The organism is Clostridium sp. UMB9555A, assembly GCF_030222355.1.
Lineage (GTDB): Bacteria > Bacillota > Clostridia > Clostridiales > Clostridiaceae > Sarcina > Sarcina perfringens.
Window position 1 is genome coordinate 346,029 of the sequence record NZ_JASORQ010000001.1, and the last position, 115,343, is coordinate 461,371.

General features: G+C 28.9%; 113 protein-coding genes, 1 tRNA gene, 1 pseudogene, 1 riboswitch and 1 other annotated feature (2 of these 117 cut by a window edge). Of the genes and pseudogenes, 110 read left to right on the forward strand and 5 right to left on the reverse strand.

Features of this window, described 5'->3' with window-relative positions:
* From QP548_RS01550 to QP548_RS01615, 13 genes and pseudogenes are all read left to right on the forward strand, one after another.
* Nucleotides 1-918 carry the end of an endonuclease MutS2 gene (locus tag QP548_RS01550; RefSeq protein WP_061428888.1) on the forward strand. Its footprint begins 1,443 nt before the window's first position, so 918 of the gene's 2,361 nt are visible here — the last part of the coding sequence; its start codon lies beyond the left edge, outside the window; it ends in the stop codon at nt 916-918.
* 263 nt (nt 919-1,181) lie between these two features.
* Nucleotides 1,182-3,365, forward strand: a complete 2,184-nt coding sequence (locus QP548_RS01555) for a stage V sporulation protein D (protein WP_061428887.1) — start codon at nt 1,182-1,184, stop codon at nt 3,363-3,365.
* A gap of 238 nt (nt 3,366-3,603) precedes the next feature.
* Nucleotides 3,604-4,047, forward strand: coding sequence for a DUF523 domain-containing protein (locus QP548_RS01560; RefSeq protein WP_061428886.1), 444 nt, complete (start codon nt 3,604-3,606; stop codon nt 4,045-4,047).
* Nucleotides 4,048-4,060: 13 nt separating this feature from the next.
* A complete protein-coding gene (locus tag QP548_RS01565) occupies nt 4,061-5,083 on the forward strand; it encodes an alpha-hydroxy-acid oxidizing protein (RefSeq protein WP_061428885.1) in 1,023 nt (340 codons plus the stop codon).
* A 3-nt stretch (nt 5,084-5,086) separates the two neighbouring features.
* Nucleotides 5,087-5,802, forward strand: a pseudogene (locus QP548_RS16980) (glycerophosphodiester phosphodiesterase).
* A 221-nt stretch (nt 5,803-6,023) separates the two neighbouring features.
* Entirely contained in the window at nt 6,024-8,267 is a 2,244-nt protein-coding gene (locus QP548_RS01580; protein ID WP_061428884.1) for an alpha-L-fucosidase, read from the forward strand.
* Nucleotides 8,268-8,452: 185 nt separating this feature from the next.
* Nucleotides 8,453-12,892, forward strand: coding sequence for a glycosyl hydrolase family 95 catalytic domain-containing protein (locus tag QP548_RS01585; RefSeq protein WP_061428883.1), 4,440 nt, complete (start codon nt 8,453-8,455; stop codon nt 12,890-12,892).
* Between the two features lie 468 nt (nt 12,893-13,360).
* Nucleotides 13,361-13,972, forward strand: a complete 612-nt coding sequence (locus QP548_RS01590) for a 50S ribosomal protein L25 (RefSeq protein WP_061428882.1) — start codon at nt 13,361-13,363, stop codon at nt 13,970-13,972.
* A gap of 155 nt (nt 13,973-14,127) precedes the next feature.
* Nucleotides 14,128-15,855: a phospho-sugar mutase gene (locus QP548_RS01595; protein WP_061428881.1), complete on the forward strand. Its 1,728-nt coding sequence runs from the start codon at nt 14,128-14,130 to the stop codon at nt 15,853-15,855.
* 291 nt (nt 15,856-16,146) lie between these two features.
* On the forward strand, nt 16,147-17,244 hold the full coding sequence (locus QP548_RS01600; RefSeq protein WP_003460180.1) for a tetratricopeptide repeat protein: 1,098 nt from the start codon (nt 16,147-16,149) through the stop codon (nt 17,242-17,244).
* A gap of 15 nt (nt 17,245-17,259) precedes the next feature.
* The gene (locus tag QP548_RS01605) at nt 17,260-17,976 is read left to right on the forward strand and encodes a WecB/TagA/CpsF family glycosyltransferase (protein WP_061428880.1); all 717 of its coding nucleotides are present in this window, start codon (nt 17,260-17,262) and stop codon (nt 17,974-17,976) included.
* Nucleotides 17,976-19,262 (forward strand): glycosyltransferase, encoded by a 1,287-nt coding sequence (locus tag QP548_RS01610; protein WP_061428879.1) that lies wholly within the window; start codon nt 17,976-17,978, stop codon nt 19,260-19,262. Before QP548_RS01605 ends, QP548_RS01610 begins: the two co-directional genes overlap by 1 nt.
* Nucleotides 19,263-19,290: 28 nt before the next feature.
* Nucleotides 19,291-19,926 (forward strand): cyclodeaminase/cyclohydrolase family protein, encoded by a 636-nt coding sequence (locus QP548_RS01615; protein WP_049039559.1) that lies wholly within the window; start codon nt 19,291-19,293, stop codon nt 19,924-19,926.
* A 179-nt stretch (nt 19,927-20,105) separates the two neighbouring features.
* On the opposite strand, the gene pdaA is transcribed toward QP548_RS01615, so the two are convergent.
* The gene (gene pdaA / locus QP548_RS01620) at nt 20,106-20,903 is read right to left on the reverse strand and encodes a delta-lactam-biosynthetic de-N-acetylase (RefSeq protein ID WP_003451769.1); all 798 of its coding nucleotides are present in this window, start codon (nt 20,901-20,903) and stop codon (nt 20,106-20,108) included.
* 158 nt (nt 20,904-21,061) lie between these two features.
* Between pdaA and ychF the strand changes: the two genes are divergently transcribed.
* Entirely contained in the window at nt 21,062-22,159 is a 1,098-nt protein-coding gene (gene ychF, locus QP548_RS01625) for a redox-regulated ATPase YchF (protein WP_003451384.1), read from the forward strand.
* A 93-nt stretch (nt 22,160-22,252) separates the two neighbouring features.
* Here the strand turns inward: ychF and QP548_RS01630 are convergent.
* A tRNA-Sec gene (locus tag QP548_RS01630) sits at nt 22,253-22,349 on the reverse strand.
* 357 nt (nt 22,350-22,706) lie between these two features.
* Between QP548_RS01630 and rsmH the strand changes: the two genes are divergently transcribed.
* From rsmH to QP548_RS01720, 18 genes are all read left to right on the forward strand, one after another.
* The gene (gene rsmH / locus QP548_RS01635; protein WP_003451137.1) at nt 22,707-23,639 is read left to right on the forward strand and encodes a 16S rRNA (cytosine(1402)-N(4))-methyltransferase RsmH; all 933 of its coding nucleotides are present in this window, start codon (nt 22,707-22,709) and stop codon (nt 23,637-23,639) included.
* Nucleotides 23,640-23,710: 71 nt separating this feature from the next.
* Nucleotides 23,711-24,139, forward strand: coding sequence for a septum formation initiator family protein (locus QP548_RS01640; protein ID WP_061428878.1), 429 nt, complete (start codon nt 23,711-23,713; stop codon nt 24,137-24,139).
* Nucleotides 24,140-24,326: 187 nt separating this feature from the next.
* A complete protein-coding gene (locus QP548_RS01645; RefSeq protein ID WP_081378726.1) occupies nt 24,327-26,546 on the forward strand; it encodes a stage V sporulation protein D in 2,220 nt (739 codons plus the stop codon).
* A 94-nt stretch (nt 26,547-26,640) separates the two neighbouring features.
* Nucleotides 26,641-28,095, forward strand: coding sequence for a UDP-N-acetylmuramoyl-L-alanyl-D-glutamate--2,6-diaminopimelate ligase (locus QP548_RS01650; RefSeq protein ID WP_061428877.1), 1,455 nt, complete (start codon nt 26,641-26,643; stop codon nt 28,093-28,095).
* Between the two features lie 12 nt (nt 28,096-28,107).
* Complete coding sequence (locus QP548_RS01655) at nt 28,108-29,469, forward strand: UDP-N-acetylmuramoyl-tripeptide--D-alanyl-D-alanine ligase (RefSeq protein ID WP_061428876.1); 1,362 nt, start codon at nt 28,108-28,110, stop codon at nt 29,467-29,469.
* Nucleotides 29,470-29,518: 49 nt separating this feature from the next.
* A complete protein-coding gene (mraY, locus tag QP548_RS01660) occupies nt 29,519-30,490 on the forward strand; it encodes a phospho-N-acetylmuramoyl-pentapeptide-transferase (protein WP_061428875.1) in 972 nt (323 codons plus the stop codon).
* Between the two features lie 27 nt (nt 30,491-30,517).
* A complete protein-coding gene (gene spoVE / locus QP548_RS01665; protein WP_061428874.1) occupies nt 30,518-31,642 on the forward strand; it encodes a stage V sporulation protein E in 1,125 nt (374 codons plus the stop codon).
* Nucleotides 31,643-31,800: 158 nt separating this feature from the next.
* Entirely contained in the window at nt 31,801-32,547 is a 747-nt protein-coding gene (locus QP548_RS01670; RefSeq protein WP_061428873.1) for a cell division protein FtsQ/DivIB, read from the forward strand.
* 13 nt (nt 32,548-32,560) lie between these two features.
* Nucleotides 32,561-33,277: a DUF881 domain-containing protein gene (locus QP548_RS01675; protein WP_003451626.1), complete on the forward strand. Its 717-nt coding sequence runs from the start codon at nt 32,561-32,563 to the stop codon at nt 33,275-33,277.
* Nucleotides 33,278-33,289: 12 nt separating this feature from the next.
* Complete coding sequence (locus QP548_RS01680; protein WP_060670842.1) at nt 33,290-33,628, forward strand: small basic family protein; 339 nt, start codon at nt 33,290-33,292, stop codon at nt 33,626-33,628.
* Between the two features lie 12 nt (nt 33,629-33,640).
* Nucleotides 33,641-34,372 carry a DUF881 domain-containing protein gene (locus QP548_RS01685; RefSeq protein WP_061428872.1) on the forward strand — a complete coding sequence of 244 codons (732 nt, stop codon included), beginning with the start codon at nt 33,641-33,643 and terminating at the stop codon, nt 34,370-34,372.
* A gap of 99 nt (nt 34,373-34,471) precedes the next feature.
* Nucleotides 34,472-35,131 (forward strand): YggS family pyridoxal phosphate-dependent enzyme, encoded by a 660-nt coding sequence (locus QP548_RS01690; RefSeq protein ID WP_061428871.1) that lies wholly within the window; start codon nt 34,472-34,474, stop codon nt 35,129-35,131.
* Nucleotides 35,132-35,149: 18 nt separating this feature from the next.
* Nucleotides 35,150-35,599: a cell division protein SepF gene (locus QP548_RS01695; RefSeq protein WP_061428870.1), complete on the forward strand. Its 450-nt coding sequence runs from the start codon at nt 35,150-35,152 to the stop codon at nt 35,597-35,599.
* Nucleotide 35,600: 1 nt separating this feature from the next.
* Nucleotides 35,601-36,362 (forward strand): RNA-binding protein, encoded by a 762-nt coding sequence (locus tag QP548_RS01700; protein WP_061428869.1) that lies wholly within the window; start codon nt 35,601-35,603, stop codon nt 36,360-36,362.
* 12 nt (nt 36,363-36,374) lie between these two features.
* Nucleotides 36,375-37,001 (forward strand): DivIVA domain-containing protein, encoded by a 627-nt coding sequence (locus tag QP548_RS01705; protein ID WP_003451394.1) that lies wholly within the window; start codon nt 36,375-36,377, stop codon nt 36,999-37,001.
* A gap of 137 nt (nt 37,002-37,138) precedes the next feature.
* A complete protein-coding gene (locus QP548_RS01710; RefSeq protein ID WP_061428868.1) occupies nt 37,139-38,059 on the forward strand; it encodes an RluA family pseudouridine synthase in 921 nt (306 codons plus the stop codon).
* Between the two features lie 3 nt (nt 38,060-38,062).
* Nucleotides 38,063-38,599, forward strand: a complete 537-nt coding sequence (gene pyrR, locus QP548_RS01715) for a bifunctional pyr operon transcriptional regulator/uracil phosphoribosyltransferase PyrR (RefSeq protein WP_061428867.1) — start codon at nt 38,063-38,065, stop codon at nt 38,597-38,599.
* Between the two features lie 19 nt (nt 38,600-38,618).
* Nucleotides 38,619-39,746, forward strand: a complete 1,128-nt coding sequence (locus QP548_RS01720; RefSeq protein WP_003451545.1) for a THUMP domain-containing class I SAM-dependent RNA methyltransferase — start codon at nt 38,619-38,621, stop codon at nt 39,744-39,746.
* Nucleotides 39,747-39,856: 110 nt separating this feature from the next.
* On the opposite strand, the gene QP548_RS01725 is transcribed toward QP548_RS01720, so the two are convergent.
* Entirely contained in the window at nt 39,857-41,584 is a 1,728-nt protein-coding gene (locus QP548_RS01725; protein WP_061428866.1) for an Rqc2 family fibronectin-binding protein, read from the reverse strand.
* A 91-nt stretch (nt 41,585-41,675) separates the two neighbouring features.
* Between QP548_RS01725 and dapF the strand changes: the two genes are divergently transcribed.
* From dapF to scpB, 42 genes are all read left to right on the forward strand, one after another.
* Entirely contained in the window at nt 41,676-42,494 is an 819-nt protein-coding gene (gene dapF / locus QP548_RS01730; protein ID WP_003458678.1) for a diaminopimelate epimerase, read from the forward strand.
* A 16-nt stretch (nt 42,495-42,510) separates the two neighbouring features.
* Entirely contained in the window at nt 42,511-43,542 is a 1,032-nt protein-coding gene (locus QP548_RS01735; RefSeq protein ID WP_061428865.1) for a hypothetical protein, read from the forward strand.
* Nucleotides 43,543-43,641: 99 nt separating this feature from the next.
* Complete coding sequence (locus tag QP548_RS01740; protein ID WP_061428864.1) at nt 43,642-45,030, forward strand: GspE/PulE family protein; 1,389 nt, start codon at nt 43,642-43,644, stop codon at nt 45,028-45,030.
* The gene (locus QP548_RS01745) at nt 45,017-46,036 is read left to right on the forward strand and encodes a type II secretion system F family protein (RefSeq protein WP_061428863.1); all 1,020 of its coding nucleotides are present in this window, start codon (nt 45,017-45,019) and stop codon (nt 46,034-46,036) included. The genes QP548_RS01740 and QP548_RS01745 overlap by 14 nt, the downstream gene beginning before the upstream one ends.
* Nucleotides 46,029-46,457 (forward strand): pilus assembly FimT family protein, encoded by a 429-nt coding sequence (locus QP548_RS01750; RefSeq protein WP_061428862.1) that lies wholly within the window; start codon nt 46,029-46,031, stop codon nt 46,455-46,457. The genes QP548_RS01745 and QP548_RS01750 overlap by 8 nt, the downstream gene beginning before the upstream one ends.
* Nucleotides 46,458-46,476: 19 nt before the next feature.
* Nucleotides 46,477-46,989, forward strand: a complete 513-nt coding sequence (locus QP548_RS01755; protein WP_061428861.1) for a hypothetical protein — start codon at nt 46,477-46,479, stop codon at nt 46,987-46,989.
* Between the two features lie 134 nt (nt 46,990-47,123).
* Nucleotides 47,124-47,414, forward strand: coding sequence for a hypothetical protein (locus tag QP548_RS01760; protein ID WP_061429454.1), 291 nt, complete (start codon nt 47,124-47,126; stop codon nt 47,412-47,414).
* Nucleotides 47,415-47,460: 46 nt separating this feature from the next.
* Nucleotides 47,461-47,811 (forward strand): hypothetical protein, encoded by a 351-nt coding sequence (locus tag QP548_RS01765; RefSeq protein WP_061429453.1) that lies wholly within the window; start codon nt 47,461-47,463, stop codon nt 47,809-47,811.
* A complete protein-coding gene (locus QP548_RS01770; RefSeq protein ID WP_061428860.1) occupies nt 47,786-48,397 on the forward strand; it encodes a hypothetical protein in 612 nt (203 codons plus the stop codon). The genes QP548_RS01765 and QP548_RS01770 overlap by 26 nt, the downstream gene beginning before the upstream one ends.
* Nucleotides 48,357-48,797: a hypothetical protein gene (locus QP548_RS01775; RefSeq protein WP_061428859.1), complete on the forward strand. Its 441-nt coding sequence runs from the start codon at nt 48,357-48,359 to the stop codon at nt 48,795-48,797. The genes QP548_RS01770 and QP548_RS01775 overlap by 41 nt, the downstream gene beginning before the upstream one ends.
* Nucleotides 48,794-49,141, forward strand: a complete 348-nt coding sequence (locus tag QP548_RS01780) for a hypothetical protein (protein WP_061428858.1) — start codon at nt 48,794-48,796, stop codon at nt 49,139-49,141. Before QP548_RS01775 ends, QP548_RS01780 begins: the two co-directional genes overlap by 4 nt.
* Nucleotides 49,142-49,311: 170 nt before the next feature.
* Nucleotides 49,312-49,869 carry an elongation factor P gene (gene efp / locus QP548_RS01785; RefSeq protein ID WP_003451649.1) on the forward strand — a complete coding sequence of 186 codons (558 nt, stop codon included), beginning with the start codon at nt 49,312-49,314 and terminating at the stop codon, nt 49,867-49,869.
* Between the two features lie 113 nt (nt 49,870-49,982).
* A complete protein-coding gene (locus QP548_RS01790; RefSeq protein ID WP_003451464.1) occupies nt 49,983-50,345 on the forward strand; it encodes a CD1247 N-terminal domain-containing protein in 363 nt (120 codons plus the stop codon).
* Nucleotides 50,346-50,542: 197 nt separating this feature from the next.
* On the forward strand, nt 50,543-51,427 hold the full coding sequence (gene spoIIIAA / locus QP548_RS01795; protein ID WP_003451516.1) for a stage III sporulation protein AA: 885 nt from the start codon (nt 50,543-50,545) through the stop codon (nt 51,425-51,427).
* A 145-nt stretch (nt 51,428-51,572) separates the two neighbouring features.
* Nucleotides 51,573-52,088: a stage III sporulation protein SpoIIIAB gene (spoIIIAB, locus tag QP548_RS01800; protein ID WP_061428857.1), complete on the forward strand. Its 516-nt coding sequence runs from the start codon at nt 51,573-51,575 to the stop codon at nt 52,086-52,088.
* A gap of 75 nt (nt 52,089-52,163) precedes the next feature.
* Entirely contained in the window at nt 52,164-52,361 is a 198-nt protein-coding gene (gene spoIIIAC / locus QP548_RS01805; RefSeq protein WP_011592695.1) for a stage III sporulation protein AC, read from the forward strand.
* 87 nt (nt 52,362-52,448) lie between these two features.
* Nucleotides 52,449-52,835 carry a stage III sporulation protein AD gene (gene spoIIIAD, locus QP548_RS01810; RefSeq protein WP_061428856.1) on the forward strand — a complete coding sequence of 129 codons (387 nt, stop codon included), beginning with the start codon at nt 52,449-52,451 and terminating at the stop codon, nt 52,833-52,835.
* A 10-nt stretch (nt 52,836-52,845) separates the two neighbouring features.
* Nucleotides 52,846-54,018 carry a stage III sporulation protein AE gene (gene spoIIIAE, locus QP548_RS01815; protein WP_061428855.1) on the forward strand — a complete coding sequence of 391 codons (1,173 nt, stop codon included), beginning with the start codon at nt 52,846-52,848 and terminating at the stop codon, nt 54,016-54,018.
* A gap of 7 nt (nt 54,019-54,025) precedes the next feature.
* Complete coding sequence (gene spoIIIAF / locus QP548_RS01820) at nt 54,026-54,583, forward strand: stage III sporulation protein AF (RefSeq protein WP_061428854.1); 558 nt, start codon at nt 54,026-54,028, stop codon at nt 54,581-54,583.
* A gap of 35 nt (nt 54,584-54,618) precedes the next feature.
* Entirely contained in the window at nt 54,619-55,203 is a 585-nt protein-coding gene (spoIIIAG, locus tag QP548_RS01825) for a stage III sporulation protein AG (RefSeq protein ID WP_011010625.1), read from the forward strand.
* Between the two features lie 25 nt (nt 55,204-55,228).
* Nucleotides 55,229-55,726: a SpoIIIAH-like family protein gene (locus QP548_RS01830; protein WP_003451536.1), complete on the forward strand. Its 498-nt coding sequence runs from the start codon at nt 55,229-55,231 to the stop codon at nt 55,724-55,726.
* Nucleotides 55,727-55,810: 84 nt separating this feature from the next.
* On the forward strand, nt 55,811-56,200 hold the full coding sequence (locus QP548_RS01835; protein WP_003451410.1) for an Asp23/Gls24 family envelope stress response protein: 390 nt from the start codon (nt 55,811-55,813) through the stop codon (nt 56,198-56,200).
* A 118-nt stretch (nt 56,201-56,318) separates the two neighbouring features.
* Nucleotides 56,319-56,726: a transcription antitermination factor NusB gene (gene nusB / locus QP548_RS01840; RefSeq protein ID WP_057257478.1), complete on the forward strand. Its 408-nt coding sequence runs from the start codon at nt 56,319-56,321 to the stop codon at nt 56,724-56,726.
* A gap of 49 nt (nt 56,727-56,775) precedes the next feature.
* Nucleotides 56,776-57,609, forward strand: coding sequence for a bifunctional methylenetetrahydrofolate dehydrogenase/methenyltetrahydrofolate cyclohydrolase (locus QP548_RS01845; protein WP_061428853.1), 834 nt, complete (start codon nt 56,776-56,778; stop codon nt 57,607-57,609).
* Between the two features lies 1 nt (nt 57,610).
* Nucleotides 57,611-58,813, forward strand: a complete 1,203-nt coding sequence (gene xseA / locus QP548_RS01850) for an exodeoxyribonuclease VII large subunit (protein WP_061428852.1) — start codon at nt 57,611-57,613, stop codon at nt 58,811-58,813.
* A gap of 18 nt (nt 58,814-58,831) precedes the next feature.
* Nucleotides 58,832-59,059: an exodeoxyribonuclease VII small subunit gene (locus QP548_RS01855; RefSeq protein WP_061428851.1), complete on the forward strand. Its 228-nt coding sequence runs from the start codon at nt 58,832-58,834 to the stop codon at nt 59,057-59,059.
* Entirely contained in the window at nt 59,049-59,921 is an 873-nt protein-coding gene (locus tag QP548_RS01860; RefSeq protein ID WP_003458680.1) for a polyprenyl synthetase family protein, read from the forward strand. Before QP548_RS01855 ends, QP548_RS01860 begins: the two co-directional genes overlap by 11 nt.
* Before the next feature lie 20 nt (nt 59,922-59,941).
* On the forward strand, nt 59,942-61,801 hold the full coding sequence (gene dxs, locus QP548_RS01865) for a 1-deoxy-D-xylulose-5-phosphate synthase (protein WP_061428850.1): 1,860 nt from the start codon (nt 59,942-59,944) through the stop codon (nt 61,799-61,801).
* Nucleotides 61,802-61,812: 11 nt separating this feature from the next.
* Nucleotides 61,813-62,628, forward strand: coding sequence for a TlyA family RNA methyltransferase (locus tag QP548_RS01870; protein WP_003458690.1), 816 nt, complete (start codon nt 61,813-61,815; stop codon nt 62,626-62,628).
* Nucleotides 62,629-62,712: 84 nt separating this feature from the next.
* Entirely contained in the window at nt 62,713-63,543 is an 831-nt protein-coding gene (locus QP548_RS01875) for an NAD(+)/NADH kinase (RefSeq protein ID WP_003478336.1), read from the forward strand.
* Nucleotides 63,544-63,565: 22 nt separating this feature from the next.
* A complete protein-coding gene (locus QP548_RS01880) occupies nt 63,566-64,018 on the forward strand; it encodes an arginine repressor (RefSeq protein WP_003451580.1) in 453 nt (150 codons plus the stop codon).
* Between the two features lie 15 nt (nt 64,019-64,033).
* Entirely contained in the window at nt 64,034-65,731 is a 1,698-nt protein-coding gene (recN, locus tag QP548_RS01885; protein ID WP_061428849.1) for a DNA repair protein RecN, read from the forward strand.
* Between the two features lie 176 nt (nt 65,732-65,907).
* The gene (gene spoIVB, locus QP548_RS01890) at nt 65,908-67,068 is read left to right on the forward strand and encodes a SpoIVB peptidase (protein WP_061428848.1); all 1,161 of its coding nucleotides are present in this window, start codon (nt 65,908-65,910) and stop codon (nt 67,066-67,068) included.
* A gap of 173 nt (nt 67,069-67,241) precedes the next feature.
* Nucleotides 67,242-68,072 (forward strand): sporulation transcription factor Spo0A, encoded by an 831-nt coding sequence (gene spo0A, locus QP548_RS01895; RefSeq protein ID WP_003451549.1) that lies wholly within the window; start codon nt 67,242-67,244, stop codon nt 68,070-68,072.
* Between the two features lie 75 nt (nt 68,073-68,147).
* Nucleotides 68,148-68,453 carry a hypothetical protein gene (locus QP548_RS01900; protein ID WP_003458729.1) on the forward strand — a complete coding sequence of 102 codons (306 nt, stop codon included), beginning with the start codon at nt 68,148-68,150 and terminating at the stop codon, nt 68,451-68,453.
* Nucleotides 68,454-68,513: 60 nt separating this feature from the next.
* Nucleotides 68,514-69,044 (forward strand): NUDIX hydrolase, encoded by a 531-nt coding sequence (locus tag QP548_RS01905; protein WP_061428847.1) that lies wholly within the window; start codon nt 68,514-68,516, stop codon nt 69,042-69,044.
* Between the two features lie 394 nt (nt 69,045-69,438).
* The gene (spoIIM, locus tag QP548_RS01910; protein ID WP_003478333.1) at nt 69,439-70,059 is read left to right on the forward strand and encodes a stage II sporulation protein M; all 621 of its coding nucleotides are present in this window, start codon (nt 69,439-69,441) and stop codon (nt 70,057-70,059) included.
* A 49-nt stretch (nt 70,060-70,108) separates the two neighbouring features.
* Complete coding sequence (locus tag QP548_RS01915) at nt 70,109-70,981, forward strand: site-specific tyrosine recombinase (RefSeq protein ID WP_061428846.1); 873 nt, start codon at nt 70,109-70,111, stop codon at nt 70,979-70,981.
* A 246-nt stretch (nt 70,982-71,227) separates the two neighbouring features.
* A complete protein-coding gene (locus tag QP548_RS01920) occupies nt 71,228-72,529 on the forward strand; it encodes a pyrimidine-nucleoside phosphorylase (protein ID WP_061428845.1) in 1,302 nt (433 codons plus the stop codon).
* A 251-nt stretch (nt 72,530-72,780) separates the two neighbouring features.
* The gene (locus tag QP548_RS01925) at nt 72,781-73,989 is read left to right on the forward strand and encodes a D-alanyl-D-alanine carboxypeptidase family protein (protein ID WP_061428844.1); all 1,209 of its coding nucleotides are present in this window, start codon (nt 72,781-72,783) and stop codon (nt 73,987-73,989) included.
* Nucleotides 73,990-74,254: 265 nt separating this feature from the next.
* Complete coding sequence (locus QP548_RS01930; RefSeq protein WP_061428843.1) at nt 74,255-75,001, forward strand: segregation/condensation protein A; 747 nt, start codon at nt 74,255-74,257, stop codon at nt 74,999-75,001.
* Complete coding sequence (gene scpB / locus QP548_RS01935; protein WP_061428842.1) at nt 74,994-75,581, forward strand: SMC-Scp complex subunit ScpB; 588 nt, start codon at nt 74,994-74,996, stop codon at nt 75,579-75,581. Before QP548_RS01930 ends, scpB begins: the two co-directional genes overlap by 8 nt.
* Before the next feature lie 327 nt (nt 75,582-75,908).
* Here the strand turns inward: scpB and ytfJ are convergent, their stop codons facing one another.
* Both ytfJ and QP548_RS01945 read right to left on the reverse strand, forming a co-directional pair.
* The gene (ytfJ, locus tag QP548_RS01940; RefSeq protein ID WP_003469027.1) at nt 75,909-76,328 is read right to left on the reverse strand and encodes a GerW family sporulation protein; all 420 of its coding nucleotides are present in this window, start codon (nt 76,326-76,328) and stop codon (nt 75,909-75,911) included.
* Between the two features lie 43 nt (nt 76,329-76,371).
* Nucleotides 76,372-76,944: a DUF2953 domain-containing protein gene (locus tag QP548_RS01945; RefSeq protein WP_061428841.1), complete on the reverse strand. Its 573-nt coding sequence runs from the start codon at nt 76,942-76,944 to the stop codon at nt 76,372-76,374.
* 147 nt (nt 76,945-77,091) lie between these two features.
* Here QP548_RS01945 and QP548_RS01950 point away from each other — a divergent pair, with 147 nt between their 5' ends.
* The 36 genes from QP548_RS01950 to QP548_RS02125 form a co-directional block, all read left to right on the forward strand.
* Entirely contained in the window at nt 77,092-77,967 is an 876-nt protein-coding gene (locus tag QP548_RS01950; RefSeq protein ID WP_061428840.1) for a D-alanyl-D-alanine carboxypeptidase family protein, read from the forward strand.
* Nucleotides 77,968-78,207: 240 nt separating this feature from the next.
* Nucleotides 78,208-79,188 carry a sulfide/dihydroorotate dehydrogenase-like FAD/NAD-binding protein gene (locus tag QP548_RS01955; protein ID WP_061428839.1) on the forward strand — a complete coding sequence of 327 codons (981 nt, stop codon included), beginning with the start codon at nt 78,208-78,210 and terminating at the stop codon, nt 79,186-79,188.
* 31 nt (nt 79,189-79,219) lie between these two features.
* On the forward strand, nt 79,220-80,497 hold the full coding sequence (locus QP548_RS01960; RefSeq protein WP_061428838.1) for an FAD-dependent oxidoreductase: 1,278 nt from the start codon (nt 79,220-79,222) through the stop codon (nt 80,495-80,497).
* 221 nt (nt 80,498-80,718) lie between these two features.
* On the forward strand, nt 80,719-81,147 hold the full coding sequence (locus QP548_RS01965; protein ID WP_061428837.1) for a hypothetical protein: 429 nt from the start codon (nt 80,719-80,721) through the stop codon (nt 81,145-81,147).
* 381 nt (nt 81,148-81,528) lie between these two features.
* On the forward strand, nt 81,529-83,607 hold the full coding sequence (locus tag QP548_RS01970) for a molybdopterin-dependent oxidoreductase (RefSeq protein WP_061428836.1): 2,079 nt from the start codon (nt 81,529-81,531) through the stop codon (nt 83,605-83,607).
* Between the two features lie 12 nt (nt 83,608-83,619).
* Nucleotides 83,620-84,033: a 4Fe-4S dicluster domain-containing protein gene (locus tag QP548_RS01975; protein WP_061428835.1), complete on the forward strand. Its 414-nt coding sequence runs from the start codon at nt 83,620-83,622 to the stop codon at nt 84,031-84,033.
* A 1-nt stretch (nt 84,034) separates the two neighbouring features.
* Nucleotides 84,035-85,258, forward strand: a complete 1,224-nt coding sequence (locus QP548_RS01980; RefSeq protein ID WP_061428834.1) for an NAD(P)/FAD-dependent oxidoreductase — start codon at nt 84,035-84,037, stop codon at nt 85,256-85,258.
* A gap of 90 nt (nt 85,259-85,348) precedes the next feature.
* On the forward strand, nt 85,349-85,831 hold the full coding sequence (mobB, locus tag QP548_RS01985; protein WP_061428833.1) for a molybdopterin-guanine dinucleotide biosynthesis protein B: 483 nt from the start codon (nt 85,349-85,351) through the stop codon (nt 85,829-85,831).
* Nucleotides 85,827-86,038: riboswitch (molybdenum cofactor riboswitch) on the forward strand. It overlaps the preceding gene by 5 nt.
* Nucleotides 86,039-86,186: 148 nt before the next feature.
* A complete protein-coding gene (gene glp / locus QP548_RS01990; protein ID WP_061428832.1) occupies nt 86,187-87,407 on the forward strand; it encodes a gephyrin-like molybdotransferase Glp in 1,221 nt (406 codons plus the stop codon).
* 43 nt (nt 87,408-87,450) lie between these two features.
* Complete coding sequence (locus QP548_RS01995) at nt 87,451-88,047, forward strand: molybdenum cofactor guanylyltransferase (RefSeq protein WP_061428831.1); 597 nt, start codon at nt 87,451-87,453, stop codon at nt 88,045-88,047.
* A gap of 116 nt (nt 88,048-88,163) precedes the next feature.
* Nucleotides 88,164-89,177, forward strand: a complete 1,014-nt coding sequence (locus QP548_RS02000; protein WP_061428830.1) for a molybdopterin-binding protein — start codon at nt 88,164-88,166, stop codon at nt 89,175-89,177.
* 103 nt (nt 89,178-89,280) lie between these two features.
* Nucleotides 89,281-90,252 (forward strand): GTP 3',8-cyclase MoaA, encoded by a 972-nt coding sequence (gene moaA, locus QP548_RS02005; protein ID WP_061429452.1) that lies wholly within the window; start codon nt 89,281-89,283, stop codon nt 90,250-90,252.
* Nucleotides 90,253-90,254: 2 nt separating this feature from the next.
* On the forward strand, nt 90,255-90,683 hold the full coding sequence (locus QP548_RS02010; protein WP_061428829.1) for an MOSC domain-containing protein: 429 nt from the start codon (nt 90,255-90,257) through the stop codon (nt 90,681-90,683).
* Between the two features lie 166 nt (nt 90,684-90,849).
* Nucleotides 90,850-91,749 (forward strand): GGDEF domain-containing protein, encoded by a 900-nt coding sequence (locus QP548_RS02015; RefSeq protein WP_061428828.1) that lies wholly within the window; start codon nt 90,850-90,852, stop codon nt 91,747-91,749.
* A 219-nt stretch (nt 91,750-91,968) separates the two neighbouring features.
* Nucleotides 91,969-93,195, forward strand: coding sequence for a replication-associated recombination protein A (locus QP548_RS02020; RefSeq protein WP_061428827.1), 1,227 nt, complete (start codon nt 91,969-91,971; stop codon nt 93,193-93,195).
* A gap of 129 nt (nt 93,196-93,324) precedes the next feature.
* Nucleotides 93,325-93,786: an RrF2 family transcriptional regulator gene (locus QP548_RS02025; RefSeq protein ID WP_061428826.1), complete on the forward strand. Its 462-nt coding sequence runs from the start codon at nt 93,325-93,327 to the stop codon at nt 93,784-93,786.
* On the forward strand, nt 93,779-94,975 hold the full coding sequence (gene nifS / locus QP548_RS02030; protein ID WP_060794477.1) for a cysteine desulfurase NifS: 1,197 nt from the start codon (nt 93,779-93,781) through the stop codon (nt 94,973-94,975). Before QP548_RS02025 ends, nifS begins: the two co-directional genes overlap by 8 nt.
* 2 nt (nt 94,976-94,977) lie before the next feature.
* Nucleotides 94,978-95,406, forward strand: a complete 429-nt coding sequence (nifU, locus tag QP548_RS02035) for a Fe-S cluster assembly scaffold protein NifU (RefSeq protein ID WP_003451659.1) — start codon at nt 94,978-94,980, stop codon at nt 95,404-95,406.
* Between the two features lie 24 nt (nt 95,407-95,430).
* Entirely contained in the window at nt 95,431-96,510 is a 1,080-nt protein-coding gene (gene mnmA / locus QP548_RS02040) for a tRNA 2-thiouridine(34) synthase MnmA (RefSeq protein WP_003459581.1), read from the forward strand.
* Nucleotides 96,511-96,647: 137 nt separating this feature from the next.
* On the forward strand, nt 96,648-97,121 hold the full coding sequence (locus QP548_RS02045) for a PRC-barrel domain-containing protein (protein WP_003451141.1): 474 nt from the start codon (nt 96,648-96,650) through the stop codon (nt 97,119-97,121).
* A 25-nt stretch (nt 97,122-97,146) separates the two neighbouring features.
* Nucleotides 97,147-98,184 (forward strand): AI-2E family transporter, encoded by a 1,038-nt coding sequence (locus QP548_RS02050; RefSeq protein WP_061428825.1) that lies wholly within the window; start codon nt 97,147-97,149, stop codon nt 98,182-98,184.
* Nucleotides 98,185-98,446: 262 nt separating this feature from the next.
* Nucleotides 98,447-98,617: a binding site (T-box leader), on the forward strand.
* A 160-nt stretch (nt 98,618-98,777) separates the two neighbouring features.
* Nucleotides 98,778-101,417: an alanine--tRNA ligase gene (gene alaS, locus QP548_RS02055; RefSeq protein ID WP_061428824.1), complete on the forward strand. Its 2,640-nt coding sequence runs from the start codon at nt 98,778-98,780 to the stop codon at nt 101,415-101,417.
* Nucleotides 101,418-101,560: 143 nt separating this feature from the next.
* Nucleotides 101,561-101,818, forward strand: coding sequence for an IreB family regulatory phosphoprotein (locus QP548_RS02060; protein ID WP_003451703.1), 258 nt, complete (start codon nt 101,561-101,563; stop codon nt 101,816-101,818).
* A 47-nt stretch (nt 101,819-101,865) separates the two neighbouring features.
* On the forward strand, nt 101,866-102,279 hold the full coding sequence (ruvX, locus tag QP548_RS02065) for a Holliday junction resolvase RuvX (protein ID WP_003459573.1): 414 nt from the start codon (nt 101,866-101,868) through the stop codon (nt 102,277-102,279).
* A 15-nt stretch (nt 102,280-102,294) separates the two neighbouring features.
* Nucleotides 102,295-102,549, forward strand: coding sequence for a DUF1292 domain-containing protein (locus tag QP548_RS02070; RefSeq protein WP_003459598.1), 255 nt, complete (start codon nt 102,295-102,297; stop codon nt 102,547-102,549).
* A gap of 20 nt (nt 102,550-102,569) precedes the next feature.
* A complete protein-coding gene (locus tag QP548_RS02075) occupies nt 102,570-103,022 on the forward strand; it encodes a Fur family transcriptional regulator (protein WP_003451087.1) in 453 nt (150 codons plus the stop codon).
* A gap of 70 nt (nt 103,023-103,092) precedes the next feature.
* A complete protein-coding gene (locus tag QP548_RS02080) occupies nt 103,093-104,760 on the forward strand; it encodes a ribonuclease J (RefSeq protein ID WP_003459637.1) in 1,668 nt (555 codons plus the stop codon).
* A gap of 156 nt (nt 104,761-104,916) precedes the next feature.
* Nucleotides 104,917-106,749, forward strand: coding sequence for a translational GTPase TypA (typA, locus tag QP548_RS02085; RefSeq protein ID WP_011010599.1), 1,833 nt, complete (start codon nt 104,917-104,919; stop codon nt 106,747-106,749).
* A 142-nt stretch (nt 106,750-106,891) separates the two neighbouring features.
* Nucleotides 106,892-107,920, forward strand: a complete 1,029-nt coding sequence (mltG, locus tag QP548_RS02090) for an endolytic transglycosylase MltG (RefSeq protein WP_061428823.1) — start codon at nt 106,892-106,894, stop codon at nt 107,918-107,920.
* A 15-nt stretch (nt 107,921-107,935) separates the two neighbouring features.
* Nucleotides 107,936-108,580, forward strand: coding sequence for an O-methyltransferase (locus QP548_RS02095; protein WP_061428822.1), 645 nt, complete (start codon nt 107,936-107,938; stop codon nt 108,578-108,580).
* 5 nt (nt 108,581-108,585) lie between these two features.
* On the forward strand, nt 108,586-109,815 hold the full coding sequence (locus tag QP548_RS02100; protein WP_003459619.1) for a peptidase U32 family protein: 1,230 nt from the start codon (nt 108,586-108,588) through the stop codon (nt 109,813-109,815).
* Nucleotides 109,815-110,441: a uridine kinase gene (gene udk, locus QP548_RS02105; protein WP_060794470.1), complete on the forward strand. Its 627-nt coding sequence runs from the start codon at nt 109,815-109,817 to the stop codon at nt 110,439-110,441. Before QP548_RS02100 ends, udk begins: the two co-directional genes overlap by 1 nt.
* Before the next feature lie 117 nt (nt 110,442-110,558).
* A complete protein-coding gene (locus tag QP548_RS02110; protein WP_061428821.1) occupies nt 110,559-112,226 on the forward strand; it encodes a penicillin-binding transpeptidase domain-containing protein in 1,668 nt (555 codons plus the stop codon).
* Nucleotides 112,227-112,288: 62 nt separating this feature from the next.
* Nucleotides 112,289-112,990 carry an RNA polymerase sporulation sigma factor SigK gene (gene sigK, locus QP548_RS02115; RefSeq protein ID WP_061428820.1) on the forward strand — a complete coding sequence of 234 codons (702 nt, stop codon included), beginning with the start codon at nt 112,289-112,291 and terminating at the stop codon, nt 112,988-112,990.
* A gap of 179 nt (nt 112,991-113,169) precedes the next feature.
* A complete protein-coding gene (locus tag QP548_RS02120; RefSeq protein WP_061428819.1) occupies nt 113,170-114,222 on the forward strand; it encodes a type IV pilus twitching motility protein PilT in 1,053 nt (350 codons plus the stop codon).
* 77 nt (nt 114,223-114,299) lie between these two features.
* Nucleotides 114,300-115,343, forward strand: partial view of a cell division FtsA domain-containing protein gene (locus QP548_RS02125; RefSeq protein ID WP_061428818.1) — the 5' portion only. It continues 195 nt past the right edge of the window; 1,044 of the gene's 1,239 nt are visible here — the first part of the coding sequence; it begins with the start codon at nt 114,300-114,302; its stop codon lies beyond the right edge, outside the window.

Below are 115,343 nucleotides of genomic sequence, written 5' to 3' on the forward strand. Positions count from 1 at the left end.
GTTCCAGGAAAATCAAATGCTTTTGAAATTTCAAGAAGATTAGGACTTAAAGATAATGTCATAGAAGAGGCTAAAAAGGTTATTTCTACTGAATCACTTCAATTTGAAGATTTAATACAATCACTTCAAGAAAAGAGTATAAAAGCAGAAAATGATGCCAGAGAAGCTGCTATATTAAGAAATGATGCAGAAAAATATAAGAATAGATATAAAGAGAAATTTGAAAGAATTGAAAGCGTAAGAGATAATGTTTATGCAGAGGCTAGAAGAGAAGCAAAGCAAATTTTAGATTCAGCTAAGGAAGAGGCTGATGCTATTCTTAAAAATATGAGAGACCTAGAAAGAATGGGGATTTCTAGTGATGCAAGAAGAAAGCTTGAGGCTGAAAGAGGAAAGCTTAGAGATAAAATAAGTGATGCAGAAGCTAGGCTTCAAAAGAAAAAAGAAGAGCAAAAGGGAGAAGAACTTAAAAAGATTGAGGTTGGAATGGAAGCCTTATTACCTTCAATAAACCAAAAAGTCATAGTTCTTTCTAAGCCAGATAATAAAGGTGAAGTTCAAGTTCAAGCTGGAATTATGAAAATAAATGTTAAGGCTAAGGATTTAAGAGTAGCCAAGGAAACTAAAGAAGAAAAGAAAATTAAAAAGAGAGAAGCAAGATTAAACTTAAGACAGGTGGATCCATCAATAGACTTAAGAGGTATGGATTCAGAAGAAGCTTGTTACACTGCAGATAAGTATTTAGATGATGCTTATGTTGCTGGAAGAGGAGAAGTAACTTTAGTTCATGGAAAAGGTACTGGTGTTTTAAGAAAAGCTATAAATGATATGCTTAAGAAACATCCTCATGTAAAATCTCACAGACTAGGTGAGTATGGAGAGGGTGGAACAGGAGTTACTGTTGTAATATTAAAATAAATTTTTAATATTAAATTATGACTTAACTTAGATTTTGATTTATATAAATTTAAGTTTATTACAAAATAAATAATAATCTAAAAAATAATATTAAGAGTTCGTCTAAATTTTTTATTAGTAGATTTAAAGAAACTAAAGCTTATAAAGAATTTTAGATGGGCTCTTTTTAGATACAATTTATTAAAAAAAGCATGGGTATATTTATGATATAATCAATTTAAACTTTGAGAATTATGTAAAATTGGTATAGAGGGGGCTGTTAGGTGAAAGCGAAAAAGAAAAATAAAAAAATTAAACTTAATGAAGGTAGAGTATTAGCTTTTTTATTAGCCATAGTAATATTATTTTTAGTTTTAGTAGGTAGATTGCTTTACATAGGTATATTTAGATCAAAAGATTATAAGGCTATGGCAGAGGAACAATGGACCAATGAAATACAAATAGATGCTAGAAGAGGACGTATATTAGATAGGAACAATAGGGAGTTAGCAGTTACTGCAAACGTATTTAGAGTAGATTTAGATTTAATAACCTTAAGAAAATATATTGATAAGAAAGATACTGATAATATTGAGATTGCAAAATTATTAGCTGAAGCCTTAGAGATGGATGAAGAAAAGGTTTTATCAAGAATAGAACTTACATATCCATCAGGAAATCCAGCAAATTCTGCTACTTTAATAAGAAGAATAGAAAAGGAAAAGGCTGATAAGGTTAAAGAGTTAGATATAAAGGGAGTAATAGTATCAGAGGATACAAAAAGATACTATCCTAATGGAGATTTTCTTTCTCATACTTTAGGAACAACTAATGCAGATGGAGAAGGATTAAGTGGATTAGAACTTTATTATAATGAAGAACTTATGGGTATTCCAGGAGTAAGAGTTAGTGAAGTTTCTGGAAATAGCACTTCAAATCCTTATTCTGAAACAAGTTTTACTCCACCTGTAGATGGAAAAGATATGACTTTGACAATAGATGAGAATATACAATACTTTGTTGAAAAGGTAGCTGAAGATGCCTTAAAGAAACATAATGCAGATTCAGTAAGTATTGCAGTTATGAATCCTAATAATGGAGAAATTTTAGGAATGGTAAATAAACCTGGATTTAATCCTAATAATCCTTACGAAGGTAGTGAGGCATTTAAGGGGAAAGATGAATCAGCGAAACTTCAAAATATGTGGAGAAATACAATTGTTTCAGATTCCTTTGAGCCAGGTTCAATATTTAAAATAATAACTTCTATAGCAGCTATAGAGGAAAATATAGCAGGAAAAGATGAGGTTTATTATTGTGATGGTAGTTTGAATGTAGCAGGAAAAAATATAAGATGTTGGAAGCCTGGTGGACATGGAGTACAAAATTTTAACCAAACATTAGAAAATTCATGTAATGTTGCTTTCATGGAAATGGGGGCAAAATTAGGAGCAGAAAAGTTAAATGAATATATTAAACTTTTTGGATTTGGAACTCAATCAGGAATAGATTTACCGGGAGAAGCTACAGGAATAGTTAAAAATGTAGAAGATATAAGTGCTGTAGATTTAGCAACTATATCTTTTGGACAAACTAATACAATGAATGGTATTCAGTTTATGACAGCCTTAAATGCTGTTGCAAATGGAGGAGATTTAATTCAGCCTCATATTATGAAAGAATTAAGTCATAAGGATGATAATGGGACAAAAATTATAGATGAAGTTTTTGTGCCTAAAATACAAGAAAATATAGTAGATGAAAAAAGTACTATGAGAGTTAAAGCGGCATTAGAATCTACTGTTTCTAATGGATCTTCAAAGGATGCTGGTATTGAAGGCATAAAAGTAGCAGGAAAAACTGGTACAGCAGAAAAGGTAGATCCTGAAACAGGTACTTATGGAGCTGGGTATATAGCATCCTTTGCCGGATTTGCACCATATGATAATCCACAAGTATCTTTAATCGTAATAATAGATAATCCTAAAAATGGAGAACATTTTGGAGGAATTGTTGCAGCTCCTTTTGCAGGAGAATTATTTAATAATATATTTAACTATATTTCATTAAATGAAGGGCAATTAGATGCGAAAGATGAAAGTGTAATAATCCCTGATTTAAGAGGAGATAAGGTAACTAGTGCTGAAAAAACTTTAAATGAATTAGGAATTAATTGTGTAATTGAGGGAGATGGAACCTTTGTTACTTCAGTTACACCTATACCAGGCTATAAGGTTAAAAAGGGTGATAGTATAACCTTGTATGCTGGAAGTAGATTTGATAGAAATGAAAAGGAAATAGTAGTTCCTGATTTTAGAAAATTAAATAAGGAAGAGGCAGAAGAAATTTTAAAATCCTTAGGATTAAAGGGAGAATTTGAAGGAGAAGGTGAAATTAAGGAGCAGAGCATAAGTGCAGGAGAAATAATAAAAAGTGGAGATAAGATTAAATTTAAATTAGAAGGATAAAACTTTAAAAATAAAGAGTTATATCAAATAACATATAATAAATATTATAAACCTCTTAATGTTTATGAGATTTATTATTAATTTTTTGATATAACTCTTTTTTACTTTAAAATATAAACACTTTTTTTATGAAGTTTTAAGGATTATAATAAAATAGAATTTTGTTAATAAATAATGGATAATTTTTTATAAAATTAGGAGTGAATTTATTTTAATAAGTTTTAGGGAGGAGAAATTTGTGATTTTAATTAGTGGATGTTTGTGTGGAGTTAATTGTAAATACAATGGTGAAAATAATTTAAATGAAAATATATTAAAGCTTCTTAAGGAAGGGCGAGCGGTGATTGCATGTCCAGAACAATTAGGAGGACTAAAAACTCCAAGAATACCAAGTGAAATAGTGGGGGGAACAGGAAAAGATGTACTAGAAGGAAAGGCAAAAGTACTTAGTAAGGATGGAACTGATGTTACAAAAGAATTTCTTAAAGGAGCTTATGAAACTTTAAATGTAGCAAAGAGCATAAATGCAGAATATGTAATTTTAAAAGCAAAAAGTCCATCTTGTGGTTTTGGAGTTATATATTCAGGAAATTTTAATGGAGAGAAAAAAGAAGGAAATGGGGTAACTTGTGAACTTCTACTTCAAAATGGATTTAAAGTTAAAACAGAAAATGATTTTTAGGAGGAATGTATAAATGAATAAGGATATGAGAGATAAAGCTAGAGAGCTTTATAATGGAAGTTGTAGAGTATGTAAAGTTTGTAATGGAGTAGCATGTGCAGGAGAAGTTCCTGGCATGGGGGGAAAAGGAACAGGAGATTCTTTTATAAGAAATGTAGCGGCCTTAGAGGAAATAAAACTTAATATGAGAACAATTCATGATGCTAAAAACCCTACTACAAATATTGAATTTTTCGGTAAGAATATGGAGTTACCACTTTTTGCAGCTCCTATAACAGGAACTATGTTAAATATGGGTGGAAAAGTTAGTGAAAGAGAATATATTGAGGGAGTAGTTAAGGGATGCTTAGATTCAGGTATATATCCTATGGTAGGAGATACAGCAGTAGACTTATGTTTAGCTACTAATTTAGAAGTAATAGAAGAATATAATGGACAAGGAATTATATTTATAAAACCTTGGAAAAATGAAGTTGTAATAGAAAAAATAAAAATGGCAGAAAAAGCAGGAGCCTTTGCTGTAGGCGTGGATATAGATGCAGCTGGACTTATAACTTTAGCTATGAATGGAAAGCCAGTTGAACCTAAAAACTTAGAGGAAATAAAAGAACTAGTAAATTCAACAAAATTACCTTTTATACTTAAGGGAATAATGACGCCAGATGAGGCTGAATTAGCAGTAGAAGCAGGGGTAGATGCTATAGTAGTATCTAACCATGGAGGAAGAGTTTTAGATCAAACTCCAGCTTCATGTGAAGTGTTACCAGAGATAGCAGCTAGGGTTAAAGGAAAAGTTAAAATTTTAGTTGATGGTGGAGTAAGAACTGGAGTTGATATATTAAAAATGATAGCCTTAGGTGCTGATTGCGTTTTAATAGGAAGACCTTTTATAACAGCTACCTTTGCTCATGGAGCTAAAGGGGTAGAAGAATATGTGAATTCTTTAAAAGGTGAATTAAAATCAGCTATGGTATTAACAGGATGTAACTCAATAGAAAACATAGATAACAGAGTTATTTATAAAGGAGAGAATTAACTTATGAAAGTTTTTGCACATAGAGGATTTAGTTATAGATATCCAGAGAATACTTTGTTAGCATTTAAAGAGGCTTTAAAATTAGATATATATGGAATAGAGCTTGATGTGCATAAAAGTAAAGATGGAAAATTAGTAATAATACATGATGAGGATATAAAAAGAACTTTTAAAGGAGAGGGAAAAGTTAAGGATTATACTTTTGAAAAACTTAGAAACTTTAAGTGTAGTAAAGAAGGCTTTGAAAATAATGATGATTGTAAGATTTCCTTATTAGAAGATGTTTTTAATCTTATAAAAGATAAAGATATAGTTTTAAATATAGAAATTAAAAATGATGTAATAGATTATGAAAATATTGAGATGGATGTATTAGATTTAATAAAGGAATATAAATTAGAAAGAAAAATACTTATTTCAAGTTTTAATCATAAGGCCTTAGAAAAAGTTAAAAGTTAAATGAAGATATTAAATTAGGAGTACTTTATGAAAAAGAAATGCCTAATATTCTTGATATTGCTAAAAGTTTAAATGCATATGCAATACACCCTGCTAAATCTCTTGTTTCAGAAGAACTGGTAGAAAAAGCACATAATGAAGGTGTAAAAGTCAATGTTTATACAGTGAATGAAAAAGAGGATATAGATAAACTTAAAAATTATGGAGTAGATGCTATATTTACAGATCAGGCTAAAATGGCTTTAGAGTACTTAAAATAACAAGTAAATTTAAAAAGCCATTAATTAATACTAAATAATAAACCTTATAAATTATTAGTAAAATTTAATAATTTATAAGGTTTATTTTATAATATTACTCTTTAATATAATCTATTTTTTAAACATAAAATTAAAAAATGAATAATTTTTAATATTTATTGTAATAAATATTATGTTATTTGAATAAATATATATAGGATAAATATAGTTAAGGAGGAAGTATGAAAGTTAGGGCTATAAAAAGTTTTTTAGTAACTACAATGGCAATGACTTTTTTAGTTAGTATGGGACAAGGAGCTATATTAACTAAGGCAAATACTATAAATAATATGAAATATGTAACAGAAGCATTTGGAGCAATTCCAACAGAAGAACAGGTTAGCTATCAAAAAGAAGAACTTACAGCATTTATACACTTTGGTGTGAATACCTTTACAGGAAGAGAGTGGGGAGATGGAACAGAAAATCCAGAAATTTTTAACCCTACTAATTTAGATGCTGATCAATGGGTAAAAACTTTGGCAGAGGCAGGCTTTGGAAGGGTTATATTAACTGCAAAACATCATGATGGATTTTGTTTGTGGGATAGTGCATATACAAAGCATGATGTAGCTAGTAGTCCTTGGAAAAATGGAAAGGGAGATGTGGTTAAAGAGGTTTCAGAAGCTTGCGCTAAATATAATATAAAATTTGGAGTTTATTTGTCACCATGGGACCAAAATTCAGAACATTATGGAGAAGGTAATGGTGGTGATTATAATGAGTTTTACATGAATCAGCTAAGAGAGTTATTAACTAACTATGGACCTATAGCTGAAGTTTGGATGGATGGAGCAAAGGGATCAAATGTTAAGCAAGAATATAACTTTGAAGAATGGTTTGCTCTTATAAAAGAATTACAACCAGAATGTTTAATATTTAGTCCACAGGGTCCAGATATTAGATGGATTGGAAATGAAAAAGGATATGCAGGAGAGCCATGCTGGTCAACTATAGATATTGAAAAAATGAAAGAAAGGGAAAATCCAACATATTTGAATAATGGAGAAGAAGGTGGACCAGATTGGGTAGTTGGAGAGTCAGATGTATCAATAAGACCAGGTTGGTTTTACCATGAATCTCAAGATAACGAAGTTAAATCCTTAGAAAAAATGATGGATATTTATTTTAAATCCATAGGGAGAAATTCAGTTTTATTATTAAATGTTCCCCCTAATAAGGAAGGAAAGTTACATGAAAATGATGTTAATAGATTAAAGGAATTTGGTGAAACAATTAAAGAGTTATTTAATGATGATTTAGCTTTAAATAAAGAGGTAATAGTAGATGGTTTTGCTAATAGGGATGAGACATATGGTGCAAATAAAATTGTAGATGGAGATTATGATACTTATTGGGCACCAGATAATAGTAGTAAAACAGGTACTATTGAAATAGATTTAGGTGGAAGTAAAGAATTTGATGTTATTTCTTTGCAAGAGTATATACCATTAGGTCAAAGAGTATCCAGTTTTAATATAGAAGTGTTACAAGGAGAAAATTGTAATAAGGTTTATGAAGGAAAAACAATAGGGTATAAAAGACTTGTTAGAATAGCACCAACTAAAGGAGAAAAAATAAGAATTAATATAACTGGTTCATTAGAAGTGCCACTTATAAATAATGTTGGAGTTTATAAACAGCCTACTAGTATAGAATTGCCAGCAGGGCCACCAGCTGGATTGAAAGTGTTAAATGATAATAATAAGGGAAATGAATTAGAACAATTTAACTTTAGTGATGGATGGGTATATGAGACTATCCATGGAGAAAATGATTTAGGTGGAGATGCTCACTATACAAGTAAAACTAATGCTACAGTTAATATTAAATTTAATGGGACTAAGTTTTTCTTATCAGGAACAAAGGATTCAGGACATGGAATAATGGAAATTTCCATAGACGGTGAAAATCCAGTAGAGGTTGACTTATATTCTCCTAATAGAAAATCTAAAGAGATAGTTTTTGAAAGTGAAGATTTAATCGATGGAGAGCATGAAGTTACGGTCAAATGTACTGGAAGAAAAAATTCAAGTGCTAGGGGAGTGGCAGCTCATATAGATGGAGCTTATGTATTAGACAATGGTGGAAAAGGTATGGTTGAATTTGAAAAGGTAGGATACGAAGTAAGTGAAAATATAGGAACTGCTACTTTTAAGGTTATAAGAAAAGGCGGAAGTAATGGTAAGCTTGAAGTTAACTATGATACTTTAGCTGGCACTGCTTTAAATGGAGTTGATTATCAAACATGGTCTGGTACTTTAGCATTTAATGAAGGTGAAACAGAAAAAACTTTTGATATAACAATCATTGATGATAAGGAAAAAGAAGAGCCTAAGGAATTCTATTTAAAATTAAGTGATCCAATAGGTGGAATATTAGGATTTAATTCAAGAGCTACAGTTACCATTAATGATGATGAGTAAATTAAATAATGAATTATATATTAAAATAATTTTATGTGCTGTATCTAATTATGCCTAAAATTTTTAAGCATTTAATCATTTTTAAAATTTTTAGGTGAAGATACAGCCTATTTATTACATATATTTATAATAAATGCAAAAATGCATTATTAAATATGATTATTACTATATTAGGGGGATGATTTATGAAAAGGAAATTCTTGAAGAAAATAGCATTGTTAGTTTCTTTAATGGTAGTGGGTCAATCAGTATATACTTTTGCTAAGTCTAGTAGATTTAATGAAGTAGGAAATAGTACTTTAAATGAAAATATTGATCTAGATAAATTAGCCTTATGGTATGATGAGCCTGCTACAAAATGGGAAAATGAGGCCCTTCCAATTGGAAATGGATATATGGGGGGAATGATTTTTGGAAGTGTATCAAGTGAAAGAATACAATATAATGAAAAAACTCTATGGTCTGGTGGACCAGGAGCATGGGAAGATTATAATGGGGGAAATAAAGAAGGTGCTTGGGAAGCTGTACAAGAAATAAGAAAATTATTAGCAGAAGGGAAAACTCCTTCAAACGATTTATACAAAAGAGTATGTGGTGATCAAAGAGCTTATGGAGCTTATCAAAATTTTGGAGATATATTCTTAGATTTTAAGTCTCATGAGGAGAGTAAGGTAACTAATTATAGAAGAGAGCTTAATATAGAGGAATCTTTATCTACAGTTAAATATAACTATAAGGGTGTTAATTATGAGAGAGAATATTTTTGTAGTTATCCTGATAATGTAATGGTTATTAAATTAAAGGCTGATAAAGCTTCTTCGTTAACTGTAGATGTTAGAAATGAAGGTGCCCATAATGGGAAGAATCTTTCTGTAGAAAATAACACTTTGATATTAAGTGGTGCAATAGAAGATAATGGAATGAAATATGAATCTCAAATCAAGGTTATTAATACTGGAGGATCAATTCAGGATAAAGAAGATAAAATAAGTGTTGAAAATGCAGATGAAATAACAATAATAATGAGTGCAGGAACAGATTATGTAAATGAATATCCAACTTATAAAGGAGAAGACCCACATTCAGCAGTAACTGAAAGAATTAATAATGCTGTAAATTTAGGATATGATGAATTAAAGAGTAGGCACATAGAAGATTATAAAAATTTATTTGATAGAGTAAATTTAAATTTAGGAGAACTTAAGTTAGATAAGCCTACTGATGAAATGCTTAATGAATATAAAACAAATCAATCCAATAGCTTAGAAACTTTATTTTTCCAATATGGTAGATATTTGCTTATATCATCTTCAAGGGAAGGTAGTTTGCCAGCTAATTTACAAGGAGTTTGGAATAATTCTAATAATCCACCTTGGAGTTCAGATTATCATTTTAATGTAAATATACAGATGAATTATTGGCCAGCAGAGGTTGCTAACTTATCTGAAACTGCCATTCCATTAGTTGAATATGTAGAGAGTTTAAGAGAACCAGGAAGAAAGACGGCAGAAATGCATTGTGGAATAGAAGGGGCAATGGAAAATAAAAATGGATGGACAGTAAATACTATGAATAATCCTTTTGGCTTTACAGCTATGGGATGGGAATTTGATTGGGGATGGGCTCCTACATCTAATGCTTGGATAAGCCAAAATCTTTGGGAGCATTACCAATTTACTGAGGATAAGGATTATTTAAGAGAAAATATATATCCTATTATGAAAGAAGCTGCACAGTTTTGGACTCAATTTTTAGTTGAATATACTCATAGTGATGGAAAAACCTATTTAGTTTCTTCACCAAGTTATTCTCCAGAACATGGTCCTAGAACTGTAGGCACAACTTTTGATCAAGAACTTATTTGGCAATTGTTCACAGATACTATAAAAGCTAGTGAAACTTTAGGAGTAGATGAAGAGTTTAGAGCAGAACTTGAAAATAAGAGAGAGAGATTATTGAAACCTCAAATAGGTAAACACGGACAAGTTCAAGAATGGAAAGATGATATAGATGATCCAAATAACAATCATAGACATATTTCTCATCTTGTAGGACTTTATCCAGGAACTCAAATAAATCAAAAAGATACTCCTGAACTATATGAAGCAGCTAAGGTTACTATGAATCATAGAGGGGATGGAGGAACAGGATGGTCTAAAGCTAATAAAATAAATCTCTGGGCTAGATTATTAGATGGAGATAGAGCCCATAGATTATTAGAAAATCAATTAACAACAAGCACTTTAGAAAACTTATTTGATACTCATCCACCTTTCCAAATTGATGGGAATATGGGAGCTGTTTCTGGAATGGCTGAAATGCTTGTACAAAGTCATTTAGGAACAATAAATCCATTACCAGCATTACCAACAGCATGGGACGATGGAAGCTTTGATGGATTAAAGGCTAGAGGAAATTTTGAGGTTTCAGCTAACTGGAATAATAATTCATTAAATCTTCTAAAGATAAAATCTGGTTCAGGAAATGATTGTTATTTAGAATATCCAGGAATAACAGAAGCTATTATAACTGATGCTAATGGAAATAAAATAACTCCAGAGGTTGTTTCAGAAAACGTAGTTAAATTCCCAACAGAAGTTAATGGAGAATATAAGATTGAAGGAATGCCTATGGAGAAACCAGAAAAGGTTAATGGATTAAAAGCTTTAAGAAATGGAGACAACTCTGTTTCATTAAAATGGAATAAGACAAAATTTGCAGAAGTTTATGATGTTTATAGAAAAGGTGAAGGGGATTTTGAATTAATAGCTGAAGATGTAAAAACAGAAGAGTTCATTGATGAAAATGCTCCTTCAAATGATAATTATAGCTATTTATATTATGTAGTGGCAAAGAATTCAGAGGGACTAGGAGAAGCCTCAGAAAAGGTTGCAGTTGAAACCAGTGTTTATTTAAGTGAATTAGAATGGAAAAGTGCATCTACTGGATATGGAACAATAAAAAAAGATGCTAGTTGTGATGGAAATACAATAACTTTAAAAGGTGAAAATGGAGAAAAGGTTTCTTATGATAAAGGAATAGGGACCCATGCTCACTCAGAGATAGTATATAGTTTAGAAGGATTAGATTACTATGATTATTTTGAAACCTTTGTTGGGGTAGATCAAGAAATGGCTGGTACTGTAGCATCTATATCCTTTGAGGTTTATTTAGATCATGAGAAGGTTTTTGATAGTGGATTAATGACAGGAGATACTACACAAAAACATGTTAAGGTGCCTATAGCTGGTAAAAATACACTTAAATTAGTTGTAAAAGATGGAGGAAATGATATAGGATCAGACCATGGAAGTTTTGGAGATGCTAAGTTAACAAAAGTTCATGCTGCTAGTAATGCAGATCTTAAATCTCTAAATATTAATGGAAATCCTATAGAAGAATTTAATGGAAGTAAATATGAATATTCTTATGAGCTTAAAAAGGGAGAAAACTTACAAAATCTAAATATTGAAGCAGAAGCTTTTACTTCAGAGGCTAAGATTGAAATTACAAAACCAGAAGAACTTCCAGGAGAAGCAGTAGTAAGAGTTACATCTAAGGATGAAACTATGCATAAAGAATACAAAATTTTAATAAATCCATATGTAATTGTGGAAGAAAGCATAATTGCTGATTATAACTTTGAAAATTCTTCTAACTTGGGAGAAGATAGCTCTAAAAATAGTTTCCATGGAGAAGTAAATGGTACAGTTAATCAAGAAGAGTCAAAGGATGGAAAAGCTGCTGATTTTGGTGATGGATATATAAAGGTTGAAAGCAATGATTCATTAAAATTAGCTGATAATATAGTTATAGAAACTGAAGTTTATTTAGATGAATACACTAATTATTGGCAAAAGATAGCTCAAAAAATAAATAATGGAACAGGAAAAGGTGGATTCTTAATAGATGTATCTCCTCAAGGAAAATTAAGATTCCATGCTGAAGGGTCAATAACTCAATTTATATCTAATAAAGCAATTCCTTTAAATGAATGGACAAATATAAAAGTTATTTTTGAACATTCAAAGGGTGAAGCCTCTATTTATGTAAATGGAGAATTAGATAAGATAGTAAAGCCAAGTTCAACTTTAGAAGTTAGTGATTTACCACTTATTATAGGTGCTGATTCTAATGGAAATGATAAATTGAAAGGGAAAATGAATAATTTAACTATTTCTTCAATAGAGCGTAGAGTAGCTAGTAGCAATTCTAGTTTAAGTGATATTTCTATTAATGGTAAAACTATGGAGGGTTTTAAAAAGGATGTATTTGACTATGAAATAGATTTAGAAGAAGGAACAAATATTGTCCCAGAAATAACAGCTACATCAGAAGATTCAAATGCCACTATTGAAATTAAAAATGCTGAAATTTTACCAGGAGTTAGTAAAATCAAAGTTATAGCAGAAGATGGTACAGAAAGTATTTACACAATTAACCTAAATATTAAAGTGAAAAATCCTTTAAAATCAGATTTTAATAAGAATGGAGAAATAGATTTAGGGGATTTATCTATGGTATCAAAATACTTTGGATCAAATAATAGTGACTTTGATCTAGATGGAGATGGTTTAGTTGGGGAATATGAAATAAACTTTGTATCTAGTGAACTTCTAAAATAAAAATAGAAATAAAATTAATTTAAAGGGGACTTTATCAAAATATAATAAAACTTACAAACATATTCCGAGAATTACTAGATTTTAAGTGAAAGTCCAAATTTTAATTTGGAATCTTGAACTTATCCAATGGAACTTTAGTTACATTGGAGTCATTTGAATAATCATTACTCCGAAGATATTACTAAAGCTTCGAAACTTAAGTGGAAGCCCAAATTTTTAATTTGGAATCTTGAACTTATGCAATTGAACTTTGTGAGATTGTATTCCTAAAAAAATTAAGTCTCAGCTTTTAAACGTAATATCTTCTCCATAATAATTTAAATTCTAAAGCTTATCTAGATATTCTCTTCATATTGTTTATAAGTTTTATAAATAATTATTTTGAGAAAGTACCCTTTATTTATATAAGACATTAAAGTTTATGAATAATAAAATGAATTTTGGAGATAATACTTAAAAGGAGGGATGATGATGGAAAATTTACAAGTAAATCAAAGAGAAAAAAAGACTAGACATTCAAGTAGACAGTGCAGAAGAAAGGGATTAGTTCCTGGAGTTATATACGGAAAAGGAATTAATAATTTCTTATTTGAAATAGGAGAATTAGAACTTAATCATGCTCTTTCTGTAACTGGTGAACATGGACTTTTAAACATAAATTCACAAGAGGGTTCTTTAAATACTCTTATAAAAGAAGTTCAAAGAGATCCTGTAACTAGAAGGGTATTACATATAGATTTAGAAAAGGTTGAAGGTAATGAAGAAATAGAAACAGCTGTTCCTATAAATTATGTTGGAGAAGAATACATAAATAAATTAGATGCAGTGTTACAAAAGAATATAGATAGCATAAAGGTAAAGTGCTCTCCATCTAATATTCCAAAGGGAGTAAATTTAAATGTGGGAAGAGCTAAGCCAGGAGAGCAATTTAAGATTGCAGATGTAGAATTTGGAAATGAAATAACAGTAGTTGATGATTTAAATTCTATAGTAGCTTCTGTAAGTTATGATCAAAAGATAATAACTCAAGAGGTAGTTGATCAAGAAGTAGCTGAAAATAGAGCTAAAAAGGAAAGTTAATATAAGCTTAATATAAATTAGAGTAAAAATGGGATTATTTTGTTTACAGTTCCATTTTTACTTTTTTTTGTTTTCAAATTTCAAAATATTGTAGTATAATATCTGTGAAAATAAAATATAAAATCCTTATAGAGATTTAAAGGGGAGATAGTGCAGTGTATAGAGAAAAATATGAAGAATGGCTAAATTCTGATATTATTTCTGAGGAAATAAAGGCGGAATTAAGAGACGTAAAAGAAGATAAGGAAATAGAAGATAGATTTTATAAGGAATTAGATTTTGGTACTGGTGGATTAAGAGGTGTTATTGGTGCTGGGACTAATAGAATGAATATCTATACTGTAGGAAAAGCTACTCAAGGATTTGCAGATTATTTAAATGATAATTATGCGGGGGAAAAATCTGTTGCAATAGCTTATGACTCAAGAAATATGTCTAAGGAGTTTGCAAAAGCGGCTGCTTTAACTCTTTGTGCAAATGGAATAAAGGTTAATCTTTTTGAATCTTTAAGACCTACTCCAATGTTATCCTTTGCAGTAAGAGAATTAAATTGTAAGGGTGGTATTGTTATAACAGCATCACATAATCCAAAACAATACAATGGATATAAAGTTTATGGAGATGATGGATGTCAATTAACAGATGCTCCTGCAAAAGCTGTTATTGGATATGTTAACAAAGTTACAGATTATGCAAACATAAAGACAATGAGTGAAGAAAAGGCTTTAGAAGAAGGTCTTTTAGTTTATATTGGTGAAGAAATAGATAAAAAGTATATAGATGATTTAAAAACTTTAACTATAAGAGAAGATTTAGTTAAGAAATATGCTAAAGATTTAAAAATAATTTATACTCCAATTCATGGTTCAGGAAATGTTCCTGTAAGAAGAATATTAAAAGAGTTAGGATATGAGAATGTATTTGTTGTTAAAGAACAAGAAATGCCAGATGGAAATTTCCCAACAGCTCCATATCCAAATCCAGAAGATCCAAAGGTATTTAAATTAGCTTTAGACATGGCTAAAGAAATTCAACCTGATATAATATTTGGAACAGATCCAGACTGTGATAGAATAGGTGTTGTTGTTAAAGACAATAATGGAGAGTACCAAGTATTAAGTGGTAACCAAACAGGAATGTTACTAACTAACTATATATTAAGTTCATTAAAGGAAATGAATAAATTACCTGAAAATGGTGCAGTTATAAAAACTATAGTTACTACAGAGTCAGTAAGAAAAATGACTGAGGAATATGGGGTAACTTTAATAGATACATTAACAGGATTTAAATATATAGGTGAAAAGATAAGGGAATTTGAAGAATCAGGTTCAAATGAATATTTATTTGGTTTTGAAGAAAGCTATGGTTACTTAGCTGGAACTTTTGCTAGAGATAAGGATGCTGTTGTAGCTTCAATGTTAATAGCTGAAATGACTTTATATTATAAAGAACAAGGAAAAACTCTTTATGATGGTTTAATAGAGCTTTATAATAAATATGGTTACTTCAAAGAAAGCTTAGTATCAATAGAACTTGCTGGAAAAGAAGGACAAGAACAAATAGCTAAGTGCATAGATGGCTTAAGAAATGATGCCCTAAAAGAAATGAAGGGAGTTAAAGTTATTACATCTTTCGATTATAAGTTAAGCAAAGAAGTAAATAACTTAACTGGAGAAGAAAAAGAAATCAAACTTCCAAAATCAAATGTCTTAAAATATGTTTTAGAAGATGATTCTTGGTTTGTTGTAAGACCATCAGGTACAGAGCCTAAGATGAAAATTTACTTATCAGTAAAAGGTTCAAGCTTAGAAGATTCAAAAGAAAAAACTGAAAACTTTAAAAATGCAATAATGGAAGTAATTAATGCTAAATTAAAATAGTTTAAGTTAAACAAAGAGCTATGTTAATATAACTTATATAAAATTTATAAGTTATAAATATAGCTCTTTTTATATTTTTAGAGCTTAATGCACAAAAGAGTTAATTAAAGTGTTATAATATATAACTAAAATAAGTGTTATAAGTTATAACTAAATACTAAGATGAACTAATTTTTATTTTGTGATAAAATAAAGTTCGAAATTTATGATATATAATAAAATTTAGGTTTATAAATTTTATTTTTAGATAGAATTAAAATAGTTAGTAAAAGTAGTTAAGGAGATAGATATATGAGTTTTAATACATTTGCAAAAGAAAAATTATCACAACTTTTATTTTTAGAAATAGATGGAGATGGATTTGTTAAAAGTTTAGGAAAAGATCCAAAAGAAGTTAATATAAATGAAGTTTATATTCCAATAGATCCAAAACATTTATCACAGGATGTGAAAAGTGGATATAAATTAGAATCTTTACCAATAAACTATTTAGTTGAAGGAATGTTTTTTGCTTTAGGTGGAGACAAGGATTTTAAATTTAATAAGGAGTATAAAAAATTAATTCCACTAATAGAGGATGCTATTCCATGTGTTAAAAAGATAGTAGCTGATAAGGTTAAAGAAGAAAATATGGTTGAAGCATTTATGCTTTTAAAGGGATTAACTGAAATATCAGATGAAACTGAGGTTTATGAAAATCTTCTTTTAATATGTGAATCTTTAAGAGAAAGAAACAAAGCTTATAATGAAACTCAACTAGAAATTTGTGATAAATGTAAAGCAAATAGAAGTGATTTAGCTCTTCCATATCTTTATTCAGCAATAGCTTACAATGATATGGGACAATATGATAAAGCTTATGTTGATATAAATGAATATTTAGCTAAGGGTGGAGAAAGAAATGAAATAGTTGAGGTTTTATATAATGAGATAAAAGACTCAGCTGATTATGAAGAAGGAAAAGAAGATTTAATAGAAGAACCAGAGGATGCCTTAAAAAGACTTCTTCCTTTAGCAGATAAATTCCAAGATAATGCTATTTTAAGATATTATATTGCAACAGCTTATAGAAGACTTGGAAATTTTGAAAAGGCCGTTTATTACTTAAATGAATGTTTATCAATTGATGATAGTATAGTTGAAGCAGTAAATGAAATGGGAATAAATTATGCATCTTTAGGAATATATGATGAAGCTGTTAAATATTTAAGAAAAGCCTTTGAAAGTACAAGAGATATAGAGGTTTGTACTAACTTAATAGTTTGTTATTTAAATGCAGGAAAAATAGAAGAGGCAAAGCAGCACTTAGATATAGCAAAGGCTATAAACAAGGATGATGAAATAGTAAAAGAAATAGAAACATTTATGAAAAATAATAATATTAAATAGCCTTAGGAGCGGAATATGTATAAGGAGTTATTAGGATATAAAATATTTTCAGATAATAAAGGGGATCTTTTAAAAGAGATTGAAAATAAAAAAAGAGTTAACATAATATCTGGAAATCCAGAGGTTTTATATAATGGTATAAAGAATGAATTTTTAAGAAATAGCTTTACTAAAGAGGATGCTTTAATAATTCCAGATGGAGTAGGAACTTTGCTTGCAGCTAAGATTAATGGAATAGATATTAGAGAAAAAATAGCTGGCATTGAAGTTATGAATATGCTTTTAGAAGAAGCTAGAGATAAGAATTTAAAAGTGTTTTTATTAGGAGCTAAGGAAGAGACACTAATTAAATGCAAGGAAAAAATAAAAGAAAACTATGATGGAATTAATATAGTTGGAAGTAATAATGGTTTTTTTGATTTAGATAATTGTGATGATTTAATAGAAAAAATTAATGAAAGCAAGGCTGATATACTTTTTGTTGCCATGGGAGCGCCTAGACAAGAAGTCTTTATAGAGAAATATAAGGATAAACTTTGTTGCAAGATCTTTATGGGTGTTGGTGGAAGTTTTGATGTGTTTGCTGGAAATGTAAATAGAGCACCACAATTCATGATTAATATAGGTATGGAATGGCTTTATAGAGTGGCTAAAGAGCCTTGGAGAATAAAGAGATTAGGTAGCATACCAAAGTTCTTATTGTTATCACTTAAGGAAAGAGGTAAAAGATAATGAAAATTTTATTTATAGCTTGTTATTCTCCTATGATAAATAATTCAGCATCAATTGAAACTCTTATGTACTTAAATAATTTATGTAATATAGAGAATAATGATGTACATCTTTTAACTGTAGACTTTCCTAAAAACTCTATATACTATGATGAGGAAATATTAAAGCTTTTAGATAGTAAAGTAAAGGTTCATGCTATTGAAGGTGGAAAATTATTTAATAAGATTATGCCCAAAAAATCTATAGAGGTAAAGGAAGAAGATAAGTCTTCTAACACAAAATCTAGTGGTAAAATTAAACTTATGAGGAAGATTAAAAATAAAATAATTTTCCCTGATATGTATTATAATTGGAGTTTTAAAGCCTCAAATTATGGCATAGAACTTATGAATAAAGAAAAGTTTGATGTTATATTTTCTATGCATGAGCCACCATCTAGTCACCTTTGTGCTTTAAGAATAAAAAAGCACTTTAAGGAGATTCCTTGGGTTTTATATTGGAGCGATCCTTGGCTTAAAGATCCATCAAGAGATGATATTGGCTTTATAAGAAAATTCATAGAAGGTAGACAAGAAAAATCAGTAGTATTAAATGGGGATAGACATATATTTGTAACTGAAGAGAATAAAAAAGATTTTATGGAAAAATATAACGTAAAAGAAGATAAAATGTTTATCGTAACTAGGGGATACAATAAAGCCATATATGAAGAAATTGAAAGGGCAGAAAAGCCAGAACTTTTAAAGGATAATAAGATAAACTTAATTTATGCTGGAGAAATTTTCAGTAAAATTAGGGATTTAAGACCTTTTATAAAAGCTTTAAAGGAATTAGAGAAAAGAAATCAGGAGCTATTTAATAGATTAAACATAATATTTTTTGGAAATATAGACGATGAAAATATTAAAGAAGAATTAAAAAAGTTTTCTAATGTTAGTGTTAATGGAAGAATTGACTATAAGGAAGCTTTAAGATACATGATACATGGAGATGTTCTTCTTGTTTTAGGAAACAAAAATTCTAAGCAAATACCTGCTAAAATATATGATTATTTAGGAACAAAGAATCTTATTATGGTTATATTAGGAGATGAAAATGATCCTATTAAGAATGTTGTAGCTAATAAAGAAAAGTGTATAGTTAGTGAAAATAATTATGAGGCTATAATAGATGACTTAAATAAATGTAGGGATTTAATAGATTTAGGTAAGAAATTTAAGGCAAATGAAGAATATGAATGGAGTAGTATAGGTAAGAAGCTAAATAATATACTAAAATTAAAATAGGCAATAAGACATGACGGAGGGGTAGACAATGAAAAACGAAAAGATTAAAGACTTTATAGAAGATTTAGGTTCAAGTTCATCAGCACCTGGTGGTGGGGCAGCAGCAGGGATTGTTGGAGCAGTAGGAGTTGCATTAACATCAATGGTTTATAGCTTAACTGTTGGTAAAAAAGCTTACGAAGCATTAAGTGAAGAAAATAAAAAGAAATTAGATGAAAATCTTGAAAATGCAAAAAAATCTTATAATGAAATGTTAGATTTCATGAACAAAGATGAGGAAGCTTTTACTGCATTAATGGATTGCTATAAGTTACCTAAGGAAACTTGTGAAGAGAAAAGCTTAAGAAGTGAAAAAATAGATGAATGTACTTTAGGGGCAATGATGGTTCCTCTAGAATTAAGCAGAAAAGCCTTAAAGTTTTTTGATAATGTAAAATTTGCTGCTAAGTATGGAAATAAAAATTTAATTTCAGATGCTGTAGTAAGTGCTATAATGCTTAGTGCTTGTATAGATAGTTCCATAGTTAATGTAGAAATAAACTTAGAGTTTTTAAAAGATAAAAACTTAGTTAAGAGTGTAAAAGAAGAAATTTTACATATAAGAAATGAAAGCAATAAATTAAAAGAAGAGATTTTAAAAGAAAGTGGTTTTCTTCAAAATTAAGTAAAAATAGAATAAAAAATTATTAGATAAATAATAAGGGGTCTATATCAAAATGTAATAAAAAACTTATAAACATATTTTGAGAATTAATAGATTAAGCTAAATTTAGAGGTTCTCTTCATACAATTTGTAAGTTTTATGAAAGTTATTTTGATATGGTCCCCTTAATTGATTTAGTATTATTCTTTTTTAGGAGTTAAATCATTTAAGGATTTAAATTCATAACCATTAGATTTTAACTCTTTTAAAATTTCATCTAAAATGGCAGTATTAGTATCTGATACGGCATGAAGCAGAGCTACTTCGCCATTATGAACTTTATCTAATATTTTTTTCTTAGCAGCTTCTTTAGAAGGTTGCTCATCAACTAACCAATCTTTATAAGCAAAACTCCAAAAAACAGAGGTATAACCAAGTTCTTCAGTGTAAGCTAAGGATTGTTCACTGTATTTACCCATTGGAGGTCTAAAGAATTTAGGCATTTCTTTTCCAGTAACTTTAGAGTATTCCTCTTCAACTTCAGTAAATTCCTTTGTAAATTTTTCTTTATCAAGTATTTTAGCCATAGATGGATGATGAGAAGTGTGATTACATACAAGATGGCCTTCTTCATCCATTCTTTTTATAAGGTCTGGATAGTCTTTTATATATGGTCTTGTTACAAAGAAGGCAGCAGGAACTTGATTTTCTTTTAATATATCAAGTATTTTTGCTGTATTACCATTTTCATATCCTTCATCAAAAGTAAGAAAAATTTCTTTCTTTGATGTGTCTCCACAATATACAACTTTATGATTGCTTATATAAGGAGTTTCTTTTGGCCCATGAGGAACACCTTCCTCTTTATTAAAAGAATAATACCAGTTAAATTCTTTTGTACAAGGGCTATTAAATTCTTTTGCACTTACTTTTGTGTTTAAAGTAATAGATAGAATCATCATTATTGAAAATAATAATGAAAAAACTTTCTTAATCATAAAATATCACCTCAAATTTAGTATGTGTTATATATTAGGATTAATTTGTATTTTTAAGTGGATAATTAGGAAACATAATACAGTTGTTGAAATATATATTAAGCTAGAGTATAATCATTAAGTATGAAATTAAATATAAGAAAGGGACGTGTACATAGATGAAATTAGGAATGGTTGGATTACCAAACGTTGGTAAAAGTACATTATTCAATGCTATTACAAAAGCAGGAGCTGAATCAGCAAACTATCCTTTCTGTACAATAGAACCAAACGTAGGTGTTGTAAGTGTACCAGATAAGAGATTAGATGTTTTAGAAAAAATATATAATACAAAGAAAAAAGTATATACTGCAATAGAGTTTTATGATATAGCAGGATTAGTTAAAGGTGCTAGTAAAGGTGAAGGATTAGGAAATAAATTCTTATCACACATAAGAGAAGTTGCAGCTATCGTTCATGTTGTAAGATGCTTTGACGATGAGAATGTTGTTCACGTAGAAGGTTCTGTAGATCCAATAAGAGATATAGAAACTATAAACTTAGAGCTTATCTTTGCAGACTTAGATGTTCTTGAAAGAAGAATGGAAAAGACTATGAAGTTAGTAAGATCAGGTGATAAAACTGCTAAGTTTGAGTATGATGTAATGGAAAGATTAAAAGCTCACTTAGAAGCAAATAAACCAGCTAGAACTTTAGAAGCTACTGAAGATGAAGAAGCTTTCGTAAAAAGCTTATTCTTAATAACTTCAAAACCAGTTTTATATGCTTGTAACATATCAGAAGATGATATGATGGAAGGAAACTTAGATAATGAGTATGTTCAAAAGGTTAGAGCATATGCTGAAACTGAGAATTCAGGAATCATGGTTGTTTGCGCTAAACTTGAAGAGGAATTATCAGGATTAGATGAAGAAGAAAAAGCTGAAATGTTATCTGAGTATGGATTAGAAGAATCAGGTCTTGATAAACTTATACAAGCAAGTTACAAATTATTAGGATTAATGAGTTACTTAACTGCAGGGGTACAAGAAGTTAGAGCTTGGACAATAAAACAAGGAACTAAAGCTCCACAAGCAGCAGGTAAAATTCACTCTGATATAGAAAGAGGATTCATAAGAGCAGAGGTTGTTTCTTATGATGATTTAGTAGAATGTGGTTCAGAAGCAGCTGCTAAAGAAAAAGGTGTTTACAGATTAGAAGGTAAAGAATACGTAATGAAAGATGGAGACATAGTTAACTTCAGATTCAACGTATAATATAAAAGAAAAAATTTATCATCAAATTTAAACAGTATTTTTAGACAAAAAAAGAGCTATTTGAAGTTTTCTTCAGATAGCTCTTTTTCTTTATGGCGGGAATATGTGGGAATCGAACCCACCCATGATGGTATTAGCACCATAACTAGGTTTTGAAGACCTGTAGAGACACCAGCCCCTATCTACTCCCATAATATTTTAAAATTTTACATCAAAATAAGTATAATGTCAAATTTTTTTCTAAGGATATTTTAATTATATAAACTTATAAATAATGAATATTGAAAGGAATTTTTAATTTTTTATAGAATAATGTATAATAAAATATAATATATAATGGGAAAATGGTTGCAATAGCATTGTATTGTAGTGTAAATTAGTAAGAGGCATAATAATTTACATAATGTTTATAATAAATACGTTTAAAAATGTTTATTAATAAAATTAAGCATGATAAATTAAAGCTATTAAGCTATATTATACAGTATATAATATGATTGAGAAAATCAAATGATGATAAGTAATTAAAAATTTAAGGAGTATTTATATGGAATTTAAACACGTTTCGGTTTTGCTAGATGAGTGCATAAATGCTTTAAATATAAAAGAAGATGGTATATATGTAGACTGCACATTAGGTGGTGCAGGTCATTCAAGTGAAATAGTAAAAAGACTATCAAGTGATGGTAGATTAATAGGATTCGATCAAGACAAAGATGCTTTGAAAGCTGCTGGAGAAAGATTGAAAGACTATAAAAATGTTACATATGTTCATAGTAATTTCTATGCTATATATGATGTATTAACAGATTTAGGCATAGATGGAGTAGATGGTATCCTTATGGACTTAGGAGTTTCTTCTTATCAATTAGATAATGGAGAAAGAGGATTTAGTTATATGCAAGATGCTCCTTTAGATATGAGAATGAATAGAGAAAATGAATTCTCAGCATATGAAATAGTTAATACATATTCAGAAGAGGAATTATATAGAATAATCAAAGAATATGGAGAAGAAAAATTTGCTAAAAGAATAGCGAGTTTCATAGTTAAAAATAGAGAAGAGAAAAATATAGAAACTACTTTGGAATTAGTTGAGATAATTAAAGCCGCAATTCCAGCAAAGGCTAGAAGAGAAGGACCACATCCAGCTAAAAGAACATTCCAAGCTATAAGAATAGAAGTTAACAAGGAACTTGAAATTATAAGTAAGACTATTTTAGATGGAGTTAAGAAACTTAATAAAGGTGGAAGAATGGCAATAATAACATTCCACTCATTAGAAGATAGAATTGTTAAAAATACATTTAAAGAATTAGCTAATCCATGCACATGTCCAAGTGAGTTTCCTGTATGTGTTTGCAATAGAAAGCCAGAAGTTAAGCTTATAAGCAGAAAACCTATTGAGGCTAGCAAGGAAGAGCTAGAATTTAATCCAAGAAGTAGAAGTGCTAAGTTAAGAATAATAGAAAAATTATAAGATGATATATTTAGATAGCTTTATTAGATTTTTAAGTAAGGGGAATAAAAATAATTGGAGAGGGATTGTAGATGATTGTAAAAGAGTTTGATTATAATGGTAGTTCAGCGCTTAAACCACAGAGAAAAGAACAAACTATACCAAGTAAAGAAACCTATGACAAGAAAAAGAAAAAAATCGAACAACAAAGAAGAAAAAAGCAAAAAGATAAAAAAATAAAAAAAAGTGTATATCAAATAGTACTTCTAATATTAGTTGTTGGTGGGATAACAATAAGTAGAGATGTAAAAGTTTATAAAACTCAGCAACAATTGGATTCATTAAATAAAGAAATAAATTCTGTTATAACAGAAAATGAAGCTTTGAAGGTTCAAATATTAAAGGCAAGTTCTTTAGACAAAATAGAGGACACTGCTAAAAATAAATTAAAAATGATATTACCAACTAAGGAAAATATGATTAAGTTAGGCGAAAGCCAAGCTACTGAAGGTAAGCAATAGGGGAATAAATTAGGATGTACTTTTATTATTATTTTAAGGGTACATCCATAATTTTTTATAAGGGCTACAATTTTATAAATTTAATTTTAATTAGATAATATGATAAATTTAGTAGAACCTTAAATTTTCATAAAGTGAATTTTAAAGATAGAACTCATTTTATTTAACTTACTACGGAGGGCTAAGGGTGAAAAAGAAGAAAAACAAAGGATTTAAAGATTATAAAATAACAAAATCGCTTAGATTTGGAAGAACATATTGGACCATGATAGTAGTATGGGGATTACTAGGAGTATTAACCTTAAGATTATCATACGTAATGATTTTTAAGCATAAAGAATATGGTTCCATGGCAGAAGAACAATGGAAAAATGAAATAAAGATAGGTGCTAAAAGAGGAGAAATCTTAGATAGAAATGGAGCTCAATTAGCTGTTAGTGCTAATGTTTATAGAGTGGATTTAGATCTTAAAACTCTAAGAGAAGATACATTTACTAAAGATGATACAGATGATACAAAAAAAGAAAAGCTTAATAAAATTGCAGGGGAGCTAGGTACTGCTTTAGATATGCCTAAAGAAGAGGTATATGATAAGATAAATAGCACTTTACCATCAGGATTGCCAGCTACTTCTGTTACTTTAATCAGAAAGATAGAAAAAGATAAAGCTGATAGTGCTAAGAATTTAAAGATAAGAGGAGTAATAGTTTCACAGGATACAAAGAGATATTACCCAGATAATAATTTCTTAGCGCAAGTATTAGGAAGAGTTGATGCAGATGGTATAGGTCAAGGTGGTATAGAGCGTGAATATAATGTGGAATTATCAGGATTACCAGGAATGAGAATATCAGAAGTTGCAAGAAATAGTAGTGGCATACCTTATTCAAATTCTGAATTTGCAAAGCCTGTTGATGGTAAAGATGTTACATTAACCGTTGATGAAACTATACAGTATTTTGCAGAAAAAGTTGCAGAAGAAGGAAAAAAAGAATATAAGGCAGATGGGGTTAGTATAATAGTTATGAATCCTAAAAATGGAGAAATATTAGCTATGGCTAATAAACCAGATTATAACCCTAATGAACCTTATAAAGGTTATGAAAATTTTCCGGGTAAAGATAAAACTGAAAAGATGGAAAATATGTGGAAAAATGATGCTGTATCAAATTCATTTGAGCCAGGATCTATATTTAAAATGGTAACATCTTCAGCTGCTGTACAAGAAGGGATAGCAGGTGGTAATGAAACTTATTTTTGTCCAGGTGGAAAAAATGTATCTGGAACTTATATAAAATGTTGGAAGCCAGAAGGACATGGAACTGAAACTTTTGACCAAATATTAGAGAACTCTTGTAACGTTGGGTTTATGGACATAGGTCAAAAACTTGGAAAAGAAAAATTAAATGAATATATAGAAAAGTTTGGATTTGGCAAGCAGACAGGAATAGATTTACCTGGAGAAACAACTGGTATAGTATTGCCAAATGATAAAATAGGTCCAGTAGAACTTGCAACCATATCATTTGGTCAAACAGATAGTGCTAGTTCAGTTCAAATGATGGCAGCTATGAATACAATTGCTAATGGAGGAACATGGATACAACCTCATATAATGAAGGAAATAAGCCATGAAGATACAAGTGGAGCAAGAGTAGTTGATAAAACTTTTGTACCTAAAAAAATTGATAATATAATAGATCAAAAAACAGCTAGGAGAGTTTCAGAAGCTTTAGAAAAAACTGTTCATTTTGGATCTCCTAAGAGAGCTTATATAGAGGGATATGGAATTGCAGGTAAAACTGGTACAGCTGAAAAGGTTAAGGCTAGTGGAGGATATGGTGCAGGGTATGTAGCTTCTTTTGCTGGATTTGCTCCATATAATGATCCACAAGTTTCAGTTTTAATATCTGTAGATAATCCAAAGGGGGAATACTTTGGAGGATTAGTAGCGGCACCATTAGCTCATGATTTATTTAGTGATATATTTAACTATATGGAATTAGATAGTTCAAAGATAGATAAAAATAAATCAAAAGAAGAGATTCTGCCAGAAGTTAGAGGTATGAGTTTAGATAAGGCTAAAGCTATTTTAGATAAGGATAACATAAAATATTCTGTAGAAGATGGTGGGAATTCTGTAGTTGATATGAATCCTAAGCCAGGATATACAATCAAAGAGGGAGATGAAATTAAACTTTACACTAAAACTACTTCAAATTATAATAAAGATGTTGTAGTACCAGATTTTAATGGACTTTCCATGGAAAAAGCAAAGGAAATTTTAAGCAAAATTGGCTTAAAGGGTACTTTTGCAGGAGAGGGAGTTATTAAGGAACAAAGTATAGCTCAAGGTGATGTAGTTAAAAGTGGTACATCAATAGAATTTAAATTAGATAAGAAATAATGATAGTTAAAAACTAGCATGTGAGTAATTTCACATGCTAGTATTTTGTGAATTTAACGCTTGTTTATTGCATAGTATTTAAGGAGTGAGAAAAATGATTCTTAAAAGTTTATTAAAGGGCTTAGATTATGAAGTTATAAAAGGTAATGAAGAGTCAAAAGTACAAAATATAAGATATGATAACAGAAAAATAGAACAAGGGGATGCCTTTGTTTGTGTAAAAGGCTTTAAAGTAGATGGACATTCCTTTATTGGTGATGCTATTAAAAAAGGAGCTAATGTATTAATAGTTCAAGAAGATGTAAGTGTTCAAGAAGACATAACAATAATAAAGGTTAGAGACACTAGAAAAGCCTTAGCAATAATGTCTTCAAATTATTTTGGAAATCCAAAGGATAAACTTAAAATAATAGGAATAACAGGAACTAATGGTAAAACCACTTCTGCTTTTATTATTAAATCTATCTTAGAAAAGGCAGGATTTATGACAGGTTTAATAGGAACCATAGCAAACTATATAGGAAATAAAAAAGTAGATGCAGTAAGAACTACACCAGAATCTTACGAGCTTCATGAGCTATTTAAAAATATGGTTGATGCTGGAGTAGAATATTGCGTTATGGAAGTTTCTTCACACTCTCTAGAGTTAGATAGAGTATATGGAATTCAATTTGAAGAGGGAATTTTCACTAATTTAACTAGAGATCATTTAGATTTTCATAAAACCTTTGAAAACTATTATAATGCTAAATTTAAGCTTTTTGAAAGAAGCAATCATAGTATCATAAACTTAGATGATCCATATGGAGCTAATATAGTTAAGGATATAGAAGAAAGAGGAGTAAAGACTAAGGTTTCTACTTTTTCAATTGAAAAAGAGTCAGACTTTAAGGCTTTTGAGATTAAAAGTCACTCAAATGGTTCAGAATTTAAGGTGAATTTAGAGAAGGTAGAAGAGTTTTATATAAATATTCCTGGAGAATATAATATATATAACTCATTAGGTTGTATAATATGTGCACATAACTTAAATATTCCAATGGATAAAATTAAAGAGGGATTAAGTGATGTGGTTATACCAGGAAGATGTGAGTTAGTAGCAAAGGAGAAAAATTTACCTTATAGCATAATAATAGATTATGCACACACACCAGATGGATTAGAAAATGTTTTAACTACAGTAAAAGCCTTTACTAAAAATAGAATGATTTCTGTATTTGGTTGTGGAGGAGATAGAGATAAGGTTAAGCGTCCTCAAATGGGTAAAATAGGATGTGAATTATCAGATATTGTAATAATTACTTCAGATAATCCAAGAAGTGAAGAGCCTATGGATATAATTAATGATATAGTAAAACCACTTAATTATGATAATTTTGTCATTGAAGTTAATAGAAAAGAAGCTATAAGAAAAGCAATGAATATGGCTTTAGAGGGAGATGTTATTGTTATAGCTGGTAAAGGACATGAAACATATCAAATACTAAAAGATGAAACAATACACTTTGATGAAAGAGAAGTTGTATATGATATTTTAGAAGGCAAGTAGAGGTGTTAAAGAATGCTAGAGTTAAATTTACAAGAGATTGTAAAAGCTACTAAGGGAGCTTTATTAAAAGAAGCTGATGTGAAAGAAATAAAGGCTGTATCAACAGATACAAGAAAAATAGAAGAAGGAACTATGTTCATTGCCTTAAAAGGTGAAAATTTTAATGGAAATAACTATGTTTTAGATGCATTTAATAAAGGTGCTAAAATTGCTATAGTTGATGAAGTTAAATGTGACTTAAATGAGTTAAAAGAGGATGTGGCTTTAATTAAGGTTCAAAATACTGGAAGAGCCTTAATGGATTTAGCTAAGTTTTATAGAGAAAAATTAGGATTAAAGGTTGTTGGTATTACTGGTTCAGCAGGAAAGACATCTACTAAGGATTTAGTGGCTGCTGTTTTAAGTGATAAATATAAAGTTTTTAAAACAAAGGGAAACTTTAATAACGAAATAGGATTACCTCTAATGATATTAGAATTAGATAGCACATATGATGTGGCTATTTTAGAAATGGGAATGAGAGGTCTTGGACAAATTAGAGAGCTTGCAGAAATAGCATCACCTGATTTAGGTATTATAACTAATATAGGTATTTCTCACATAGAAATATTAAAAACTAGAGAAAACATATTAAAAGCTAAGATGGAAATAGCAACTTTCTTTGATAAAAATAATACTCTTATTGTTTGTGGAAATGATGACTTTTTAGGAGATTTACCTAGTGCTGAATATAAAATAGTTAAAACTGGAGTTGGAGAAAATTTTGAAATAGGAGCTAAAAATATAGCTTTAGAAGAACTTTCATCTAAATTTACAGTTTATGATGGAGAAAAAGAAGAAGAGTTTTCTTTAGATATGCCAGGAGAACATAATATAAGCAATCTTATGCTAGGAATTGCTATAGCAAAAGAATTAGCTGTTTCCTTTGAAGAAATGAAAAGGGGATTAAAAAATATTGAAGCTACTTCAATGAGATTAGAGCTTATAAAAAAAGATGGGTTTTCAATTTTAAATGATTGCTATAATTCAAGTCCAGTAGCTGTTAAATCAGCTATAGATGTTATGAAAAACATAGAAGGAAAGAGAAGAATAGCAGTTTTAGGGACAATGAGAGAACTAGGACATAAATCAGAGGAAGCTCATGAAGAAATAGGTAAATATGCAAAGGAAAATGGAATAGAAAAAGTACTTTGTTTTGGTGACTTCTCAGAAAATATTAAAGAAGGATATGGAGAAGGATGCACTGTATATGAAAATAAAGAAGAACTAATAAAGGATTTACTTAACATTATATGTGAGGGAGATATTATATTAGTTAAGGCATCTAGAAGTTTAAAATTTGAAGAAATAACTAAAGCATTATTAGAAAAGTAAATGGAACTAAGGAGGTGAAGCTGCTTAATAGTTTAAGTAGCAGAATTTTATGGAAATTTTAAAGTCAATGATAGATCCAAAGATAGTAATGGCAATAGTAATAAGTTTTATAGTAGCATCAATATTAGGACCTATTATAATTCCACTACTACATAAACTTAAATTTGGACAAAACATAAGACAAGAGGGACCAAAGAGTCACTTGAAAAAAGCAGGAACTCCAACTATAGGTGGATTAATATTTATTTTTGCAACTATTATAACAATGTTTATTATGGTTAGAAATCCAACAGATGAGGCTATGATAGCTTTATATTCCTTCGTAGGATTTGGTTTTGTAGGATTCTTAGATGACTTACTAAAGATAATCAAGAAGAAAAATGAAGGATTAACATCAGGACAAAAAATGATTTTATTATTAATCGTATCAGGATTTTTAACTTGGTATGCTTATAAATATATAGGAACTAGCATTAATATACCATTCTTAAATGGGCAAATTAACTTAGGATTATTCTATATACCAGCTGCAATGTTCTACTTTGCAGGGGTAACAAATGCGGTAAACTTAACAGATGGATTAGATGGATTAGCTACATCAGTTACTGTTTTAGTAACTACATTTTTAGGGATAATTAGTTATAATTTAGGACACATAAGTTTAGCAATATTCTGTGTTGCTTTAGCAGGTGCATTACTTGCCTTCTTAAGATTTAATGCATTCCCAGCTAGAGTATTTATGGGAGATACAGGTTCTCTTGCTTTAGGAGGAGCTGTAGCAATGGTGGCATTAATACTAAAAATGCCTTTAATACTAGTGTTAATAGGAATTATTTATGTAATAGAAACACTTTCAGTTATATTACAGGTTGCTTCATTCAAGCTTACAGGTAAGAGAATATTTAAAATGGCTCCTATACATCACCATTTTGAGCAACTAGGTTGGAGTGAGACAAAGATAGTTTCTGTATTTTCTATAATAACAGTAGTATTTTGCTTCATTGCCTTTGCTTCACTTTAGAAAATTCCTAAAATAGGAGGTTTTTAAATGAAGAAAAAAAAGACTACTAAAAAGAGTAATATTAACCCATTGGATTATGGACTTTTATATACAATAGTTATTTTATTAGCTATTGGGGTGGTCATGGTTTATAGTGCCAGTTCATATTTTGCTATGGTTAACTATAATGACAGTACAGCTTTTTTGAAAAAACAGGCTTTATTTGCAGTAATTGGTTTCATAGCTATGATATTTATATCAAGATGTGATTATCATAAACTTAAAAAATTAACAGGAATACTACTTATTATAACTCCTATATTATTAGTTGCTGTTTATGCATTCCCAGCAACAAAGGGAGCACAAAGATGGATAAAGTTAGGACCACTTTCTTTCCAACCATCAGAACTTGCAAAATATGCAGTAGTTATAATCTTAGCTCACATGATTACCAATAAGGGTGAGAAGATTAAGGAGTTTTGGAAGGGTATTGTTCCTTGCTTCGTAATAGGGGGAGGATTTGCAGCTCTTATACTTGCTCAGAAAAACCTTAGTATAGCAGCTGTAACTGGCTTTGTTACATTTATAATGGTTTTTGTTGCAGGAGCAAGAAAAAGATTTATGTTTGGAGTAATAACTCCAATAATTTTATTTGCAGGTTCATTCTTTACCTTATTTGAGGATTATAGAAGAAGAAGACTTTTAAACTTTATTAATCCTTGGAAAGATCCAGCTGGTGATGGATATCAGCTTATACAATCCTTTTATGCATTAGGAGCAGGAGGAGTTACAGGACTTGGAATAGGACAATCAAGACAAAAAACGCTATACATGCCAGAGCCACATAATGACTTTATATTTGCAATAATAGGAGAAGAATTAGGATTAATAGGATGTACAGTAGTAATATTATTATTTGTAATATTTGTTTATAGAGGAATAAAAATAGCAATGAGTGCCAAAGATGAATATGGAACCTTATTAGCAGTAGGAATTACTTCAATTATAGGATTACAAGCTATAATTAATATTGCCGTTGTAACAGGCTCAATGCCAGTTACAGGAGTTCCACTTCCATTTATAAGTTATGGAGGAACTGCACTAGTGTTTAACTTAATGGCTATGGGAATTCTTCTTAATATATCAAGACAAAGAAATAAAAAGATTGATTAAAGGCGTTTTATACGCCTTTATTTTTTATTGAATTGTATGTAGAATTTTAATAGTAATTTTTTTACTATTAGTAATATTTTCTTAAAAACTTAATGAAAAAAATCTAGTAAAATGATATTATTGTTATTGAAATGCAAAATAAAGAAATAAGGAGTACTATGGATACGAACATAAATGAATATATACAAAAAAAGAAAAGAAAAAAGACAAGAAAGAAAATTATATTAATTAGTATAATACTTATTGTTATATTAGGACTAATTTTAATTAAAACACCTTATTTTAATATAAAAAAGGTTAATGTTAATAATAATAATGTTATAACTAAGGAGAGTTTAATAGGAGAAAATGATATTTTAAATCAAAATATATTCTTGATTAATACTTCCGCTTTGAAGAAAAAAATATTAAGTAACCCATATGTAAAAAGTGTTAAAATATCAAGAAAGCTTCCAGATCAATTAAGTATAAATATAGTTGAAAGAAATGCTACATTTATTGTTAATGACGGTGCTGATTTTTATGTTTTAAATGAAAATTTAGTTATAATGGAAAAGAAAAATTCAGCTGAAGGTCTAGAATTGCCTACAGTAACTGGGTTAACTGTAGAAAATAGATTTTTAGGGGAACCTATGAGTACAGATAAGGATAAAGTTGAAGTTTTAAAAGAGATTGGAGAGGCTTTAAACAAAAGCAAAATAAAGGTAAACTCTGTAGATATATCTAACCTTAATAATATTGTTATAAATAAGGGTGAGGTTCAAATACTTTTAGGAAATTCAGATGAATTAAGTGATAAGTTAACTAAGATGGTTAATATATTAAATGATCCAGCAGGAAATTTTGAAAAGGGATATATAAACATAAGCTTTAATGGGAATCCTGTAATATATAAAGAAAAGTAAGGAGGAGTGCTTTTTGAAGAAGTTGTCTTCACAAATTATTATAGGTATAGTTTGTGCTTTGTTAGGGTTTTTATTAACCTACCAATTTAAAATTATAAATAATAAAGAGAAAAACATAATAGAAAATTATAACCAAAATGACATAATGGCAGAAATAGACGGTCTTAAGAAAGAGAAAGAAGAGCTTCAAAAGAATAATGATTCTTTAAATAAGAGGCTTAAAGAAATGGAGGATGCAGCAGCATCTAAAGGGGATGTAAATAATAAAATAAAAGAGCAATTAGATAAAACAAGAATGATTTTGGGAACTGAAGAGGTTAAGGGTCCAGGAATAATTTTATCCATAACACCTAAATCTCCATTGCTTACTTCAAAGGATCCTGAATATATAAGTGAAAAGGAGATAATTCATATATTAAACTTATTAGCTTTCTCAGGGGCAGAAGCTATTGCAGTTAATGATATTAGAATAACTCCTCAGACAGGAATAAAGAATGCTAGTAACTTTATATGGATAGGAAATAATGAAAGAATTTCTCCAAAGGAGAAGTTGACAATAAAAGTTATTGGTAATCAAGATAACTTAATAAAAGGAATTGATTTCCCAGGGGAAATGGACTATGGAGTATTAGGAGGTAATTATGATTATAAATATGAGAAAAAAGATTCAATTACAATACCTAAGACTACTCAAAACCTATCTTCTGAATATTTAAAAAAGGTTGATTAGGAAGGTGATTGAATGATAGTATTTATTGGGCTTTTAGTAGGTATAATAATAGGAGTTATATTTCCAGGAAGTATACCAGATAAGTTTTCCCCATATTTATCTATAGCCATAGTTGCATGCTTAGACTCTGTTTTTGGAGCTATAAAGGCTAGTTTAAAGAAGGAATTTCAAGCTGATGTTTTTATATCAGGATTCTTTGGAAATGCAGCTTTAGCAGCTTTATTAGCATATCTAGGTGATAAACTTGGTATACCACTATACTTTGCAGCTGTAATAGTATTTGGTAGCAGAATATTTAATAACTTTGCAGCTATAAGAAGGATATTATTAGAGAAAAGCAAAGAACGATAAAGAGGTGATGCTTTGAAAAATAGAGAATTTACTATTTTTATATTTACAGCTTCCGTTATAGTTGGACTTTTAATATCTATGAATATAAGTTTTGATGGAATAGAAACTACAAAGGTGTTAAATGCTAAAGAGTATCAAGAGGCATATAATAAACGTAACAATCTTTATAATGAAATATCAAAGTTAAAGGAAAATAATAGGGAATTACAAAAGAAGATAAATAATTATTCAAAGAATGATGATGATAACAATAAAATTTCAAGGGATATGATAGAAGAGTTAAATAATAATTTAATGCTTTCTGGATTAGAAGAGGCTAAAGGACCAGGTTTAAAAATAGTTTTAGAGGATGGTGGAGAAGCTTTTAGTGGAGAAGTAGTTGATGATTTCATGAGACTTTTAAGAACTATTCATGATGATGATATGATAAAAGTTATAAATGAACTTAAAGCTGCAGGAGCAGAGGCAATATCTATAAATAACCAAAGAATAATATATAATACAGAGATATATTGTGGAGGACAGTTTTTACGAATGAATGGAGTTAAAATACCAGCTCCATTTTATGTTAATGCTATAGGTGATCCTGAAAAAATGGAGAATCAAATTATGAGAGACGGAAGTTATATTAAAACTCTTATGAATAGAGGAATAAAGGTTCAAATAACTAAGAGTGACGACATTACTATGCCAGAATATATAAGTGATATGAATTCTAAGTATATGGAACCTAATACAAAGTAAAAGAACTATGTTTTGTAAAAAATTTGTACAAAAAAGAAGGATTTTCTATTCCTATAAAGAAGAATATAATGTAATATATAATTAAAGGAGACAGTAAAAGTGGATATAAAAGAAAATTTAACAAAATTTACAGAAAAAATTCCAAGTAACGTTCAACTTATTGCTGTATCTAAAACAAGAACTATTGAAGAAATGGAAGAGGCCTATGAATTTGGTATTAGAAAATTTGGTGAAAATAAGGTTCAAGAAATAATAAGAAAATTTGATGAGTTTCACCAAGATGTAGAATGGCATTTAATAGGACATCTTCAAACTAATAAGGTGAAGTATATAGTTGATAAAGTTCATCTTATACAATCATTAGATAGTATTAAATTATTAAAAGAAATAGAAAAGGTATATGGTAAACATAATAAAATTGCCAATACTTTAATTCAAGTTAACATAGGAAGAGAAGAACAAAAGTATGGTATCTTGGAAGAAGAGTTAGATGAACTTATAGAAGCTATAGAAGCTTGTAACAATGTTAATGTTTTAGGTATTATGACTATAATTCCAAAGGGAACAGAAGAAGAATGTAGAAAGTATTTCAGTAAAACTCATAAGCTTTTTTGTGAATTAAAAGATAAAAAGTTTAAGAATATAAAAATGGAGATACTTTCAATGGGAATGTCAGGTGACTATGAAGTTGCCATTGAAGAAGGAAGCAATATGGTTAGAATTGGCCAAGGAATTTTTGGCAAAAGATTATATAAATAGAATTAGGAGGATATGTGTATGTCAAAAGTAGTTAGTAAAATGAAAAGTTTTTTAGGGTTTGATGAATTCGAAGATGAAGATGAAGTAATGGAAGAAGAAGAGGTAATGGAGGAAGAAGAATCATTTGCTCCAGTATTATCTTCTAAGAAAAGTGGTAAGGTTGTAAATATTCATACAGCTAATACAGCTAAATTAATGATAACTAAACCATTAGTTTATGATGATGCAACTGAAATCTGTACTGCATTAAAAAATAGAAAGATTGTTGTTATAAACACAACTTCATTAGAGCTTAGAACAGCTCAAAGATTAATAGACTTCGTTGGTGGAGCTTGCTATGCATTATGTGGAGAACTTCAAGAAGTTGAAAAAGGAGTATTTATAGTATCACCTTCAAATGTTGAAGTAAGTAATGAATTAAAGAGTGAATTAAGCAACAAAGGAATGTTCAACTGGGCTTCAAAATAATATGAATAAAAAAGATTTTATAAATTTATTAAATTTAGAAGAGTTTGAAGCATTAAAACTCTTTGAGAGATTTAATTTAGCTAGGACAAAAAATATTTCAGTATTTACTGATGAGTTTTATACTCCAGATGTATGGAGCACTCTTCAAGAAATGAATTTATTTGATGTAAATGTTGAAAGTTTTGGATTTTTTGAGGATGGAGAAAGAAGAGTAATAGCCTTTAATAAGGAAGAATATGATTTGTTTCCAATAAGTCTTTTAAGGATTCAATGCAATACTAAATTTTCAAAATTAGAGCACAAGGACTATTTAGGATCTATTATGGCTTTAGGCATAAATAGAAATAAAATAGGTGATTTAATTTTAAGAGATGATGGATGCTATGTTGCTGTTCATCATAGTATAATTGACTTTTTAATTAATAATTTAAATAAAATAAGAAATCTTAATTGTAAATGTGAAGTAATTTATGATTTAGATGAAATACCTAAACCTAGCTATGAAGAAAAAAATATAATAGTAACTTCTAAAAGGTTAGATTGTATAGTTGCAGCCTTGGGGAACATATCAAGAAGTAAAGCTTTAGATGCTATAAATTCAGGAAGTGTTCTTCTAGACTATAGAATAACAAAAGATAAAAGCAAAGAAGTTTCAGAAGATTCAAGACTTACCATAAGAGGTATTGGAAAGTTTAAAATAAGTAATATTTTTGGGACAACGAAGAGTGGTAGATTAAAATTGACAGTATTTAAGTATACATAGGAGTGTGATTATATGAAATTAACCCCAATGGATATTAACAACAAGGAGTTCAAAAGGGTTTTAAGAGGTTATTGTCCAGAGGAAGTAGATGAATTCTTAGACCAAATAGTCGAAGAATATGAGATTCTTTTTAAAGAAAACACTGCTTTAAAAGAGAAACTTGAAAATTCTAACGATAAGATAGAGCACTATAGTAAAATTGAGAATACAATTCAAAATACTTTATTATTAGCTCAAAATACAGCTGAGCAAGCAAAAGCTAATGCTCAAAAGGAAGCCGATGTAATAATCAAGAGCGCTAATGACACAGCTCAAAGAATATTAGATAAGGCTCACAATGATGTTATACAAATCAATGATGAGTATGACAGAGTTAAACAAGAGTTTACAAAGTTTAGAGCTAAGTTTAGAAGCTTTATGAACTTCCAAATAGATACTTTTGATGATTTAGAGAAAGATTTTATTAAGAATTTTAACATAACTAAGCCAGAGGATCAAACTGAAACAGAAGAACCACAAGGAATACAGATTGATTTTGAAGAAGAGAAAGAAGAAAAAACTGAGCTTAAAGACATCTATGAAGTGGAAACACATTTTGATGATGTAAATGAAATTAAAAGCTTCTTTGCTGAAGAGTAAAGAGCTATTAAAAAATCTCACTTTGATTAAGGTGAGATTTTTCTTTTTGTTTAATTAATTGTTGAAATTTAATATTTTATTATATAATATTTAAGATATAGCTTTAAATATTTACTTTAGAATGGAGCAAATAAACTATGAGTTTAAGTAAAGAAGTAATAAAAATAACTGAAGAAGAAAAAGGAATAAGAGCAGATAAGTTTTTAGCTCTTAAAATAGATGGAGTTTCAAGAAACTTTATTCAAGGGCTTTTTGATGATGGAAAAATTTTAATTAATGGAAAAGCAGAAAAGGGAAAATATAAGCTTTCAGTTGGAGATTGCGTTGAGGTAGAAATACCAGAACCAGAGGAATTAAAAGTTGAAGCTGAGGATATCCCATTAAATATAGTTTATGAAGATGAAGATGTGATAGTAGTTAATAAACCAAAGGGCATGGTAGTTCACCCTGCACCAGGAAATTATACTGGAACTTTAGTTAATGCATTATTACATCATTGTGATGATTTATCAGGAATAAACGGGGTTATAAGACCTGGAATAGTACACAGAATAGATAAAGATACTTCTGGAATATTAGTTGTTGCAAAAAATGATAATGCTCATCAAAAACTAGCAGAACAATTTAAAGATCATAGTATAAAAAGAGAATACTATGCTATTGTTGAGGGAAGATTTAAAAAAGAAGGTGGCACAATTGATGCACCTTTAGGAAGACACCATAGAGATAGATTAAAGTATGCTGTGGTTAAAGATGGAAAGAGAGCAGTTACTCATTATGAAGTTCTTAAGGTATTTAATTCATGTTCCCTTGTTAAATGTACTTTAGAAACAGGAAGAACACATCAGATAAGAGTTCATATGGCCTTTATAGGGCATCCATTACTTGGAGATACTGTTTATGGCTTAAAGAAACAAAAGAAATTAAGTCAAGAGGGGCAAGTTCTTCATGCTAAAACATTAGGATTTATTCATCCTACTACTGGAAAATATGTTGAATTTGACTCAGAATTGCCAGAGTACTTTGAAAAAATTGTAGAAAAATTAGGAGGGTGTTAGAATATGCATCTTAAGGCAAGTTTATTAGATGAAAATGCTATAAGAAGAGCACTTACAAGACTTTCACATGAGATAATAGAAAAGAACAAAGGGGTAGAGGATATAGTTCTTGTTGGAATTAAAAGAAGAGGATATCCTTTAGCAGAGAGACTTTCAGAGTTTATAGAAAAGTTTGAAGGAGTTAAAATTCCTGTTGCTAGTGTTGACATAACATTATACAGAGATGATTTAACTAATGTTAGTGATACACCAAATTTAAATGATCCTAAAATAGATGTGGATATAAGAGGAAAAAAGGTTATTATAGTTGATGACGTTTTATATACTTGTAGAACAGTTAGGGCAGCTATTGATGCAATAATGGATCAAGGAAGACCGGAATTTATACAGTTAGCTGTTTTAGTAGATAGAGGACACAAGGAATTACCAATAAGAGCTGACTATGTTGGAAAGAATATCCCTACATCAAAGGATGAAATAATAAAGGTTCAAATCAAAGAGATTGATGGAACTGATTCAGTTGAAATATATGAAAATTAAAACTAAGGAGTAAATTTTTATGGATTATAATTTAATAGCCACTGCAACTTTTGGCTTAGAGGCTGTTGTTGCAAAGGAATTAAAAGAGTTAGGATATGAAGACCTAAAAACTGAAAATGGAAGAGTTCATTTTGAAGGGGATGAAATGGATATTGCCATAACAAACCTTTGGCTTAGAACTGCAGATAGAGTTTTAATAAAAGTAGCTGAATTTAAAGCAGAAAGCTTTGAAGAGTTATTTAATAAAACTGTAGAGATTGATTGGAGTAAGTATATACCTGTAGATGGTAAGATGCACGTTGTTGGTAAATCTGTTAAGTCAAAACTTTTTAGTGTTCCAGACTGCCAGTCAATAGTTAAAAAAGCCGTAGTTAAGAGCATGAGCAGAAGTTATGGTCAAGATTGGTTCACAGAAGATGGTCCAGTTTATAAAATAGAAGTTGGACTTTTAAAAGATGTGGTTACCTTAACAATAGATACATCAGGAGAGGGATTACACAAAAGAGGATATAGAGAACACTCAGGGCAAGCTCCCCTTAAGGAAACACTAGCTGCAGCTATGGTTTTACTTTCAAAGTGGAGAGGAGAGCAAACTCTTATAGACCCATGTTGTGGATCAGGAACAATACTAATAGAAGCTGCTATGATAGCTAAAAACATAGCTCCAGGATTACATAGAAAATTCGTTTCTGAAACTTGGCCTTCAATGGATAAGGAAATTTGGGATCAAGTTAGAGAAGGAGCAGAGAAATCTATAAAGAAAATTCCTTTAGATATAACTGGTTATGATATAGATAGTTGGGTATTAAGTACAGCTAAAAATAACGTAAGAAAAGCAGGATTAACTGATTGTATAACTATAGAAAAAAGAAACTTCTTTGATTTTTCAACTAAGAAAAAGTATGGATATATGATTACAAATCCACCATATGGTGAGAGAATAGGTGAAAAAGAAATAGTTTCAAAATTAAATAAACACTTTGGAGAAGTTAAAGAGAAGTTAGATACTTGGGATTTTAACATTCTAACAGCATGTCCAGATTTCCAAAAAGAGTTTGGTAGAAAAGCTACTAAAAACAGAAAGCTTTACAATGGTAGACTTTTATGCTACTACTATCAATATTTAGATAATAATTTAAAGAAGTAATTTAAAAAGAATATAATATATAAAAAGTTACAAATAGAATGAAAAGATAACTGTATAAATTATTAGTTTAGTACAGAAGTTAGTAGAATCTATTTGTAACTTTTATTTTATTACTTAAGTTTTTCTAAATTTATTTCTTTTGGTGAATCCATATAAACTGTCTTGTTAGTTGAATAGATTACCATTCCAGGTTTAGAACCAGAAGGTTTCTTTACATTTTTAACTAAAGTATAGTCTACAGGAATTTTAGTGCCACCTTTTCCTTTACTATAGAAAACAGCTAAGTTAGCAGCTTCTTCTAAAGTTTTGTCAGGAATATTTGAACTTTTAACAATTACGTGAGAACCAGGTATGTCCTTAGTATGAAGCCAAGTATCATTCTTGTCAGCAAACTTTAAAGTTAAATAATCATTTTGAATATTATTTTTACCAACATAAATATCTATTCCATCAGAAGAAACATAGTGATAAGGCTTAGATTGTTTTTCTTTCTTTTTACCATTATTATTTCTTCTAAATCTTATATAGCCTGTTTCTATAAGTTCATTTTTTATAGCATCTATATCTTCATAGTTATCTGCAACCTGTATGCTTGATGAAACTGAATTTAAGTATTTAAGCTCATCTTCATTTATAGCTAATTGTTCTAAGGCAGATTCTTCAGCTTTTTTTAGTTTATTATATTTTTTAAAGTAAAATTGAATGTTTTCAGATGGTGTTTTATTTTCATCAAGTGAAATAGTTAGGTATTCTTCATTTTCACTATAATAATTTAAAAGGTCAACAGATTTATCTCCTTTTTTAATACTATAAATATAAGAGGTTAAAAGTTCACCTTTAATCTTAAATTCCTCTTTTTTATCACATTCTTCTAAGGTTTTTTCAAGAACCTTAATCTTTTTTAAACATCTGTCTATATTAGTATTAACTAATTTTTGAATATCTGCACTTTTTGCATGTAATCTATCTTGTTTATCCTTATTAGCAAAAAAGGCATCTAAAAGTTCACTACTATTATCATAAACTTCTTTAGTACAATGGTCTAAAATAGATAAATCCTTAAAATAAAAATCTATAATTTTTTCATTCTTGTAGAATATAATATTTTGTATATCTTTAAATATGTTATTAAAGTAATTACATATAAAATTGAATATATCATCAAAAACATATGAATCTCCAAATTGTGATTTAAATAATGAATACATTTCAAGAGAAAGATTTTTACCAACACCAGTTAGTAGCTTTGAAAAAATCTTTTCATCCAATTCATTATTATTTTTGCTTAATTCTATCTTTAAATCTTCCTTTGAAAAGTCAAAAGGATTTAATTTTTCAGATGCAGGAGGGAATACATAGCTTACACCAGGATATAGAACTCTAAAACTATTTTTATTTGCAGTTATATGTTTTATTGATTCCATAATTTTATTATCTCTCTTCCTTACAAGAGAAATATTACTGTGTCTAGCCATTATTTCTACTACTAAAGTATATACACTATCAAAGCCCATTTCATCTTTATTTGCTATATCAATTGAAACAATTCTATCTGTAGATTGTTGATATATGTCAATTATTCTTCCACCTGTTAAATATTTTCTTAATACCATACAAAAAACAGGAGGTTGTAATGGATTATTCTTACTTATTGTAGTAAAATGTAATCTAGGGTATTTGGAACTAGAGGAAATTAGAAGTTTTTTATTTTCCTTTCCACGTACATTTATTATTATTTCATCCTTTTCAGGTTGATTTATTTTGTCAATTCTAGAATTTATTAATGAATCTTTTAATTCATTTATTAAGTTATATAAATAAATACCGTCTAAAGCCATGATTTTCTTTCCTTTCTAAATTGATTGAACTTACAGTTAGTATACATCTTATAATAAAAAGTATCAATAATAGGTAATTTGAGGTGATAATATGAAGTTTTCAAAAATGCATGGAAATGGAAATGATTTTATAGTTATAGAAGATTTAAACAATGAGTATTTAGGTAAAGAGGGAGAAATTGCTCAAAAAATGTGCCATAGAAGATTTGGAATTGGTGCAGATGGGATTTTAATAGTTAGAAAGAATGAAAATTGTGATATAGAAATGGTAATAATAAATTCAGATGGATCTTATGCTGCTATGTGCGGAAATGGAATAAGATGTTTTGCTAAGTATGTCTACGAGAAGGGAATAGTAAAGAAAGATGTGCTAGATGTTTTAACAGGTGATGGAGTTAAAAGAATCTTTTTAGAAATTGAGAATGATAAGGTAAAAAGTATCAATGTAAATATGGGATTTGGAGACTTTAAACCAAAGAATATTCCAGCATTATGTGATGAAGAAATAATAGAAAAAAAAGTAAGTGTAGGAAATGGAAATTTTGAAATAACATCTTTACTTATGGGTGTTCCTCATACTATTATATTTGAGGAGGAAAAATATCCTATAGAATGTGGTAGGGACATAGAAAAGTATGAGTTATTTCCTCAAGGAACAAATGTTAACTTCTGCAAAGTAATTGATAGAAATACAATGGAAGTTAGAACTTGGGAAAGAGGTGCAGGCCCAACCTTAGCATGTGGAACAGGAAATTGTGCTTCAGTTATAGCTGCTAATAAATTAGGGCTTGTAGATAAAGAAGTAAAGGTAATAGTTCCTGGTGGAGAATTAAAAGTTAATATTGAAGATGATGGAGTAAAAATGATAGGTAATGCGTCATTTATTTGTGATGGCACATATTTATTTTAGAGAGGGAAGTAAGTAAATGAGGAAAGCTGCTGCTTTAAGTTTATTAGTATTAGTTATTTTATCAACAACCCTTGCGGGATGTAATTTCGGTAAAGGGTCTAATGAAGAAGACAGTAAGGGAACAAACTTAAAACTTCCTTGTAGTATTGTGTCTACAATTTCAGGGGAAGATGTTTTGTATTACGAAATAGAAGGGGATTCACTAAAAAAACTTGATTTAGATCTTAAGGGTCATATGGAAGTTTATAGTGAGGAATTAGGTTTAGCTGTTTATAGGGAATTTGCTGATAAGGGAACAAACTTAATAATAACTAATGGAGTTAAGGAACATAAGATATCAGTAGAGGGAAATATAGAAGAATTAATTATTAGTCCAAAGGGAACTAAACTTCTATATAGATATAGTTCTGGGGATAAAATAGGATACAAGATTTTAGACTTACAAGATTTTAAGGAATTTGATTTTAATGAGAATTTAGCTATTTCAGGGGAGAATGTTAAATTTATTAATGAGGATCAATTAATTCTATATGGTGTTGACCTAGAAAAAAGACAAAGTGGGTTATATATCTATAATATTAAGGATGGAAGCTATACTTTAGAGAAGCAAATAGTTAAGGCTTTTATAGATTATATTGATTTAGTTGAAGATCAAGTTGTTTTATATACTCAAAGCAGTATTGATGGCAAGAAAGATTGCTATATATATAATTTGGAGAATAAAAAAGAATCTGTTATTTCAAATGAGGTTGGAGAAATAGAATCTTTATGTAAAATAGGAAATGTAGTGTATTTTATTGGTACAAAGGGCGAAGGATTAAGAAGCTTGTATTCAATTGATATAACAAATAATAAACTTGATAGATTAGTATATGATTTTCCTAAAAATATATCAGAGAAATCAAATTTAATTGTTGTTGGAGAAAATATATATTTTCTTGGATTTAATGATAGCAAAGAAAAAAATGCACTATATAGATATAATCCAAAGGATAAGAGTATTAAACTTATAGATAGCAATAAAGGGCAGTATATTATTATAAAATAGTTAAAAGTTCTAGATTATTAAAAATTTTTAATAATCTAGAATTTTTTTTGTTTAAAAAAGAAATGCCTTGTCAATTATTACTGATGAGGAGGTTGATATATGAAATATACCATTAAAGATATAGATATGAAGCTAATGGAGAATATATCTAAGAATACAGCTTTAGAGATGAATTTAATTGCCTTAAAAGAAAGTTCAGGTAAGATATTTTTTTATACAAGCAAGGAAGAATCAAAGAAAAGGGAGTATTTATCCTTATTATTTAGAGAAAAAGAAATAAACTTTGTAATTGGAAATAAGGATGAAATAGAAATTTTAATTGAAGATTGTTATGGTGGAAAAAGTTTTTCTAAGGATAAATTTATTGAGGAAGAACTAATAAGTCTTATATCTTTAGGTATAGAAAAAAATACTAGTGATATTCATATTGAACCTTTAGAAGAATATTCTAACATTCGATTTAGAATAGATGGAACTTTAGTTTTAGTTAAGAGAATAAAGAAAAATCTTTATGAAAATTTAGTTAATAAGATAAAGTTAAAAGCTGATATGGATATAAGCGATAAATTAAGATGCCAAGATGGGAAGGTATCATTTGAAAATTATGGATATGATTGTGACTTAAGAATATCAAGTATTCCAAGTACCTTTGGTGAAAAGTTAGTTGTTAGAATTTTATATAAGAAAAATGAGTTTATGAATATTGATAATTTGAGTTTAATGGAAGAACAAAAGAATAAAATCAATAAACTTTTAAAACTAAAACATGGAATGGTAGTTATAAATGGTCCTACAGGAAGTGGAAAATCAACAACTCTATATGCATTGTTAAATTCAATGGATAAGGAAGGGATAAATATAAGTACCATAGAAGATCCCGTTGAGTTTACCATAGAAGGAATAACTCAGACAAATGTTAATGAGAAGGTTGGATTAACCTTTGCTAATGGATTAAAGCATATATTAAGACAGGACCCTGATGTTATATTAATTGGAGAAATAAGAGATGAGGAAACGGCTAAAATTGCCATAAGAGCTTCCATAACAGGGCATAAAGTATATTCAACAATACACGCTAACAGTGGTAATGAAGTTTTTAATAGATTATTAGATATGGGAGTAGAAGGATATTTAGTAAAGGAAGGAGTAAGTTCAATAATAACTCAAAGATTAGTAAGAAAAATTTGTGAAAAGTGCAAAGTGAAGATAGAGCTTAAAAATGAATTAGTTGAGAAATTAAAAGGGGAAGAGTTAAGTTTAAAAGCTTACTATAAAGGAACTGGATGTGAAATGTGTAATTGGACAGGTAATAATGGAAGAAAAGCAATTTGTGAAATTATATTTCAAAAAGAATATAAAAGTACAGAGGATATTACTTGGGGAGAAGAACTATTAAAGGCATGTTTTACCTTAGTTAAAAAGGGAGAGATATCTTTAGAAGAATATTATTTATTAAAGGAATGTGAGGGGTTAGATGTTTGGTTTTAAAGATGAAGCTTCATATATATGCTTAAATTTAAGCACATATGTAAAATCAGGAATGCCTATAGGACGATCATTAGACTTAATAAAGAATACCGTAAAAGATAAAAAATATAAAGAATCCCTAAGGAGAATTGAGAAAAAGGTTTTAAATGGAGAAGCTTTATCAAAGGCTTTTAAGGAGGAAGGCAACTTATATCCAGATTTAATGAAGGATATGATGAAGATTGGAGAAGAAAGTGGAAACTTAGAAGTGGTATTGGAAAAGTGTGCTAGAAATATATTAGCTGAAAAGGAAATAAAGAATAAAATTACTAAATCTCTTAGATATCCAGTTTCACTTCTTATAGGTTTAATTATTATGATTTTTGGTTATGTAACTTATATTTTGCCACAGTTTGTAGATATGTATGAGTTAAGGGAAATTGAAGATTCTAAAATTATGACTTTATTAAATAATTATATTAATTTTGTAGAAGAAAATCCTAATGTTGAAGTAATAGTTTTTTGTTATTTTTCCTGTGCCTTAATTTCACTTTATCTATTATTTAAAGTAATACCCTCTGAAAAAATCTTAGAAAAGATAGAAGTATACAGAATGTATTATGAAATTAGAATATTATTTTTAATAAGCATGATATTAAATAGTGGAATATCCTTAAATAATGCTTTAAGTGTCTTTGGAGAAAGTTTAAGTGATGTAAAGCTTAGAAAATATATTAAAAGCATAAATGAAGAATTAATAAAAGGGGCTACTTTAAGCAGTAGTATAGGAAAAATAAATGTTATTTCTCATGTATCAAAGGGATTTTTAATAACTGGAGAAGAAAGTGGATTGTTTACTAAAAATATTGAAGAGCTTTTAAAAATAAGAGAAAAAGATTTTCATAGGGTGCTAAACAAAACTGTTGGGAAAATAGAGCCAGCAATGTTTATTATATTAGGTTTTGTTATTTCAGCTATGATGCTTTTAGTTTTAATACCTACCTTTGAGGGAATGAAATATGTATAGGAAAAGAAAAGGATTTACCCTTAGTGAAGTAATAATATACCTAGCAATAACTTCTCTTATTTTAGCAATACCAACATCATTTATGATTATAAAAGATAGGGGTTACGAATTAAAAGTTGAAGGAGAAATAAGTAAGATTCATGATTTTTTAATGGAAGCAAAACAGTTGTCTAAGAAAGATAATTTATATGGCGAAATAATTTTTGATATATTAGACAATAAATTAATCTATGTAAATGCTCTTAGAACTACCTCTTTGAGGTTAAATGCAGTTAAAGTAAGTTTTAATAGAGATAATTTAATTACTATAAAGGAGACTGGGATGATTAGTATAGCTGGAACTATAACAATAATTGATAAAAATAATAAGCAAAGAGAAATAACCATAGTTCCAGGGATATGGAAAATTAATGTTAAGTGATTTATGAGGAAATATAGAGATGGAAGATAAGATATATATAAAGAAAGGGTATTTACTAGTAGATATGGTTTTAGCATTAGCATTAATATCAATACTTTTCTTAGGAATAGGAAAAAGTTATAGCACTTATATTAACAACAACTATTATATTAAAGAAAAAATAAAAGTAGCAGAAATTATTAGTTCTTTGGCTATGGAGCTAAAACACAATATATCCTTTGAAGATTTAAGAAGTATTAATAGTGGAAAATATAAACTAAGTAGTTTAAGGGTAAATGATTTAATAAATAATGATATTAAAGAATTTCTTGGAAAAAATTTAATCTTACATAATAAAAAGAGTGATGATTTAGGATGGACTATTAATATAAGTCACATTGATCAATATGAAAGTATTATTAATATAATTTATAAAAATGAAAAACCATATATACGTGAAAATAAGGAGGTGAAAATATACAAATTTTTAGAAAAATATCATCAAAAATTAGAAAATCCACCGCAAAAAGAAGAAGAAAAGCATATTTATTAATTGAACTATGTATTTATTTAGGTGCTTTAGGGATTATAACCTTAAGTTTAACAAAGAATTTGATTTTTTATGTTAAAGAGTATAAGAGGTTTATTCCAAAAGAGAAAGAATTAAACTACTTGTTGGATGCAGAAATGTACTTAAATCACAGATTTTGGGATAATATGGTTGAAGATATAAAGATAAATAAAGATGAAGACTATATTGGAGTTAAGTTTTGGAGAAAGGGTATTGTAGAAGAAAATAAAATAGAAAAGAAAGAAGATAAATTACATGTTTATTATATAAGTAGCGGAGAAAACCGTAATCATATATTAATAGAAAATGTTGAAGAATTTGATGTGGTAGAAAAGAAGAACTTATTTTATATAAAATTAAAGGTTAAAAATCAAGAGGAGAGGATCTATTGTTATGAAAAGGCGTAAGGGTTTTGTGTCTATAGAAGTTATGTTAGTTTCACTAATTTGTAGCATGATAGTTACTATACTTATGGATAATTCATTTCAAAGAAGAAAAGAACTTGATAGAAGTTTTAAAATAATAGGTTCTAATATAGATAAAAATAACTCAGAGGAACAGTTTTTAAAGTATATGTTAAAAGAAAATATTTTGAATAAGGATACTTTTCAAGAATTAAAATTTTCTTTGAATAATATGAAGGCTGAGTATAGTAAAAAAGCGAGAATTTTAAATATTAAAAATAAAGATAAAATAAGTGGACTTTCTAGGGATACTTACTATGAAATAAAGGTTATAAATGATGATATTATCTTGTCAAAAAGGGGAAATTATGAGTTTGTTAATAAAGACCTTAGTAATTAATGATACAAATGATATTTCGAAACTTAAGGAGTTAAAGGATAAGAGAGTAAAAATTATTCTTTTAAATGAAAAGATATTTATAGAAACACTTAGGGTGAATAAAAAGTGTAATATTGAAGAAAAAATAGAACAGCTTATAAAAGATAGATTTTTTAATTACACACCCTTAGTTCATTATGAGGTATTAAAATATAATAAAAGTTTATTCTTAATAGTGTATTTTATTGGATGTGATGAAAGATTTAAAAGTTTATTATATGAAAGAAAGGATTTTTCTTTATCATTTCCTGAACTTAAAAATAAGAATATATCAGTTTTTAATAAAGCTACTTTTGAATTTAAAAATTTTAAAATAAGCATTTATATAAAAGGTAAGCTAGTTTTATTAAAGAGTTTAAAAGATTTTAATATTATTGAAGTAATAGAGGAAAGTATTAAAAGTATAGAGAAAGATTTTAGGGTATCTGTAAAAGATTTTACTTTTAAAATTCAGAAAGAGTATTTAACAGAAGAATTAAGAGAATGGTTTAAAGGTTTAAAATTAAATGAGATTAGAGGTGAGGAGAATTTATATCAAAAAATATAAAAATTTTTTACCAATTGAATATGTAGAGGAGTATAACAGAAAAATAAAGAAAAAGCTAAATATATACATATTGTTTTTATTATTATTTAATCTATTTTTTTATGGGAAAATTAAGACTGAAAACAATAAAATAAAAAATTATTTAAGTGAAATAAAGGGAGTTAATAGGGAAAGATCTTTAGACAAGGAATTTTTAGAAGATATAAATAAGTTAAAGGAAATAATTAAAGATGAAAATATATTAAATTTAAATCTAGAGAGAAAAAGTTTTGAAGTAGAAGTTAATAGTATTTATAAAAATTCTCTTATTAATTATATTAAAAAAATTAATGGAAGAGTTTATGATATAAGTTTAAATGAATCTAATAATACTTATAGATTAAAAGGAGAATTAAGGTGAAAAAATTAAAATTAGATGTAACTTTAGCTACTATTTTTATAGTTATACTATTAGCACAAGGTATAGAGCTTTTTCAATTAAGAAATTATGAAATTCCAGTTTTAACAAACTCTATAGTAGAAATGGATTTAAATACAGTATTAAAAAATATAGAAAATAAGGATTGTACTGTTTTACAATTAGAATATAAAGAGGGATGGATAGGTAAAGTTTTATTTACAGGCTCTTTAGAGGATTTAAGTAATTATGTTAATTTATTAAAAAATAATAATATTAATATAAAAAATTACAAAATAGAAAAATCAGAAGAATTAAGGTGTTTTTTGGAGCTTAAGGTTGTATAGGCTTGTAAATTTAATGAAAATAATTGCATTTATTATTAGCTTTTGATAAAATATGATTGTTGTTTTACACTTTAAATAGTAAATAAGTAACAAGGTAACTCTAGAGGGTATTAATTTATCTTAAAGGGTTATAATATAAAATGAATTAATAGATTTTGGAGGGATACTTAATGATATCAGGAAGTGATTTAAGAAAAGGAACTACTTTTGAACTGGATGGACAAGTATACACAGTTATAGACTTCTTACACGTTAAACCAGGAAAAGGTGCTGCTTTCGTTAGAACTAAATTAAGAAACGTTATAATGGGTGGTGTTACAGACAGAACTTTCAACCCAACTGATAAATTACAAGAAGCTATAATCGAAAGAAAAGAAATGCAATACCTTTACTCAGATGGAGAATTATACTACTTCATGGATCAAGAGACTTTCGAGCAAATTCCTTTAAACCATGAAAAAGTTGAAGATGCTATAAAATTCTTAAAAGAAAACATGAACGCTGTAATCAAATTCTACAAAGGAGAAGCTTTCTCAGTAGAAGCTCCAAACTTTGTTGAGTTATTAATCACTGAGTGTGAGCCAAGTGTTAAAGGAAACACTGCTACTACAGCTATGAAAACTGCAGTTGTTGAAACTGGTGCAACAGTTATGGTTCCTATGTTCGTTGAAGAAGGAAACACTATAAGAATAGATACTAGAACTGGCGAGTACATGGAAAGAGTTTAATAAAAACTTGATTTAAATGTATTTAAGTCAAATTTATCTAGTGAATATAGATAAAAATAAATTTATGCTAAGCTTAAAAAGCTTAGCATATTTAATATAAGGAAGTGATTTCAGTGAAGGATATTAAAAATAACATTAGCAACTTACTTAAAGCTATGGATAAAAACACTGAGTTAGATAAAGAATTTAAGGATTCCTTACTTAATGTAATTTCATCTTTAGTTGATAAGGTTGAAGAGTTACAAGTTAATGTTGAAACTTTAGATGAAAATGTAAATCTACTAAATGATGATTTAAGTGGAGTACAGGATGAACTTTTTGAGGAGCTAACTTTAGAAGAGCTTGAAGAATATGATGATGAATACTGTGAAGTAGTTTGTGATAAATGTCATAAGCCTATATACATAGAAAAAGATATATTAAACAGATCTGAAAGTATACCTTGTCCTTATTGTGGAAATGAATTTGAAGTTTAATAAACTGTGCCTTATAAAAGGTACAGTTTATTTTTTTGCCCAAAATTAGAAAATACTTAGAATAGTTTTTTATGTAAAGTAATAAATTTAAATAGAAGAGAAGAAGAGATCTCCAAAAAAGATTTATTATTTTAAAAATAATTAGAATAATTTCTTATGTAAAGTAATAGATTTAAATAGAAAGGAGAGGAGGTACTTTGAAAGAAATATTTGATGTATTACCAGATAAGATAAATTCTTGTTTAAAAGATAAAAGTAATTTAAATAAATTACAAGAAATTAGAGTTAAGGTTGGAAAGCCTCTTAACATAGTTTTAGATAATACAGAAACAATTTTTAACTATGTAATAAGGAGAGAGGATGTTAAAGCCATAATTCAAAAAATAAGTAACTACTCTTTATATGCCTTTGAGGAAGATATAAGGCAAGGATATATAACTATCCAAGGAGGGCATAGAGTTGGATTAGCAGGTCAATGTGTAATAGAAGATAATTCTATTAAAACTATTAGAAATATAACTTCTTTAAATATTAGAGTTTGTAGAGAAATAGTAGGCTGTTCAAATAGTTTAATGAATAGCTTAGTAGAAAATAATAGGGTAAATAATACTTTAATAATATCTCCACCTAAATGTGGAAAAACCACACTTTTAAGAGATATTACAAGAAATATATCTAATGGAATTTCTCAAATTGGCTTTAAGGGAAAGAGAACAGTTGTAATTGATGAAAGAAGCGAAATAGCTGCTTGTTACAATGGAATTCCCCAAATGAATGTAGGAATGAGAACTGATGTATATGATAACTGCATAAAAAGTGAAGGGATGATGATGGCTGTAAGAGGGCTTTCTCCAGAGGTTATTATATGTGATGAGATTGGAACTTATAAAGATATGGAAGGATTAATGATGGCATATAATTCAGGAGTTAGTATTATAGCTACATTACATGGAAGAAATGTTGAAGAATTGTATAGGAGACCAGTTTTTAGGGAGATTGTTGAAAATAATATAATAAATAAAGTTGTGGTTCTTAGTGGAAAAAAAGGAATTGGAACAATTGAGGGTATATATAATGTTTAACATAATAAAATTATCTTTAAATTTTCTAGGGGTTATGAAAAATAAGATAACTATTTTCAATTGGTGCTACTAAATTTATTAGAATGAATAAAAGGTATAAAAATAACAAATCTACTAGAAAAGTTATCTTTAATAGGAGGATAAAATGAAAGTTTTTTTTCTGCTTATTATAGTTCTACTTAGTTCTTTAATTGGATACCTATATGGAGAAGGATTTAGAAATAGACTTTCCCAACTTAGAGAGTTAAAAAGAGCTTTAATAGATTTTGAAAATGATATTGTTTATACTTACACTCCTTTACCAGAGAGTATAGAGAGTATAGCGTTAAAAGCTAAAAGTCCAATAAAAGAGTTATTTAATGAAATTTCTTTTAAATTAAAAAATAATGAAGTGGAATATGTATATATGGCTTTTAAAGAAAGTATAAATGAACATAAGAAAGAAATGAATCTAAGGAATAAGGATTTTGAAATTTTATTAGATCTTTCAAAGTCTTTAGGAGAAACCAATGTAGAGGGACAAATTAAGATATTTAATTTAGCAAAGGAAAAGCTAGATATAGAATTAGAGATTGCTGAAGATGAGTGTAATAAAAATACTAAGGTATATAGGTATTTAGGGGTTGCAGTAGGTGCAATGATAGCTATTTTTCTTGTTTAGTCTAATAGATTTTTAGAAAAGAAATTTTACTTTTGGACTATTTAATAAGAGTTAAGTTTTAGGGGGAGGCCATATATGTCGGATTTATCTTTGATTTTTCAGATTGCAGGAGTTGGTATAGTGCTTGTTATACTAGATAAAGTTCTTGAGCAAAGTGGTAAAAAGGAGTATGCAACTTTAGCTAATATAGTTGGGGTAGTCATAATACTTACCATGATGATTCAACTTATAAGTAGATTATTTTCTTCTGTTAAATCTATGTTTTTATTTTAATAGATTTATAAAATATATTGAGAAGGAGGTGTCTATGACAGTAATCTAAGGTTCAAATAAAGAAAAAGATTACTGGCAAAATTAAATATGGATGTAGTTATACAAGTAATAAGCTTTGTACTAATAAGTTTATTTTTATATCTAGTTTTAAAAGATAATAAGAGCACCTTTGCAGTTTTTCTTCTTTTAGGAGCTGGCATAGTAATTTTTCTTTTTGTAATGCCTTATGTTAATGAAATAATAGCATTTATGCAGGATATAGCAAAAGAATCTGGAATGGATTCATCATATATTGCTATAGTTATGAAAATTATTGCCATAGCATATCTTTCAACTTTTTGTAGTTATATATGTAATGATGCAGGGGTCACAGTATTAGGTAAGAAGGTAGAGTTTACAGGAAAAATTATGATTCTATTATTAGCTATACCAATAATGGCTAATATTTTGAATTCTATTTTAAGTATAATGTAGGAGCTAAGATATGAAAAAGTTAATAAACATAATATTATTATCTCTTATCTTTGTATTTTGCTTTAACTTAAAAGTTTTGGCGAATGATAACTTAGAGAGTTCAAAAGAAAAAATAGACAATGACTCAAGAATAGAAAGATTTTATGATTATATAAATAATTTAGAAACAGAAGAAGATATATTAGGCAATATGTCTGCTAAGGAATATATAATGAATTATTTAGAAAGTGGAGAAGATCCAATAACCTTAAAGAAAATAGGTGCTTCAATACTTAGTTATATGTTTAGAGAACTTAACATAGTTTTAAAGTTTATCGCTTCAATACTAGTAATTGCTCTTTTAAGTGCTTTACTTAAAAATTTACAGGATGCTTTTAATATTGAAGAGGGAGTAACACAGATAGCATTTTTTGCCTGCTATGCCTTACTTATAATGCTTTTAACTAAAAGTTTCTTTATATCTCTTAACTTGGGAAAGGAAGTCTTAACTTCAATTATAGATTTTATGAATGTTATTGTTCCAGTTATTGTAATGCTTATAGCTACCTCAGGGGGAGTAACATCAGCTGTTACCATAGATCCCATAGTACTAGGGGCAGTTTCTATAACTCCTAGAATTTACACATACTTTTTATTCCCACTAATATTAGCATACTTTACATTACAGTTTGTTAATAATCTTTCTAGTGAATTTAAAATAGATAGAATGTGTAAGTTTATAAAACAGATTGTTATGATATCTCAGGGATTTATATTAACAATATTTGTTGGAATATTAACTTTAAGAGGAATGACGGCAGATACCTTAGATGCAGTGGCTGTAAAAACAGTAAAATTTGCTGTAGATAATTTTGTGCCTATAGTGGGAAAGGCATTTTCAGATGCAATAACCACAGTGGCAGGATATTCCTTAGCTATGAAAAGTGTAATAACTTCTTTAGGAGTAATAGTTCTAGTTGTAATTGTAATTTATCCAATAATAAAAATAGGACTTATGGCTATATGTTTTAAACTTACCTCCGCGGTTATTGAGCCTGTTGTTGATTCAAAGATTTCTAGCAGTGTGGAAACTGTTGGAGAAGCCTTATTTATGATAATGTCATGCATAATAAGTGTCAGCATAATGTTCTTTATTATGGCATCTATGATGGCTACAGCAGGTAATTTTATAGTAGGAGGATAGAAATAAGATGGAACTTTTAAAAAATTGGATTTCAACCCTTTGCGTTGTTATAGTCATCATATCTATTGCTCATATAATTTTACCTAATTCTTCAATAAAAAAACATGTTAAATTTGCATTTTCATTAATAATACTTTCTGTAATGCTATCACCAATAATAGGGCTTTTAACTATGAATAAGGATATAGATGAAACTGTTTTTCAGGAAAAAATAAGTGATGTTACAAGATCTGATGAGGAAAAAAAGTCATTATATGATGAAGAAGCAATTTTAAAAAGTGTTGAGAAAAACTTAGAGAAGTCATTAAAAGATGAATTCTATGAGAATGAATTTGAGGTTAATTTAATTGGGAAAATAGATTTTGACGAAGTGAAATTTAATATAGAAAAAGCAGAAATTATAGTTTTAGATGAAAAAAAAGTGAAAAAAGTAGATAAGGTTGTTGTTGGAAAAGAAAAGGTTAATAAAGAAGAGAAAAAGGATTCTTTTTTGGGAAAAATTGAAAAGTTTGTTGAAAAGGAACTTGAAATTTCTCATGAAAATATAATTGTTTCATATGCCTAGGAGGGGGTATAAAGGTGCAGGGGTTCAAAGATAAAATGTCTAAAATTTTGAAACAGAAGAATATTACTAATTTAATAATACTACTTTTATTAGTTATAATGTTTTATTTAGTTGTGTCATATTTTACAGGTGTAAACAATATAACTAAGAGTGAGAAAACTAATTTAGAAAAAGTATCAAAAGAGGATATGAATAGTAATAGCCAAAAAGATTCAGAAGTTTTAAGTTATCAAGAAAAACAAGAAAAAGATTTAGAGAGGATATTAGGAAAAATAAATGGAGTAGGATCAGTAGATGTAGTAATAAACTTTCAAAGCAGTGAAGTAAAAGTACCAGCTGTAGATAATTCTTCTCAAAAAAGCACTACAGAAGAAACTGATAGTGAAGGAGGAACAAGAGTTAATTCACAAGAAACAGATGGAGATAAAATAGTTATGTCAAATAGCTCTAATGGAAGTGAACCAGTTATATTAAAAACAGAAAAGCCAGAGGTTTTAGGAGTCATGGTTGTGGCTGAGGGTGCAGAAGATAGCAAGATAAAGTATGAAATAACAAAAGCAATATCAAGCTTATATAACATAAGTGTTGATAAGGTAAATGTATTAGCAATGAAAAAATAAAATTAAAATTTATGGGAGGTTCATTATGAACAGAAAACAAGCAGGGATAATTTTAACACTTTTAGCATTAATAGTTTGTACTGGCGTTCTAGCAACTAGAGTTAACAATCAAATTAAAGAGAGCATGGGAGAAGTTCCTACAGCTTTTGGAGAAAATGATGACAATGCAACTGAAACATCTTCAAATTATTTTTATGAATCAAGAAATTTAAGAGAACAAAAAGATTCTAAAACTATCGATAACTTAAAAGCTATAGTAGAAGATAAGAACACTTCAGCAGAACAAAAAGAAGAAGCTGAAAAAGAATTAACTGAAAAAACTATGGCAAGAGATTATGAAACAAGAATAGAACTTAGTATAAAGAGCAAAGGTTATGAAGATGTAATATGTTTTATAGATGGTGATAATGCTAAGGTTGTAGTTAAGACTAATGAGGAGTTAACTCAAGAGAAAATGGTTGAAATCCAAGATATAGTTATGAATGTATCAAAAGTATATGACGTTGATATAGAAAAAAAATAATTAATTGTATTGTAATTAGTTATTTGCTATAATGAACCTATAACTAATTAAGTTTCGTGAAGATTAGTAGGAGGGTTCAGCTTTATGAATGAAATGAATAGAGATGAAGCTAACTTAGGTATAGTTAATATATCTGATGAAGTTATCGGTGTCGTAGCTGGTATAGCTGCATCTGAGATAGACGGAATACTTGAGATAAATCACAATAATAGCACTGGAATAGGACATAAATTTTCAAAGAAAAGTTTAGGTAAGGGCATTAAGGTTAATGTGGAGAATGGTGAAGCAGTTATAGAAATTGGTGTTACTGTTCAATACGGAATTAAGATCCCTGATGTAGTTTCTCAAGTGCAGGAAAACGTAAGAAGGACTGTTGAAGCTATAACTGGACTTAAGGTGGCACTAGTGAACATATATGTGCAAAACATAATTATCTTAAAAGAAGAAGATAAAAATGAAATATTAAAAAAATAGTAGTCACCCTCTGATTTCAGAGGGTGTTTCATTGTGTTAAATCATTAACTATATGATTAATAATATAAATTAAGACAATAATACTAAATAGAGTATTTTCAAAACATAGGAGGATATAATGAATAGAGTAAAATCAAGAGAATATTTATTACAATTAGCTTACCAAATGGAAATAACTTCAGAAACTGCATTAGAAACTTTCAATTCTTTTATGGAGAACGAAGACATTTCTAAGGATGACTTAGATCTAGCATACATAAAGTCAGGATTATTAGGAATAGAAGAAAATAAGGAAAAGTTAGATTCTTTAATAGAAAGTCAACTTGTAAAATGGAAATTAAACAGAATTTCAAAAGTTAACTTATCAATTTTAAGAATCTCTACATATGAAATGTTATTTGCAGAGGATGTACCAGGAAAGGTATCAATAAATGAAGCTATTGAATTATGTAAAAAATATTCAGATAATAAATCAGTTTCATTTATAAATGGAGTTTTAGATAAAGTGTATAAAAATATGCAATAGGAGCTAAAATTTATATTTACTAGAATGATAAGATTTGGAGGGGCAGGTAATGGATAAAATTTTAAGCGGAAAAACAGTGGCTATAGACATAAAGGGGCAAATTAAGAGTTATACAGAGGAATTAAAAGCTTCTGGAAAGTCTTTAAAAATATCGTCTATACTAGTTGGGGATGATGGAGGCTCAGTATATTACCAAAACTTCCAAGAAAAATTAGCTAATAATTTAGGAATAGACTTTGAGAAGATAAAATTAGATGAAAGTATTTCAGAAGAAAATCTGAAACTTAAGATAGAAGAGTTAAATAAAGATGACAGTGTAAATGGAATAATGCTTTTATTACCTTTACCAAAACATATTGATGAGAGAGCAGTTACAAATTTAATAGATGCAGATAAAGACTTAGACTGCCTTTCAGAGGTAAGTGTAGGTAGATTCTATAAGGGTGAGAAGTGCTTTATGCCATGTACACCAAACAGTGTAATAACTCTTTTAAAAGCTTATAATGTTGAAATTGAGGGTAAAGAAGTTGTTATTATTGGAAGAAGCAATATAGTTGGTAAACCTCTTTTTCAAATGTTTTTAAATGAAAATGCTACAGTAACAGTATGTCATTCAAGAACTAAGAACTTAAAAGAAGTTTGTAAGAGAGCTGACATATTAGTAGTAGCTATTGGAAGGGCTAATTTCATAGATTCTTCTTATGTTAGAGAAGGAGCGGTTGTTATTGATGTAGGAACTAGTGAGGTTAATGGTAAAATAACGGGAGATGTTAATTTTGATGATGTTTATGAAAAAGCATCATTAATTACACCAGTTCCAGGAGGCGTAGGTTCTTTAACTACGACTCTTCTTTTAAAAAATGTTTGTAAGGAGTTAGATTAGAATGAAACTAAAGACATTATCTGTTGGTGAAGTTAATAACTACGTTAAAAAGTTAGTTGAAAATGACTTTATATTAAAGAATCTTAATGTCAAAGGTGAAATATCTAATTTAAAATTCCATTCAAGTGGTCATATTTATTTTTCATTGAAAGATGAAAATAGCAAGGTTAACTGCATTATGTTTAAAAATAATGCAGTTAATTTAGATTTTAGACTAGAAGAAGGAATGAAGGTAGAAATAAAGGCTAGATTAGGTGTTTATCATAAAGAAGGAACTTATCAGCTTTACTGTGAAAATATTAAAAAAGCAGGAATTGGAGAACTTTTTGAAGAATTTCATAAATTAAAAAAAGAGCTTAGTGAAGAAGGAATTTTTGATGAAAAATACAAAAGAGCCTTACCAAAATTCCCTAAAAGAATTGGAATAATTACAGCAAGGACTGGAGCAGCAGTAAGGGATATAATAAACGTAATACAAAGAAGAAATAAATCTTTAGATATTATTTTATATCCAGCTAAGGTTCAAGGAGAAAATGCAGCAGATTCAATAATTGAGGGTATTAGATATTTTAATAATGAGAAATCAGTTGATGTTATCATCTTAGGTAGAGGTGGAGGATCTATTGAAGAACTTTGGGCTTTTAATAATAGAGACTTAGCATATGAGATATTTAATAGTAGAATACCTACTGTATCAGCTGTTGGCCACGAAGTAGATTTTACTATTAGTGATTTTGTAAGTGATATGAGAGCACCTACACCATCAGCAGCAGGAGAGTTAGTATCACCATCATTACAAGAAATGATAAATGATTTGTTAAATAAAAAAGAGTTCTTACATAGAGCCATTGATAGAAAATTTTTAAATGCAAAGAAAGATTTAGATTTACTACACAAAGGATTAAAAGGTAATAATCCTAAACATATAATTGAAAAAAGAATAAAAGAAGTAAATTCCTTAGAAGAAAAGTTAAACTTTTTAGGAAAAAGAAAAATTGATAAAGCAAAAGATGAACTTATTGCTTTAAATAGTATATTACAAACCTTAAATCCATTAAACACCTTAGGAAGAGGGTATTCAGTAATAATGGATAAAGAAGATAAAGTAATTAACGAAGTAAGTGAATTAAAAAAGAACGATATGGTAAAAGTGATAATGAAGGATGGTTCCGTTAATATAGATATAAAAATTATTAATGAATAAGGAGCAAAGAGAGATAAAATGGCTAGAAAAGAAACTAATTATGAAAGTATGGTTAGTGAATTAAATGAAATCGTAAAGCAACTGGAAAATGGAGATTTGACCTTAGAACAGTCTATAAAAAGCTATGAAAATGGCGTTAAAATAGTAAATAAACTATATAAGAAGCTAAGCACTTTAGAAGGCAAAATAAAGGTTGTTGAAGATGAAAAAGAGGAAGACTTTGGAGGATACAGCAATGAATATTAATAGCTTAAAAGAGGAAGTTGATCAATCTTTAAAAGCTTATTTTAATAAAGATAGAGAATATAATAAAGTTTTATATGATTCAATGGCATATAGCATAAATGTAGGGGGAAAAAGAATAAGACCAATCTTAATGCTTTTATCTTACTATATTTATAAAAGTGATTATAAAAAAATATTAACACCTGCAATGGCCATAGAAATGATACACACTTATTCTTTAATACATGATGATTTACCATGTATGGACAATGATGATTTAAGAAGAGGAAAACCTACAAATCATAAGGTTTTTGGAGAAGCTATTGCTGTTTTAGCTGGAGATGCCCTTTTAAATGAAGCTATGAAAATTTTAGTTGATTATTCTTTAGAAGAAGGAATAAGTGCATTAAAGGCAACTAAAATAATTGCAGATGCAGCAGGATCAGATGGAATGATTGGTGGGCAAATTGTTGATATAATAAATGAAGATAAGGAAGAAATTTCTTTAAAAGAATTAGATTATATGCATTTAAAGAAAACTGGAGAACTTATAAAAGCTTCAATAATGTCTGGAGCGGTTTTAGCAGAAGCTTCAGAGGGAGATATTAAAAAATTAGAGGATTTTGGATATAAGTTAGGCTTAGCATTTCAAATAAAAGATGATATATTAGATGTAGTGGGAAATGCAAAAGATTTAGGGAAGAATGTTCACAAAGACCAAGAAAGCAATAAAAATAATTATATAACCATTTTTGGATTAGAAGAGTGTAAGAAAAAATGCGTGAATATAACTGAGGAATGTATAGAGATATTAAGTTCAATAGAAGGAAATACGGAGCCTCTAAAAGTTTTAACAATGAAACTTTTAGAGAGAAAATTTTAATAATAAAGGATTTGGTTTAAATGAGTGAAGTTCTACAGAGAATAACTGATCCTAAAGAAATAAAGGATTTAGATGAGAAAGAATTAGAAATATTAGCTGAAGATTTAAGAGAATTTTTAATTGAAAGTGTTTCAAATACTGGGGGACATTTTGCTTCAAACTTAGGAGTTATTGATCTAACAGTAGCTTTATTTAAAAATTTTGATTTTAGTGAAGATAGAATAATATGGGATGTTGGACATCAATCTTATGCTTATAAGATATTAACAGGAAGAAAAGATAAATTTAATACTTTAAGACAATATGGCGGATTGTGTGGTTTTCCTAAGAGAACAGAAAGTGAATATGATTTTTTTGCCACTGGACATAGTAGTACATCACTATCTTCAGCAGCAGGTATGGCTAGAGCACAGAGGCTACTTGGAAAAGATAATAAGGTTATAGCAGTTATAGGTGATGGAGCCTTAACTGGAGGTATGGCCTTAGAAGCCTTAAATGATATTGGGTATAGAAAAGATAATCTTATAATAATATTAAATGATAATCAAATGTCTATATGTAAAAATGTTGGAGGACTTGCAACCTATTTAAATAAGCTTAGAATGGGTGTAGGTTATAATAAATTAAAATCAGATATTGGATCAACTTTAGATACAACTTCTTTTGGGAAAAGAGTAAAGAACTCTCTTTCAAAATTAAAAGATGGTATTAAAAAAATTGTTGTACCAAGTATGTACTTTGAAGATATTGGATTAAAATATTTTGGTATAGTAGATGGACATAATATTAGAGAGTTAAATGAAGTTTTAAGCATAGCTAAAAATATAAAAGGACCAGTTATAATACATACAGTTACTAAAAAAGGAAAAGGCTATGAATTAGCAGAAAAAAATCCTAATAAATATCATGGAGTATCTCCTTTTGATTTAGGGGAAGGAGTAATTTCAAAGTTTGCAAGTAGAAATTATTCTTCTACCTTTGGAGAAGAAATGATTAAATTAGCTAAAAATGATGACAAAGTTGTTGCAATTACTGCTGCTATGCCAGATGGAACAGGGTTAAAGGAATTTAGAGAAGAATTTCCTGATAGATTTTTTGATGTAGGAATAGCAGAACAACACGCTGTTACCTTAGCTGCTGGAATGGCAGCAGAGGGTTTAAAACCATTTTTTGCAGTTTATTCAACTTTCCTACAAAGAGCTTATGATCAAGTTTTACATGATGTATGCATACAAAAGCTACCTGTTACACTTTGTTTAGATAGAGCTGGCTTAGTTGGAGAAGATGGAGAAACTCATCAAGGTATATTTGATATTTCATTTTTATCTCCAATGCCTAATATGACTATTGTTGCACCTAAGTGTATAGATGAAATGGAAGTTATCTTAAAATGGGCAAGTAATTTTAATGCACCTTTAGCTATAAGATATCCAAGAGGTGGAGATATTGATGTTAATTTAAAACCATTAAGTAAAATAGAATATGGAAAATGGGAAAAGGTTCAAGAGGGAGAGAAAATAGCAATAGTTGCTACTGGTAAAATGGTTCAACATGCTATGATTGCTGCACAAAAAATAAAAGAAGAAAAAAATATAGATATTTTAATTATAAATGCAACCTTTATAAAACCAATAGATAAAGAATTATTAAATTCCTTATCAAAGGATGGATTTAAGATTGTAACTATTGAAGATAATATTAAAAAAGGTGGCTTTGGAGAAGGCGTTCTAGAATATTTAAATGAAATTGGACATAAAGAAAAAATTGTTACATTAGCATTTAATGATAAGTTTATAGAACATGGTAAGCCTGATATTTTATATAAAATTAATGGGGTAGATGCAGAGGGAATAAAAAACACATTAATTGAATTACTTTAAAGGAGAAAATTATGGCAGAAAAAAAAGAGAAAAAAGAAAGACTTGACGTACTTCTTGTTGAACAAGGTATTGCTGAGTCAAGAGAAAAAGCTAAAAGATATATAATGGCAGGTATGGTATTCATAGGAGAAAAGAGAGTTGATAAGGCTGGAGAAAAGGTTCCTGTAAGCTCAAATATCATATTTAGAGGAGAAAAACTACCTTTTGTTAGTAGAGGTGGATTTAAACTTGATAAGGCAGTTAAATCCTTTGGAATAGACCTTAAAGGAAAGAGATGCTTAGATATTGGAGCATCCACTGGTGGATTTACTGACTGTATGCTTCAAAATGATGCTTCAAAAGTATTTTCAATTGATGTTGGTTATGGACAATTTGCTTGGAAACTTAGAGTAGATCCAAGAGTTGTCTGTATGGAAAGAACTAACGTAAGATATGTAACCCCAGAGCAAATAGGAGAATTATGTGATTTTGCATCAATAGATGTATCTTTTATATCACTAACAACAGTTTTGCCAGCTGTACTTAATCTTTTAAATGATAAGGGAGAAGTTATGGCTCTTATTAAGCCTCAATTTGAAGCTGGCAGAGAAAAGGTTGGTAAGAAGGGTGTTGTAAGAGAAGCTTCTACTCATAAAGAAGTAATTAAGAAGATTGTTGATTTTGCTTTATCACACAAATTAAATATATTAGGTCTTGATTTCTCTCCTATAAAAGGACCTGAAGGAAATATAGAATATTTAATATATTTAAAGAAGGATAACAATACAGAAGAGTTTGATTATAATATTATAGATGAAGTTGTAGATAAATCTCATAGTGATTTATAAAAATTAAATTATTAAATAAGAAATATTAATTTTATAATTACTTTAGATAAACTGCATAGTTAAAGTAAAGGTGTGTTTTGGGGCATGAGAAATATAGGAATTATAATTAATAAAGAAAAAGATAAAGAAAATAAAATTTTAAATTTGGTTATTTTAAAGGTTAAAGAATATCTAAATCCTGATGAAATAAAAGTTATAGACCAATTTTATAAGGGAGATTATAAAGATTTAATGTCTTTAGATCTTTTAATAGTACTTGGTGGAGATGGAACGCTTTTAGGTGTGGCTAGAAAATTCTCTACAGTTATAGATACTCCAATTTTAGGAATTAACATTGGAAATTTAGGCTTTTTAGTTACAGCTGAGATAAGCGAATTAGATGAAGCTTTATATAGAATAAAGGTTGGTGATTATAAGGTAGAGGAAAGAATGTTACTTTCTTGTACTATAGAAGGGGTAACTTGTTCAGAGGAAAGGGCTTTAAATGATATTGTTGTTGCTAGGGGAACCTTATCTAGAATGGCACAATATGAGGTCTTTATAAATGATGAACTTTATGCTACTTTTAAAGGGGATGGAGTTATAATTTCTACACCAGTTGGATCAACAGCCTATTCTTTTTCAGCTGGAGGCCCACTTATAATGCCAGATTTACAAATAGTATCAATAGTCCCTATATGTCCTCATACACCTAATTCAAGACCTATGATAATAGATGGAAATAACAAGGTAAGAGTTAAGCCTCTTATTAATGAATCAGATGTCTTTGTTACAATAGATGGACAAAAAGCATTAAAGTTAGAAAAACACAATGAAGTTTTAATAAAAAAAGCAAAAGAATTTTTTAGAATAATTTCATTTGATAATAAAAGTTATTTTAAGGTACTAAGGAAAAAATTATTTAAGATAGAATAAATATTATGAAGGTGAGTTGAAGATGAAATCTAAGAGACATTCTAAGATAATTGAAATTATAAAATCAACAGCGATAGAAACTCAAGAAGAGTTAGCGGAAGAATTAAAAAAAGCTGGGTTTGATGTTACTCAAGCTACAGTATCTAGAGACATAAAAAATTTAAAACTTGTTAAAAAACAAGATAATAAAGGACACTATAGATACACAATCATAGAAGAAGAAAAAAATGAAATGGTTGATAGATTAAGCAATATATTAGCCAATACTGTAACTTCAGTAGAAAATGTTGATAAGATGGTTGTTGTTAAAACAATATCAGGTTCAGCATCTGCAGCAGCAGAGGCAATAGATACACTTCATTTAGGTGAAATTGCTGGTACTATAGCAGGAGACAACACAATATTTATATTAGTTAGAAGCTTAGAAAAAGCAGAAACTCTAGTTTCTAGGATACTGGAAATGATAGAAGGATAGTTAAGGAGGAGAAGTATGCTTTTACAATTAACTATAAATAACTTTGCTTTGATAGAAAAAGCATCTTTAGATTTTAAAGAAGGATTTACTATTTTATCAGGAGAAACTGGAGCTGGTAAGTCTATTCTTATAGATGCGATAAATTATGTTCAAGGAAGTAAGTTTAACAAGGACTTAATTAGAACTGGAGAAGAAAAGACTTTTGTAGAGGCTATATTTTCAATAGATGATAATGAGAGGCTTAAAGAAATTTTAGATGATTTAGCAATAGAGTATGATGATACTTTAATAATTTCTAGAGAAACTTTTATAAACGGTAGAAGTAATATAAAGGTTAATGGAAGAAGTATAATAGTAGCTACTTTAAAAAAAATAAGTAGTACACTTCTAGACATACATGGTCAACATAATAATCAAAATTTATTAAATAAAGAAAATCATATAATGTATTTAGATGATTTTGGAGATTCTAAGTTAAGTGAAGATTTAAAAGAATATGGAGAAAAATTCTCAGAGCTTAAGGATATAGAAAGAAAAATAAGTGAATTAAGCAATGAAGGAAAAGATGAAAAACTTTTAAATTATTTAGAATATCAGTTAAATGAAATTGAAGAAGCCAAGCTTAGAAATGGTGAAGAAGAAGAGTTAACAGAAAGATTTAATGTTTTATCTAATGCAGAAAAAATAAAAAATTCACTGGGAATATCATATAATCTATTAAATGGTATTGAAAGCAGTGTAGTGGATTCTTTATCAGTAGTAAATAGGGAGCTTTCAAATGTTGAAGAGCATTTAGAAAAAATCAAAAATATAAACTCTAAAATAATGGAAATGTACTATGAAATACAAGAAATGGCTAGAGAAATTAGAGATATATGTGATGAAAGTGTTTATGATGGCAATGAATTAGAAGAAATAAATAGTCGTATGTTTAAGATTGCTTCCTTAAAGAAGAAGTATGGAAATAGTATAGCCGAAATCTTAGAATATAAAAATAATATTTTATCTCAAATAAATAATATTAAAAACTCAGAAAAAATAATTGAAGATCTTTTAAATGAAAAAAGTAAAGTTGAGAATGTTTTAAGTGAAATAGCTAATAGAATTCATAATAAGAGAATAGAACTTTCAAAAGTTTTAGAAGAAAATATCCATAAAGAACTGGCCTATGTTGGCTTAGGAAAATGTAGATTTGAAGTTCTTATTGAGGAAGATGAAACCTTTAACTTTAAAGGTAAGGACAAAGTACAATTTCTTATATCAACAAATCCTGGTGAACCATTAAAGCCTATGGAAAGAATAGTTTCTGGAGGAGAACTTTCAAGAATAATGTTAGCTTTAAAAGCTGTGTTTATAGATAAGGATAAGATTCCTACAGTTATATTTGATGAAATAGACACAGGTATAAGTGGAAGAGTAGCTCAATCCGTTGGAGAAAAGATGTATGAAATATCAACAAAACATCAAGTTTTTTGTATCACACATCTTCCTCAAATAGCAAGTATGTCGGACAATCATTATATGGTTAGAAAAAAAGTAATAGATAATAAAACTTTTTCAAAGGTTGAACCTATAACTTATAATCAAAAAATTGAAGAGGTTGGAAAAATGCTAGGTGGCGTTGAAATGACAAGCAATACATTATTAAATGCTAAAGAGATGATAGAGTTAGCTGATACAAAAAAAGAAACAATTAAGACTTTTCATACATAATAAAGTGATTTTTAATACAAAATAGAACTGTTAAACAGTTCTATTTTTTTTTATTTTAAAACTAATATGAGAATTTTAGTATATTTTAAATTGATTTGGCTAGAATAACAAAGTTAATACAGGATATTATTTTTTTGAAAGGGGCAAATTAAGAATAGAAAAGGAGGAGATAGTTAATGAAAAATATGAACAAAAGAATAAAGATTATATCAATAATAATGATGTCTTTAATATTACTTTTATCCTCTGTAACATTTGCAAGGGATTATTGTGAGAGTAATAATGTTTTTGCAAGTAGCAATTTCTATTCTTTAAATTCTAAGAATAGTAATGATGAAAAGTTTAAGAACAGATATGGCGTAGCTCTTGTAAATAGTGAACAGGAAAAGAAAGATATAGAGCTTTATGCTGGAGGAAATTCAGTAGGTGTAAGGGTTTCAACAGATGGTGTATTAGCAGTAGGTTATTCAGACTTAATAACAGGAGAGGGAGAAGTAGAGAGTCCAGCTCAAAATGGTGGAATACAAATTGGTGATAGACTTATAAGCGTAAATGGAAATAAAATAAAAAACTCAAAAGATTTATCAAAAAAAATCAATGAGAGTAAATCAGAAAATGTTGAAATATTAATTGAGAGAAATGGTGAAGAAATAACCAAAAACATAAATTTATCAAAAAATGCAGATGGTGATTATAAAATAGGTCTTTGGGTAAGAGATTCTACTGCTGGTGTAGGTACACTTACTTTCTATGATAAAGAAAGTGGAAAATATGGAGCAATAGGTCATCCAATAACAGATAGTGAAACAGAAAAAATTCTTTCAATAAAAAATGGAGATCTTTTAAATTCTTCAATAATAAGCGTAAAAAAAGGTGTTAAAGGTAATCCAGGAGAATTAAGAGGAATTTTTTCAAGTGATAAGAAACCAATAGGAAATGTTACAGGAAATACACAATGTGGAATATTTGGTAGCATGAATACAGAAAATTTAAAAAATATTAATAATAAAACTTATAAAGTTGGTTGGAGAGATGAAATTCAGCCAGGACCAGCACAAATTATAACTACTATTGATGAAGAAGGTCCTAAGCTTTATGATATCGAAATTGTAAAACTTGCAAAGCAAGATAGCATTAGTACAAAGAGTATGGTAATTAAGATTACAGATGAAAGATTATTAGAAAAAACTGGTGGCGTTGTTCAAGGAATGAGTGGAAGTCCAATTATACAAAATGATAAAATAATTGGTGCTGTGACACATGTTTTGGTTAATAAGCCTGAAGTGGGATATGGAATTTATATAGAGTGGATGTTAAAGGATGCAAAAATTATATAATAGAAAATAAGTGTGATTAATGTAAATATGTGTTATAATAAATACTAGAAAATTAAATGAATTTTTTAGTATTTATTTTTTTTAGAAGGAAATAAATAAGTTTTGTCGAATATAGTTAAAGTAGAATAATTGTAAAAAAATGGATATATAAAGTTGGGTAAGGAGAGAAAAGCATGAAGGAATCAAAAATATCTGTATTAATTGCTGATGATAACAAAGAGTTTTGCAATATTTTAAATGACTATTTATTAAGTCAAAGGGATATTGTTGTTACAGGAATTGCAAAAGATGGATTAGAAGCTTTAAAACTTATAGAAGAAAAACAACCAGATTTAGTTGTATTAGATATAATTATGCCACACTTAGATGGGTTAGGTGTACTTGAAAGAATAAATTCTCTAGGCTTAGAAAAAACTCCAAGGGTAATAGTACTATCTGCTGTTGGACAAGACAAAATTACTCAAAGAGCTATAACTTTAGGGGCAGACTATTATGTTGTTAAACCATTTGATATGGATGTATTTACAGAGAGAATAAGACAAATGTTTAATAGCACAATATCAGAGGAACCTACAAATAGTAAACCTACAATTAGTGTAGTTGAAGGATCAAAAAGTGAGGATTCATCTTCTGATGATAACAAAGAGCCTATGGATTTAGAGGTTGAAATAACTAGTATAATTCATGAAATAGGAGTTCCAGCTCACATAAAAGGATACATGTATTTAAGAGAAGCTATAACTATGGTTGTAAATGATATGGAATTATTATCAGCTATAACAAAAGAGTTATATCCTTCAATAGCAAAGAAATATAATACTACTGCAAGTAGAGTTGAAAGAGCTATAAGACATGCTATAGAGGTTGCTTGGGGAAGAGGACAAATAGATGCTATAAACAAAATATTTGGACATACTATCCACAATGATAAGGGTAAACCAACAAACTCAGAATTTATAGCTATGGTTGCAGATAAATTAAGACTAAAGAATAAAGTTAGCTAAATTAAGGAGAAAGCACTTTTTATCAGATAATATTTTCGCTGATAAAAAGTGCTTTTTATAGAGAGGTGAGGTAATTTGAGAAAAGCGGTTTATGTAGAGGGAAATGAAAAAAAGATTATTTTAGCTAATTGTATAACTAAATCTGAGTATGAAAAAATATATAAAAAAAATTTAGTTTGTCCAATAGATGGATGTAAAGCAAAACTTGGTTTTAGGGAAGTTAAAAAGCAAAGAGATGGAAAATATTTTTATACATTACCTAATAATAAACATGTTGATGGATGTCCTTATAAAATTCAAAAGAAGAAAAGAAGGGTAAGAAGAAAAATAGATAATAATTTAAGCGAGGATTTTTCACAAATATCCTTTGAAATTTTATGATATTTAATATTAAAAAGAATAATTTTAGAATTTTTTTAGGTTCAAATTGAGGTGATATATATGGATTTATATGAGAAAACTTTAAGTGAGGAGAGCATATTTAAGTGTTCTTTTATGGAACTTGTTAAGCAAAAGGTAAAATTGCCTGATGGCAATGAGGTAGAAAGAGATATTGTTAAACATTCAAATGGTGTTTGTGTTCTAGCTTTTAATGAAAAAGGAAATATCCTTATGGTAGAACAGTTTAGAAAGCCTTTTAATAGAATATTTTTAGAATTACCAGCAGGAAAGGTTGATAAGGAAGAAATATTAGAAAAAGCAGCCTTAAGAGAACTTAAAGAAGAGACAGGGTATTCAGCTAATAAGATAACATATTTAGGACAAATAACACCATCACCAGGATTTTGTGATGAAGTGGTTCATATATATAAAGCTTATGAATTAAAAAAGGGGAATACAAATTTTGATGAAGATGAGTTTTTAAATTTAAAAGAATATTCCTTAGAGGAAGTTAAAAATATGATTATAGAAGGAAAAATAATTGATGCTAAAACTATAGCATGTTTATTTTTTTATGAAAATATTAAGTAATTAGAAATAAGAACTAGGGTATATAAATTTACTTTAGTTCTTATTTTTTATAATGAATTTAAATAACTTTATTATAAACTTATCTAGTCCTAAATATTTATTTTTCAGATAGAACGAAGAGAACATCTTAATAAGCAGTTAGTATTTCATCATATATGGAGTAATAATAGCGTTAAGAAGCTGAGACTGTTTGAACGAAGGGAGTTTCGAAGCTTTAGCTATTATTACGGAATAGATGATAGAAATACTTTGCGAAGTTAAGTAGTTCTCGGAGTTTAGCTAAAAAATAAATATTTAATAGAGCCTTAAAAATAAATTTAAAAAAGTATGTATCTTTTTATTATGTTAATCATATCTTTTAATAAATAGCTTTAATGGAGGGGAAAAAGAATTTATGAGGATGTTTTTTAGTGGACTTATGGAGTCATTAAAGGAAAATAAAATCACTTTTTTATGGGTACTTTTATTCTTTTTAGTTGGAATAGTTTTAGGATCTTATACTGTTTATTACATGAGTGATTTTAATAGGGTTGAAATTACTACTTATTTTAATAACTTTTTAGAGTTTTTAGGTGGAAACTCTGTAGCTTATACAAGTATTCTTGTAGATAGTATAAAAAGTATTTTACCAATGGTTGTAATAATAGTTTTATTAGGTTACACAGCTGTAGGAACACCAATAATTCTTATGATGGATTTAGCTAAAGGTTATGTTATTGGATTTACATTTTCTTTAATAGTTAGCATGTTAGGAAGCAAGGGGATTATGTTAGTCTTATCAGGATTAATGCTTCAAAATTTGATTTTTATTCCAATAATAATGTTAATCAGCGTTTTGGCTATAAGACATTCAGTTACAAAGTTAAAAATGGGAGTATCTAGAGATAGAGTAAAACTTGATGTTAGTAGAGCATATTTAAACTTTCAAGGGCTTTTAAGCTTAATTATAATATCAGGAATACTAATTGAAACATATATATCACCTAATTTAATAAGATTAGTAATTAGTAGGTGATTTCTGTAATATAAATAATTATGTAATAACATTTTGGTTAGGAGTTAATATGAAAGATTTAGTAAGCAAATACGAAGTATATCTAGAATCAATAGGAAAGAGAAAGAATACCGTAAGTGCATACATTACAGATGTCTCTATGTATTTAGATTTTGTAGAGGAAAAAGAGTTTAAGGTAAGTGAGGATGCATATCCTTTAATATCTTATGTACAACATTTAAAAGAGAGCCACAAGTCTCCATCATCAATTCAAAGAACAATCATCTCTTTAAGAAATTTTTATAATTTCTTAGTGGCAGAAGAATTTTTAAAGAAGGTTCCAAATTTAACTATGAAAAAAGAAAGAGTTGAAAAGAAAAAACCTTTAGTTTTAACTGTTGAAGAGATAAATAAAATAATGAACTCTACTAATGTTTTAACTGAAAAGGGAATACGTGATAAGGCTTTATTAGAACTTATGTATGCCACTGGAATGAAAGTTTCAGAGTTAATATCTTTAAGAATTGAAGATATTAATTTAGATTCATCTTTTGTAAATTGTAGAGATAGTAGAGGATATGAGAGACTTATACCAATAGGAAAAGCAGCTAAGGAATCTCTTAAAAGATATATTGTGGTAAGAGAAGATAATTCTAAAGGATCAGATAAGCTTTTCTTAAATATGAGTGGAGAACCTATAACTAGGCAAGGAGTTTGGAGAATTGTTAAGGAGTATGCTGTTATTGCAAATATTGGTAAGGATATAAATTTAAATACCTTTAGACATTCTTTTGCAGTGCATTTATTACAAAACGGAGCAAATGCTAAGGTGGTACAAGAGCTATTAGGAAATCAAGTTATGACTTATATAGATATGTACTATGATATTATAAATAATGAAAAAATTAACAATATATACAGAAAAGCTCATCCAAGAGCATAATATATAAAAGAAAAGGCTTTCATAAAAGTCTTTTCTTTTTATAATTTTTAGCTTTAAAATATTAGAATTTATCAAAAAATACATAAAAATAATTTGAATTTTATAATTAAGAAAAGAAAAATTCATTAATGTTGAAAAAAATATAATATTTTATAGGGTGAAAGTACTTGTAAATAAGGAATCTCTCTGATAAAATGAATTTATGAAAAGGTTATCACAAATTGAAAGTGTGGAGGAAAGAAACTTATGAGAATGTATGATTTAATATTAAAAAAGAGAAATGGTGGGGAATTAAGCACTGAAGAAATAAACTTTTTTGTTGATAAATATACAAATGGTGAAATACCAGATTATCAAGTAGCAGCCTTATTAATGGCTATATATTTCCAAAAAATGAATAAGAGAGAAACTTCAGATTTAACTATGGCTATGGTTAATTCAGGAGATATATTAGATTTAAGTGAAATACACGGTATAAAAGTAGACAAGCATTCAACTGGTGGGGTTGGTGATACTACTACTTTAGTTTTAGGACCTATGGTTGCAGCTTTAGGAATTCCTGTAGCTAAAATGTCAGGAAGAGGTCTTGGACATACTGGTGGAACAATAGATAAATTAGAAAGTTTTGATGGATTCTCAGTAGAAATGACTAAGGATCAATTTATAAATAATGTTAATAATATAAAATTAGCAGTTGGTGGACAAACAGGAGATTTAGCTCCAGCTGATAAAAAACTTTATGCTTTAAGAGATGTTACTGGAACTGTTGATAATGTATCATTAATAGCTTCAAGTATTATGAGTAAAAAAATTGCTGCAGGCGCTGATGCCATAGTATTAGATGTTAAGGTTGGAGATGGAGCATTTATGAAAACTCCAGAGGCAGCTAGAGAACTTGCAACTGAAATGGTTGGAATAGGTAAACATGTTGGAAGAAATACTGTTGCCATAATTTCAGATATGGATCAACCTTTAGGATTTGCTATAGGTAATGCCTTAGAAGTTAAAGAAGCCATAGAAACTTTAAGAGGAAATGGTCCTAAGGATCTTTTAGAGCTTTGCTTAACACTTGGAAGCAACATGGTTGTTTTAGCAGGTGCTGCTAAAGATACTGATGAAGCAAGAAAAATGTTAATGGAAACAATAACTTCAGGAAAAGCAATTGAAAAATTAAAAGAATTTGTAAAAGCTCAAGGTGGAGATGCATCAGTTATTAATGATATATCAAACTTCCATAATGCTAAATATGTAATTCCAGTTAAAGCTACTAAATCAGGAGTTGTAAGCAAAATTCATGCTGAAAACATAGGATTAGTTGCTATGGAACTTGGAGCAGGAAGAGCTACTAAGGAAAGTATTATAGATTTAGCTGTTGGTATTGTTCTTCAAAAGAAAAGAGGAGACAAAGTTAATGAAGGAGATATCATAGCATATATTCATGCTGATGATGAAGAAAAAGGTAAGAAAGCAGTAGATGGAATATTAGCTAATTACGAAATATCAGATTCAGTAAAAGATATTCCATTAATATATGATATAGTTAAATAGTTTTAAAAAATGCTTTAAAGCTGGTTGGATTCTTGTTAGGTATAGCTAAGATTTATAGTTATGCATCGTAATCTTTGAATAACCATATCTAACAAGGAACCCAACCACTTTAAATAAATTAAGTTTTGGTACTCATTATAGATTTTCTTGTTAAAGTTATCCTATACAAATTAAAGTATAGGATAACTTTTTCTTTTTTGCTTATAATTTATTTCTTTTGGGAGAAAATAAGCAAGAAAGGAGGAGATATTATGAAAAAATACATAAGACAAATAGCAGCTTTTGCAATATTTTTATCCTTATTTAGCATTGTTTCTTCTGTTCCTGTAAAAGCTGAAGAGGCAATAGAAGTAGAAGCAAGATCAGCTCTTCTTATGGAAGCTAGTACAGGAAAAATAATTTATGAAAAAAATGCTAATGAAAAATTTGCACCTGCTTCAGTAACAAAGATTATGACAATGTTACTTGCCATGGAAAAAGTAGATAGAGGAGAAATAAAACTTTCAGATCAAATCACAGTAAGTGAGACTGCTAAGAAAATGGGTGGTAGTACTATGCTCCTAGATGTTGGAGAAGTAAGAACTGTTGAGGAGATTATAAAAGGTATAGGAATAGCTTCAGGTAATGATGCCGCTGTAGCTATGGCTGAATATTTAGGTGGAAGTGAAAGTGGTTTTGTTGAGATGATGAACAAAAGAGCTCAAGAACTTGGAATGAAAAACACTACATTTAAAAACTGCACAGGGCTTCCTATAGAAGGACATTTATCTACTGCGTATGATATTTCTATTATGTCTAGGGAATTATTAAAACATCCTACTATATTAAAATATACAGGAACTTATATGGAAACTATATCAGAGGGAAGAAAATCTCCTATTGAACTTGTTAACCATAATAAATTAGTTAGATTCTTTAAGGGATGTGATGGTCTTAAAACTGGATTTACTAATGACGCTAAATACTGTATATCAGCTACAGCAACTAGGGACGGAGTTAGAATGCTTTCAGTAATAATGGGAGCTCCAACATTTAAAATAAGAAATAGAGATGCTAGTATGCTTATGAATTATGGATTTTCTAAGTTTGAAAGCAAGCAAGTAGCTACAAAAGATGGTGACGTAGAACAAATTCCTATGAGTCAAACAGGGGATAAGTTTATCATAGGAAAAGCTAAGGATGATTTAACTCTAGTTTGTCCAAAGGGTATGAGTGATAAAATAGAGAAAAAAGTTGTTTTAGATGAAAGCAAGAAAAAAATTAAAGAATTTGATACTGTTGGATATTGTGAATATTATCTAGATGGAGAACTTCTAGGTAAAGTTGAATTATATTCAGATAGAGATATGAAAAAAGGCGGAATTATTGATAGTGTTAAATTCAAGGTTAAGAATTTCTTTAATGGTGAAGAGGAAGATAAAGTAGAAGAAAAAACAGAAGAAAAGAGTAATGAAAAATAGAATAATATTTAGACATTTTGATTTTACTGATTAGAAATTAAAAATAAATACCTATAAGTTGAAAGAAAAACAACTAGCATATAGTCTCCTTATGCTAGTTGTTTTTGTATATAAATTTTTCTTATATGCATGTAAAGTTACTGCATAGTCTTAATTTTTATAAAATTAACTTCTTGTATGCCTTGAGATTAGTGTTAATTGCTTTTTTATATGATAGTTGTTATGATATTATGTGAAGTTTTGAATAGTAGGAGAAAAATAGACTATGGAAATGCCAATTATCAAACTTAAAAACTTTGATGGACCTTTTGATTTGCTTTTGCATTTAATCAAAAAAAACGAAATGAGTATTACTGAGATAAAGATTCATGAAATCACAAAACAGTATTTAGAATATATAGCCTTAATGAAGGAACTTGATTTAGAAATAACTTCAGAGTTTATAGTTATGGCAGCTACTTTAATAGAAATAAAATCGAAATCATTACTTCCTAAAGTTAAAGTTGAAGATGAGACTTGTGAGGAAGATCTTCAGAAAATATTAATGGAAAAACTTCAAGAGTATAAAAAGTTTAAGAAAATAAGTGCTTATTTAAGAGAAAGGGAACTTTCTACTGGAGAAGTATTTACAAAGAAAGCTGAAATTATTGAGGTTGAAGTGGACAACAAACTTGATGAAGATTACTTTAAAAATATAACTATGCTTGATCTTTATAAGCTTTATAATAATCTTATGAGAATTTACGGTGAAAAACAAAATGTAAATGTCATGGAGAAAAAGATAAGTGTAGATAAATATAAAATTACTGATAAAATTAATTTCTTAAGGGATAAGCTTAATGAAAAGAGCATTGTTAGATTTTCAGAGTTTATACCACAGTGTGAATGTAAGCTAGAAGTAGTTGTTACGTTTATGGCAATGCTTGAACTTATAAAAAGAAGTGAAGTTAAAGTTGTCCAATATGAAAACTTTGGTGAGATTATGATGGAGAAGGTGATAGTAAATGAGTGATATAAATCAAATAGAATTTAGTGAAATATCTAAAAAAGACGAGCTTAAGTCTATTATAGAATCTCTTTTATTTGTTAGTGGAGAACCTCTTGCTTTAAAAGATATATGTAGAATAGTAGAAGAAGATTTTAAATATGTAGAAGATTTAATGAGAGAATTAATGAATATATACAATGGAGATAGTTCAAGAGGAATAAAAATTATTAGTTTAAATGGAACTTATCAGTTAGTTACTAAAACAAAAAATAGTGAATATGTTCAAAAACTTTTAAAAAGGAATGTTAGACAATCATTATCTCAGGCTTCTTTAGAAAGTTTAGCAATAATATGTTATAAACAACCTATTACTAGAGTAGAGATAGATGAGATAAGAGGAGTAAAAAGCGAAAGTGCTATACAGAGACTTGTTGAAAAAAATTTAGTTGAGGAAACTGGTAGATTAGAAGTTCCAGGAAGACCTATACTTTATGGAACTACAGATGAATTTTTAAGACATTTTGCATTAAATGATTTAGGAGATCTTCCATCTATAGAATTATTTGAAGAAAATGATGAGGTTTCTGCCATAGTAGAAGAGTAGTTAATACTAGATTATAAAAAGTAAAATAGTATGATTTAAGGAATTTAGTATAATGATTTGTTTATATAAATTAAGAAGGTAGAGAATATTAATTATTCTCTACCTTTTATTATTTAAATAGCAAATTAACTCATTAAATTATAAAGTTTCTATTTCTTACTCCCTGCGAAGTAAGAATTTTATTTTTTAGGTTTTAGGTTGTTTTATTATGGAGTTTGATTGGTTGATTTTATTGCATTAGAGGGTATTTATAATGTTTAACTCTTCAATAAAATCAGGAATAGTTAAGAAACTATTTAAATGAGTTAATAAAGCTATAGCAGGCCTTTAATCACAAAAATTAGAATCTTCTTTTTTGTCTTTACACTTTTTATTGCCCATATCCTTAAATATTTCAATTATTTGAGGGATATTATCAACTATTCTGTCATAAGTATTAGTTTGGTTTACAGGTAATAGCCTTACAGAATCACCTTTAAGAACTAAGAAAGCAACTGGTTTTACACTAACACCAGCGCCAGAGCCCCCACCAAAGGCAAATCTATCATCTATTTTTTCACATTCTTTATTTGGAAGTTCTGAGCCTCCTGAAGCAAATCCAAAGGAAACTTTTGATATTGGAATTATGTAACTTCCATCTCTAGTTTCTATGGCATCTCCAACTACAGTATTAACATCTATCATGTCTCTTATGTTTTCCATTGTTGTACCCATTAGATTTTCTATTGGGTGATTTGAGTTTATCATGGTACAAACCTCCTAAAATTTTAAACTCTATTAAAAATAATATTTATAACTTCTTGAAGTTTAATAAGTAAAGAAATCCTATATATATAATTTGAGCAAAATTTATGGTTATTATACCTTGAACTTCAAAAAATAAGTAATTTTCATTATTAAATTTAGGATTTATGTTTCCAGTAAACTTTTTTAGTTTAAAAAAGTAATATAACTGTGTGTATATCAAAGATAAAATTTGATGAATAAATCCATATAAGATAGCAGTTAAAGCTGCATCTTCAGTTGAAAAATTTAAATCTAATACAACTTTTAAAGAAGGTTTAAACTTACTTTTAGTTAGTAATTTTATTAATTTCATAATGGTAAGATTAGATGGAGGTTTCAAAAAGGTTCTTTTCTTTTTAGAAGATTTCTTTATTTTAGTGTCTTTATTTCCTTTTTTTGAAATTTCTTTTTTTTCTTTATGAGCTCCTAATATTTTATTTAAAGATAATATTTCAAATTTATAAAAATTAATCTTTAAATCTTTCTCTGAAAATACTAATTTGAATTTTAAATTGATTGGAAAAAACAATAAAACTAAAAGTATTAATAATAAAAATAATAAAAAAAACTTCAGCACTTCATAAACCTCCTTACCATTTATACATTATTGACAATAATAGCTTTAATTATCCAAAAATATACTAGGTTATTAAATTTATAAAATGGAAAGCTAATAAAAGAAGGTTTCATAGATAAAAAAGCTTAGTTTAAGGAGAGATATTTTATGAAAAAGAAGATTTCAATTCTTATGTTTTTTTTAATAACAATATCTATATGCTCTAATGTTATTGTTCTTGGAAAGGAAAGTTGTATTCCAGAGGAAGCTTCAGTAGAGACTATGGATATAAAAGATGGATATGGAAAGCAGTGCAAGGACATTACTCCTGATGCACATTTTGCCATTGCCTATGATTCTAAAAATAAAAAGATTTTATATGAAAAGAATGCTTTTAGAAATGTACCTATGGCAAGTACCACTAAAATATTAACTGCTTTAGTTGCCATAAATTATTCTGACTTAGATGAAGAGGTTACAATATCTAAAACTGCAGCAAGTATTAGAGGATCAAAAGTTGGATTTAGGGCTGGAGAAAAAGTTACAATGAGAGAACTTCTTTTTGGACTTATGTACAAGTCAGGAAATGATGCTGCCATAGCTATTGCAGAGCATATTGGAGGTAGTATAGAGAACTTTTCTATACTTATGAATGATTTTGCTAGAATGTTAGGTCTTAAGGATTCAAACTTTCAATCTCCTCATGGATTAGATAGCCAAATGCATTTTTCCTCTGCTTATGATTTAGCGGTTTTAATGTCAAAAGCTATGGAAGAGCCTTTCTTTAGAGAGATATCAGGAACTAAGGAAGTAGGGGCTGAAAAATATAATTTTACTAGAAGTTATAGCAATATAAATAAAATGCTTTGGAGATTACCTAATGCCAATGGAGGAAAAACAGGTTATACTGGTCAGGCAGGGAAATGTTTGGTAAGTTCTGTAGATCATAATGGAAGAAATATAATCATAGTAGTTTTAAATTGTCCAACTAGGTGGGAAGCCACTGAAAGAGTTTATGAATATGTTAAAGCCAATTATTCTTAAAATCAAAGGTGTTATATTGATATTTTAATATAACACCTTTGATTTTTTTAAAAGTTTATAAAATATATTATTTTGTTATATATAAATGCTTAATAGCTTTAATACTAGGAATTTAAAGTTCTATATTTAAAATAATTTTAGAAAATATTTTAAGGATTAATTATTTATTAAAGAAATTTTGTAACATTTTTAATCTCTCAGGGATATTTTAATAGTAAGAATTCAAATGGGAGGGTTTTTATGGATTATGAAGTAATTGATTGTATAGATGCTGGTACGGAATTTTGTCCTTGTCACTTAGCAGAAGAAGGAGAATGCATACTTTGTTCTCAACTTCACGGAAAGTGTTTTTGTGATTGTGTAAATTGGAAAGGGGTTTGCATATATGAAGAATTTGCAAGTAATGGATTTAAAGCTAAGGAAGGTAGAAAAACTTTTACTTGTGATGTCATAGATGCCGTAGAAGTTGAAGAAGGATTATTATTTATAGAGTTTAGGGCACCTCATAAACTTTGTATTGATTTACTTGGACCAGGTAAGTTTATATTTATAAGAACTAATGATAATCCGTTTTTTGATGTACCTATATCTATTTTAGAATCTGATGCTGATAAAAATATAATAAAAGTACTTATTGAGGTTAGGGGAATAAAAACTAAGAGGCTCTTAAATACTGAGGTTAAAGGAGAAATAACTATAAGAGGGCCTTATTTTAATGGAGTCTTTGGAATAAAAAATATAGATTCAACTAAGAATGGAGAGGTCCTTGTACTTTGTAGAGGAATTGGATTAGCTCCTGCTGTACCAGTTATTAAAAAGTTAGCTAATGAAGGAAATAAGGTTAAGATTCTTTTAGATAAGTCACCTTTTAAAGAAAGTTATATAGAAAAATATTTAGAGGGATACGATGTTCAGTATATTCCTATGAATTTAATTAACAAGGGTGAAATATCAAATGAAGCAAAGGAAGTTATTAAAAATGGACAATGGGATTTAATCCATTGTGCTGGAGCGGATATATTAACTTATAAACTTATAGAATATTTAAATGATTTGAAAGATGAATCTACAAAAGTATCTTGTTGTAATAATGCTAAAATGTGCTGCGGAGAAGGGGTATGTGGAAGCTGTACAGCTAGGTTTGCTGGTCACAAGGTAAAAAGACTTTGTAAGGTACAAAGTGATCCTAGAAAAATATTTGAAGATAGAAGATTCATTTAATAAAGATTAATTTATAGAAGGGAGAGTTTTTATGAAGGTTGTTGTTATTGGCGGTGGATGGTCAGGAGTTGCAGCTGCTATTGAAGCAAAAAAAATGGGGGCAGATGTAGTTCTTTTTGAAAAGACAGATTTATTATTAGGACTTGGTAATGTTGGCGGAATAATGAGGAATAATGGAAGATATACAGCCTCTGAGGAATTAATAGCTATGGGAGGCGGAGATTTAATAAATATAACTGATAAGGTTAGTAGACACAAGGATATACCATTTCCTGGACATGAACATGCTTGGCTTTATGATGTTAATTTAGTTGAGGGAGAAGTTAAGAGATATGTAGAAAGTCTAGGAATTGAAACAAAAATGGTTTCTAGAATTATTGATATAAAACAAGAAGATAATAAAATTTTAGGAGTTTATACAAGTGATGGACAATATTATCCAGGAGATGTTTTCATTGAAACTACTGGTTCAACAGGACCTATGGGAAATTGCTTAAGATATGGTAACGGATGCTCTATGTGTATTTTAAGATGCCCTTCCTTTGGTCCTAGAATAAGCATAAGCTCAAGATGCGGAGTTGAAGATATACAAGGAGAAAGGGTTGGGGATGAACTAGGAGCATTTAGTGGTTCATGTAAACTTGCAAAAGAAACTCTTTCAGAGGAGATAAGAAAAGAACTTGATGAAAAAGGCTGTGTTGTCCTTAAGATTCCAAAAGAAGATATTAATTACGATAAATTAAATACAAAGGTTTGTCAGCAATATGCTCTTAAGGAGTTTGCAGAAAATGTTGTTTTATTAGATACTGGACATGCTAAGCTTATGACTACTTATTATCCTCTCGAAAAGCTTAGAAAGATTAAAGGACTTGAAAATGCTAAGTATGTTGATCCATATGCAGGTGGAAAGGGTAACTCTATAAGATACTTATCAGTGGCTCCAAGAGATGATAATATGAAGGTTAAAGGAGTTACTAATTTATTCTGTGCAGGAGAAAAATCAGGACTTTTTGTTGGACATACAGAGGCTATAGTTACAGGTACTTTAGCTGGACACAATGCAGTAAGGCATGCTTTAGGAATTCCTTATTTGATTCTTCCAAGAGCAACAGTTTTAGGAGATATAATAGCCTTTGCTAATGAAGAATCTCAATCTAGAGAAGGAAAGAAAAATAGATATACCTTTGCAGGTTCAGTTTACTTTAATAGAATGAAAGAGTTAGGACTTTATACAATAGATAAGGATGAAATTCAAAAGAGAGTAGCTCAATTAAATTTAGATGGAGTTTTTAGTAAAAAACTTATGTAAATTTAAGATTTTATAAAATTATTATGCTTAAAATATAGTTTAAATACAAAAAGTATCTTTAGAGTATTTATAAATATTAAGTTTATTTATATTCTTTAGATACTTTATTTTTTATAAAGAAATTAAAAAATTTTGAGTAAGTAAATATAGTGTTAAATTAAGTAGGAATATAATTACAATGAGGATTTATATTATAAAATTAAGTAACAGGGGGTGTTTATATGAAAATATGTAAAAGATGTGGAGAAGTTAATGAGGATGAAAATTTGCTTTGTAAAAATGGTGATTGCTTAAGTAAAGAGTTTGAAGATTATGAAGCCCTTAAAAATAAGGCAAAAAGTAATTTAATAAGAAAAGAAAAATTAAAAAGTCTTTTAGAAAAAGCTATTTTTACTATATATTTAGCAGGCGTTTTAATTGCATGTACAACAAACTTTAGAAATTTAAGTTTTTCAAATATTATTTCAACAATAGTTTTGGGTATAGTAGGAACTATGTGCATAAAGTTTACTAATCTTGTTTTTGAGGTTCAGCATATTTTTTCTTTGAAAGACTCTAGTGGTGACAATATGGCTGATATTTATGAAAGTTATTTAAAAGTAATTGGAGTATTAGCTTTAATTTATTCAGTTTATTTATTGTTTAAATAAAAATTAAAGATATAATTAAGAAATAAGTGTATAATTTATTTGTTATTTTAGTGAAAGGTACTATAATTAATTCATAGTACCTTTTCTTAGTTAAGTTTTAAATTTAAAGGACAGAATAAAAAATAAAAAAAATATGTGTATATTTATTGAAAATATAGATTGAAAAAATATATCTATATTTTGATTTATATAAGTATTATAAATAAAGAAGAATAAATTTTAGATTAAGAAAAAAAGTTTTAACAAAGAAAATTAAAATAATTTAAAATGCAGTTAAAAAGCGTGATAATTATCATATTATTATGGGAAATATAATGATATAATTCAAATTAGTATGATAAATTTTTAACAAAGTTATGTTTGTGAACGGAGGAAAAAAGTATGAAAAGAATACAATCTACTTGTAACTATTGTGCTCTTGCGTGTAATTTAGATTTTTACACAGAGGATGGAAAGATAAAAAGAGTAGTTCCAACTCCACATTATCCAGTTAATAAGGGATTTTCTTGTATAAAAGGACTTAATTTAGATAAACAATGCACTAAGTTTAATGGTTCTAAAAAGCCTTTACTTAAAATGAAAGATGGAGAAAGAAAAGCTATAGAATGGAAAGAAGCTTTTGAGATATTTGCTAGTAAAATGACAGCTATTCAAGAAAAGTATGGCAAAGAAAGTGTAGCTTACATAAGTACAGGTCAATTACCAACAGAGGAAATGGCTCTTTTAGGTCATGTAGGAAGAAGTTACATGGGTATAAATGGAGATGGTAATACAAGACTTTGTATGGCATCAGCAGTTGTAGCTTATAAACAAAGTTTTGGATTTGACGCACCTCCATATACTTTAAAAGATTTAGAGCTTTCAGATACTATATTCTTTATTGGAGCAAACCCAGTTATAGCTCATCCAATAGCTTGGGGAAGAGTTAGAAAAAATAAGGATGCTAAAATAATTACTATAGATCCAAGAAAGTCTGAGACAGCTATGAATTCAGATATGTGGATTGATATAAAAACTAAGGGAGATTTAGCTCTTTTCTATACTTTAGCAAATGTTCTTATAGAAAAAGGATGGATAGACCAAGATTATATAGATAATTATACAGAAGGTTTTGAAGATTTCAAAGAACATGTGAAGAAATATACATTAGAAGATGTTGAAGAAAGAACTGGAATCTCTAAGATGAGAGTTCTAGAACTTGCAAAAATAATCCACGAAGGAAAGAGGGTTTCATTCTGGTGGACAATGGGAGTTAATCAAAGTTATGAAGCTGTTAGAACTGCTCAAGCCATTATAAATCTTGCTTTAATCACAGGAAATATGGGAAGAGAAGGAACAGGAGCTAACTCTTTAACAGGACAATGTAATGCCATGGGATCAAGAATGTTCAGTAACACAACTGCTCTTTATGGTGGTGGAGAATACAATAATCAAGAGAGAAGAAAAGTGGTTGCTGATATATTAGGCATGGATGAAAATATGCTTCCAACTAAACCAACTTTAGATTATGAGCAAATAATAAAAGGAATAAATAAGGGGGAAATCAAAGGACTATGGGTAGTTTGTACTAACCCTAGACATTCATTTAGTAACAACGAAGAGTTTAAAAAAGCTATGAAAAACCTAGATTTCTTTGTAGTTCAAGATATTTATGAAGATACAGATAGTTCAGAAGAATGTGATTTATATTTACCTTCAGTTCCAGCTATTAAAAAAGAAGGGTTCTTAATAAATACTGAACGTAGACTTTCAGCTTTAGTTCCTGTTTTAGAGAAGGAAGAAGATGAATTAAGCGATTATGAAATATTATTAGGTATTGGAGAAGCATTAGGAATGGGAAGTCTTCTAGACAAATGGAGAACTCCAGAGGATGCTTTCAAACTTCTAAGAGAATGTAGTAAAGGAATGCCTTGTGATATTACAGGAGTATCTTATGAGAGATTAAGAGATTCTAAGGGAGTTCAATGGCCTTGTAGAGAAGGGAAAGAATTAGAATCTGATGAAAGAAGATTATTTGAAGATGGAAAATACTATACTCCAAGTGGAAAAGCTAAGCTTATTTTTGAAGATGTAACTGAAAATCCAAATGCTACAAATGAAGAATTCCCATTTAACTTAAACACTGGTAGAGGAACTGTAGGACAATGGCATACCCATACTAGAACTAGAGAAATAAAAGCTGTAACTAATATAGTTTCACAAAAGGCTTATGTAGATATAAATAGAAAAGATGCAGAAAGACTTAATATAAAAGAAAATGATGAAGTTTTAATTCATTCATCAAATGGGCATACATCTGAATTCATAGCAAGATTAACTGATAATCTTAAAGAAAAAGATTTATATGCTCCAATACATTATATAGAAACAAATTTATTAACACCATCTGTATTTGATCCTTATTCTAAGGAGCCTTCATATAAGACAGTTCAAGTTAATATAGAAAAGGTTAGAAAATAGGAGGGGATTACTTTGAAAAGAATAAAAATCAATAGAGATAAATGCGTGGGATGCTTAACATGTACAACTGCTTGTATAGTTTCTCATGATTCAGAGGATACAAGAAGTAGAATCACAATAACAAGTGAAGGAAAATACACTCCTATTTTCTGTAGACACTGTGATAGACCAGAGTGTGTTTATACTTGTATGAGTGGTGCTATGAAGAAAGATAAGGAAACTGGTTTTGTAACTTATGATAAATCAAGATGTGCAAGTTGCTTTATGTGTGTAATGGCTTGCCCATATGGAGTATTAAAAGCTGAACATGAAATGAATAAATACATAATGAAATGTGATATGTGTGCAAGTACAAAAGAAAAAACTCCTCAATGCGTTGCAAAATGTCCAATGGGAGCAATAACTTTAGAGGAGGTAGAAGAATAATATGAGATATATTGTTGTGGGGGCATCAGCTGCTGGAATAAGTGGAGCAAAAACACTTAGAGAACTTGACAAAGATGCAGAAATAATATTAGTTTCAAAGGACGAAAATGTTTATTCAAGATGTATATTACATCATTACATAAGTGGCCACAGAGATATTGAGGCTTTAGATTTTACAGATAGAGATTTCTTTGAAAAATATAACATAGAGTGGAAAAAAGGTTTAGAAGTTAAATCTATAGATGATAGAGAGCATGTAATAGTTCTTTCAAATGGAGAGAGCTTAAAATATGATAAGATATTATTAGCAACAGGAGCTTCAGCTTTCATTCCTCCAGTAGAGAATTTAAGAGAAGCTAAAAATGTTGTTGGATTAAGAAACTTAGAGGATGCTATTAAAATAAAGGAAGAGGCAGAAAAAGTTAAAAACGTAGTTGTCTTAGGAGCAGGACTTGTTGGAATAGATGCCATAGCAGGACTTGCATTTAAAAATTTAAATGTTACTTTAGTTGAAATGGGGGACAGAGTTCTTCCAATTCAACTTGATAAATATGCTTCTTCTAAATATGAAAAGAGATTTGAAGATGCTGGAGTTAAATTAAAACTTGGAGTTAGAGCGGAAAAAGTTTTAATTGATGAAAATAAAAATCCAAAGGCATTACTTATAAATACAGGAGAAGAAATTCCTTGCGAGCTTATAATAGTTGCAACTGGAGTTAGATCAAATGTGGCATTCTTAAAAGATAGTTCTATAGAAACAGATAGATTTGGATTAATAATAAATGAAAAAGGCGAAACTAATGCAAGAGATGTTTATGGAGCTGGAGATATCACTGGAAGAAATCCTATATGGCCAACTGCTGTAAAAGAAGGTATAATAGCAGCAAACAATATGGTTGGTAATGAAATATTCATGGAAGATTTCTTTGGAAGTAAGAATACAATGAATTTCTTAGGACTTACAACAATGTCTTTAGGCGTTGTTAATGCTCCAGATGATTCTTATACAGAAGAAATTGATATTTCAGGAGAGAATTATAAAAAGATAATCCATAAGGATGGAAAAATTTATGGAGCTATAATTCAAGGTGATTTATCTTATGCAGGTGTTTTAACTCAACTTATAAAAGAGAAGATACACGTATCAAAGGTTAAAAAACCATTATTTGAAATTGACTATGCAGATTTCTTCAATATAAAAGAAAATTTAGAGTACACATATTAATATAAATTATAATTAAATTTATTTAATATAAGTATGTAATTTTTAATTTAGAAAATAATAAATTAAAGTTATAATTAGGAGGAAAAGGCTTTGGCTAAGATTGTGAATGTAGTTGCTAGATGTTCTAATACAGGAAAAACAGTTTTAATAGAAGGTCTTATAAAAGAGCTTAAAAATAGAGGATATACTGTTGCTACTATAAAGCATGATGTTCATGGCTTTGATATAGACAAAGAGGGAAAAGATACTTGGCGTCATAGAAAAGCTGGAGCTGAAGCAGTGATAATTTCCTCAAGGGAAAGAATGGCTCTTATAAGAGAAGTTCAAGAAGAAATTCCTCTAGAAGAGTTAATAAAGCAAGTTGAAGATTTCGATTTTATAATAATAGAAGGTTATAAAAAGAGCAAATATAGAAAGCTTGAAGTATATAGACAAGGTATTAGTAAGAAAATAATAACTCCAAAGGAAAAGCTTATAGGAGTTGCTAGTGATGTTAGCTTATCTTTAGAGGGAGTTAGAGTTGTTGATTTGAATAATTATGAAGAAATTGCTAACCTTGTAATAGAAAATTAGTATAAATCTCCAAGCTTAAAAATCTAAGGAGAAGGTTCTATGATTTTTAAGCCTGGGTTACTAAATTATTAATTTGTACTTTTAACATTAAGTTTAATAAGAAAAATACTTAAATTGTTAATTGGTTTAATTGGGGTAATCCACAGGGTAAGGTTTGAAAGAATTTTGCCTCCACGTATTTTGGGAAGGAGAATAAGCAAAAGTAAAAAACATAGAACTTACATAATAATATTGCTAATTATGTTTTTTAGTTTTAATATTAAGGTCTAAAAGGACTATTTAATTTAATGCTTATTATTCTTGTTATTATAACAAAAATAATAAGCATTTTATTTTATAAAGGGATGGTGATATTTTGAAAAAATTTATAGCTTTAGAAGAAGCTCTTGAAATATTAAATAAGAACACTAAGGCTTTAAAAAGTGAGGTTGTTAGCATAAAGGATTCTTTAAAGAGAGTTTTGTATGGTGATGTTAAATCTAAGATTAATAATCCTCCCTTTAATAAGTCAGTTTTTGATGGATATGCTTTTAAATCAGAGGATTCTAAGGGAACTTCAAAAGGAAATCCTGTAGAGCTTAAAATAGTAGATGAGATATTTGCAGGTGATTTTTCAGAAATAGAAATTAAATCTGGAGAGGCTATTAGAATTATGACTGGGGCTCCAATTCCTGTGGGAGCTGATTGCGTGCTTAAGCAAGAAGAAACAGAAAGACATGGAGATTTAGTTAAAATATTTAAGGAAATGAAAGCTAATGAGAACATATCATTTATGGGAGAGGATATACAGATTGGAGAAACTTTAATTAAAAAAGGTAAAAGACTTGATTATGCTGATTTAGGTATAATGGCTAGTTCTGGTATAAGTGAGGTGCTTGTTTATAAAAAGCCAAGAGTTTCAATAATTAGCACAGGTGATGAGGTATGTGATATAAATTCCACCTTAAAACCAGGAAAAATATATGACAGTAATTTATATAGTTTAAGTGCAAGAATTGAAGAGCTAGGATATCATGTTTTGTCTATGGAACATGTAGGAGACAATATCCTAAAAATAGGAGAAGCCATAGAAAAAGCCTTTGAAAAATCAGATATAGTATTTACTACAGGAGGAGCTTCTGTGGGAGAAAAAGATCTTATGCAAAAGGTTTCTGAAAGCATAGGCTTTGAAAAGTTATTTTGGAAAATAAAAATTAAACCTGGATCTGCAGTTGTATGTAGCAAAAGGGAAGAAAAAATATTGATAAGCCTTTCAGGAAATCCTAATGCTGCCTTAACTACATTTGAATTATTAGGAAAGTCTATACTTAAAAAATTAGAGGGAGAGGAAGAAAATATAAATATTAAAAGAGAAAAGGGAATATTAATGGATTCTTTTAATAAAAAAAGCCCTCAAAGAAGATTTTTAAGGGGGAATGTTATATATGATGAAAAGGGAGCAAAGGTTTATATAACTCAAATTAAAAGTGGAAATGGTATATTAAGTTCTCTTCTAAATGCTAATTGCTTAATAGAAATTGAAAAAAGAAATGAAGGCTTAAATAGAGGAGAAGTAGTAAACATAATAAAATTATAATAAATAATTAGCTTAAAAATAAGTTTATAGGAGGTGTATTAAGGTGATAAAAAAGAGTGCTGCTATTTTAGCAGGAGGGAAAAGTAGTAGAATGAATTATAGAAATAAGGCTTTTTTAAAATATGAAGAGGACTATTTTATAGAGAGAATAATAAAAGCCTTAGAAGATTATGAGGAAATAATAATAATATCTAATAATCCAGAAGAATATAAGGAGTTTGGACTTAAAGTTTTTAAGGATATATATCATGGTCAAGGACCTTTAAGTGGAATTCATTCAGCTTTAAATCATATTAAAAATGATTATTGCTTAGTTGTTGCCTGTGATATGCCTTTTATAAATAAAGATGTGGTTAATTATTTAGGAAATATAAAGGAAGACTATGAAATTTTAATTCCTAAATTTCAGGAAAGACTACAACCTCTTTGTGCCATATATAAAAAAAGTTGCAAAGGTATTATGGAAAAAGAACTTATAAATAATAGCAATAAATTAATAAAAACTTGTTTTAAATTTTCTATGAAGGTAGTTGAAGAATTTCCTTTTATAGAAAAAGTACATAAAAAGGAAATAAAGAATTTTTATAATATAAATACAGTTCATGAATATGAAGATTTAATAAGGAAAAAAGAAATTTAGGAAACCTTTTATTACTAAAAACACTAGGAGGAGGTGAACTGTTTAAAGTTATTTATATTAAAATATATAGTTTAGTGGAGATGGACTTAAAATAAATAACTTATAACAGGATTATTATGAAACAAATAAGAGTTGAAGATGCTGTTGGAACAATATTATCTCATGATGTAACTCAAATAATACCAGGTAAGTTTAAAGGAAGAGCCTTTAAAAAAGGTCATGTTATAAAAGAAGAAGATATAGAAAAACTTTTATCAATAGGAAAAGAACATGTTTATGTATGGGAAAAAGAAGAGGGAATGCTTCACGAAAATGAGGCAGCTGAAAGGTTAAAGGACTTAGTTTGTGGAGAAGGATTAAGTTTTGGAGAAATAAAAGAAGGAAAAATAGAATTTTTAGCTGATAAAGACGGACTTTTAAAAATAGATAAGGAAAAATTATTAGAATTAAATATGTTAGGTGAAATAATAGTTTCTACAATTCATGGTAATTTTCCAGTTAAAAAAGGTGACAAGGTAGGGGCTACTAGAGTAATTCCATTAGTTATAGATGAAAATAAAATAATAGAAGCAGAAAATCTTATAAAAGATAAGATTATAGAAGTTAAAGAGATAAAAAATAAAAAGACTTTTGCAATAACTACAGGAAATGAAGTTTATAGTGGAAGAATAAAAGATGCCTTTGGCCCTGTTCTTAAGGAAAAGCTTAAGGAATTTAATATAGATCTTGAAAGACAAGTTATTCTTCCAGATGATAAGGAGAAAATTATAGAGGAAATAAAAAGAGCTTTAGAGGAAGGTGCAGAACTTATACTTTGTACAGGGGGAATGTCAGTAGACCCAGACGATGTTACTCCTACAGCTATAAAGGAATGTGGAGGAGAATTAATAACATATGGTTCACCTGTACTTCCTGGAGCTATGCTTCTTTTAGCTTATTATAATGATGTTCCTATTATTGGAATACCAAGCTGTGCCATGTATTCAAAAAGAACAGCTTTAGATTTAGTCCTTCCAAGAGTTTTAGCAGATGAAAGATTAACTTTAAGAGATATAGCTGAATATGGTCATGGTGGACTTTGTTTAAATTGCCCAGTTTGTACTTTTCCACATTGCTCCTTTGGAAAGTAATTGGAAATTGTTGTTAAATATTAGAAAAACTTCGGATAAAGAGTTAAAATCATTATTCACCTAAAAGAGGGAATGGAATTTGTATAAAGAAGAAGGTGAGAATTTGAAAGATAAGTATGGAAGAGAAATTGACTATTTAAGAATTTCTTTAACTGATAAATGTAATTTAAGATGTGCTTATTGTATGAAGAAAGATCATAATGATTTTATTCAAAATAATAAGCTCATGACTTTAGATGAAATTTTAAGAGTTGTTAAAGAATGTGCTTCTATTGGAATAAAAAAAGTAAGACTTACAGGAGGAGAGCCTCTTGTAAGAGAAGGTGTAGTAGATTTAATAAAAAATATAAACAAAATACCTGAGATAGAAGAGATTTGTTTAACCACTAATGGGATTTTACTAGGAGATAAAGTAAAGGAACTTAGTGAAAATGGATTAAAGAGAGTAAATATAAGTTTAGATACATTAAAAGAAGATAGATTTAAGGAAATAACAAGGATAGGAACCTTAGATAAAGTACTTTATTCAATAGAAAAGTGCTTAGAGAATAATGTTAAGGTAAAGATAAATACTGTAATATTAGAAGATTTCAATAAAGATGAAATTTTAGATTTAATAAATTTAGCTTATAAAAATCCAATAGATCTTAGATTTATAGAGCTTATGCCTATTGGTGAAGGTAAAAAGTTTAAGGGCGTTACTAATAGTGAGATTTTAGAAATTATAAAGAAAGAAAAAAATGTATTAAGTGATGGAAAAACCTTAAGACTAAATGGTCCAGCTAAATACATAAGTATAGATGGATTCAAAGGGAAAATAGGATTTATAAGTGCTATGAGTGATTGTTTTTGTGAGGACTGTAATAGAATAAGGGTCACTCCTGAAGGCTTTATGAAGCAGTGTTTACATTGGAAATATGGAATAAATCTAAGAGATAAAATGAGAGCTGGAATAACTGATGAAGAACTTAGAGAGATAATCAAAAAAAGTATTTATGAAAAGCCAGAAAAACATAACTTTAAAATGAAAGAAAAAGATGAAGATAAAAGATTTATGTATGAAATAGGAGGATAAAAATGAGCAAGGTAAGAGCTATTTGTATAAGTGAAAAGAAAGGTACTGCTAAGGTGCAAGTTCCCAAAGCTGATTTTATAGAAGATTTCGGAATTAAGGGTGATGCTCATGCTGGGAAATGGCATAGACAAGTAAGTTTATTAGCTTTTGAAAAAATAGAAGATTTTAGAGCTGATGGTGGAAATGTAGACTTTGGAGCTTTTGGAGAAAACCTAGTTGTAGATGGAATAGAACTAAATAAACTTCCTATAGGACAAAAAATAAAAATAGGAGATGTTCTTTTAGAAGTAACACAAATAGGCAAAAAGTGTCATGATAAATGTGCAATATACTATCAAGTTGGAAGATGTATAATGCCTGCTTATGGTATATTTACAAAGGTATTAAATGGAGGAGAAATTGTTTTAGGAGAAGAGGTAGAACTTCTTTAAAAGAAAATTTTAATATAAAGGTTCTAATAGTTTTTATTAGAACCTTTTTTTATTGTATAATTGTTAATAAAGAATGTACGGAAACGGCATTAATTTTAGATATCACTTTAATATGTGTTAAGATTTGGGGATGAATTAAAAATTCTAAAAGATGGAGGAAGATTAATTGGGAGTTTTACTAGATATAAAAGAAAGAATGTCTATATTCAAAAACTTTTACGATGAAATTAGAGTGGTGGATCCTATAAATAATAAAGTATTTTCAGATGAATTTAACTCAAAAATCAATGACAACCTTAATAAAAAAGAGTGTTCCACAAGCAATTGTTATGATGTGTGGGGAAAAAAATCAATGTGCAGTACTTGTATATCAAAAAAAGCTTATTTAAAAAATGATACCTTTATGAAATTAGAATATAACCAAAAGAATATATTTTTAGTTCTAGCTTCACCAATTGAAATTGAAGAAAGAAAATATGTTGTTGAAATATTAAAAGATATAACAAACAATGGAGAAATAGTAGAAGGTACAGGAGAAACAGATTATTTAGACTTAACAATAAAAACGATGGGAGAAAATCTTGTGAAAGATTATTTAACTGGAGTTTATAATAAAAGATATATAGACCAAAGATTTTCAAAAGAAGCTAATAGAAACTTAAAAGAATCTATACCTACAACTGTAATTATGACTGATATAGATTCATTTAAAAGAGTAAATGATACTTATGGACATTTAATAGGTGATAAAATTTTAAGAGATTTTGCAAAGGTATTAAATAATAATATTAGAGAAAATAGTGATTGGATTGGTAGATATGGAGGAGAAGAATTCATAATTGTTTTAAATAATACCAATATGAAAAATGGAGTAAAGGTTGCTGAGAAGCTTAGAAAAATCATAGAAAAAATGAGTTTTGACTATGATGAGATAAGTGTGAAAATAACTGCTAGCTTTGGAGTTTGTGAAGTTTCAGAAAAAGAAGATCCGTTTGATACAATAAAAAATGCTGATGAAAAATTATATATGGCAAAAATGGCAGGAAGAAATAAAACTGTATTTTAGTATTATAATAATTATGTAATTAAATTAAGATTTAGTTTAGGAAATTAATTATAAAAGTATAAGAAGGGAGGAAAATTATCAAGTTTTATATTAACATATTATGTTTCTGAGATAATGAGATTTTTAATGAATACAAAAATTAAAAAGAGTCTTTAGTTAACATAGTAATGTTATTAGAATTTTGATAATTAAGAAAATTTGAGACCTTTAGCGGATATTATGCGTCCTAAAAATTTAGAGGATATAGTTGGACAGAAACACATTGTAGGAGAAGGAACTCCTTTAAATAAGCTTATAAAAAATAAGAATATAATGAATTGTATTTTTTATGGTCCACCTGGTGTTGGAAAAACTACTTTAGCTAATATAATTTCAAATTACACTGATAAGAAATTTTATAAAATAAATGCTACTACATCTTCAATAAAAGAAATACAAAGTATAACTTCTGATATAGATAATCTGTTGAATTTTAAGGGAATAATACTTTATATAGATGAGCTTCAACATTTTAATAAGAAACAGCAGCAAGCACTTTTGGAATTTATTGAAGATGGAAGAGTAGTATTAATAGCAAGTACTACAGAAAATCCATACTTTGCTATTCATAAGGCTATATTGAGTAGAAGTACTATATTTCAATTTAAGCCAGTAAGTACTGAGGATATAATAATAGCTTTAGAAAGAGCTATAAGTAAACTTGAAAAAGAGGGATATTCCATTTCTATTGAAGAAGGCGTTTTAAAATATATTGGAGAGATTTCTCAAGGAGATGTAAGAAAGGCCTACACAGTATTAGAATTAGCTATTAAATCTCAAGAAAAAGATAATATTATTTTAAATAAAGAGTATGTAGAAGCACTAGGTCAATCTAATTTGAAATCTGATTCATCAGGAGATGATTATTATAATTTATTAAGTGCTCTTCAAAAAAGTATAAGAGGAAGTGACCCTGATGCCTCAATTCATTATTTAGCTAGACTTATTAAGGGTGGAAATATGGATAGCGTAATTAGGAGAATAGGAGTAATTGCAGCTGAAGATATAGGTCTTGCTCATCCTAATGCTTTGCAAGTTGTAAATAGCGGAATAGACCTTGCTTTGAAAATAGGAATGCCAGAAGCAAGGATAATATTATCTGAATTAGTAATATATTTAGCTACTTTACCAAAGTCAAATAGTGCTTATATGGCTATTGATGATGCCTTAAGAGATTTAGAAAAAAATAATGCAGGGGATGTGCCAAAACATTTAAAAGATGCTCATTATAGTGGAGCAAGTAATTTAGGTGTTGGTGGTTACTTGTATCCCCATAATTATCCTAATAGTTATATAAATCAAGAATATATGCCTGAAAATATGAGAGGAAAAGAATATTATAAGCCTAAGGATAATAAATACGAAAATAGTATAAAAGCCTATTGGAATAATGTAAAAAACAAATAGTTAAATTTGAATTTTAAATTCCATTTTTTAAGTAAAAAATATGTGAATATTATTGTTGACAAATTTACTCGGTTTTGATATTATAATCACATAAAGTACATCGAATTAGTCAGATTTAGAGGTGATTAAATGAAATTATCTACCAAAGGAAGATATGGTGTAAAAGCCATGGTTGATTTAGCTATACATTATGGTGGATCACCTGTGTCAATAAAGTCAATATCGCAAAGACAAAATATATCTGAATATTATTTAGAGCAATTATTTAGTTCTTTAAGAAAAGCTAAGCTTATAAAGAGTATTAGAGGTGCTCAAGGAGGATATATTTTAAATAGACAACCAGAAGATATAACAGTTTCAGATATTATAGAAGTTTTAGAAGGACCAATAGAAATATCAGATTGTTTAGAGGGTGTAACTTGCAATAATGTTGATTGTTGTGCGACTAGACTTTTATGGAAAAAGATAAAAACAAGTATAGACGAGGTTACTAATTCAGTAACACTTAAAGATATAGTAGAAGATTATAAAGCTATGAAAGAAAAAAATGAAGCTTTAAAAATTGTTAGTAGGAGTGAAGAAAATGAATAATAGAGTTGTTTATATGGACTACTCAGCAACTACATATGTTAAGCCAGAAGTATTAGAGGAAATGTTACCATATTTCACAAATAAGTTTGGAAATCCATCAGCATTTTACGGAGTTTCAAGAGAATCAAGAATGGCTGTAGATACTGCTAGAGAAAGAGTAGCTAAAGTATTAAATGCTGATACAAATGAAATCTACTTTACTGGTGGCGGATCAGAAGCAGATAACTGGGCAATTAAAGGAATAGCTTTTGCTCACAAAAATAAAGGAAATCATATAATAACTACAAAAATAGAACACCATGCTGTATTACATACTTGCCAATGGTTAGAAAAACAAGGTTTTGAAGTAACTTACTTAGATGTAAATGAAGAAGGTTTTGTTGACTTAGAAGAATTAAAAAATGCTATTACTGATAAAACTATCTTAGTTTCTGTAATGTTTGCAAACAATGAAATAGGAACTATAGAGCCAGTTAAGGAAATAGGAAAGATTTGTAGAGAAAGAAAAGTAATATTCCATACAGATGCAGTTCAAGCTGTAGGAAATGTAAAGATAGATGTTAAAGATATGAACATCGATTTACTTTCATTAGCTGGACATAAAGTTTATGGACCAAAAGGAATCGGAGCTTTATATATAAGAAAAGGTATAAGAATAGATAACTTAATCCACGGTGGTGGTCAAGAGAGAGCTAGAAGAGCTGGAACTGAGAACATACCTGCAATAGTTGGATTAGGAAAGGCTATGGAAATCGCTGGAGAAAACTTAGATGAGCATATAGCTAAAGTTTCTAAGTTAAGAGATAAGTTAATAAAAGGATTATTAGAAGTACCATTTACAAGATTAAACGGACCAAAAGATGGTAGTAAGAGATTACCAGGTAATGTAAATGTATGCTTTGAATTCATTGAAGGTGAAGGAATACTTCTTTCATTAGACTTTGAAGGAATTTGTGGTTCAAGTGGAAGTGCTTGTACATCAGGATCATTAGATCCATCACACGTGTTATTAGCAATAGGTTTACCTCATGAAATAGCACACGGATCATTAAGATTAAGTTTAGGTGAAGGTACAACTGAAGAAGACGTTGATTACGTATTAGAAAAAGTGCCACCAATAATCGCAAGATTAAGAAGTATGTCACCATTATGGAAAAATCATTTAAGAGAAGTAGAAGGAGAGAATTAATTATGATATATAGTGAAAAAGTTATGGATCATTTCAAAAACCCAAGAAATGTAGGAGAAATTAAAGACGCTAACGGAATCGGAGAAGTTGGTAACGCTAAATGTGGAGATATAATGAGAATATATCTTAAAATAGAAAATAACATTGTAGAAGATGTTAAATTTGAAACTTATGGATGTGGATCTGCTATAGCTTCATCAAGTATGGCTACAGAGCTTATAAAAGGAAAAACTGTAGAAGAAGCTTGGGAATTATCAAACAAAGCTGTTGCAGAAGCTTTAGATGGTCTTCCACCAGTAAAAATGCACTGTTCAGTATTAGCTGAGGAAGCTATACACAAGGCTATAAACGACTATAGACAAAGACAAGGATTAGAGCCTTGGGATATGAAAGAACATTCACATGACATACATGAGCATGTTCACGGTTAAGAATAATATTAAAGTGGTGATTTTGTGACAAAGAAAAAGGTTGTTATAGGTATGAGCGGCGGAGTTGATAGCTCCGTTGCTGCTTACCTTTTAAAGGAACAGGGATACGATGTAATTGGTGTTACAATGCAAATATGGCAAGAGGATAAGGAATATGAGGAAAGAGAAGGTGGATGTTGTTCACTGTCAGCAGTGGATGATGCTAGAAGAGTTGCTCAAAAACTAGATATTCCTTTTTATGTTTTAAACTTTAGAGATAGTTTTAAAAGAAACGTAATAGATTATTTTGTAGACGAATATATACAAGGTAGAACTCCAAATCCATGTATTGCATGTAACAAATATCTTAAATTTGATGAGCTTTTACAAAAAGCTAAAGGTATAGGTGCAGACTATGTTGCAACAGGTCACTATGCTAAAATCGAAGAAAGAGATGGAAGATTCCAACTTATAAGATCAAAGGATGATAGAAAAGATCAAACTTATGCTTTATACAATCTAACTCAAGAACAGTTAGAGCATACTTTAATGCCTTGTGGAGAATTCACTAAGGATAAGATTAGAGAAATAGCTAAAGAGATCGGTCTAGATGTACATAATAAAAAGGACAGTGAAGAAATATGCTTTATTCCAGATAATAATCATGGAAGATACATATGTGAAGCTGCTCCAAACAAAGTTAGACCAGGAAACTTTGTTGATAAGTATGGAAATGTCTTAGGAAAACATAAAGGAATAGTCTATTATACAATAGGACAAAGAAAGGGCTTAGGATTAGCTCTTGGAAGACCAGTGTTTGTTACTGATATAAACCCTGTAACTAATACTGTTGTAGTAGGACCAGAAGAGGATATCTTTAAAACAGATTTAGTTTGTAAAGATATAAATTTCATATCTATAGATAAACTTGAAGGCCCTATGGAAGTTGAAGCTAAAATTAGATATTCAGCTAGACCAGCTAAGGCTACTATAAGTCCTATGGAAAATGGAAGAGTTAAAGTTTCTTTTGAAGATAAGCAAAGAGCTATAACTAAAGGACAATCTGTTGTTTTCTATAAAGATGATTTAGTTGTAGGTGGAGGAATAATCGAAAGCCTACTTTAATAGAAAGCTCCCGAAAGGGGGCTTTTTTCTTTTGCATTTAAAATCTTTATGAAACTATGTATTTTTTGGAAGGATATAGATAATACTAAATATATTACTAATGGCTTTACTTAAATTAGAAAGGGATGACTTTTAGAGTGTATAGAATAAGAGATTTAATTGGTCTTAAGGTTTTTGATTCTAATGGAAAAAAGGTTGGAGTAGTTTGTGATCTTGCTATAGATTATTTTAATGGAAAAGTTATGGGCTTTATAATAACAAAAAAATTATTTTCAAAAAGAGATTATGTGGACTTAACTAATGTTATTTCTTTAAGCGATACTATTATGACAGAAGGGGTACATGTACATAGAGGGTTAAAATTTAGCGAGATAAAAAACTTTGATCTTATAAATAAGGATGGCCATATGATAGGAATATTAGAAGATATTTTAATAGACTACGACTTTTATATAAGAGGACTAATAGTGGTAAGTGGATTAGTTGATAAATTTAAAAATGGAAAGCGAGTTATACAATTAAAAGAAACTATTTTAGGAGAAGAAAGCATTTTATTTTTTGGCAATAAAAATATAAATATGAGAATGATTCCAAGAAAATATTTTGGCTAGGTAAATTAAAAAAGGAGGAGTAGGAATGGTTAGAGCTTTAAAAGATAAAAAAAGATTTATAAGAAATTTAATATTAACATTTATAATTTTTTTATTTATATTCCTTTTATATCAATTTGAAGCTTTTAGAGACATTATTTTTATAGTGCTTGTATCAGGGATTTTTGCATATATTCTTAAGCCTCTATATAGATTTTTATGTGAAAGAACAAAAATAAATAAAAACTTTTTAGCTATGGCTATAGTACTTAGTGTAATTTTTCTTATATTATTTTTTTTAACAGTTCTAATTCCAAGTATGTTTAAAGAAGGGGAAAGTTTTGATGGTTTAATAAATGGTATAGAATTCTTTATAAATGATTTGATTATGAAGATGAAGTTTATGGAATTAGGGATTTTTGATGTTATTGAAGCTCAAGTTACTGAAAAATTAAATATATTATTAGTTAGTTTTGCAACTAGTATTATAAATAATTTAATTAGCTTTTCAGAAAATATTTTAGCTTTTGCTGTTATACCTGTATTAGCATATTATTTTTTAGCCTATGGAGATTTATTATCTAATAAATTTTTATATTGCTGCCCAATGGAGAAGAGAGCTCTATTAAAAAATCTAGGGAGAGATGTTGATAAAGTCTTAGGTAAATATATTTTAGGGCAATTACTTTTAAGCTTATTAGTTGGAGTTATGACATTTATAGGTATGCTTATACTAGGAATAAAGTTTCCTCTATTATTAGCGTTTTTAAATGCGTTACTCAATATTATACCCTATTTTGGAGCGGTTTTAGGGGCAATACCTGCAATAGTTGTAGCATTAGTAGAAGGCCCAAATAAAATTTTATGGGTTATATTGACTTTTTTAATAATTCAACAAATTGAAGGAAACTTAATAGCACCTAAAATTACAGCTGAGAGTATAGATATGCATCCAATATTAATCATAATATTACTTTTAATTGGAGAGCAAATAGGAGGGCTTTTAGGAATGGTTTTTATAGTTCCTATAGCTGTTGTAATTAAAGTTTTATTTGATGATTGGGATTATTATATGTTTTTATGATATTTTAGTATTAGATTAAATTATAGTTATTAAGAAGTATGATATATTTTTTTATAGTTAAAAAGTTTTAGATATTAATTAAACACACCTAATAATATTATTCTAATAGTATTTTATATAAAAATAATATTTAACTTAGTAGATAAATAATCATAAAATATATAGGAATACATAGTAATTTAGTAAAATAGATATTAATACAATTGGCAATTATATTGACAGGTAAAGAAATTTTTTTTATAATTTGCCTATAATAACTTAATGAAAAGCGTTGACGAGAATGAGTAGGCATTTATCTTTTAATCAGAGAGGAAGTGGTTGGTGAGAACTTCTTAAAAGAGATGTTGAAGCTATCTTTGAGCTATAATTTTTAGAGTGATGTAGTTTTACATAATTAGGGTGGTACCGCGGAGCATAGGATTTCGTCCCTTTTAATTAGGGGTGGGGTGTTTTATGTTCTTTTTTTATGTGTGAAACTAATTATAAAATAAAAAAATATCTAGAGCTAAGTAGAGGGTTTAATCTTATTTTATAAATATATGATTAAACTTAAAGGCTAAAGGATAAATACATAAAATTTGGAGGAATAAATTATGAAATTCATGGGAGCAAATGAATTAAGAGAAAAATATTTAAGCTTTTTTGAAAGCAAAGATCATTTAAGATTACAGTCATTTCCGTTAGTACCTAAAAATGATAAGAGTTTATTATTAATAAATGCAGGTATGGCACCACTTAAACCTTATTTCACAGGTTTAGAAGAACCACCAAAAAGAAGAATAACAACTTGCCAAAAGTGTATAAGAACTGGTGATATAGAGAATGTTGGTAAAACATCAAGACATGGTACATTCTTTGAAATGTTAGGAAATTTCTCATTTGGAGATTACTTTAAATCAGAAATAATTCCATGGGCTTGGGAGTTTATAACAGAAACTTTAGGAATTCCAAAGGATAAATTATATGTAACTATATATTTAAATGACGATGAAGCTTATGATATTTGGACTAGTAAAACTGATGTAGATCCAAGTAGAATATTCAGATTAGGAAAAGATGATAACTTCTGGGAAATAGGGGTAGGTCCTTGTGGTCCTTGTACAGAGATTCACTTTGATAGAGGAGAAGGAAAGGTTGAAACTGTAGAAGAATTTTTAGAGGCTTCAGATGCTGATAGAATAGTTGAGTTCTGGAACTTAGTTTTCACTCAATTTGATAAAGATGAAGAAGGAAACTACAATGAGTTAGCTCAAAAGAATATAGATACAGGTATGGGCTTAGAAAGAATAGCTACAATAATGCAAGGTGTAGATAATATCTTCGAAATAGATACAGTTAAAAACATATTAAATAAAGCATGTGAATTAACAAATGCTAAATATGGAGAAGATAAAGACAAAGATGTATCATTAAGAATAATAACTGACCATGGAAAAAGTGTTACTTTCTTAATATGTGACGGTGTTCAACCATCAAATGAAGGTAGAGGATATGTTTTAAGAAGACTTCTTAGAAGAGCTGCTAGACATGGAAGACTTTTAGGGGTTAAAGGTATATTCTTAAATGAAATGGTTGATGCTGTAGTTGAAAATTATGGTGAAGCTTACCCTGAATTAAAAGAAAAAGCTGATTACATTAAGAAGATAATTAAATTAGAAGAAGAAAGATTTAATGAAACAATAGACTCAGGTATGGATATACTTATGAGCTATATTTCAGAAATGGAAGAAAAAAATGAGAAAGTTTTATCAGGAGCTAAAGCTTTCAAATTATATGATACTTATGGATTCCCTCTAGAGCTTACTCAAGAGATATTAGAAGAAAAAGGATTAGAGTTAGATATAGAAAACTTTAATAAGGAAATGAAAGAGCAAAGAGAAAGAGCTAGAAATGCTAGAGGAGAAAGTAGCTACATGGGAAGCGAAGAAAGTCCAGTAAACAAAGTGGATGCTTCAATAGTTACTGAATTTGATGGATATGTTAATTTAGAGCTTAACTCAAAAGTTATAGTACTAGGAAATAATGAAGAATTTAAAGCTGAACTTAAAGAAGGTGAAGAAGGATTCTTATTAACTGATAAAACTCCTTTCTATGCTGAAATGGGAGGTCAAGTTGGAGATAGAGGAAATATAACTTCAGAAACTGGAATGGCAATAGTTACAGATTGTAAGAAAAATGTTGGTGGAAAATTTGTTCACTACATTAAGGTTATAGAAGGTAGTTTAAAAGAAGGTCAAGAAGTTAAATTATCAGTTGATGCTTCAAGAAGATCTAACATATGTAAAAACCACACAGCTACACACATGTTACATGAAGCTTTAAAAGAAGTTTTAGGAGAACATGTAAATCAATCAGGTTCATATGTTGATGAAGAAAGATTAAGATTTGACTTTACTCATTTTGCGGCTTTAACAGAAGAAGAATTAGAAAAAGTTGAATTATTAGTAAATGAAAAAATAATGACTGTATCTGTAGTTGATACAAAGGAAATGTCATTAGATGAAGCTAGAAATAGTGGAGCAACTTGTCTTTTCGATGAAAAGTATGCTGAAAAAGTAAGAGTTGTTTCAGTTGGAGATTTCTCAAAAGAATTATGTGGAGGAACTCACGTAGCTAACTCAGGAGAAATTGGATTATTTAAGATAGTTTCAGAATCAGGAGTTGCTGCTGGAATAAGAAGAATAGAAGCTGTTACTGGAATAAGCGCATTAAAATTCATGGAACTTAAAAATAACATGCTTAAGGAAGCTGCTTCAATGCTTAAGTGTAATGAAAAAGATATTGCTAAGAGAATAGCAGCTCAAGCTCATGAATTAAAAGAAAAAGATAAAGAAATAGCAGAACTTAAAGCTAAATTAGTTCAAGGTGCTGAGGATGATATATTAAAAGACAAAGTTGAAATAAACGGAGTTGAATTAGTTACAGCAGAATTAAAAGATGTTGATGGAAATTCATTAAGAGATTTAGCTGATAAAGTTAGAAATAAATTAAATAATGGAATAGTTGTTTTAGCAAGTGACAATGGTGGAAAAGTAAACTTAGTAGCTATGGCAACTAAAAATTCATTAGCTAATGGAGTTCATTGTGGAAAAGTAATAAAAGAAGTTGCGGCAGTTGTAGGCGGCGGCGGAGGTGGAAGACCTGATATGGCTCAAGCTGGTGGAAAAAATCCAGAAAATATAGCTAAAGCATTAGAAAAAGCAAAAGAAGTTGTAGAATTACTTGTAAAATAGTTGTACTTTTATGTAAATATAGTTTATAATGAGTATAAAGTAAAGCGTGAATAAAAACTAATTTAAAAGATAATAATATATGTAAATATATAAATTAAAATATATTTACTGTAAGGGGGTGAGCTGCTAGTAAGCAGCATGTTATGAGTAACAATTTTGACCACACAATGCAGTTTGATTTTAGTAAAAATAAGGAAGATTTAACTAAATCAATATTAACTGATGTATACAACTCACTAAAGGAAAAAGGCTATAACCCGGTTAATCAGCTAGTTGGATACTTAATTTCAGGTGACCCTACTTACATCACTAATTACAACGGGGCAAGAGCTTTAGTAAGGAAACTGGAAAGAGATGAAATACTTGAAGAAGTTATAAAATCTTATCTAGAGATAAAATAACAAAGAGTGCCCGAAAGGGTACTCTTTCGTTTATGTAAGGAGATTCAATGAGAATTTTAGGTTTGGATATCGGAAGTAAAACTATAGGAGTTGCAGTAAGTGATCCACTTGGATGGACAGCTCAAGGTGTAACAACTATAAAAAGAGATTGCTACACTAAAGACGTAGAGGCAGTCATGAAAATATGCAAAGAGTATGGAGTAGAAACTATAGTTGCAGGTATGCCCAAAAATATGAATGGAACAATAGGACCATCTGGAGAAATGGTTAAAAATTTATGTGAACAAATTGAAAAATCATTTGATGGTAAAATAGAGTTTTGGGATGAAAGACTTACAACAGTTGCTGCTCATAGAGCAATGCTAGAAGCGGATTTATCAAGAGCGAAAAGAAAAAAAATAGTCGATAAAATAGCGGCTACTTATATATTACAAGGATACTTAGACAGAATATCAAAATAAAAAGGAGAAGTTAAAATGAATAACGATTTACAACCAATAGTTTTAGTTGATGAAGAAGGAATAGAAACAACATTCAACGTAGTAACTAAATTAGATATTGAAGAAAAAGAATATTTCTTATTATCACCAGAAGGTGAGGAAGACGTAGTTATAGCTATGCAAGTTGTTCAAGACGAAGATGGAGAAGAGACTTTAGCTCCAGTTGAGAATGATTTTGAAATTGAAATGATAGAAGAAGCTTATGCAACTTTATTCGCAGAAGAAGAATAACGGTAAAGTGAGGTTTTAATATGGCAAATACAGCTTCAGTAGATTTTGATGCTTTAAAAGAAGAATTAAAGAAGAAGGGTTATAAGTTAACACCTCAGAGAAGAGCTATAGTTGATACTATAATACAAAATGAGGGTAAACACTTAACTGCTGAGGAAATTTATGACGAGGTTAAGAAAAGTTGTCCAGAGATTGGATTAGCTACCGTATATAGAACAATAATTCTTCTAGAAGAGATGGGTGTAATCTATAAGTTAGATTTAGAAGATGGATGCAGTAGATATGAACTTGCTCATGATGATGAAGAGCATAGACACCATCATCTAGTTTGTAATAAATGTGGAAAAGTTTTTGAGGTTGAAGCGGATTTATTAGACGAACTAGAAGAAGAGATTGAAACTAAATATGGCTTTGAAATATTAGATCATACAGTAAAGTTTTTCGGAATATGCAAGGATTGTAAAAATGAATAGAGAAATTTTCTCAAATGAGGAAACCTCTTTTATACATAAGCGTACTACTACAAAAAAGAGGAGGGAAAATATGAAACGTGAAAAGCTAAAGGTTAAAATTATACCTTTAGGTGGTTTGAACGAGATAGGTAAGAATCTAACTGTTATCGAATTTAAAGACGATATAATTGTAGTCGACTGTGGACTTAAGTTCCCAGACGAAGATATGTTTGGTATTGATATAGTTATTCCAGACGTATCATATCTTGTTAAAAATGCAGAAAAAGTTAGAGGAATATTTTTAACTCATGGTCATGAAGATCATATTGGTGCTTTACCATATGTGTTAAAAAATTTAAATGTACCTGTTTATGGAACAAAACTTACTTTAGGAATAGTTGAAACTAAACTAAAAGAACATGGTTTATTAAGCACCACAGAGCTTATAAGAGTTAAACCAAGAGATATTATAAAATTAAAATCATCATCTGTTGAATTTGTAAAAACTAATCATAGTATAGCAGATTCAGTTGCTATAGCAGTGCATACACCACTAGGAGTTGTACTTCATACTGGTGATTTTAAAGTAGACTATACTCCAACTGACGGAGAGGTAATGGATTTTGCTAGATTTGCAGAATTAGGAAGAAAAGGAGTTCTTGCAATGATGGCTGACTCTACTAATGTAGAGAGACCAGGATATACAATGTCAGAAAGAGCTGTAGGAGAAAATCTTAAAAAAATATTTGTTGGAGCAAAGGGAAGAATAATAATAGCTACATTTGCTTCAAATATTCATAGAATACAGCAAATTGTTGAAGCTGCAGAAATGACAGGAAGAAAGATTGCTGTTTCAGGAAGAAGTATGGAAAATATAGTACAGGTTGCAATAGAACTAGGATATTTAACAATAGATAAGGATTCTTTTGTTAGCATAGATTCTATAAACAAATATCCAAATGAGCAAGTGACTATAATAACTACAGGAAGCCAAGGCGAGCCAATGTCAGCATTAGCCAGAATGGCATCTTCAGAGCATAAAAAAGTTAATATCATTGAGGGAGATACAGTAATACTATCTGCAACACCTATACCAGGAAATGAAAAATTAGTTTCTAAGGTTATTAATCAACTTTTCAAAAAAGGAGCAGAAGTAGTGTATGGAAAACTAGCAGATGTCCATGTTTCAGGTCATGCTTGTCAAGAGGAATTAAAACTTATGCAAGCTCTTGTTAAGCCTAAATTCTTTATACCAGTTCATGGTGAGTATAGACACCTTAAACAGCATGCAGAGTTAGCTGTTGATGTTGGACTATCAGAAAAGAATTTTATGATAGCTGAAAATGGAGATGTTATAGAAATCACTAGAGATTCAATCAAAAAGAATGGATCTGTTACTTCTGGTCAAATTTTTGTTGATGGACTTGGAGTTGGTGATGTAGGAAACATAGTTTTAAGAGATAGAAAACATCTTTCACAAGACGGAATTCTTACAGTAGTGGTTACTATTTCAAAAGAAACTGCTTCAGTGGTAGCAGGACCAGATATTATATCAAGAGGTTTTGTTTACGTAAGAGAATCAGAAGACTTAATGGATGAAGCTAAAGAGATAGTAAAAGACGTTTTAAGAGATTGTGAAAAGAAAGGAATCTGTGACTGGGCTACTATGAAATCTAACATAAGAGATGGCCTTAGAAGTTTCCTTTATGAAAAAACTAAGAGAAAACCAATGATATTACCAATAATAATGGAAATATAAAAAAATTAGATGATAATGTAGAATGTAACTGTTTAAGTAAAAAATGTTGTGTTGACTTTTTTAAAGCTTAACAGTAGAATCTAATAAGGTAAAGAAAATTGGGTACTTAAGTAGTATCCAATTTTTTATGCACATAAAATTGGAGGAATAAATATAATGAGTAACGAATTTACAAGAAATGATATTAGAAATATAGCTATAATCGCTCACGTTGACCATGGTAAAACAACTTTAGTGGACGCATTATTAAGACAAAGTAACGTTTTTAGAACAAACGAAAAAGTAGAAGAGAGAGTAATGGACTCAAATGACTTAGAAAAAGAAAGAGGTATTACAATACTTTCAAAAAATACAGCAGTTCATTATAACGGAGTTAAAATAAATATAATAGATACACCAGGACATGCTGACTTCGGAGGAGAGGTTGAACGTGTACTTAAAATGGTAGAAAGTGTTTTACTTGTAGTAGATTCATATGAAGGGGCTATGCCTCAAACAAAATTCGTTTTAAGAAAAGCTCTTGAGTTAGGATTAAAACCAATAGTTGTTATAAACAAAATAGATAAACCAGATGCTAGACCAGAAGAAGTTATTGATGAAATATTTGAATTATTCTTAGAGCTTGGTGCAGATGATGAGCAATTAGATTTCCCAATAGTTTATGCTTCAGCTAGAGATGGAGTAGCTACAATTAACATAGATGAGCCAAAAGATAACATGAAAGATTTATTCGATACTATAATCGAAAAAGTTGAATCACCAAAGGGATCTATAGAAGAAAGTTTACAAATGTTAGTTACAACTTTAGATTCAAGTGAATATGTTGGTAAAATAGCTATAGGTAAAATAACTAGAGGAATAGCTAAGAAAAACCAACAAGCTGCTGTTGTAAGACAAGATGGAACAGTAACTAAATTCAAAATATCAAGTCTTTATACTCATGATGGATTAAAGAGAATAGAGGTTGATGAAGCACAATTAGGAGATATAGTTGCAATAAGTGGTATATCTGACGTAAATATTGGAGAAACTATAACAGATGCACAAAATCCAGAAGGATTACCATTTGTTAAAATAGACGAGCCTACATTAAACATGAACTTTATGGTTAATGACTCACCATTTGCTGGTAGAGAAGGGGATTTCGTAACTTCAAGACATTTAAGAGATAGATTATTAAAAGAATTAGAAACTAACGTAAGTTTAAAAGTTAAAGAAATAACTCCAGATTGTTTCGAAGTAAGTGGTAGAGGAGAGTTACATCTTTCAATACTTATAGAAACAATGAGAAGAGAAGGATATGAATTCCAAGTTTCTAAGCCAAACGTTATAACAAAGATAGATGAAAATGGTGTTAAGGTTGAACCAATAGAGCACTTAACTATAGATGTCCCAGAAGAATTTATGGGACCTGTTATGGAAAAATTAGGACCTAGAAAAGCTGAAATGGTAAATATGACTTCAGCGGTTAATGGATACTCAAGATTAGAGTTCAAAATACCTGCAAGAGGACTTATAGGATTTAGAAATGAATTCATGACAGATACAAAGGGTAACGGAATAATGAACCATGTATTTGATGGATTTGAAAAATACAAAGGAGAGATCCCAGGAAGAAGTAGAGGATCAATCGTAGTATTTGAATCAGGAGAAGCAGTTACATATGGATTATTTAATGCTCAAGAAAGAGGAACTTTATTCATAGAGCCAGGTACAGAAGTTTATGCTGGAATGGTTTGTGGAGAATGTTCAAGAGCAGATGACATAGATGTTAATATTTGTAAGAAAAAACAATTAACTAATACAAGATCATCTGGAGCTGATGATGCTTTAAAATTAACTCCAGTAAGACAAATGTCATTAGAGCAATGTTTAGAATTCATAAACAATGATGAATTAGTTGAAGTTACTCCAGTAAATGTAAGAATGAGAAAGAGAATCTTAGACAGTGCTGAGAGAAAGAGAGCTATAAATAGAAGTAAAAAATAATAAATTTTCTTATAATTTTATTTTATAACTTTGGGTACATAAACAAAAATTAGTAAAACAAGTTTGTTTTTATGAGAAAAAGATTTATAATTAGATAAATGGCTTTATGGCCATTTATCTTAAAATATGAGGGGGTACTACTGTGAAAAGGCTAAAAAACTCTAAAAGTATGGTTTTGATATCCATATTCATAATTTTACTTGTGATTAACTTAGCTGTATTTGTAGTTAAATATAACTCCATAAAGCGAAGCCCTTTACAATCTAATAAAGCTGATATAACCTTTAAAGTTAAAGAAGGAGAGTCACTAAATGGACTTTTTGAACGATTAAACAATGAAAATGTACTTAGAAGTTCCTTTTTTTCTAAGATATATATAAAGTTTAATAACGTAGAAGAAAGCATAAAACCAGGTACATATACTGTGAATAGTGACATAAGTTTTAAGGATTTTTTAAGTGTACTAACTGATGGGAAGGTATCAGATTATAAGGTAACATTTCCAGAAGGATATACTGTAGAGGATATAGCTAAGAAATTGGAAGAATCTAAGGTATGCACAAAAGATGAGTTTTTAAAAGTAGTAAAAGAGTATCCATTACCATCTTATATAAAACCTAATAATGAAAGAAAATATGAGTTAGAAGGATTTTTATTTCCAGACACATATGCTATTCCTAAAGGCACAACACCAAAACAAATAATTGAAATGATGCTTAACAGGTTTGAAGGGGTAATTAGTGAGATACAAAGTGAACTAGGCATTACTATTCCAAAGGAAGAGTATGAGAAATATGTAATAGTAGCTTCAATGGTTGAAAAAGAGGCTAGGGATGATAGTGAGCGTGCAGAAATAGCATCTGTTATATATAACAGACTACAAAAAGGTATGCCTTTACAAATCGATGCTACAGTTTTATATGCTTTAGGAGAGCATAAAGATACTGTGCTTTATAAAGACTTAAAAGTGGATTCACCATATAATACATATAAGATTAAAGGACTTCCAGTGGGGCCAATATGTAATCCTGGAAAACCTTCACTTTTAGCTGCCATAAAACCAGCTAAAACAGACTACATATATTATTTATTGAATCCATCAAATAATAAGCACTATTTTACTAATAATTACGAAGATTTCCTAGCTAAGAAGAAAGAATTTGGATACTAAAATTTGGAGGAGCAAATGAGTGGAGTAACCTTTGAATATATGGAAAAGTATCTTAGAGATCTTATTCCAGATAGAAATGACGAATTAAAACAACTAGAAGATTTTGCAAAAGAAAATAAGGTGCCAATAATACAAAAGGAAGGTGCTAAGTTCCTTGAGTTTATGGTGTCTATGAATAAACCAAAGAAAATATTAGAATTAGGCACAGCTATAGGTTATTCTTCAATACTGATGAACAAAGCTTGTGGTGGAGAATGTCATATTACTACAATCGAGAGAGATGATAATATGATAAATTATGCTAAAGAGAATATTAAAAAATTTGGATTAGAGGAAAAAATCAATATTTTACAGGGAGATTGTTTAGAAGTTTTAGAGAGTCTTCATGATGAATTTGATATGATATTCATGGATGCAGGTAAAGGACATTATAATCATTTTTTACCAGAATGTTTAAGACTTTTAAAAAAAGATGGAATTATAATAGCAGATAATGTTTTGTTTAGAGGAATGGTTGCTTCTGATGACTTAGTGAAGAGAAGAAAAATAACTATTGTTAAGAGAATGAGAAAGTATTTGGATATGGTCTCAAAGGATGAAAATTTAATAACAACTGTTATTCCTATGGGAGATGGAATTGCGTTAACTAAGAGGAGGTAGCAAACATGAGAAAACCAGAAATATTAGCACCAGCAGGTAGCTTAGAAAAATTAAAGACAGCAATTGATTTTGGAGCAGATGCAGTTTATATTGGAGGAAGTAAACTTAACCTAAGAGCTTTCGCTGATAACTTTACAAATGAACAGATTGCAGAAGGTGTAAAGTATGCTCATGATAGAGGAAGAAAAGTTTATGTTACTATGAATGTATTTCCTCACAATGCAGATTTAGAAGGATTAGAAGAATACATTGTAGGACTTAATGATTTAAATGTAGATGCAATAATAGTTTCAGATCCATCAATAATAATGACTGCAAAGGAAGTTGCACCAGATTTAGAAATACACTTAAGTACTCAAGCAAACAATGTAAACTGGAAGTCAGCTAAGTTTTGGCATAGCTTAGGAGTTAAGAGAATTGTTTTAGCTAGAGAGCTTAGTTTTAAAGAAATTGAAAAAATACACGAGAATTTACCAGAAGATTGTGATTTAGAAGCATTTGTTCATGGTTCAATGTGTATGGCATACTCAGGAAGATGTTTAATATCAAACTACATGACAGGAAGAGACTCAAATAGAGGAGCTTGTTCACAAGCATGTAGATATAAGTATTATTTAATGGAAGAAAAGAGACCTGGAGAGTATTTCCAAGTTATAGAAGATGATAAAGGTACATACATAATGAACTCTAAGGATTTATGTATGATAGAATATATACCAGAGCTTGTTAAGAGTGGTATATACTCATTTAAAATAGAAGGAAGAATGAAGAGCCCATACTATGTTGCTGCAATTGTTAAAGCTTACAGAGAAGCTTTAGATAAGTATTGGGATGATCCAGAAGGATATGAATTTGATCAAAAATTAATGGATAATCTTTTAAAGGTTAGTCATAGAAGATATCACACAGGATTTTACTTTGGAAAATCAGGAGAGCAAGTTTATGAATCATCATCTTATATAAGAGATTATGATATCGTAGGAGTTGTTAGAGATTATAACGAAGAAACTAAGGTAGCAACTATAGAACAAAGAAACAGATTATTCGAAGGGGATACAGTAGAGGTATTAACTCCAGTAGGAGATTACTATGAAATCCAAATGAATGATATGAAGGATGAAAAAGACGAAAAAATAGATGTTGCTAACAAAGCTCAAATGATATTCAAGGTTAAAATAGATAAGCCTGTAAAGGTAAATGATATGTTAATTAAGTGCAAGGAGGCAAACAGCTAATGAAGAGACCAATTTTTATAGGAATAACAGGAGGCACTGGCTCAGGTAAAAGTACAATAGCTAAGGAGATATATAGACAATTTGGTGAAGATTGTATAGCAATGATAGAGCAAGATTCATATTATAAGGATCAAAGCCATTTATCAATGGAGGATAGAGTTAAAACTAACTACGATCATCCAAATGCTTTTGATAACAATCTTTTAGTTTCACATTTAGAATCACTTTTAAATGGACATTCTATACAAAAACCTAGTTATGACTTTTCTATACATAATAGAATTGAAGATACAACTAAGGTTGAGCCAAAAGAAATTGTTATTGTAGAAGGAATATTAATACTAGAAGATCCAAGAATAAGAGAACTTCTAGATATAAAGATTTACGTTGATACAGATGCTGATGTTAGAATCATAAGAAGAATGGTCAGAGATATAAACGAAAGAGGAAGAACTATAGAGTCTGTTATAAATCAGTACTTAAATGTAGTAAAGCCTATGCATAATCAATTTACAGAACCTACAAAGAAATTTGCTGATTTAATAATACCAGAAGGTGGACATAATAAAGTTGCTATAGATATTATTGTTGCAAAAATAAAAGAGGTTTTAGGACAATACGAATAATATATTGGTTGTAATTTTATATTATAATTTTTACTTCAATATGAGATAAAACTAATAATTTATTATTGAATAAAACACCCCTAAATTGGCTAGAATTTAGCCAGGAGGGGTGTTTTTATGTTTAACAGAAAAAGAAAAATTGAAATTAAAAATAGATTAATAAGCGTAGTCTCTTTATTGTTATTAGCTTTACTATTACTTGACATGAGGATTTATTATGTGCAGAAAAAGTATAGTACAAAAGAAACAGGAAATTTCAAAGGAAATCACAAACAATATGAAAATATTTCTGACCTTAATTATTTACTTTTAGATAGAGAGGGAGAAAGCATATTTCAATATGAGACTAAATACAAAGTTGTTATAGATTCTATGGCTTTTAGATTAAATAATTTAAATCAAAATTTAGAGAATATAATGGCCTTTAATTATATTATGCAATCTGAAGATAAGAATTTTTCTTTTGATAATGTAGTAAAAAGTGGAGGGAAATTATATTATGATGTTTCACAGGAAAGTTTTGATAAGATAAATAGTTTGAAAAATATAAAAGGAATTTATACATATAAGGCACAAGAAAAGAAAAAAGATGATAACTGGAAAATAGAGAATATGATAACTTCTACTAAGGGTTTTGCTTTAGTAGAGAATAAGGATAAAAAAGTAGAGACAAAAGAGGTTGATAAATCAGAAAAATCTCTAGAAATGGTAATAAATAAGGAGTTAGAAAATAATAAAGATCCTAAAATCATTTTTGAAAGGGACCATGAGGGGTTATATGGAGAAGGAGAATATGAAATTCCAGAGGATAATCTAAATGTTAAGTTAACTTTGGACAATAAATTTCAAAAAATAGTTAGAGATGTTTTAGCTAAGGAGGAGTATAAAACTTTTAAAAATGCAGGAGCAGTACTTATTGATAGTGCTAGCGGTGAGGTCTTAGCCTTAGCTCAAAAGGATGAATCAGCTCCAAATGTTGTTTTAGGCTCAGGTAGCATTAATGGTTATGAGGCAGGGTCAATATTTAAAATTTTAACTTTAGAGGCTGCTATGGAAGAAAAGGGTATTAGCCTTTCTGATAAATTAAGATGCGATGGGTTAGTATGTAAAAAGGAAAAAATACATGGAACAATAAGTATTAAAGAAGCTTTTGAGGTTTCATGTAATGATGTTTTTTCTAAATTAGGAGCTCAAATAGGAACTAGAGGATTATTAGATTTTGCAAAGGACCAAGGAGTTTTTTCTTTAGCTTTAGGATTAGATGAAAAAACAGGCATGGAGACTAAGGGAGATGTCCCTGAAAATGTTAGTATAACAAATCTTTCTATAGGCCAATCTATGCAAACTAGTTTAATTCAAATGGCAGGTATAATATCTACTGTTGTTAATGAAGGGGAATACGTAGAGCCTTATATATTAAAAGATTTTGAAAATCAAAAAGGAGAGGTAAAAAAAGAATTTAAGGAGTTAAGAAAAAATGTAATCTCTGAGAAGACAGCAGAGGACTTAAAAAGTGTAATGAACTCAACGGTTTTAGAAGGAACTGCAAATATAACTAAAATTGAAGGAGTTGAGATAGGTGCTAAAACTGGAACTGCTGAAGCTCTAGGTGGAGAATTACATGGATGGTTTTTAGGATATTTTAAACATGAAGGAAAATACTATACTTTAGGAGTTATGGTGCCAAATATAAAAAATGTTTATGAAGATAGAAAACCAGGCGGTGGAAATACTGCAGGCCCTATTTTCAGAGATATAGTTTTAGAACTTACAAAAAATAAATAGATTTAGCAATATTTTAACTATCAACTCATATTATAGTAATAAGCATTAATAGGGGGAACGACATGTTCATGTTACAATACTTATTAGAATTAGTTGGTAGTAAAATATTTTTAACTGGCTATGTAACAGGAAATTCTACTTTTCCAAAGCCTTTAAATGAGAAGGAAGAAAAAATCTATTTAGAAAAATTAAAAGATGGAGATGTTGAGGCAAAAAGAGTACTAGTTGAGCGGAATTTAAGACTAGTAGCACATATAGTTAAGAAGTATTCTTCAAATTATCAAAACTCAAAAGAAATGGATGATTTAATATCTATAGGAACAATAGGTTTAATAAAGGCTATAGATTCTTTTGACACTAACAAGGGAATACGACTTGCAACATATGCAGCTAAGTGTATAGATAATGAAATACTTATGTTTTTTAGGAATACTAAGAAGACAAAGGGAGAAGTATTCCTTCAAGATCCTATAGGAGTGGATAAGGAAGGAAATGAAATTTGTCTTATAGATATTTTAAGTAGTGATTCTGATTCGGTTTTGGAGGCTGTTGAAAATTCATTACAGGTTAAGGATCTTTATAAAAAAATGTCAGATGTCTTAAGCTCTAGAGAGAAAGAGATAATTCAAATGAGATACGGTCTTTTGGATGGTGATATAAAAACACAGAGGGAAATAGCGGGAATTCTTGGTATATCAAGATCATATGTATCTAGAATAGAGAAAAAGGCATTAAAAAAATTAAATAAGGAATTTAAATGTTAATGATACTTAATAAATTGTATAAAAAAAAATAAGTTTTATAAAATTATGGAATTGATATATCATATGGTTTATAATATTTATTATACGATAAAAAAGGTGGATTCTTCTATAAATAATTTGTTCATTTCTTTATGAAATGAACAAATTATTTATTAAGAATTAAGTTTAGGAGGAGATTTATGCAAAGTTTAGCAGAACTTTTAGAGTTAACAGTTAAAGAAGGAGCATCTGATTTGCATTTAACAGTAGGTATTTCTCCTATAATAAAAGTTAATGGAAAATTAGTAAGGTTAGAACATGAAATATTACGCCCTGAAGATACTGAAGCATATGCTAGAGAGATATTACAGGATGCATATGAAAAGTATGATGCTATTGGAGAATACGATACATCATATTCAATACATGGTAAAGGTAGATTTAGAGTTAATATATATAAACAAAGAAATAGTACAGCTTTAGCTATAAGAGTTATATCTTTAGATATGCCAACTCTAGATAGTTTAGGATATCCTGAGACTTTAAAGGATATATGTAATCTTAAAAGGGGCCTTGTATTAGTTACAGGACCTACTGGAAGTGGTAAAAGTACAACTTTAGCTGCTTTAATAAATGAAATAAATAGTAATAGGGAATCTCATATAATAACAATAGAAGATCCTATAGAGTTTCTTCATAAACATAATAAATCTATTGTAAACCAGAGAGAGATAGGGAAGGACACTCTAAGTTATGAAAGAGCCTTAAAAGCAGCACTTAGAGAGGATCCTGATGTTATTTTAATTGGAGAAATGAGAGATTTAGAGACTATTTCAACAGCTATAACAGCAGCAGAGACTGGACACTTAGTGTTTTCAACTCTTCATACTATAGGAGCAGCTAAGACTATAGATAGAATAGTAGATGTTTTTCCACCACATCAACAAGAGCAAATAAAAATACAGTTAGCTTCCGTTTTACAAACAATTATATCACAGCAGTTAGTAGAAACAGTTGATGGAGATAGAACTGCGGCATTAGAAATAATGGTTGCTACACCAGCTATAAAAAATTTAATAAGAGAAGGAAAAACTCATCAAATAGAATCATCCATACAAACAGGAAGTAAATATGGAATGAGAACAATGGACATGGAACTTGCTAATCTTTATAGAGAAGGTATAATAACACAGGAAACTGCAATGAACTCTGCTATAGATAGGGAGATTCTAAGTCGATTATTGATGTATTAATTATAGAGGGAATTTGAATTTTTAAGAGAATATATATATTATCACAATTTTTAGATAGGGAGGTACACATAGAAAAAATGTCTAAAAACATAGTGGGTCTAGATATTGGGAACAGAAATATTTGTGCGGTGATATCAGGTGAAAATGAAAATGGAGAATTCGAAGTATTAGATTTTGTAGTAAAGGATTTACAAGGTGTATCTAAAGGTAAAATAATAGATGAAGAGTCTGTTATAAAAACCATTAAAGAATGTCTAAAAGAATTAGAAGAAAAAAGTGGACATAATATTCAAGGTGTTTATTTATCATTAAAAAATAATGATTGTAGAATGGTAGAAAATAAGGGATATTCTTATACTGATAATGATGATTCATTAGTTTTTAAAGAAAATATAGAAGAAGCTTATATAGAAGGAAGAACATTAAAACTTTCAGAGGAAGAATGTGTAGCAGATAGCACAATAAATTCATTCTATACTGAAGAATTTGGCTTTGTTCAGAATCCAATTGGAATTAAAGCTGAAAGAATAGAAATAGATGAAGATTTAATTATTGCTCCTAAATCTAAAATTAGTACTTTAAATAAAATTATTTTAGAAGCTGGATATGAGGTTTTAGGAACAGTTTCATTGGGATTTGGATTTAAAAATGTTTTTTTAAGTAAAAAAACAGAAACTTCAAATGTTGTAATTATAGATGTAGGGGCAGAGGAAACACAAATATATAGTTACAAAGGTAATACCCTAAAGGATATGGATTATATACCATTAGGAGGAAGAAATATAAGCAAAGATTTAGCTATATGTTTATCTATATCAGAAGAGGAAGCAGAAAGATTAAAATTGCAATATTCTTCAAAATATTATAGTATTAGAAAGGATTATAATAATATTTCCTTTGAGGAACACATATTAGATACCTATTTAATTCATGATATTATAGATGCAAGATTAAGTGAAATAGTAGAATTAGTTAATAGTAAATTAGTGGAAAGGGATATTCTAAATACCACAGATATGATAATATTAACTGGTGATGGTATCAGTTATTATGAACATATTAAGGAAAGAATAGAGTATACAACTGATAAGAATGTAATAATTTTCACTAAAAAGCAATTT

What these genes read in the sequence shown, in the direction of transcription:
- QP548_RS01565 (WP_061428885.1), top strand. Translation starts at nt 4,061, where the DNA reads ATGAATAAGGATATGAGAGATAAAGCTAGAGAGCTTTATAATGGAAGT.
- QP548_RS01580 (WP_061428884.1), top strand. Translation starts at nt 6,024, where the DNA reads ATGAAAGTTAGGGCTATAAAAAGTTTTTTAGTAACTACAATGGCAATG.
- QP548_RS01585 (WP_061428883.1), top strand. Translation starts at nt 8,453, where the DNA reads ATGAAAAGGAAATTCTTGAAGAAAATAGCATTGTTAGTTTCTTTAATG.
- QP548_RS01590 (WP_061428882.1), top strand. Translation starts at nt 13,361, where the DNA reads ATGATGGAAAATTTACAAGTAAATCAAAGAGAAAAAAAGACTAGACAT.
- QP548_RS01600 (WP_003460180.1), top strand. Translation starts at nt 16,147, where the DNA reads ATGAGTTTTAATACATTTGCAAAAGAAAAATTATCACAACTTTTATTT.
- QP548_RS01605 (WP_061428880.1), top strand. Translation starts at nt 17,260, where the DNA reads ATGTATAAGGAGTTATTAGGATATAAAATATTTTCAGATAATAAAGGG.
- QP548_RS01610 (WP_061428879.1), top strand. Translation starts at nt 17,976, where the DNA reads ATGAAAATTTTATTTATAGCTTGTTATTCTCCTATGATAAATAATTCA.
- QP548_RS01615 (WP_049039559.1), top strand. Translation starts at nt 19,291, where the DNA reads ATGAAAAACGAAAAGATTAAAGACTTTATAGAAGATTTAGGTTCAAGT.
- pdaA (WP_003451769.1), bottom strand. Translation starts at nt 20,903, where the DNA reads ATGATTAAGAAAGTTTTTTCATTATTATTTTCAATAATGATGATTCTA.
- ychF (WP_003451384.1), top strand. Translation starts at nt 21,062, where the DNA reads ATGAAATTAGGAATGGTTGGATTACCAAACGTTGGTAAAAGTACATTA.
- rsmH (WP_003451137.1), top strand. Translation starts at nt 22,707, where the DNA reads ATGGAATTTAAACACGTTTCGGTTTTGCTAGATGAGTGCATAAATGCT.
- QP548_RS01640 (WP_061428878.1), top strand. Translation starts at nt 23,711, where the DNA reads ATGATTGTAAAAGAGTTTGATTATAATGGTAGTTCAGCGCTTAAACCA.
- QP548_RS01650 (WP_061428877.1), top strand. Translation starts at nt 26,641, where the DNA reads ATGATTCTTAAAAGTTTATTAAAGGGCTTAGATTATGAAGTTATAAAA.
- QP548_RS01655 (WP_061428876.1), top strand. Translation starts at nt 28,108, where the DNA reads ATGCTAGAGTTAAATTTACAAGAGATTGTAAAAGCTACTAAGGGAGCT.
- mraY (WP_061428875.1), top strand. Translation starts at nt 29,519, where the DNA reads ATGGAAATTTTAAAGTCAATGATAGATCCAAAGATAGTAATGGCAATA.
- spoVE (WP_061428874.1), top strand. Translation starts at nt 30,518, where the DNA reads ATGAAGAAAAAAAAGACTACTAAAAAGAGTAATATTAACCCATTGGAT.
- QP548_RS01670 (WP_061428873.1), top strand. Translation starts at nt 31,801, where the DNA reads ATGGATACGAACATAAATGAATATATACAAAAAAAGAAAAGAAAAAAG.
- QP548_RS01680 (WP_060670842.1), top strand. Translation starts at nt 33,290, where the DNA reads ATGATAGTATTTATTGGGCTTTTAGTAGGTATAATAATAGGAGTTATA.
- QP548_RS01695 (WP_061428870.1), top strand. Translation starts at nt 35,150, where the DNA reads ATGTCAAAAGTAGTTAGTAAAATGAAAAGTTTTTTAGGGTTTGATGAA.
- QP548_RS01700 (WP_061428869.1), top strand. Translation starts at nt 35,601, where the DNA reads ATGAATAAAAAAGATTTTATAAATTTATTAAATTTAGAAGAGTTTGAA.
- QP548_RS01705 (WP_003451394.1), top strand. Translation starts at nt 36,375, where the DNA reads ATGAAATTAACCCCAATGGATATTAACAACAAGGAGTTCAAAAGGGTT.
- QP548_RS01710 (WP_061428868.1), top strand. Translation starts at nt 37,139, where the DNA reads ATGAGTTTAAGTAAAGAAGTAATAAAAATAACTGAAGAAGAAAAAGGA.
- pyrR (WP_061428867.1), top strand. Translation starts at nt 38,063, where the DNA reads ATGCATCTTAAGGCAAGTTTATTAGATGAAAATGCTATAAGAAGAGCA.
- QP548_RS01720 (WP_003451545.1), top strand. Translation starts at nt 38,619, where the DNA reads ATGGATTATAATTTAATAGCCACTGCAACTTTTGGCTTAGAGGCTGTT.
- QP548_RS01725 (WP_061428866.1), bottom strand. Translation starts at nt 41,584, where the DNA reads ATGGCTTTAGACGGTATTTATTTATATAACTTAATAAATGAATTAAAA.
- dapF (WP_003458678.1), top strand. Translation starts at nt 41,676, where the DNA reads ATGAAGTTTTCAAAAATGCATGGAAATGGAAATGATTTTATAGTTATA.
- QP548_RS01735 (WP_061428865.1), top strand. Translation starts at nt 42,511, where the DNA reads ATGAGGAAAGCTGCTGCTTTAAGTTTATTAGTATTAGTTATTTTATCA.
- QP548_RS01740 (WP_061428864.1), top strand. Translation starts at nt 43,642, where the DNA reads ATGAAATATACCATTAAAGATATAGATATGAAGCTAATGGAGAATATA.
- QP548_RS01745 (WP_061428863.1), top strand. Translation starts at nt 45,017, where the DNA reads ATGTTTGGTTTTAAAGATGAAGCTTCATATATATGCTTAAATTTAAGC.
- QP548_RS01750 (WP_061428862.1), top strand. Translation starts at nt 46,029, where the DNA reads ATGTATAGGAAAAGAAAAGGATTTACCCTTAGTGAAGTAATAATATAC.
- QP548_RS01755 (WP_061428861.1), top strand. Translation starts at nt 46,477, where the DNA reads ATGGAAGATAAGATATATATAAAGAAAGGGTATTTACTAGTAGATATG.
- QP548_RS01760 (WP_061429454.1), top strand. Translation starts at nt 47,124, where the DNA reads ATGTACTTAAATCACAGATTTTGGGATAATATGGTTGAAGATATAAAG.
- QP548_RS01765 (WP_061429453.1), top strand. Translation starts at nt 47,461, where the DNA reads ATGATAGTTACTATACTTATGGATAATTCATTTCAAAGAAGAAAAGAA.
- QP548_RS01775 (WP_061428859.1), top strand. Translation starts at nt 48,357, where the DNA reads ATGAGATTAGAGGTGAGGAGAATTTATATCAAAAAATATAAAAATTTT.
- efp (WP_003451649.1), top strand. Translation starts at nt 49,312, where the DNA reads ATGATATCAGGAAGTGATTTAAGAAAAGGAACTACTTTTGAACTGGAT.
- spoIIIAB (WP_061428857.1), top strand. Translation starts at nt 51,573, where the DNA reads ATGAAAGTTTTTTTTCTGCTTATTATAGTTCTACTTAGTTCTTTAATT.
- spoIIIAC (WP_011592695.1), top strand. Translation starts at nt 52,164, where the DNA reads ATGTCGGATTTATCTTTGATTTTTCAGATTGCAGGAGTTGGTATAGTG.
- spoIIIAD (WP_061428856.1), top strand. Translation starts at nt 52,449, where the DNA reads ATGGATGTAGTTATACAAGTAATAAGCTTTGTACTAATAAGTTTATTT.
- spoIIIAE (WP_061428855.1), top strand. Translation starts at nt 52,846, where the DNA reads ATGAAAAAGTTAATAAACATAATATTATTATCTCTTATCTTTGTATTT.
- spoIIIAF (WP_061428854.1), top strand. Translation starts at nt 54,026, where the DNA reads ATGGAACTTTTAAAAAATTGGATTTCAACCCTTTGCGTTGTTATAGTC.
- spoIIIAG (WP_011010625.1), top strand. Translation starts at nt 54,619, where the DNA reads ATGTCTAAAATTTTGAAACAGAAGAATATTACTAATTTAATAATACTA.
- QP548_RS01830 (WP_003451536.1), top strand. Translation starts at nt 55,229, where the DNA reads ATGAACAGAAAACAAGCAGGGATAATTTTAACACTTTTAGCATTAATA.
- QP548_RS01835 (WP_003451410.1), top strand. Translation starts at nt 55,811, where the DNA reads ATGAATGAAATGAATAGAGATGAAGCTAACTTAGGTATAGTTAATATA.
- nusB (WP_057257478.1), top strand. Translation starts at nt 56,319, where the DNA reads ATGAATAGAGTAAAATCAAGAGAATATTTATTACAATTAGCTTACCAA.
- QP548_RS01845 (WP_061428853.1), top strand. Translation starts at nt 56,776, where the DNA reads ATGGATAAAATTTTAAGCGGAAAAACAGTGGCTATAGACATAAAGGGG.
- xseA (WP_061428852.1), top strand. Translation starts at nt 57,611, where the DNA reads ATGAAACTAAAGACATTATCTGTTGGTGAAGTTAATAACTACGTTAAA.
- QP548_RS01855 (WP_061428851.1), top strand. Translation starts at nt 58,832, where the DNA reads ATGGCTAGAAAAGAAACTAATTATGAAAGTATGGTTAGTGAATTAAAT.
- QP548_RS01860 (WP_003458680.1), top strand. Translation starts at nt 59,049, where the DNA reads ATGAATATTAATAGCTTAAAAGAGGAAGTTGATCAATCTTTAAAAGCT.
- dxs (WP_061428850.1), top strand. Translation starts at nt 59,942, where the DNA reads ATGAGTGAAGTTCTACAGAGAATAACTGATCCTAAAGAAATAAAGGAT.
- QP548_RS01870 (WP_003458690.1), top strand. Translation starts at nt 61,813, where the DNA reads ATGGCAGAAAAAAAAGAGAAAAAAGAAAGACTTGACGTACTTCTTGTT.
- QP548_RS01875 (WP_003478336.1), top strand. Translation starts at nt 62,713, where the DNA reads ATGAGAAATATAGGAATTATAATTAATAAAGAAAAAGATAAAGAAAAT.
- QP548_RS01880 (WP_003451580.1), top strand. Translation starts at nt 63,566, where the DNA reads ATGAAATCTAAGAGACATTCTAAGATAATTGAAATTATAAAATCAACA.
- recN (WP_061428849.1), top strand. Translation starts at nt 64,034, where the DNA reads ATGCTTTTACAATTAACTATAAATAACTTTGCTTTGATAGAAAAAGCA.
- spoIVB (WP_061428848.1), top strand. Translation starts at nt 65,908, where the DNA reads ATGAAAAATATGAACAAAAGAATAAAGATTATATCAATAATAATGATG.
- spo0A (WP_003451549.1), top strand. Translation starts at nt 67,242, where the DNA reads ATGAAGGAATCAAAAATATCTGTATTAATTGCTGATGATAACAAAGAG.
- QP548_RS01905 (WP_061428847.1), top strand. Translation starts at nt 68,514, where the DNA reads ATGGATTTATATGAGAAAACTTTAAGTGAGGAGAGCATATTTAAGTGT.
- spoIIM (WP_003478333.1), top strand. Translation starts at nt 69,439, where the DNA reads ATGAGGATGTTTTTTAGTGGACTTATGGAGTCATTAAAGGAAAATAAA.
- QP548_RS01915 (WP_061428846.1), top strand. Translation starts at nt 70,109, where the DNA reads ATGAAAGATTTAGTAAGCAAATACGAAGTATATCTAGAATCAATAGGA.
- QP548_RS01920 (WP_061428845.1), top strand. Translation starts at nt 71,228, where the DNA reads ATGAGAATGTATGATTTAATATTAAAAAAGAGAAATGGTGGGGAATTA.
- QP548_RS01925 (WP_061428844.1), top strand. Translation starts at nt 72,781, where the DNA reads ATGAAAAAATACATAAGACAAATAGCAGCTTTTGCAATATTTTTATCC.
- QP548_RS01930 (WP_061428843.1), top strand. Translation starts at nt 74,255, where the DNA reads ATGGAAATGCCAATTATCAAACTTAAAAACTTTGATGGACCTTTTGAT.
- scpB (WP_061428842.1), top strand. Translation starts at nt 74,994, where the DNA reads ATGAGTGATATAAATCAAATAGAATTTAGTGAAATATCTAAAAAAGAC.
- ytfJ (WP_003469027.1), bottom strand. Translation starts at nt 76,328, where the DNA reads ATGATAAACTCAAATCACCCAATAGAAAATCTAATGGGTACAACAATG.
- QP548_RS01950 (WP_061428840.1), top strand. Translation starts at nt 77,092, where the DNA reads ATGAAAAAGAAGATTTCAATTCTTATGTTTTTTTTAATAACAATATCT.
- QP548_RS01955 (WP_061428839.1), top strand. Translation starts at nt 78,208, where the DNA reads ATGGATTATGAAGTAATTGATTGTATAGATGCTGGTACGGAATTTTGT.
- QP548_RS01960 (WP_061428838.1), top strand. Translation starts at nt 79,220, where the DNA reads ATGAAGGTTGTTGTTATTGGCGGTGGATGGTCAGGAGTTGCAGCTGCT.
- QP548_RS01965 (WP_061428837.1), top strand. Translation starts at nt 80,719, where the DNA reads ATGAAAATATGTAAAAGATGTGGAGAAGTTAATGAGGATGAAAATTTG.
- QP548_RS01970 (WP_061428836.1), top strand. Translation starts at nt 81,529, where the DNA reads ATGAAAAGAATACAATCTACTTGTAACTATTGTGCTCTTGCGTGTAAT.
- QP548_RS01980 (WP_061428834.1), top strand. Translation starts at nt 84,035, where the DNA reads ATGAGATATATTGTTGTGGGGGCATCAGCTGCTGGAATAAGTGGAGCA.
- QP548_RS02000 (WP_061428830.1), top strand. Translation starts at nt 88,164, where the DNA reads ATGAAACAAATAAGAGTTGAAGATGCTGTTGGAACAATATTATCTCAT.
- QP548_RS02010 (WP_061428829.1), top strand. Translation starts at nt 90,255, where the DNA reads ATGAGCAAGGTAAGAGCTATTTGTATAAGTGAAAAGAAAGGTACTGCT.
- QP548_RS02020 (WP_061428827.1), top strand. Translation starts at nt 91,969, where the DNA reads ATGCGTCCTAAAAATTTAGAGGATATAGTTGGACAGAAACACATTGTA.
- QP548_RS02025 (WP_061428826.1), top strand. Translation starts at nt 93,325, where the DNA reads ATGAAATTATCTACCAAAGGAAGATATGGTGTAAAAGCCATGGTTGAT.
- nifS (WP_060794477.1), top strand. Translation starts at nt 93,779, where the DNA reads ATGAATAATAGAGTTGTTTATATGGACTACTCAGCAACTACATATGTT.
- nifU (WP_003451659.1), top strand. Translation starts at nt 94,978, where the DNA reads ATGATATATAGTGAAAAAGTTATGGATCATTTCAAAAACCCAAGAAAT.
- QP548_RS02050 (WP_061428825.1), top strand. Translation starts at nt 97,147, where the DNA reads ATGGTTAGAGCTTTAAAAGATAAAAAAAGATTTATAAGAAATTTAATA.
- alaS (WP_061428824.1), top strand. Translation starts at nt 98,778, where the DNA reads ATGAAATTCATGGGAGCAAATGAATTAAGAGAAAAATATTTAAGCTTT.
- QP548_RS02060 (WP_003451703.1), top strand. Translation starts at nt 101,561, where the DNA reads ATGAGTAACAATTTTGACCACACAATGCAGTTTGATTTTAGTAAAAAT.
- ruvX (WP_003459573.1), top strand. Translation starts at nt 101,866, where the DNA reads ATGAGAATTTTAGGTTTGGATATCGGAAGTAAAACTATAGGAGTTGCA.
- QP548_RS02070 (WP_003459598.1), top strand. Translation starts at nt 102,295, where the DNA reads ATGAATAACGATTTACAACCAATAGTTTTAGTTGATGAAGAAGGAATA.
- QP548_RS02075 (WP_003451087.1), top strand. Translation starts at nt 102,570, where the DNA reads ATGGCAAATACAGCTTCAGTAGATTTTGATGCTTTAAAAGAAGAATTA.
- QP548_RS02080 (WP_003459637.1), top strand. Translation starts at nt 103,093, where the DNA reads ATGAAACGTGAAAAGCTAAAGGTTAAAATTATACCTTTAGGTGGTTTG.
- typA (WP_011010599.1), top strand. Translation starts at nt 104,917, where the DNA reads ATGAGTAACGAATTTACAAGAAATGATATTAGAAATATAGCTATAATC.
- QP548_RS02095 (WP_061428822.1), top strand. Translation starts at nt 107,936, where the DNA reads ATGAGTGGAGTAACCTTTGAATATATGGAAAAGTATCTTAGAGATCTT.
- QP548_RS02100 (WP_003459619.1), top strand. Translation starts at nt 108,586, where the DNA reads ATGAGAAAACCAGAAATATTAGCACCAGCAGGTAGCTTAGAAAAATTA.
- udk (WP_060794470.1), top strand. Translation starts at nt 109,815, where the DNA reads ATGAAGAGACCAATTTTTATAGGAATAACAGGAGGCACTGGCTCAGGT.
- QP548_RS02110 (WP_061428821.1), top strand. Translation starts at nt 110,559, where the DNA reads ATGTTTAACAGAAAAAGAAAAATTGAAATTAAAAATAGATTAATAAGC.
- sigK (WP_061428820.1), top strand. Translation starts at nt 112,289, where the DNA reads ATGTTCATGTTACAATACTTATTAGAATTAGTTGGTAGTAAAATATTT.
- QP548_RS02120 (WP_061428819.1), top strand. Translation starts at nt 113,170, where the DNA reads ATGCAAAGTTTAGCAGAACTTTTAGAGTTAACAGTTAAAGAAGGAGCA.